Here is a 115,343-nt window from a genome sequence, read left to right on the forward strand (position 1 = left end):
GCCTATTATCAGCCTATAAGGAATTATGTACGATTCTGCAAACGTACCCAACTACCAATCGGAGCCAAAGGAGTGTATTTAACTTTCATAAGGCCGCAGCCGACCGTAAACCACTTCAGTTGGATTTTCTAAGCGCTCAACTACTGATTATCCGCTAAGCTAGCCTAGATTAGTGGATCGACTTTCTTTTTATTCGAGTCAAAAAACGTTATCTAATGTGGTTGAGTAAGATGTGACGTTTTGAACCTTAAGACAATTTCTGGTAACACAAACCCTTGGATGACCACGTGTCGAACGCTTGGGGCAGTCTGTGTCGCATTTTTCAGCATAACTAACCATAGTATCTTTAAGATGAGCTTATAGGGTAGTTATTTTTAACCTCACATACAGCGTATCAGTAACTATTTTATTAGTAATCTCTTTACTAGCAGAATTAATTATTATCTATATAAATCATTTATTATCAATATTCTAGCTTTATTTTTTAATACTAATCTTAGTACTTTTTATAACCTATTTTTCCATATAGAATCTAATACTGTTATTTATGTTAAATTTGACGCGTATATTAATACTAAAATCTATATCGAAAATGGTCTTTACTATAGGAGGTATTAAAGGAGGTTCTGGTAAAAGTACGTTGGCAACAAACCTGACGGTCTGGCTTTCCAAAAAAGGATTTGATGTGCTACTAGTCGATGCTGACGAGCAGGAAACGGCCACAAAGTTCACCAAGTGGCGTGAACATCACACACAAGGCAATAGTGGCTATACGGCCGCGATTCTGACCGGTGATGCCGTTCGACAACAGGTTACCAAGTTTAAGTCCAAATACGATCACGTTATCATCGATACTGGAGGCCGGGACACGACAAGCCAACGGGCAGCTTTGTTTGTGTCCGACGTATACCTGGTTCCATTCAACCCACGCTCGTTCGACTTGTGGACGGTCGCCGATGTAGAAAATTTGGTAAAGGAAGTACGAGCTATTAAGCCTGACGAGCTTCACGCATTTTCGATCTTAAACAGGGCAGACCCGAAAGGGTCGGATAACAAAGATTCGGCGGAGCTGCTAAGTGATAGTCATGAACTTGAATTTATCAACACGACTATTGGCAGCCGAAAAAGTTTTGCCAACACGGCATCGAGTGGGCTAGGAGTAATTGAAGGAAGCCCGGTCGATGAGAAAGCCGTAGGCGAGATTAACCTGTTATTCAAGACAATAATGGATAAAATCAACATTAAAATTAGTACTGATTTTAATGTTGAAAAAAGTACGAAATAAACTACTAAATCTATTACAATATGGCTATTTCAAGACTGCCGGACGATCCGCCAAAGATCGCTAGATCAAAGAAGGTTGTACCTGAAAAGAAGATTCAAGAATTTATTAACAAAGGCGGCAAGCCAACAGAGGAAAGGGGGGGAGAGAAGGTTTCTCAATCCGAGGGTATGAAAGGCCTAAAACTGAATCTTATGGATCAAGAAATCAATGCCATTAAAGTGTTAAGGGATAAACGGCCCGCACGACGAGGTCGTAAAATTACTATCTCTTTGCATGACTGGGTGATTGAAGCGGTCCGGGAAAAGATTCAGCGCGAACAGAAAAAGCATGGGTTAACGCTAATTTAGCTATTGAATTTAGTATCAATTTAACTATCAAAATTAGCGTTAATTTTAGCACTAAATTATATATTTATTACGTTGGTTATCAGATATATACTTTTCAATTACTTTTAATAATTCCTTTAAATAACAAGCAAGTAACGTCACTCATCTTTTCTATAACTAAATAGGGTAGGTATACATAACGCCCGGTCAATATTGACCCGGGCGTTTTTAGTTTTCGCTTACCTGCTTCAGATGAACTAACGGTAATTAGTAGAAAGTATGCCCTACCGATGTTGGTAGGGTATCGACTGGTGAAGAAGATTGTTGTCTACTACCCGTAAGTAGCCAACAAATGCCACTCATCATCAGGGCAACGCTTAAGCTGGTCCATTCCGGCTCCGAATGGGGTTTGGTGGCGACCCGGGGGACATGTAACACAAGTACCCATCCGAAAAACATCAGCCCTAACAATCCGGCTGACAGGGAGATCTGCCGATTTAGTGTGAAACTTAAGGCGGATGCCCCAAACGCTACGCCGACAAAATAGGCCCAGAATAAGGTGGCAGGAATCCAGGCTGGGATCAGCGTTGCAATGTAATCAGCATACTGACCATGAAGAATGGCAAACATGAGTAGAGCGGCCGCCAGCAGGTAGCGCCCGTACGTTTGCCAGGGCAGGCGATAGGTATTTGCCGTTGGCAACCGGCAACCGGCTACATAAAACATTCCTCCGCTAAACGCCAGTAATTCGCCCAACACGGTCCAGGCATTTCCGTTAAACGGATCGCGTACCAAAAGCGGTACATGGAGTACCAGGGCAAGACCCCCAAAGAGTATCCCCAGGCCGCAGGCTATTGGAGCCGCTTTCCAGTTAAAACCGATGCCCAGTCCGGCCAGTAGCAGGCTGCTACCCATCAGCAGGACTAGCCAGTCCCGCTGGGGAACCTGGGTAGGAATCGGCAGCAACGCCACGGGGAAATTACCTCCGATGAGGTGGATCAATCCCAGAAGTACCAGGGCTAGGGCCAGTAAGATCCGGCCGATTGGAAATAGGGCTTTCAGCATCGATTGGTTGGGTTTAGTCGGGTTGGGAAATACCTTGAATAAGGGTGGTGATTCAAATAAGCCGTTTGAGGGTAAAGCGATAGGGGATAAGCTGACCTTGTCGACGGACTATGACGGATATGGGGCGGCCCGCTCCGCTCTGAAGTAGCTCGTTGATCGCCCCTAAGCTTAACTGGCTGGCAGGGATGTTATTGATTACCTGTAGCTCATCGCCTACCTGTAACTTAGCCTGTTCGGCAGGCGAGTCGGCCACTAGGTATCCAATAACGTACCGGCCAGGCTGGCTGCTGTCGGCCCGAAATTCAATTCCGCTCATGTCATGTTCGAAGGGAACCCGCATCAGGTATCTCACCGGTTTAAGCACCATGTAGCCTTCCGAATAATGAAACGTTACCCGGAAGCGACGAAGGAGCTCACAGCCGATATTGCCCTGCCGGGAAGGCATATGGGCTAGTTTACGCCGAAATTCTGTACTGTCGGGATAGCAAACCAGCACATTGCGTAAACTGAACCGACCGAACTGGACGGCGGGGAGCCGTCCGAGCTGTCCATGCATCAGACCACTCAGCCCGCGTCCCAGCGGAACCGGAATGATTGGGTTGGGTATTGGCAGGGAGGAGCCGGCAAACCGGTCCAGCAAGAGCGCCTGACCGGCCCCCGTATCCAGCACCAGCCGAAGGGGGAGCGTGTCGCCAGCTACCGAAATCGACAGTGCATTGGTATAGGCTTTTCGATCCTGAATCGCAATCGGATATCGTTCGCCTTTACGGGGTCGGTAGTGGTAGTGTTCGGGCAGCATGAGCGTCATCAGCTGTTGTTGGAAGTCAAGGGTGACTACCAGATTGGCAAACAGCTCATAGCCAATAATACCGTGAATGGGCATACCCGCATATTCGGATAAATGCAGAACGTCGTCGTGCAGAACAACCAATGGATGATGGTCTACCCGAAGCGCTCCGAGCTGAAGGGTGTTTCCAGTAACGATTGAGGCCAGTTGGGTATCTCCTTGCCCCACGCCGGTCAACTGAATGGTTCGGCTCAGTTGATCGGTTGTCCGGGGAACAACTGTCGCATCGGTGATGATTGTATAGCTGACGCCCGTATCGACCATAAAATTGACGGTGGTTCGACTATTCAGACGGACGGGTACAATGATTAAATTGGCCCGAAACACAAACGGGATCTGTACTTTTGTGCGGTGATGGGTAAAGTAAAATCCGTACCGGTCATCCTGCCCAGGGCTCGTGGTGACATAAGTCCAAACGCCCAACAGCATCGTCAAGTAGCAGGCATTCATACGTAACAAGATGTTAAGTGACGATAAGCCAAGCCGACTACCCAGTAGAACTGACCAGCCGGCTTGTTTCAGATAGGTTGGTGCTGGTAAAGATGAACGAGTTGATCGGATGGCCCAACACCCGTTCGTCACACAGCCTGGATTTACTGACAGACCGTGTTCGTTTCGGTACGAATACCGTTTGTCGCAGCTGACCGTATTTCTGTCGTTGGCCAATGGCGGTTTGTCGCTTCCGGGGAATCGGTACGCCATTTTTGGCGGCAACGAAGCGGTTAATCCCTTATTTTTATCGACCTGAACGACTGCTTGTATGCGACCGCTTAGCTCTACTCTCTACCGGGAAGTACAAATCCATTGTCTGGCCTGGATAGGGTATATTCTGTTTCAGGTGCTGGCGCTGGATAAGTTTGAGCATCGGTATGTAGCCAATCTGCTGTCGGCACTCGCTCAACTGCCCGCTCAACTGCTCTTTACCTATACTACCCTGTACTGGCTTATCCCGATTTATCTGTTAACCGGACGCTATAAGCGGTTTAGTCTGCTCACCCTTACGGCGTTGGTTATCGGAGGCATTCTGTACTGGGAGGGGTCTTATTACCTGTACCTGGTTCCGTTTGAACCCCAACGAGCGGCCCAGGAATCGCCCTGGGATTGGGGGTGGTTCCTCTTGTGCGCTTTTTATCTATTATCGACCTGTAGTATTCTGATTGGGTTCCAGATGATTCGGTACGGGTTTGGTCAGCAGCAACTCAATCAGCAGCTCATTATCGCCAATCAGCGTATTGAATTAAAATCGCTGAAAGATCAGATAAATCCGCACTTTCTCTTCAATACGCTCAACAATTTGTACGGCCTGACGCGACAGGACCCCGAAAAGGCTGGCGAGGTGGTTTTGCGGCTTTCGCGACTGATGCAGTATATGTTGTATGAGAGCAACATGGCGCTGGTTCCCCTACGGAACGAAATCGATTACTTGGAGAATTACCTGGCGCTGGAACGGATTCGCTATGGCGACCGGCTACAGCTTTCCTGGCAGGTCAGTGGCGATACCGATCAGCCCTATATTGCCCCCTTACTGCTGCTACCCTTTGTGGAAAACGCCTTCAAACATGGCATCAGCCGCCAGCTGGACCAGGCCTGGCTTCAGCTCCAACTGAATGTTAAGCCTGATGAACTCGTGTTTAAAGTGGAAAATAGTAAACCAGAATTAGCTGCTGATGAATCCGCTACGGGTATAGGCTTACCCAATATCGCGAAGCGTTTACAACTGATTTATCCCGGTCGTCATCAGCTTCGGCACCGAAGTGGGGTGGGCACGTATTTGGTAACGCTCAAACTGGATCTGGTTCGTAGTGATTTTAGCCCTGTACATACCCATGAAAATCAAGTGCCTGCTGGTCGATGATGAACCCATTGCGCTGAATGTACTGTCGGCCTACATTCAGCAGGTGGATAGCCTGGAACTGATGGGCCAATGTCGTTCGGGAGTGGAAGCGTTTACGCTGCTCCAGCATAAACCCGTGGATTTGCTCTTTCTGGACATCCAGATGCCACAACTGTCCGGGCTGGCTTTACTGCGCTCGCTGACCAACCCGCCCAAAACTATCATTACGTCGGCTTACCGGGAATTTGCTCTGGAAGGCTATGAACTCGATGTGCTGGATTACCTGATTAAACCCATTGCGTTTGATCGGTTCATGAAAGCAGTGGGGAAGGCCTTTGCCCATAAGCACACCGCCTTGCCTTCCCTCCCGGTAGGGGCAGATGAACCATTTCTGTTTGTGAAAGAAGATCGTCAATTAATCCGGCTTGTTCTGAGTGATATCTGTTGGCTGGAGAGTAAGCGGGATTATGTAAAAATCATGACTACCGGTCGGGAGGTGATCACCCGTCAGACGCTGGGGTATTATGATGAGTTACTCCCTACGGAACAATTCCTGCGGATTCACCGCTCCTTTATGGTAGCGAAGGCGAAGATCGATTCCCTGACAGAAACGCAACTTAGGGTTTCGGGCCATTCGCTACCTATTGGCCGGAACTATAAATCGGCCGTGTGGGAGCAGCTACAAATCCGGAATCTGATTCGGTCAACTGGTCAGGGATCATAACCCTTTTGACTAGCATATGCCCTGCTGTGTTCGTAGTTAAAAAGCCGTTTATTCGTGGATTGGCTAAAGAATACTTAATGGCAGGTATCGATTACCAGATCAACCCGCCGATTCTTTTGGCGACCAACTGGATCGTCGGAACCGTCAGGCTTTTTGTTGGCGGCAACAGGGCGTGTTTCTCCGTACCCTTTAATGGCACTGCCTGGTGGTAAGCTCTGATGGGTAGCTAACCAGTCAGATACAGCTTGGGCGCGTTTACGACTTAATGCCATATTATAATCAGACGAGCCAATGGCGTCCGTGTGCCCTTCAATCAGCAAGACATGTTTACCTTCCCTGGCAAGAAGGGGTATCAGTGCTTGTAGCGTTTCTTCGGCCTGTGAGCTTAACGTAGCCTGATCGAAATCAAATAAGGCGTCGGCAACCAGGGATAGTCGATGCAAGCATGTTTTATCGTCAACTCGGATCGCCTGGATGCCCCGAGGTACCTGAATCTCGCCTGGTTTTTGCCAATTTCCTTTGGGTTGTTGAATTTCACCCGGCTTCTGCCAGTTGCCTTTAGGCTGTTGAATTTCACCCGGCTTTTTGATAGATGCCTGCGCATTGACGATTACAGCATTGAGCCAGCCAAGGCAACACCAAACGAGCAATAGTCGCCCAGTTGTTCTGAGAATACAGATACGTGACGATAATTTCATGGTCTTATCCAATCGATAGGTGGTATAGACTGGCGGATCGGTATTTGTTTGCAAAACTCAAAGAAGACCAGAGTTTTGCAAACTCATTTCGTAAACGGTAATTAGTAACGAATTTGATCCTATTTCGATACGTGAAGAAACCAGTGTGTGCAACTTAAAGAAACAGAACATTCTCTCGAAGATAAATTATGTCTTGTCTTAATGGAATCGGACGTTTTCGTGAACGATTTTGATTGAAGACGCTATCAAAGTAAGCTATTCACCTATAGGATGTTATACAGAGTAAAGCTAATTTTATATACCCTTTTATTGCACGAAAATCTCGATGATTCCAAAAGTGATAATTCGCTGTTTGCTGCAGCATAATAAGACGTCTTATGAATAGAGCGTATTTTTTAGAATATGCTTTTAGACTACTAGCCTAAATTAGTAATAGCTGTTTACACTAACCCGTAACCTATACAATGGTCCTACCGATTGATTCTGGGCAGTTTCAATCAAAGGAAGGATTGGTAAGGTTAATCGGAGGACTGATTGCCCAACACACCAGTTCAATAGGCCGCTAATTCAAGTCCCACAAGCCGAGGTCAGATGTTCGACAGTAAGCCATTGCCCTAAGTAGTATGCCCGCCCAGAAACGGCAACGCCCCAGGCGGGTATCTCGTCTTAACCCCAGATATCGTGTCAACATTCGGTTGAAGTTCTTGTTGCGAATGCATTGCCTACCTTGCTTCTGCCCCCTTTTGTCTGATTCTGGCAAAAGGGCAACGCTTTTTGCACTTTTCACCTATGGGCCGACCGCAATATGGTTCGCATCGCACATCTTTACTCGAATAACAATCCCGTTGACTGTGTTGTAGTGAACGGGTAAACGTAGCAAAAATAGGATTACGACTGAGTATGTTTAGCCCCATAACATTGATTCGCTATCAATGGATTAGTGTGGCAGTGACCCTGCTGGGTGGCTGCCGCACTGATCCTACAACGCCTTCGTCGGTAACCAGTACGACGGTTACTGCCCCGATTAGCTCATCTACTTCGACCGCTATTCCGACCGATACGTTACGGTGGGTCAGCTACACGGCCAACGATGCTCCCAGCGATACGACCCTGTTTGGGCAGCCCCAACGGGTGGGTACACTGACCGATCCGGGCTTGATCGAAGCGTCTGGATTAGCTCCCAGCCGCCGGAATTCTGGCTATTTATGGACTGAAGAAGATTCGGGCAATCCCAACCAGATTCAATTGCTCAGACGTGATGGAAGCGTAGCCGCCCGCTACACGATTGAGGGGGCGACCAACCGCGACTGGGAAGACCTGGTCGTCGGGCCGGGACCCGTAGCGGGTGAATCGTATATATACCTGGCCGACATCGGTGACAACAAGCTGCGTTACTCCGAAAAGATCATCTACCGATTTCCTGAGCCTTCTATTTCCGGGCAGACTTTACCTTACACTGGCTTGGTCACTAATGCCGAAGCCATCCGGCTGACGTTGCCCGACGGCCCGCAAAATGCCGAAGCGATTCTGCTTGACCCCTCGACACGAGACCTTTACATCCTCTCTAAAGGCGACCGTTCGCAGCTCTACCAGGCTACCTTTCCGCAGTCGTTGACGCAATCCACACCGATAACTCGCCTGCTAGCGATACCCTTTGATAAAGTTACTTCAGCGGGGATTTCGCCTGATAGTCGAGAAATTCTGGTTCGCACCTACGGTCAGCTATTCTACTATCCGCGCCGAACGGGGGAATCGATTCCAGACGCCTTTAAACGAACACCTCGACGGCTCCCCCTTGCCAACGAACCTCAGGGCGAAGCTGTGGGGTGGGCCATCGACGGTTCGGGCTACTACACCACCAGTGAAAAACCCGACGCTAGCCCACAAGCCATTTATTGGTATCCGCGTAAGTAAACCGGTTAGCCCTGCGCACCTCACTTGCCGTGAGTCAATTTTTGTATGGCGACAGGCCTGCTTCTAATGGACGGTCAGCTGATGCAGGCAAATTTATACATTAGGGCTCTAAAGAATTAGTTGGCATCTGTTTATCCGGTAGTTAAAAATAGCTTATAAAAAGGAAGCCCTTCTTGATAGAATAAATGGCTCCTCATGATTAGCTAGAAACGCAACTAATTCTGACAAATGTCTAATACCCTTTTTAGTAACTGACTGATCACTATATGAAGCCGATTATCTGTTTACAATTCAAATACTATGAGTTTATTTAACAAAACGGCCCAGTACCTTTTGCTAACTGCTCTGATCATTGCACTGGTTGGGTCGGTGGGATTTTACACCCTCATTCACCGGAAAATTCGCCACGAAGTGGATGAGATATTGACCAGCCAGGTTGAGCAGGCTCAACGTCGGCTTCAGAAACAGGATCCCGTGCGGCTTGGTGAGGGAGACGATAACCCGCATATTGAACCCGTCAATGAGCCAATCCGTTCTCAATTTAGTACCCAGCTGACCCTAGATTTTTTAGAACACAAAAGGCAGATTCCTATTCGGCAGTATCAGACATCTGTAGAGATTCGTGGGCAGCATTATTTAGTAAGAGTTCGGCAACCCTATGATGAGTTTAATGAACTAGCAAGGGATTTGTCGATCTGGGTGATTATCGGCTTTTTGGCCCTAATGAGTTTGTCGGTCCTAATTGGGCTGGGCTTATCCAGCCGGTTATGGCGGCCTTTTTACTTAACGATCAAGCAGCTTGGCCAATTTAGGCTGGATCAGTCCGCCAATCCCCAGTTTCCCCAGGCTCGGGTTCGAGAATTCGATCTATTGAACCGGTCGTTAGGCGAATTAACCCAGAAACTACGGCAGCAATTTTCCTTGCAAAAACAATTTACCGAAAATGCATCCCATGAATTGCAAACGCCTTTAGCCATCGCGTCAGCTGAACTGGATTTTTTACTCCAGTCACAACATCTGAGTGAGACTGACCATACTCATCTTCAACGGGCAACGGATGCCTTGAGTCGACTCAGCCAGTTAAACCGATCGCTCTTACTGCTCACACAGGTAGACAATGATCAGTTTGCCGAAGATGAGCTGGTGGATCTAGGTGATGTACTGACAACATACCTACTTGATTTTGAGCCATTTTTCGATCATAAGCAATTTGTGGTTACGCTGGATATCCAACCAGGTGTTCAACTTCAGATGAATCGCCAATTGGTTGGTGTGTTGCTGACCAATCTGTTAAAAAATACGGCCCGTCATTGTAAGACGGGTGGGCAAGTTTCGATTTCGCTAACGACAACTTCACTAACGATTCGCAATTCAGGAGAGCCGCTTCCTTTTGCTCAAAGTCAGTTATTTAATCGATTTGTCAAGGATCCGGCCAGGCCCGATTCCATTGGATTAGGATTGGCTCTGATCAAGCAGATCTGTGATCGGTACGGATTGCCCTTGACTTATCAATATGACTCAGCTCATCAGGAGCATGCCTTCCAGATCGAATTCAAGGCTATTCAAGCCAATAACTTCAAATTTGCTTCATAATTCATGGCGATACTTGTCGATAGATAGTGTTCCCGATGAAACAACTTATTTTTTTTAGCTGGCTGATGATCACAGCTGCACCGGCATTTAGCCAGTCTTCCCGAATTATTCGGGTGCAAGATAGTACGACACATGAACCTATTATTGGGGCCACGATTCGTACGCCATCCACTATAAAACCACTCATAGGAACGGTTACCGATGCAAAAGGTGTAGCCACGATGCCCAGCACGCCCGCGAGTGTTACCGCGCTGACGGTAAGTGCTGTTGGGTACGAAACGGAATCATTTCCGATTACTTCCGGTAGCGATACATTGGTTTTTCAATTACATAGCCAAGATGAATCGCTGGATGAAGTGACCGTTACCTCTACTCGAACGAATTCCCGCATTGAGGATTTGCCCATTAAAGTGGAAGTGCTGGGTCAGGAAGATATGGATGAAGAAAGTGCAGTCGTTCCCGGCAATGTAAGCAGTATTCTGGGCGATATTTCCATCATTCACGTTCAACGTACCTCGGCTGTCAATGGAAACCAGGCCATTCGTATGCAGGGACTCGACCCTAAATATACCCAGATTTTGCGTGATGGTCTACCGCTTTACGAAGGGTTTTCGGGGAACCTGGGCGTTTTGCAAATACCCCCGCTCGATTTAAAGCAAATTGAAGTCGTGAAAGGCTCGGTGTCAACGCTGTACGGCGGAGGAGCCATTGGGGGGATGATCAATATCGTTTCTAAATCGCCGACATCGGAAACACCGGAATTTACAGCCCTGCTCAACCGGTCGAACCTGAAAGAAACGAACCTGAATGCCTACTATTCACAACGCTACGGCAAAACCGGCCTGACGCTCTTTACGGGATATACCAATCAACAGGCAGTGGATGTAACAGGTGACGGATTTACGGATAGCCCTGGCATCAAGCAATTTAATTTTCATCCTAAGTTTTTCTGGAATCCCACCGCTCATACGAAGCTGGACATTGGGTATGCGTTTACGACGGAAAATCGCACGGGTGGATACCTACCAGCACTTGAGGGGACGCAGCCTAATGCCTACAAAAACGTAACGGACTTACAGCGTCATACCGTCGATTTCAACGCCAGTCACAATACCTCGGAAGCGAATGCGCTGACATTAAAAGGAGCGGTTAGTACCTTTCACCGGCAAAATACGGATTATCAGAAACTATCTGACGGTCGGCAGTCGTCGATTTATCTGGAAGCCAATGACTTGGTACGATTTGGCAAGCACCAGCTGATCGCTGGGGCAAACCTGACGGTCGAAGCGTTTCGTAAGAACCCGGACAGTACTCGGCTGGTCGATTATACCTATAATACGATCGGTGGATTTGTGCAGGACGATTGGCAAGTTGGCCAGAAGGTTGCCTTACAAGCCGGGCTTCGATTTGACCGCCACAATACCTTCGGAAGTTTCTTTCTGCCTCGATTATCAGTAAAAATCAAACCCTCCGACCCCTTGACAGTGAGGCTGAGCGTAGGTACAGGCTACAAAACACCCAATTTGTTTGTTAACCAAACACCGGGTGCGTTAAACGTGAGTTTGATTTTCCCCCGTTTGCTGCCCATTGATGTCGCTACAGTAAAAGCCGAGCGGTCCGTCGGTACCAACATCGACATCGCCTATTCAAAAACTTTCGAGAGTGGTTTTTCGGTACAAGTGGATCAGGCATTTTATTACACTTACGTCAATTCGCCCGTAGTGTCAGCATTTTCCAGTTTGTCGAGTAACCTAGGAGCTTATACCCAGCTGATTAATGCCCCATACAATTTATACAGCCTTGGGACAGACACGTACGTTCGGCTTGAATATAAAGACTACGAACTGTATTTCGGCTACAATCATACACTCGCCCGGCGGGATGGTCCAACGGATAATACGTACCTGCCGCTGGCTCCTCAGGACAAGTTTTCAACCACGCTGGCCTGGGAAAACGAACACTTCCGGTTTGGCATCGAGAGCAGTTACGTAGGCACGCAATACCTCTACAACAACCAGAAAGTGGCGAATTACTGGTTCTTTGCCGCAGCGGCTGAATACCATTACAATGATCACTGGCGGCTGGTCCTGAACGGCGAAAATATCTTCAATGTGAAACAGGCTAACTACGAAACGGTAGTGCTGGGTACTAATCCGACAGTACAACCCACCTTTCGTCCGGTCTGGGCACCACTCGAAGGTCGGATAGTGAATCTGGCGCTCAAGTTCACGTTATAAGGCAAACACCCATAAAGTCTCACCTTTTTGGGTGTTTTTTATACCATTCTGCGGATGAACGGTAAGCTATATATATCAAACTTTTCGAGTCTTCCTTTCCGGTAGACATACTCCTCATACGAATGCTTATGAATAGCAAATACTTCTTCCAAAACCACCTTGTCCGCTCCCCGACTGAGTGCTTTGGCTTTGATTTGCTTGTCTAAGGGAAGTTCATCGAGCGGAATACTGTGCTCGAATTCAAATCCTTCATCGTACTCAAACTCCAGTGAAAACAGGTTATTCCGCCACTGAAGCTGCGTGGTCATACCGCTGGATAAGGGAGAATAATCAAGATCAATAGGGGTTTGAGTAACAATTTGGTCCGCAGCTTCGGTAAATAAACTCAAGCCTGATACAACCATCGCAGCATAACCGATTCGGCGGAAGAGCCCTTCACTCAAATGAGGTAATAGCCACTTCATGCCATAGGAGGAAATCATCGCTGCCAAAGCGATTACTCCACCCAGCGTGAGCGCTTTACCCGTTATTAGCCCAAAAGATGCATACAAGGACAGTTTAACTAGGTGTATTATAACTTCATTGGCCGCCCGGGTAGCAACAATTTCCTCTTTATTCATGCCATAACGCAGGTAGAATCGGTTGAATAGCAATCCAACGGCACCCGTTAGGCCCGAGACAAAACCTGCTGCCAAGCCTATAAGGGCCAAATACCCTTTCGGCAGGGGATGAACTTGGGCTAACTCCTTTGCAGAACGAAAAATCAACGGCAGGTTAGCCATCAGAAACAAACCCATTACTAGTTCCAGATAGAGTGGGTTGATATACGTCAGCAGCCTGGCACCTACATAGACGGCGGGTAGGGCAGGAGGGACAAACCAAGCCACAACCTCCCAGCGAATACGAGACCAGAAAGCCGTAATTCGGGACATGGAACTGGAAGCAATACCAATGGAGAGCGCAGCTGGAACTTGTGCGCTCGGTAGCAGAGAGCCTAATACGGGTAATAATAACAAACCAGCCCCTCCTCCACATACGGCGCTGAGCGAGAAAGCCAGTAAGGCGCAACCACATAAAAATAATCCGGAGAAGAACATAAAAACAGGGCCTAATTTAGTATCAATTTTCTCGTTTAGGCGTATGCTGCCATTCACTCAGCACAATACCTACAATGAGCCAGCAGGCCCCTAATAAATAACCGCCCACTACATCGCTCAAGAAATGAACACCCAGATAAATCCGACTAAAACCAACTACCAAAACCAATCCGACGGCACAGCTACCTACCAGCCATCGGCTTCGAAGCCGGCGACGGCCTCGAACCAGCCAGTAGCCCAGTAAACCATACAAGGTCATGGCCGTAGCCGAATGGCCGCTCGGAAAAGAATAACCAGATTCTGTATAATAACCAACCTCTACAGGGCGCTTCCGAATGAAGGTTCGTTTGCCGACCTGAACGAATAAACCCACTCCCGCCATTAATAGCCATAGAATTAAAATGTTACGCCCTTTTTTCTGTTGGTACAGCACAAACGATCCAAGGAGAGTTAATCCAATCGTTACGTAGCCAGAACCTAGCCACGTTATAGTATAGAGCAACTGGCTGATCGAGGTACTTCGTTCCCTAAACAGCCACTGAGTAAATCCTTGGTCGACCTGGACCATCGGCTCCGAATTGACCAGATTTTCGGCAATCTCAGAAAGAATCATGACGTTGCCAATCAGTAATCCCAGGAGCACCGTAAGCGGTAAACCTCGGAAATGGTCTGTCGACAAACGTTCGGCAATCCAGCGAACTAATGCCGGGTACCGAATGCTTATTTGGCTAAATCGGCGATGAATAAGGTGTTGAATTCGGTCAGTTGTCATAGAATCAATTGGCCCATGAACAGGCCAGTTCTGACAGCAAACTAACGTAAGCTTTCTGAAGAGACTTTGAAGTGATCATTCATATGGAGTGTAGGAATACTTTACCGGCCTGAGAAAATCTCGAATCTATGTTATTATAATGTAATTAATGAAAGGAGAAGTTGAACGGATTTCAGAACAGCTTCATTTCTGAGAAAACTTCAGAATTGCTTCAAGTTTGACCAGCACTTTAGGGTCATTATGAAGACAGTACTCCGTCTTATTAATCTTTTTACGCTGCTTGCCTGGGCCACGCCAACCGTTGCACAACAACCTGTACCAAATAACCACCTAACGGGGAAAGTACTGGACGCGACAACTGCTCAGGCGTTACCTTTTGCATCCGTCGCGATTTTTAAACAAATAAACGGGAAAGATAGCCTGTTGACGGGTGCTCAAACCGATGAGCAGGGTGCTTTTATCATTACCAACGTGCCTACCGGATCGCTGTTGGCCAAGGTTACGTTTGTAGGCTATCAGAATCTGAATAAAGCTATTTTATAAACTATCGATTCAGTTGCCATTAGGCAATGATACCGTAAAATGTAACCAACGGAAAATGGAACGTCCCGACGTGGACTTCAGCAACTAACCAAACCCACCATACTATCGCCATAACCGCGAGACCGTCTTAAAAAAACAGTCGAGTAGCTATGGCTTTTATTATAAAAATATTTAATATTAATTAATTGTAAATTACTTATTATCAAATAGTTAAATTGACAAAACAATCCATTATATCTTAGAAATGCCCTATAGTTTTGTAGCTGAAAAAGGACGGGGTAGTTTCCTTTTTCGTACGAACCAATGATCACTTTTATTAAGAAAATTTCGCTTGCAGTTTGCCTGACAGGTACGTATACCTTACCGATTTTAGCGCAAACGACGCCTAACTATGCTTTCATTGAGAAAATTAGTTTGCCTTCGGGTGATGGCAAATGGGATTACCTCAAGATGGACGGGGAGCGTGAACGCTTGTTCGTATCTCACTTCGACCGGGTACACGTCATCGACTTAACGACGAATAAGCAAATCGGTGAGATTACGGGTCTGAAAGGCGTTCACGGCATTGGCCTGGCGAAAGACCTTAATAAAGGGTACATCACCAACGGTACTGATAATACCATCACGGTTTTCGATTATAACACCTTTAAGGTGTTGCAAACCATACCCGTTACAGGCAAAAAGGCGGATGCCGTGATGTATGATAAGGGTACCAAGCGGATTTTTGTGTTTAACAATGGTAGTGGGGATGCTATCGCTATCGATGCGGTAATGGACAAAGTTGTTGGAACCGTCACGATGGGTGGTGCACCGGAGTTTGCAGTAGCTAACGAGAAAGGGAGCATTTTCAACAATAATGAAGATACCAACGAGATTTTCGAGATTGATGCTAAGGCACTTACCGTAAAAAATAAGTACTCGGTAGCCCCCAATGGCGGAGTACCAACCGGGATCGCTTTCGACGCCAGCACAAATCGGTTGTTTTCTGTATGTCGTAAGCCGCAGGCACTAGTGATATTGGATGCTTCAACGGGAAAAATCGTCCAGAGCTTACCGATCGGTAGTGGTGTCGATGCTGTGGTCTACGAGAAAGAGTTGAAGTTGATTATGACATCAAACGGAGAAGGAAACGTCACGATTATTCATCAGGATTCACCGGATAAGTATTCAGTTGTTCAGACGCTTACGACGAAGCCGGGTCTTAAAACAATGGTTCACCGGGGGACGACTCACCGGATTTATTTAAGTGGCGCCGACTATCAGGCCGACGGGAAAACACCTGCGCCTGGCACATTCGGTGTGTACGTATATGGGCCAGCGGTAAAGCAGTAAGTCGCCGAGGAAATATCCAATATCCAAGTAGTCATGTTGTCTTTCTTTCATAAGGCCTTTTTGGGAGCTTGTCTGGCGACGCTTTACTCATTTATTAGTCAGGCGCAGTCGAATACAAATCAGGCTGCCTTCAGTTTTGTGGCCTTTGGCGATATGCCCTATAATTTGCCCGCTGACTATGGCCGCTTTGAAAATCTGATTCGGGATGTAAACAAGCAGAATCAGGTCTTTAACGTACACGTAGGTGATATCAAATCGAGTGAGAATGATTGCTCAGATGCCTACTACCAAAAGATTCTCGGCTATTTCAATCAATTCGAAAAACCGTTGATTTATACGCCCGGCGATAACGAATGGACGGATTGCAATAAGCACACGCCGGGTAAATATGACATCGACGAGCGATTGGCAGCCATTCGTAAGGGTTTCTTTGACGGGAAGGCTAGCCTCGGGAAAACCAGATTGACGTTGACAGCGCAGTCAAAAAATCCTGCATTTGCCAAATACGTGGAGAATAACCGCTGGCAGTACGGCAATGTCCAGTTCGGAACAGTTCATATTGTAGGCACCAACAACAATTTCTACCCCGATCCGAAGGGCAATAACGCCGAGTTCTATGATCGTAACCAGGCGAATCTGGCGTGGATCGACGAAGTATTCGACCAGGCGAAAATAAGTAATGCGATTGCCGTGGTGCTGTTCACGCAGGCCGATATGTACAACTCGGCAAAAGATGCGAAAGAAGCCAACGCGTTCATAACGCTGAAGGAGAAGATTCAGGCCCGAACCGAGGAATTTAACAAACCGGTCCTGCTGGTCAATGGTGACTCGCATGTGTTTCTGGTCGACAAGCCGATCTATGTGAAAGGCGGCAAGAAGAAGGCGCTCGATAGGTTCACCCGACTACAAACCTTTGGCGAAGATAATATTCACGCCGTTAAGGTGACGATCAATCCATCAACCTATGGGCTGTTTCAGATTGAGCCTCTCATGGTGCAGGGAAACTAATAACTAACAACCATTTGACACCATACCTATGAAGTTTATTGTATACGCACTGCTCCTGGTGGGAGGCCTTTCAGCACAGGCCGCTACCCTGAAAGGCTCCGTGATGGATGCCAGTACCGGTGAGCCGCTTATCGGGGCAACGGTGGTTCTGGCCAACACCAAATTTGGTGCGACTGTCGGATTGGATGGAAACTACCAAATCAAAGACATTCCTGCTGGGACCTATACGTGTCTGGTACAGTATGTCAGCTACCAGAAAATGGAGAAAACAATTACCATTACATCTAGAGTAGTTGTTCAAAATTTTTCACTGGTGGAAAGCAGCCGCGACCTGGCCGAAGTAGTGGTGACGGCTTCCGGCGACCGGGAGAGTGAAACCAGCACTCGAAAAATTGAACAGAAAGCCGATAATGTCCTCAATATCATTGGTGCGAAAGCTATTTCGCTACTACCCGACGTGACGGTGGCCAATGTCTTGCAGCGTGTCTCGGGGGTATCAGTGGTCCGAAACGCGACCGGCGACGGGCAATTTGCCATTATCCGGGGCATGGATCGTCGGTATAACTATACGCTGGTCAATGGCATTAAAATTCCCAGTCCTGACAACAAGAACCGCTTCGTGCCGATGGACATTTTTCCGGCCGATCTGCTCGAACGGCTGGAGGTGGTCAAAGCCCTCACGCCCAATATGGAAGGCGATGCCATTGGGGGGTCGATGAACATGATCATGCGGTCGGCTCCGGATTATCTGGTGGTGAATGCAACCGTCTCAGGCGGCTATAGCCAATTGTTCAGTAGCCGCCCATTTTCGGGATTTAGCACGGCGGGCATTAATTTTCGCTCACCTTCCGAAGTGGCCGGCAGCAATCGATACCCGGCTAAACCGAGTGATTTTTCAACGCGAACGGCACAGTTTCAGGACGTAAATCTGCCCATCAATGGCTTGATGAGCCTCTCCATTGGCAATCGACTACTAAATAAGCGGCTGGGCTTCCTGGTCGGCGGTTCCTATCAGCATACCTACCGGGGGAGTCAATCATCGTTTTTGCGGCTGTACGGCCAACCTTCGCCGGATCCAGTGCCGAACACGCCCATTTTCGAATTTGTGGAGCAGCGTACTTATTCCAATGAGCAGGCCCGGACGGGTGTCAACCTCAAACTGGATTATGATCTGGGTCGCAACGGTGGTCCAGCAGCCAATAAACTAAGCCTGTACGGACTGTTTATGCAATTAGACGACAAGCAGCACCGCACGGTGCTAGGGAATCAACTGGTGCAAATCGGCGATGTGACCACTACCGATCGGTCGGTGTTTCGGCGCCAGAACATCTATAATGTTACCCTCCAGGGCGATCATGCACTGATCCCAAACCAAGGCGTTGGCCGACTCAAACTGAATTGGTCAGCGGTGTATTCGCTGGCAAAAAGTCAGACACCCAGTTGGACGGACCTTTCGGTAACTAGCCGTACCAGTCAGGGGGCGGATGGGAAGTCTACGTCGACGCTGTACATCAACGACATGAGTTATATCTGGACGCGCAACAACGACCGTGATCTGGCTGGCTATCTGAATTTTACCTACACGCTGTTTCCTACACTTGATGTATCGCTTGGTGGTATGTACCGAGATAAGGCTCGGGATAATTATTACAATGATTATTCCTTATCCACGGTCCTACCGGGAGGAGATCGGCAGGTATTTACCAGCGTCGACAGGGCGATATTCTCGTTCCGTCCCGACTCCTACGCCTATCCAGATAGTACGAACGCCAACAACTATTCGGCCAACGAGCAGATCGCAGCGGGGTATATTCAGGGGAAGTTTAATCGTGGGAACTGGCAGGTTGTCGGGGGAGTGCGGGCCGAAAACACCAACCAGTCGTATGTGTCGCAGTTGCCCGTCACCGCCACCGGGAAAACGGGGGCTATCAGTTACCTGGATATCTTGCCCAGTCTGCACCTGAAATACCAGTTGTCGGCCCGGGAAAACCTGCGTTTTTCCTATTTCCGGGGTATTAGCCGACCCGGTTATTTTGAAATCGTACCCGCTTCGTTCCCCGGTGACTTTTTCACCGAATCGGGTAATTACAACCTTAAGCATACAGTGGCGGATAACGTCGATCTGCGTTACGAATTCTTCCCAAGAGGGAATGAGCAGGTGTTGGTCGGAGCTTTTGTTAAAAATATTCAGAATCCCATTGAATACGGGTTTAGCCAACTTGCCCAGAACAACATTGTGTACCAGCCTATCAACTACGGTACGGCTGTCAACTACGGGGCAGAACTAGTGTTTGCCAAGTATTTCAGTAACTGGGGCGTGTCGGGCAATTATACCTACACCAAATCGAGCATCACCACCAGCAAGCGGGTATACGGCCGCGATGCGTCTGGCAGTACTGTGGTGACCGACGTGCAGCAAACCCGGCCACTTCAGGGCCAGTCGGATCATATTGCCAACCTGTCGTTGATGTATAAAAATCAGCAGATTGGTTTCGATGCCCAATTGGCCTGGGTCTATACCGGCAAGCGAATCAATATCGTATCGGCTTACAAAGATCTTGACTATTGGCAGCGGGGTACGTCGCAGGTGGATTTCTCGGCGGAAAAACGCTTCCACGGCGGGCGACTGAGCGTGTTTACCAAACTGACCAATTTGCTCAACAACCCCATCATCGTCGACATTCTACGACCCAATACCCTGACGGGTTATCCCGATCAGGATCGTAGCGACCGGATTACGGTGCAGAAAGACATCTTCCAGCAGAGCTATTTACTGGGCCTCCGCTACAAACACTAATTACCCTCCAATCAATCAGTTACTTTTTATTTAACAACCAACTCGAATGAAACGTCAGATTCAACTGAGCTTCTTAGCCGTCGTCATGATGGGCAGCCTATTGACCGGCTTGCTAAGTTGCAGCAAATCCGAAGATGTGCAGGTATCAGCTCCGCTTTACCAGGTAGGGCAAGCCGTAAGTACGAAAACACCGTTACAGGGATCGATCAAAGGAACGCTGAAAGCCGACTCGACCTACACCGTTACGGGCGATGTGTTCATCAATGAAGGGGATACGCTGCTGATCCAGCCGGGTGCAAAAGTGTTGTTCGATGGCAAGGGAGCCTGGTATTTTGTGGTGAAAGGCTCGCTGCTTTCGTTGGGCACCCAAGCGAAGCCTATCTATTTCACCGTTCCCAGTTCGGTAGCCGTCAAGAATGAAACGTTGGGCTCTGACCCTACCGCCGACCCAGCTTATAAAGGCTATTGGGGTGGTATTGCGGGGGAAACCATGTTTAAAAATATTATTATCAAGTGGACACACCTGGATTTTGGCGGTGGTAAACTGGGTACCTCACCCGTATCGTTCCTGGCCAATGGCGCCAATGCCTACACCTTGACCTCGAAAAACTCGGACGGTATCGTGGTTCTGGAAGATTCGTGGGTGTATGGGTCCATTGACGATCCAATGCGTCCGTTTGGTGGCAAGTGGAATGTCATGCGGAATACCTTCGAGAAGTGTGGTTTTACCGGGGGCGAAGCCTGGAACGTAAAAGGGGGTACGGTTGGTAATTTTGCCTACAACCTGGTCATCGGCATGGCCACCAACGGCCCAAAGGCCTCGAATGACGGACAGGCCACCAACCAGCCTCAGACCAACATCCTGATGTATAATAACACGATGATTGCCAACGGCTACCGCCGGTCAGCCGATGGTCGTGGTGGTTCGCTCAACTTCGAAAATGGAGCGAAAGGAGGGTATTATAATAACCTGATGGTCAACTGTAAGTATGGCCCACGGGTGGTTGGCGCTACGGCCAGTTATTCCGGTAATGCCCTCGTTGTTGCCGATACGGCCAACATCAAATATGGCTACAACTACAACTACGTCGATTCGCTGAAAATGGCGAACCAGATTTATCCGACGGGTTTCTATACCAAACCGCAAACGACCGATATTCCCACCCCCTCCTCGTTCTTGCCTGTTGGTTACAAAGTAGGAGCGGTGTATGATGGCTCGGCCGTCGTACAGAAAAACAACCCCCTGTTTGTCAACTTCCCGCTGCCGTATGTGGCTACTAAAAAAGTAGCTGATGCCAGTTTTGTGGGTAGCTGGAATTTCCGACTTCAGTCCACATCACCCGCGCTTGGTAAGGGAACGACCAGCTTTAGTCCGCTAACGGTAGTACCGGTAAGCGAGCGGTATGGCTCTACCGAGATCACGCCCCCCAGTGCCGACATGGGTTGTTATCCCGCCAATGGTAAGGGTAATCTACACTAATCGATAACACCAACGCTTATTGTGCTTAACGACTATTTGCTCAAAGAGTCTGGCGCAATAAGCGTTGGTCGCTTTTTTTATACTGATCGTCTTCTCATTCATGAAAAGTACGTATATCCTTCTGGTGCTGCTGGGGCAGTTTTTAGCAGCACAGGCCTGTTCGGCGCAGGACAACAAAACGGATGATCCGTTTATTGCCCGGCCTTATCTCCAGATCGGTCATACCCCCTCAACTGAAACCCTTCAACTGCTATGGCATGCGCCAGACGCCAGCACGGACTGGGCGGTTGACTACCAACCCAAAGCGAATGGGCCCTGGAAGAAGACAGCGCTGCCTACATGGGTTCGGGTGGACGTGGCGGGTATTGAACCGCATCGGGTGTATGAAGCTACCCTTACCGGTTTGACGCCGGGCAGTAGATTCAATTATCGGGTGCTGAAAGCCGGAAAGGTCGTGTTTACGGCAGAAGGGCAGGCTTCTAAAAAAGCCGACCAGCTGTATCGATTTGTGGCCTTTGCCGATATTGGAGCCGAAACACCTGCCCAGAAAAAATTAGCCTCCCGAGCCTATTTGGCAAAGCCGGATTTCGTGGTCGTTCCGGGGGATATTGTATATGAGCGTGGATTGATTTCCGAATATCGCTCCCGTTTCTGGCCGATCTATAATGCCAATCAGGTCGATACGGCAGGAGCACCTTTACTGCGTTCGGTGCCTATGATTGTGGCACCCGGCAACCACGACACCGATACGCGTGATCTGGACAAATATCCTGATGCACTGGCCTATTACTACTACTGGAAGCAACCCTTAAACGGTATTACCGGCACAGAAGGCGGTCCGCTAATACCCACTATGACGGCTTCGGTCGATAACCGCAAAGCCTTTCTGGAAGCGGCTGGCGAGGCTTACTTGAAAATGGCCAATTACTCCTTCGACTATGGAAATGCTCACTGGACCGTGATCGATTCGAATCCGTATGTCGATTTTACGGATAAGGGGTTGCAGGAGTGGATTGCGGCCGATTTAGCCAGGGCGCAAAACGCTACCTGGCGATTCGTGATGTTTCACCATCCCGGTTTCAATTCGGCCCGGGAGCACTATGAACAACAACATACCCGGCTGCTATCGCCCATTTTTGAAGCGGGAAATGTTGATGTGGTATTCACTGGTCACGTACACAACTACCAGCGTTCCTTTCCGCTGACATTTGTTCCCGACAAAAAAGGGGTACTGTTAGTATCGAGCATGGGCGCTAAAATGGCTCGTGGCCGGGTGGTGAACGACCAATGGGCACTCGACAAATCCTTTAACGGAACGACCAATACCAAACCGAAGGGAATTATTTATTTGGTGACAGGTGCGGGTGGTCAAACACTCTATAATCCTGAACAGAATAACGATCCCGATTCGTGGCAGCGATTTACGGACAAGTTCTTTTCAAATGTGCATTCGCTCACCGTTGCCGATGTGAATGGGAAAACGCTAAGTATCCGTCAGATTGATGTTAACGGTAAAGAAATTGATTCGTTTACCATAACCAAGTAATTCAAACCTAGGTAGCCAGTCTGGTAAGTCGAGTGATTTTAAAGTAAGAAATGCCACAACTCATATGAGTTGTGGCATTTCTTACTTTAGGATATCGATCATTTACAAGTAATTTATAACCCAAGTTGCGAGATAATTTAACCCTGTTAGTCTGGGGCGAGTTTTTAGAGTCTCTGAGGTTCTAAAACTACCATCCCCATGACTGACAAAGCTATAGCAATCTACTGCTTTTTGGACGACTTCTTCCAAAAGAGCGGCTACAAAACCGAGCCTCATTGCAAAGTCAATGATGCCCAAATCGCCACCACAGCACTAATGGCAGCTCTTTTCTTCTATGGTAATCATGCTTCGGCCATGAAATATATGCACGAACATCAAGGGTTTTGCCAGCTCCATAAGTCAAACTTCAATCGACGGCTGCATGGCTTGCAGACTCGCTTAGCGGCCGTATTCCGGGCAGTCGGAGCTACGCTCAAAGAACTTAATACGACCAGCCGCTACATTATTGATTCGTTTCCCGTATCAGTCTGTCGAAATTGCCGCATTCCGGTTTGTAAGTTACTGACAAACAAAGCTTATCGAGGCTATAATGAAGCCAAAAAGGAATATTTTTATGGCTTTAAAGTGACCCTGATTGTTGATGCTGATGGCCTTCCGGTCGATTACTACGTAAGTGCGGGTAGTTTTCACGACGCTACTATCCTGCAATCCATGTCCATTGACTTACCGGCTGGCAGTCTACTCTACGGGGACAGTGGCTATACGGACTACGAGCAGGAAGATTTGTACGCGGAATGCGAAGAGATTTTTCTGCGAATTCACCGCAAGAAAAATTCTCAGCGACCGGATCAACCTTGGGAAGCTTATTTAAAAAAAGTCTTCCGGAAGCCGATTGAAACGAAGTTTAGCCAAATTACTAACCGCTTTGCTCGCCATATCCATGCTGTCAGCCTGGAAGGATTATTGCTGAAATTATTCTTATTTGTCTTTGCCTTTAGCTTAGACGGGCTTACGCCTGATTCAAACTAATCTCGCAACTTGAATTAATTTATAAAATAAGCACCAACGTTCCGCCGATAAGTAGGAGTGCACCGATAGACGCCTTCCATGTCAGCACTTCGCCCAGAAACAAAACTGACAGAATGATAGCGATGGCTACACGCAGTTTGTCAACTGGTGCCAACTCCGAAACCTTACCGAGTTGCAGTGCTTTGAACCGGGGCGCCGATGCGGTTGACCCCTTCGATCCCCACTTTCGCCAAAATTGCTGTCAAAGCGGCAAACAAAGCTGAGAGTAAGGCATAAATCCACCACATAATTTAGACAGATAGAAGGGAGTTAGTTGTACCGAAGCTCTCTTTATAGTTCTTAGAAAAACCTTCTACAAAAGACAGTCTGAACTCTTTACTTAGCAGCATATTCAAGCACCATAAATGTGCCTGGCTTTACTGCTGGACGAGGACGCGGGTTTTCCGTTGTGGCAGCCGGGGCAGGATCAAATTCAGCCGTTGTAACGAAAATGTGATGACTCATTGGATCGATGGTAATCGTACGGGCACCGCGCATAGTCGTGACCGTTTGAACAGCTTCAAATTGACCCGGTTTAACTTCCTTCACCACCGTTAATGTACCTTCCCCATTGGAACTGATGGCTGAGCCAGTCGATGTGTCAAATACAGCCCCATCGGTTCCGCTTCCCGTTGGTACTTCTGCCAGCACCTTGCCCGTTTGTGAATCCATCACGACCATCACTTTATTGCAGGTGCTAAACAGATGGTGGTGCGGTTTGTCAAAAGCCAGACCGGTCGGTTCTTCGCCTTTGCCTAATTTCCAATGGTGTTTGACTGATAATGATTTGGCATCAAATACCGCTACTTCATTTTTGTCTTCCAGATTGACGAAAATTAGGCCGTGATCATCGCTAATGGCAGCTTCAGGAGCCCCACCCAACTCGACCGTACCCACCACATTGCCAGTCGTTGCTTCTAAAACCGTTGCGCTGTTGCCGTCGTTGTTGAAGATGAAGATTCGTTTAGAGAAAGCGTCGTACATAATCGCGTCCGGCTTTTTGCCCGTCGGAATTTCCTTTAGGGCTTTAAACGACTTCGTATCAAACATAGTAGCCGTATTGGGCCGGCCATTGGTTGTGTAGCCTACGGTTGTGCCTGGCACAACGGCGATCCCATGAATACTCGGTGTCGGTGCGATAACGCCCACTTTTTGGTGACTTTTCAGGTCGAGCACTTCAACCTGCGTACCATGCGAAACATAGAGCCGACTAGTTTCGGCATCGGCCATCAGATAATCCCAGCTACCCTCGCCCCCGATAGTGGTTTTCTTGACGAGGTGGTAATTCGTCGATTGGGCAAACAACGAGCCCGTTAAACACAGGCAAACAGCGGAAATCCGGAACGCTTTCATACAAGGTTGATTTAGTTTATTAGTGATCACTGGGTTAACTCATTTGTCTTTATAGGCTAAGCGTAATAATCCGGGGAAAATCAGGAGAAGTAGGGGCAACGCGGCACAAAATCCACCAATCACGGCAATAGCTAAGGGTTGGTGGAGCTGGGCCCCTGTTCCAATACCTAATGCCAGCGGCATCAGGGCAATAATGGCACTGGTAGCCGTCATCAATTTAGGCCGGATACGCGCTGAAATGGCAAACGCAATAGATTCAGCAACCGGGGCCGTCTGATGGTGAATGGCGAACTGCTGAAACGTGAAAATGGCATTCTCGGCAATGATGCCCACAATCATAATAATACCCGTATAGCTGCCGACGTTGAGGGGAGTTTTGGTGATGAAGAGCGCCATAAATGAGCCCGACACACCCAGGACCGAGATCAGCAGAATCAGCCCCGCAGCTTTTAAATCCCTGAACAGGAACAGGAGTACGATGAACACTAGCAATGAAGCCGATATCAGGATAATCAATAACTCCCGAAAGGACTGTTGCTGCTGCGCGTACGCTCCTCCGTAATCGATGTGTTTACCCGCAGTCAGCGTGATACCACTGCTTACCTTTTGCTGAATTTCCTTGATTACACTGCCCAGATCGCGATTCGCCAGGCTGGCAGTAACGGCAACCATCGGTTGCAGATTTTCCCGTTGAATTTCGGCCGTTCCTGAGTCGATTCGTACAGTGGCAAAATCAGCCAGGAGACGACTGCGGCCATCGGCGGTAAAAATCGGACTTTGTTTGAGGAGTTGTAAATCGCTTCCCATGCCCGGATACTTCAACCGCATTTTGATGAATTGGCTGCCTTCCAGAATATTGCCCACGTCGTTGCCAACCAGGTAGGTTGTTAGCTGATTTTGTAGATCTAAGGGTACAAGTCCATATTGCAGTAAGGCGCTGGATTTCGGACTGAATATGACGGAAGGGCCGGCGATGGTGATGCCATTGAAGACATCGGCCGTGCCGGGTACCTGGCTAACAATTCCACTGATTTTATCGGCCAGCGGGCGCAATTCGGTGGGCTGGTCGCCAAACACTTTAACTTCGACGGGATTGGGTTCACTCATCAAATCGCCGAGCATATCGCCAATTACCTGCCCAAAGTCAACCGTTAGACCCGGCTGGGTAGCTTCGATTTTACCGCGCAGCTCGTCGATCACTTCGTTGGTAGGGCGGGTACGGTCTTTTTTGAGCGAGATCAGATAATCCCCTCCGTTGGGTTCGGTAATAAAAAAGCCCATCTGGGCCCCCGTTCGCCGGGAATAGCTGGCTACCTCCGGTATCGTCTTTATTAATTGATCGACCTCCGTGAGCATGACGTTGGTTTCATCCAGCGATGTGCCGGGTTCGGAGTGGTAGTCCAGAACGATCGAGCCTTCGTCCATATCGGGTAGAAATCCTGTTTCTAACTGGCTATAAATCAGAAAGACAGCCAGCGCCATTGCGCTCACCAGGCCCAGGGCAATCCAGGGGCGATGAATGAACAGGGACAGGATGTTGCCAATGGCGGGATGGGTAGCGGCATCTTTCTGCTTTTTCCTGGAAGACCCCAGTAGGCTGTACAAGACGGGCAGTCCCAACCAGGTAATTAAAAACGAGCAGGTGAGGGTTACGACCATGGTTGTGGCCAGCACTTTGAAAAAAGCCCCGGCTACACCACTCATCAGTGAGAACGGAATAAATATGACAATGGTACTCAGTGACGAGCCGATCATGGCGGGAAATAGGTAGCGGATGGCGGTCTGAATGGTGTTGGCGTCAGACTGCCCTTCATGTTCTTCTTCTACCCGGTGAATTTGCTCTACAATCACGACCGCATCGTCGATAATCAGCCCAATACCCGCAGCTATTCCGCCAAGTGTCATGATATCGAGCGTGTAGCCCATAACGTAAAGAACAACCATCGCGGCACCCAGAATGATAGGAATCGTAATAAGGATAACCGTACTGGCCTTGAGCGACCGTAGAAACAAACTGGTGACAATAATGGCCAGTGCCAACCCAATAAAAATGCTGTCAGTCACGCTCTTAACCGCATCACTAACAAAGTCAGCCTGAACATACGTAGGTGTTAATGTAACATCGGCAGGTAGCAATTTGGTAAGTTCCTGTACTTTATGGTTGATGTCTTTACTGAGATTGATTAAGTTAGCCGACGGCTGTTTGACCACATTGACGAGGACGGTTTCTTTACCATTTGCTTCGATTTTGGTGAATTCCTGCTGCTCATGCAGTTCCACCGTTGCTACGTCAGCCAGGCGGAGTACCCGTTGCCCATCGCTGCGAATGATGATGTTTTCGACATCCTGTTTCGAGTGAACCGTTGCGTCGGTAAGGGTCAGGTATAGACGATTATAACCCGAAACCATTCCGTCGGCCTGGATAAAATTGGTTGCAGCCAGCGCGGTCGTGATGGCCGCTGGTGTTACGTTCAGACTTGCCAGTTTATTGGGCTGGAGAACGATCCAGTATTCTTTGGTACGCCCACCCATCACCTGTATGTTCGATACACCCGTTACCCGGCTCAAATAGGGTCGGATGGTGTACATAGCTAACTTTCGCAGTTCAATCAAATCACGACTGTTCGAAGTCAGCGCAAAATCCATCACCGGCAGAATCGATGGCGACATTTTCTCTACAGACAGGTTCGTATTAGGCAATAGCGTATTCTGAATCTGGTTGATGCGGGCATTGACGCGCTGCAACGATACATCCATATCCACCGACCAGTTCAAATAAATCGACAGTTCGGAACTACCCCGACTGGTGGTGCTACGAACCATTTCAACCCCTTCTACTTGATTGACGGCATTTTCGAGCGGCTGGGTAATGGCGATCATCATGAGTTCAACGGGCTGCTCACCGGCATCGGCAATGACCTTAATTTTGGGAAACGTCTTTTCGGGAAACAAGGAAACCTGAATCTGCCGGTAGGCGAAAAGCCCTCCCACCAGCAGTAGGATGAGTACCCCCAGAATTGGCTTTCGATATCGGTAAAAACCAGGCTGTTCAGTGGGCATGGGTGGGACGATTTATGGTGATCGATGCCTTATCAGCCAGGCCATACCCCCCTTTGCTGACAAAGCGATCCTGTGGCTTAAATCGGGGGCTAAGAATTTCAATACGTGTTTCGCGCTGGAGACCAATTTTGATGGGGACTTTAACGGCGGTGGTATCGTTAAGTAGCTTCATGACCCAGAATTCGGTCTGGAGTTCGTTGGCCAGAACGGCGTCCTTGGGCAACGACTGCGCCTGGTTATGCTGCTGCTGGGTAAACGTAATAGCCAGTTGAAGACGGGCTGGCAGTACCATCGGGTGGTCGGGTTTAATGACGAATCGCTCGGTTTGGGAGAGCGAATCAGCGATGGCGAGCGTGCGGAAAATTCGCCCGCCAATGCGCCGACCATTCGGCAATTGAATGCTGCATACGCTGCCCACATGCACCGCTGTGTCCTGTTCAACGGGCACCTCGATTAGAAAGACAAACATGTCGGGAGCCGAAAAGGTGGCCAGCACAGTGCCGTCCTGCACATACTCATTCTCCTCCGCCTGCACCAATGTAACCAGACCCGCGTCCGGAGCACGGATGGTCAGTTTGCCAATGTCTTTAAGCGTTGGATCATTGAGGTAATTTTTACCACCGAGCGCGTAGGTTTCCTTGGTTTCCAGGCCAAATAAAGGGGTTCCTTTCTGGAGCTTGTCACCAATTTTGACGTATACTTTAGTCACGTAGCCAGCAATCGGCGATTTAATATCGCCACTAGTGAGATAGTACGTCATACCCCGAAACGTTTTTTCAACCCGAAACGAATCGGCTTTAACGGTCGTGATATCAACGGGCGTTTTGGGGTTCGGCGCGTTGGAGTCAGCCGATTGCGAACCTGAACTTGTATCGGTCGTTGACAACGAGCCGCAGCCGGTTAGAAGTAGCGCCAGAAGCAGTCCGAAGGGATACATTGGGTTTATCATACGTTGAGGCATGGTTAGAAATTACGATAGTTGAACGTGTTGATAAACCGTTGCCGCTGAATGATTAATTGATTCAGGGTTAGCTTACTATTCAGAAAGCGCTGCACAATGAGCAGGTAATCAATAGCCGATATGTCGCCCCGGTACAGTCGGGCCTGACTGATCGTCAATAAATTTTCGACGTCAGTATTTTGCCGTTCGGTGATACTTATCAGGTTCTGATTGACGCGTAATTGCTCATTGACCGTTCGCAGCTGCAAATTGAATCGGTTGAGGTACTGATTCCGATAATTCCGAATGGTTAGCTGCTCGACGTCGAGTTTCTGGTATTGCAGCTTTCGCTGATTTCCATTATAGATGGGCATGGTAAAATTCAGGCCGATGCTATAACCAAGCCGTTTGGTAATCAAATCTGAGCTGATGGCATTGGTCCCTGCATTGGCTACCAGATCCAGCGAGGGGCGATAAAAAATATCGATAACCCGGCGATTCCGTTCCACAATCACGCTGTCGTACCGGTAGCGTAATAAATAGGGGTTGTCGTCGGGCATAAATCGGGCCTCTAGTGCGAGATCGGGTTTTTCAAGTCGTACGAGCCCCGTTTCAGGGATATTGCAGAGTGTGTTAAGGGTTAGAATATCCTGCAAAAACTGTACTTTGGCGCCTTCATAGTTCACTTCGCTCTGTTGCCAGTCGACCCGAAACGCCAGGTAGTCTGACTGATTGAATAAGGCTTTCCGAAGCAGTTCTTTCAATACCTCGTTTTGTCGAGAAAAAATCTGGTACAAATCCCCAAAAATGACCATCTGCTGATAATCCTGATAGGCCGTCAGGTAGAGATCGACAATGGATTTCTGGAGATCATTCTGATTGATACGAACGGTATTGACTAGCAAATCGCGAAGAGCAGCATTTAGCGCATTCTGGATTCGAAGGTTTCGGCGGTAAAGCAGGTTTCGGTTCGCCTGAATTAGCCCCGTGTACGCTCCGCCATTGGTCGTCGCCTGATCGTAGCCCCAGTTTGTGCCAGCCGGTGCGTACAGGTATTGCCCGATGGCCTGCACAAAGGGTTTGTTGGTCGCAATGTTGAGTAGACTGTCGAGCCTGTTCAAGGTAATGGCGTTGCTATTCTCTTTCAGCAGTGGGCTGTTAGCCAGTCCCTGATCCAGGTAATACGCCAGGTTTCGGTGAGCCAGCGTATCCTGTCCATAGCTGGAAATGGCTTGAAAGACAAACCAGAAACTTACCCATATGACTCGTTTATATAGTTGCATAGAACCTGTTTAAAAGGCTTCATTCCGTTGAACTAAATGGAGCTTTTTTCATGATAGTCATTTTTCTGGTTATCAAGCCTATCGCTAGTCGCCTATGCATCCAAATCAATGAGGGGTAACTTTATGCCGACTGAATTTGCGTTTCAGCCATGGATAGGCCCGATACGCTACTTCAGTAGAGAGTAGCCCAATACCCGCTCCCACCAGTACATCTGAAACCCAGTGTCGATCATTCGTCATTCGTAAAAGGCCGGTCGTTGTGGCCATAGTATACCCCCCAATGGGAATCCAGGGGCTAACGTCACGAAACTCCCGATCCAGCAAACTCGCTCCTGTAAACGCATTGGCCGTATGACCCGATGGAAATGAGTACATATCCGTTCCATCGGGCCGTAGTTCATTCGTGGCATGTTTCAATCCGAAAACCGCGACAGTACTCATTCCATAGGCAAGCAGGCCAATAAACACCCGATCAAGGAGTTGCGAGTGACCTTTGATGCCTGCTACACTCAAACCCGCCCAGGCTATAGCCGGTCCATATTGCAGATAATCGTCTGCATGCGTGCGGAAATGAATGGTAGCCTGCAGCTCACTCCGAACATAAAACCGATCGAAGTGACTGTTAGGATAATTGGGGGATAAGGCTAATCCCGTACCGGTCAGCACCGCTGGAGCGACCCATCGAAATGTAGGGAAACCAGCAGAGAGGCTATCCTTGGACGCTGATTGAAATTTGTTAGTTACGGGTTGCCCATTGGCGGTGACCAGTGAAAATAGAAAAAGCCAACTGAGCAGCAGCCAGTAAAAAAAAAGCGTATTAAATCGCCTGCTTGGTTTGGTCATTCGAAAAGTCAGTTTATTTTCCTTTACTACGTACTCCGCGCCGGTGGGGTGGGGTCGATCAGAACAGATTACTCTGGCAGGGAAGGAATGGCGGGAGTAAACTAACGGAAGAATCCTAAAGAGAATCTGAAGTTTGTTAGTAAAAGATGCCAAATGGAGAGGCCGAAACCAACTTCAAAATGTATTCAGTTTTGGCCCCTTCCTTTGGAAAAATAAGCCAAAGGAAGGGCATGAAAATTTTGCTGATTGAAGATGAACCGTCACTACTGGGTGCTATGCGGCAATATCTGGAGGGGGAACATTACAACGTATCGACCGCGGATAATTTCCGCGCAGCCTCCCTGAAGGTGCACGATTATGCCTACGATTGTATTATAGTAGATATTACCCTGCCCGATGGCAATGGATTAGCGATTGTGAAAGAACTGAAGGAAGTGCATTCGCAGGCCGGAATTATTATCGTCTCGGCAAAGAATTCGCTGGATGATAAACTATCAGGACTGGAACTAGGAGCTGACGACTACCTGACCAAACCCTTTCATTTGCCCGAACTCAACGCCCGTATTCGCTCGCTGATGCGCAGGCGACAGCACGAAGGGGAAATGAATCTCGTGTTTGGAGCGATTACGGTGATTCCCTCCCGCAAACAGGTTCAGGTAGGCAATCAGCCGGTCGATCTGACCGTGAAGGAATATGAACTGCTGCTATTTTTGGCCACCAATAAAAATCGTCTCTTATCAAAAGCCGTCATTGTTGAACACGTTTGGGGCGATTATATGGACGGATTCGATTCCCACGATTTTCTGTATACCCATGTGCGGAATCTCCGCAAAAAACTACTTGATGCGGGCGGCCCGGATTACATCACCACGCGCTACGGGGCTGGCTACATTTTCACGGTAGGCTAATGAAACTACTTCATAAAACCACACTCTATCTACTGCTGGCAGCCTTGCCGATTGCGTTGGCGGGTATTTTTGTGCTAAACGGGTTTATTCACCGGGATCTGGTACACGAGATTGACGAGCTACTGGCCAATGAGCTTACGCAGGTGCAGGAGCAACTTGGAAGGCATCCACCTAATGCTGCAGATCTGCCCGGCTGGGACCCTAATGTTCAGATCACGCTGACATTAGTCCCCCGGCATTCATCTCCCATCTATATTGATACAGTTGTTACAACATTAAGCGACAAAGAACCTTCCCTTGTTCGAATGCTGCTGGCAACCCACTCGGTGGGGAATCGCCACTACCAAATTGCGCTGCAACAGTCGTATCTGGAGTTTGATGAAATCGCCCAGACTTTATCCGTAGGGGTGATTGTCTGTTTCCTGGTTGTGCTGGCCCTATTGGTACTAGCCGATATTCTGGTGACTCGGCGCATCTGGCAACCTTTTTACGGAATTATCCGGCAATTGAAACAGTACCGGATCGACGGCCCGGATGACGCAGCCTTTCCGACCAGCGATGTTTACGAGTTTACATTGCTAAGTCAATCCTTCGATGAGATGAGCCGCCGATCTCGCCGTCAGTACGCCCAGCAGAAGCAATTTACCGACAATGCGTCACACGAGATGCAGACGCCTTTAAGTGTGCTTTCATTCGAATTAGACTTGCTGCTTCAGTCGGAAAGACTAAACGAAGCGGACCTTGACCACATTCAGCGTTCCCAGCAGGCCGTTAAGCGACTCTCGGCCATGAATCAGTCGCTACTCTTGCTAGCCAGGATTGATAATCAGCAATTTATCCACAATGAATCCGTGGCGCTGGTAGAACTTGTCGATCAGATAATAACCGGATATTCCGACTATGCAACCCACAAAGGAATAACCCTTAAACGCCTCTTTACGCAGCAGCCCAGCCGTCTTATGAACCGGCAATTGGCCGATGTTCTCTTTTCAAATCTGATCAAAAACGCGATTCGCCATGGTGATCCGAATAGTTCGATCCTAGTTCAGATCGGATCGAACCAGTTCATGATCACCAATCAGGGCGACCCGCTTCCGTTTCCAGTCGAGCAATTGTTTGATCGGTTTGTCCGCAATCAAGCCTTGCCGCAGTCCACGGGTCTGGGCTTAGCCCTGGTCAAAGAAATTGCTGAGCAGTATGGCATGAAGGTACATTATTCCTACTTGGCAACCCAGCGTCGGCACCTGTTTCAGGTGGATTTCTGAGTTAAGGCGCCTAACGGCTACAACTTCAAAATTACTTTAGAATGCCTCGGTAGTTTTAAGGCAAAAACTTTAACAATAGACAGAAATGAAAACGACCTTAATGAGTGCGCTTGTCATTTTCGCAATGGTCCATTACGCATCGGTTGCCTTTACGTTTCCTATCGTTTCGACTAAGCCTGCGCTAACACTGAGTACTATTGATGTTCCGGCGGCCGTGAAAGCTACCGTTGCCAAACTTTATCCCGGTGCGAAGGGAGTGAAATGGGAGAAAGAAGATGGGAATTACGAAGCCGGTTTTACCCATAACGGTAAAGAGTTGTCGCTAGTGATTGACGCAACGGGTAACCTGATCGAAACCGAAACGACCATTGCCGTTTCGGCATTACCGGCATCTGTCCGTGCGTATGTTGCCAAACACCATGCTGGTAAAAAAATTAAGGAGGCTGCCGAAATCGTCGATGCGAAAGGTAAGAAAACCTACGAAGCCGAAGTCGGTGGTAAAGATCTGATTTTCGACGAGAAAGGTCGGTTCATTAAATAACCACACGGATTGACTAGGTTGTGGCTCGCCGATCTACACCAACTAAGTGGGCTACGATTTTTATTCAGCCAGCCAAGAAGGGCATCCACCGGTGTAGTATCGGTATTCAGTCTATTTAGTTTTTAATCATAATGGGCTAGTGGCAAGTTTGTGCGATCTGGCAACTTTCAATTTTTACTCTCACGTTATGTGGCTTAAAATTACAGGGTTTCTTTCTTTTATAACTACGGGCATTACGTTGGCCCAAACCCCAACCGGCGTTTCCTCGCAACCCGTTCCGGCTCAATCGAGCCAACCGGCTACTACGCCAGTAGGCGAAGCGGCATTAAAAGGGAACGCAAAAATTTCAGGGTATGTCGTCGATTCTACGCTGACCAAAGTGGTCGAATATGCCAACATCGCCGTCTATAATACGGCTACCAATAAACTGGTTGATGGTGCTGTCGCCGATGATAAAGGTAAATTCACCCTCACCAAAGTAGCGCCCGGTACGTACAAATTGCTGATCTCTTTTCTGGGCTACAACGCCAAACCCATTGATAACGTAGTAATTGCTAAAGGTCAGATCAAGGATTTAGGCGTTATTAGGCTTAGTGCCAGCACCCGCACACTCAACGAAGTAACCGTGGCTGGAAAGAAAGCCCTGGTGGAAGACAAGGTCGACCGGCTGGTCTATAACGCGGATGTCGATCTGGCCGCAAAAGGAGGAGACGCTACGGATATTCTTAAGAAAGTGCCGATGTTATCCGTGGATTTATCGGGTAATGTCTCCTTACAGGGTAACGCCAACGTACGGGTGTTGATCAACAATAAGCCCTCGTCGATTCTGGCTGGAAATCTGGCCGATGCCCTGCGGCAGATTCCGGCTGATTTGATTAAAACGGTGGAAGTTATTACGAGCCCATCGGCTAAATACGATGCTGAAGGTTCCGGTGGTATTATCAACATCATCACCAAGAAAAACACCTTGCAGGGCTTGCACCTCGATGTGGATGGGGGTGTGGGTAACCGGGCCTCGACCCTGGGGTTGAATGGTAGTTTTCGAAAGGGTAAACTGGGCGTAAATTTGAACGGTAATGGCCGCGGTGTGTATAACAAATCAGGCTCCGATTTAGCCCAGACGACCTTTCTGGGTGAATCCATTGCGCCCGTTCGAACTCGCCAGCATTCAGATGGCTTCGATAACGGCCTGTTTGGGCAATATGCCTTGGGATTGGACTACGACATCGCTAAAAACCAGTCGCTCACCGGCGGGGTTCGATTTGGGGTGCGCAATCTGAGCCGAGATCAGCATCTGGCCACCAGTTTATTGAGCGGGGACATCGTGAAAGCGCCAACGAGACGGGATGTGAATAGCCAGGATTTGTCGAACTCGGTCGATATGAACATCGATTACCTGCATACCTATCCCGGCACAGGCGACGGTCCTACTCGCGAATTGAACATCTCCACGCAGTATAGCCAGAATCACCTGACCAATAATTTTGATGCGAATAATTTAGATACATTGGGCATCCTGACCACTCGGCAACGGAACCTAAACTTCAATACCAGTCAGGAGTTTGTTTTGCAATTGGATTACCAGACGCCCATCAGTCAAACCCAGCAAGTGGAATTTGGGGCTAAAGAAACCTACCGGCGCGTGAACAGTCAGTACCAGTACTTACTTGCGGGGCCAACCTCCGAGTATTCAGTTGATAGTCAGCGACCAGATGGCTCTCTAGTATACGACCAGAATATTGGGGCTGCTTATGTATCGTATACACTGACGACCTATGACAAGATCACGATTAAGGCAGGCACCCGTTATGAGTATACGAGTATCGAAGCATCGGCGGGAAAACAGGGAGCTATTTCGATTCCGAACTACGGTAAACTGGTACCCAGCATCAATCTCTCGAAAAAGCTGAATGAGTCAACTACGATTAAACTGGCTTACAATCGCCGGATTCAGCGTCCGAACGTTCAGGATTTGAACCCCAATTTCAACGCGGCCAATCCCTATAATGTTTCCATCGGTAACCCCTATTTAAAGCCGGAAATAACCGACCGGATCGAATTTGGCTACAGTACCTACGTCAAAAAAACCTATCTGAATCTGACGCTGTATACCCGCCTGAATCGGGATGATATTCAATCGATCAGCCAGCGCTCAGATACGTTGATTGGTGCAGTCGTGAGCCGTCGAACAAATATTGGTAAGGAATACAATTATGGTACCAATTTGTTCGCAACGGTAAATATTACCCCCCGATGGAGCGTTAACACGAACCTGGATATTATGTACCGATACATCAGCGGGTTCGCTCTGGATGTATCGGGACTATCGATCCCGCTCAGTAATACGGGCATTCGCTGGGGTGGCCGGTTCGATAGCCAGATACAATTCGACAAAGGCTGGGCCATTCAGGCTAATATTGGCTACCGAGGGAAGGATATCGCGTTGCAAGGGTATCGGATTGGATTTGCTCAGTATTCGTTGGGAGCCCGTAAATCATTCACTAACAAACGAGGTAGTATTGGATTAGCCGCCGAGAATTTTCTGACTAACGGTATGGGCTTCACTTCGGTGTTGAACTCCGCGCAATTCAATCAGGATTTCCGTCAGTATATCTACAACTCCAGCATCCGGCTGACATTTAGCTATAAAATCGGTAATCTGAACGGAGCTAAGGTGAAGAAAGGGAAATCGGCGGGCGGTGAGGAGGAAAATTAACAGACGCATTAAATTTAATACCACCAACCTAGTAGAAGGTTGTGTTGTCCGAAAATCAAATCGAGGTTTTTGTGAACGGTTTCAAAAGAATATCTTTAGCTGACACAAATCATTCATTGAATGCCGATTAGGTACCAAATAAGTTCAATTAATTTACGCTTTATTTGGACGATTTGTTAGTAATAGAAGGTTACCGTTAGATTAGATCCGTTTTAATAACTGTCAACGTGTATCCGTGGCACACTACTTCGTTGGTTATGGTGGGTGGAGGATGCAGTGACAGGCGAGATTATTGCCTTCGTCTTTGGTCGCCGTATTTTCCAAACATTTCGCCACTTATTACATTTATTGGAGGCCAAATTGAAGTGTTCAAATGGATATCCGACTCTTAGTGTCGGGACGCCGGAGCGGGCTTACTTTGATTTCTTAGATCAATGTCTGCTCTTAGTTCGTAAAGCTTAGTGTCCTTACAAAGTCTAGAGTGTAAGCATTTGACCCTTCGAACGCGATTAAAACGACTAACCCGCCGAACCATTTTCTTTTCCAAATCATTGGTAGTCCTCGAAACTAAAATCGGGTTGTTTATCAATCAGTTTTTCTTCGCTGATCAACGCTATCAAGCTACTACCAACTGATTTAAACCAGTACACTATTCTTAGCCACATAAAACCTATTTGCGAGTGGACTACTAGAAAAAGGGGACTGAACTGCCAAAATCACTTATTTTCAGCTGTTTCGTTTACTGGGGAGTTCGTTGGAGCCCATGAATACCGTTTTCCTCAACACTTTTCCTCCATTTTTGCTGTCCATTGGGATCCGCCTTCATCTTTCAATAAATGAGCGTGGTTTATCGTCATTCCTAAAATAACTCGATTGCTCCTAAATATTTTTTAAATATTTTGATAACCAATTTAGGAGGTTGGTTTCCTAAAACGTCTTTATGATGTAAGCCGCAAAAAGATGAGTCGTGAAATAAGTATAAAGGAAATGCACGAGATCCTCGATCGTTTCAAGAGGGGCGAGTGTAGTGCAGCAGAAAACGCCAAAATTATAAAATGGTACAATTTATTGGGCGAAAATGTAAATGACCACTTCGATGAGGAGACGTCAGCTCTTATAAAACAGAAATTATGGGTTGGCATTACGACTACAATTGATGCCGGTAAAAATGAGCTTTTCGAAAAGAGACCTTTCTACTTGCGGCCATACTTCCAAATTGCGGCATCAATCTCCATAATTTTCTTGCTTTTAGTTAGTCTCCTTCAACTTAGCAATAACCAACTTCAAGTTACAAAATCTGAGAATTCTGTTTTAGCACCGCAGCATTCCCAAATGTTTGCCAACGATAGCAAGCGTGTTAAAATGGTGTTGCTTAATGATGGTACTTCGGTCCAACTGCAACCTCACGCGAGCATTTCATTTGCAACTGCCCCGAATACGAACCAACGGATTGCCGTTTTGGAGGGCGAAGCTTTTTTTGATGTTTTTCACGATAAAACCCGACCTTTTTCTGTGTATTCGGGAGGCATCGTTACCAGAGTATTAGGTACTAGTTTTTCGATAAACAAGAATAAGCGCAACGGTGAAATTGTGGTTAGTGTTAGATCAGGAAGGGTATCGGTAACAAAAGAAAACAGTCAGAAATCGAGCGCTAAAAAAGCGGAAGTAATTCTTACACCCAATCAAAAAGCAATTTACAGCGCCAAAATGGACAAAATTACTACTTCTATTGTGGCGCATCCGGTGATGTTGAAAGAAACGGATTCTCAAAAACTAATGGAATTTGATGAAACCCCAGTAAGTGAAATCTTGACAAAACTGGAAAACCTATACGGTATTAATATTGAATTTGATAGGGCCAAGCTAATCGACTGTAGAATAACGGTAGTCTTTTTGGATGAGGATTTATTCGAACGCCTTACCCTTATATCCAAACTCATTGGGGCTTCCTATACGGTAAGCAATACAGAAGTCGTGTTTGCTTCGCAAGGTTGCAAGTAGGCCAAGTGCAACCTCAATAAAATTGAAATTGATAAAATACGGGTAGGGTTCAGCCTATCCACACACCTCCTTGCTGCCTAGGAGGCCAACGTCCTAATTCAAAACTTTTTACATAAATAACTGGTCAAAAGTATGAATAAAACTATATCTCTTCAGAAAAGGGTTCTTGCTTTTACAAAATTCACCGCCATACATGGCCTTCTGGCGGTGATATTTATGAGCATGTCGTATGGACATAAAGTAAAAGGACAAGAAGTATTAGAAACGAAAATCGTTTTCAAGGCTACCAATGAAAGCATTAAGTCGGTTTTACGTAAAATTGAAAAGCAGGCGTCAGTTACGTTTGCTTACAAAGCAGAGTTTATTAAAAACTTCCCAAACGTTACCTTACAAAAAGACAGTGCAAAACTAAAGGAAATCCTGGATGCCATTTTTGAGAATCGCGCTAGCTATGAAGTAATCAAGAATCATATTTTATTGACTGAAAATCCCAAACATCAAGGCAGTATTGTGGTACCTACTTCCTCGTTGGCTCTTGAGGTTAGCGGGATTGTTAGGGGTGAGGAAAATGCTCCCCTTCCTGGTGTAAACGTAACGCTCAAGGGTTCTACCACAGGTACCGCTACCGATGCCGAAGGTAAATTTGTCCTAAGCGTTCCAGACGCAAATGCAATCCTTGTTTTTTCATTTATTGGCTACCTGAGTGAAGAAGTTGCTGTGGGCAACCGCAGTGTGATCAATGTATCGCTAGTGCCGACTTTAAAAAGCCTGTCCGAAGTAGTGGTAGTAGGCTACGGTCAGCAAAAAAAGGCGAGTGTAACCGGATCGGTAGCGACGGTGAAAGGAGAAAGCCTGGTTACTGCGCCGATGTCGAACATAAGCAATACGCTGGCAGGGCGTTTACCCGGCTTAGTATCTAAACAAGAATCGGGTGAGCCCGGAAACGATGCGGCTTCTATCAGTATCCGTGGGTTTGGGCCAGCATTGACCATTGTAGACGGCGTGCAATTGGATATCGCTAACCTGGATCCAAATACCATTGAGTCGGTTACCATTCTGAAAGATGCTTCCGCTGCGATTTATGGCGCAAGAGCTGGTAACGGGGTTATCCTGATAACGACCAAACGGGGAAAAATAGGTAAGCCTACCATTGCGATAACTTCCTCCTACAGTTTGCAAGGCATTACCCGCGGCCCAAGACCCGTAAATGCGGGTCAGTACGCTGAGTTAATGCGCGAAGCACAACTTAATTCGGGGCAAGCACCTGACTTTACGGCAGAAGAAGTAGCCAAGTATTACGCAGGCACCGATCCTAATTATCCGAACACCGATTGGAGAAAAGTCGTTTTGAGAGATCAAGCACCTATGCAACAGTATGGCATCTCGCTTTCCGGTGGTTCTGAAAACATTACCTATAGAGGTTCACTCAATACCATAAATCAGCAAGGATTGTATAAATCAGGCGACAACACGTATAAACGGTATAACCTGGTTACTAACTTAGATGCAAAGGTTAATAAGAATGTTTCCATTTCGCTTGATCTTTTGGCCACATCTGACCTAACTAATGCACCAAGCCGTCCACAAGAAAATTTTTGGGCTGATTTCTACGATGCGCAACCCATCTACCCAGCCTCGCTGCCCGATCCGAATAAGTTGGCTTATGCGGGGGCAGCCATTAGCCCGATCTTGAATACCTACAGAAAATGGGGTGGCTATAACGATCGCCTACGGCAAACCATAAAAACCACCTTTTCTTTAACCTACAAGCTTCCAATCGAAGGCTTATCGCTGAAAGGTGTATTTAACTTCAACCAATATACGGAGGATACCAAGATATGGAGTAAGAGTCAGTCACTCTATGCCTATAATTACAACACCAAAGAGTATACACTAAAAAGCTCCACGCCAGCCACCAATTTAAATCAAAGCTATTATAAAAGCAGAGTATTTACTCCGCAACTGTTCCTGAATTACCAGCGGACGTTCGGTAGCGTACACGACGTTACAGGGCTTTTACTGTATGAATCACAGGATTTCCTTGATGGATCCATTTCCGGCACCCGCCAGAACTACTTAAGTAATGCAATCGATCAAATATTTGCAGGTGGGCAGCAAGACCAAAAAATTAACGGTACCGCGAGCCAGTATGCACGGAAAAGTTACATTGGACGAGTAAACTATGCGTTTAAGAATAAGTATTTGCTTGAGGTAAGCGGCCGGTACGATGCTTCGGTTAATTTTCCTAAGAACAAGCGCTGGAGTTTGTTCCCGAGTGCATCCGTTGGATGGCGACTCAACGAAGAGGCCTTTGCTTCCAAACTAAATTGGTTGACAACGCTGAAACTCCGGGCAAGTTATAGCAAGACAGGATACGATGCTACCGGCAGTTTTCAGTACTTGACAGGCTATACCTTTAGCGATCCCTATCTATTTAATGGATTACCAAGTACGGGTGTGAATTCTACAGGTTTAGCTAACACTGATATAACCTGGGAGACTATGAAAACCGCTAACCTGGGGGTAGACTATGCCTTCCTGAACGGTAAAATTTATGGTGAGTTCGATATCTTCCGCAGAGACCGCACTGGTATGTTGGCAAACAGACTTGCCTCTCTTCCTTCTACCTTCGGAGCAACGCTACCAGCCGAGAATATAAATAGCCAACTCACTCACGGGTTTGAATTTTCTATTGGTACAAGGGGTAAACTCGGCGGCTTTGGCTATGATATTAGTGGCAATGTTTCCAGAAATAGAACCAAATGGACGCACTTCGATGAACCTGACTATACCGATCCAGATCAGATTCGTATAAATCAGCAAACGGGTAAATACGTTGGAACGGATTTCGGTTACGTGTCAAATGGGCTGTTTACCTCACAGGAAGAAATTAACAGCTTAGGGTTCGACCAGGATGGCCAGGGCAATAAGTCTCTGCACCCCGGTGATATCCGGTACGTTGACCTAAACGGCAATGGAAAGCTGGATATTTATGATCAAAAAGTAATAGGCCAGGGAACGGTTCCTCAAATGATATGGGGTCTCAACATGGCCTTTAACTACAAAAACTTCGATTTGTCCTGGCTGATCCAGGGGGCTGCTAAATACAATGTTAGCATCAAATTGGGCATAGACTCCAGACGTACTCCTTATACTGTATTGTATGATGAGCGTTGGACACCGGAAAACAATGACCGCGATGCCATCGTGCCTAGACAAACCTTTGGTACAACAGAAAACAACAATAGGCATTCTGACTATTGGACCAAAGATGCCTCGTATGCCCGTCTAAAAACCATTTCCCTTGGGTATACTTTTCCAACTACTCTCTTGCGTAAAATCCTGATTGACAAAGTACGTATTTACGTATCGGGTACCAACCTGCTGACCATCGATGGGATATCGCGGTATGGCATCGATCCGGAAATAGCAGGCACGCCTAACGCTACCAGAGGTTGGTATTATCCGCAACAAAGAACTGTTTCTGCAGGACTTAATCTATCATTCTAAACCTAACATTCATGAAAAGGCGTATATATATTTTCTTATTCCTACTAGGATCTGTTACGGCGTGTAAAGATGTACTTGATAAGGAGCCATTAAACATCATTCCTGAAAGCACTGTTTGGTCGGATCAAGCCTTGATAAATGCCTATGTTAGCCAAGTATATTCGGAGCTAACGTATTTATTCAACGATGCTACCAATGACCGCAGCCGGTACGAAGGCCCCGGAAACCCGGAAGATTCCTTTGATTTTAATTTACCCTCTGAATTATCGGATGAGTCGCGGTGTACCTATACCTGGCTGTACACCTGGTATTTGTTGAAGCCTGGTTTCATTGACAAACGAGGAGGCTTGATGGAGTGGTGGGGCTATTCTACTATCCGTAAGATGAACGAATTTATCGAGCGAATGGAAACGGTAACGGTGCTGGATGCACCCGTAAAGAAAAGCCTACTTGCCGAAATGCGGGTCTTACGTGCGATGACCTACTTCCAAATGGTGAAGCGCTACGGTGGTGTTCCTTTAATCACCAAAGTGCAAGCAATCGACGCGCCTAAGGAAGAGTTGTTTGTGTCAAGAAATAAGGAAATAGAGATCTATGATTTTGTCAATGCTGAGATTGATGCTGTCCTTGCCGATCTGCCCGTAGGGAATGCTTCCAGCGGACATGTAACCAAAGGTGCTGCCCTGGCTTTGAAGAGCCGCTCGTCCTTATACGCAGCAAGTATTGCTAAATACGGTACTGTACAACTCAATGGCTTGGTAGGCATTCCTGCCTCAGAGGCAACTCGGTTTTACCAGGCATCATACGATGCCTCCAATGCAATCATTACTTCCGGCCAGTATTCGCTCTACAAAAAGGAAGCAGACAAGGTAAAAAATTACCAGAATATTTTCCTTGATGAGAATAATGTAGAGGTCATTTTCTCCAAACAATACAATGGACAGGCAGCCGTTGGGCACAGTTGGGATCTGATGCAGGAACCCAATGGTTTCAATGCCTGGGGCGTTGGTAATAATTCGGCGGTATACCTGGAGATGGTAGACGACTACGAAAATATGGACGGTTCGCCAACAAAACTGGACCCTACGATACTGCAGGATAAAGTTTGGTCAATGAATGAACTTCTTGGTAAAAAAGACCCCAGGTTCCATGCGTCCATCTATTATGAAGGAACGCCCTGGCAAGGCCAGATTTTCCGTCTATATAAAGGATTAAAAAAACCAGATGGAACCATTATTTCAGCGGGTGATTATAACGGAGTAACTGCCAACGGTGCCAATAGTGCATCCTCGAGTACGGGCTTTGGCGTAAAAAAATACCTGGATGAAACCTTGGTACAACCAGGCGGTGGCATGTCTCGTACAGACTGGATTGTATTCAGATACGGAGAAACTCTGCTTAATCGGGCCGAAGCAGCTTTTGAACTCAATAAACAAGAGGAGGCACTAACCGCTGTCAATCAGATCAGAGAGCGGGCGGGTATTCTTCCCCTGCTTACAATAGACCGGGATAAGATCCGACACGAGCGCAAAGTCGAGCTCGCTTTTGAGGGCCATCGCTACTGGGATTTGAGAAGGTGGCGCCTTTCCACGACCGCACTGACCAGAACGTTCACCGGCATCGAGCCAATTCTGGATTTTACCACCAAAAAATACCAAATCAAGTTTTTAAATGGTGTAGATGGTGATAATAAGCCACGCTTCGATGCCAAATTCTATTATTTCCCCATTGGTGTCGCACGGATTGCTAATAATCCCAAACTGGTTGAAAACCCAGGTTGGGAATAGATATAGCTGCTATTCAGGGTATAGTCAGCACCACTTCTGTAGTGCTGACTATACCCTGAATTACGTATAACCGTTGCCTGCAACAGCGTTGAGCAAACGGAAAAAAACATCCCAAACCTATTTGGTCGGCATCAAATTTCTCGGGTAATCCATTCAGGTAAGTAATCTAACGGAAGAGGACGAGAAAAAATGGCAAAAAGTTAAGGAGTAAAAAGCATCAACATTTATAGAATTAATTGACGATTCGTAGATGGGAATGGTGATAGCCATAAAATTCTGATTCCGAATTCTTGTGATAACAATGAATTAGTATGGCGGTGGAGCTTCTAATAGTTACCAGAATCTGTCTGTGCTTACACCCAGTGAAGTGTTCCGCAAAGGTTGTTGTGTTAGAAAGAAGGCTTACTATAGAAAAAGCCATTGCATTCTGATGAGTAAGATCGTATACAGTTTCATCTTCCTGACTCTCCTGACAGCCTGCCAACCACCGTCGGAAAAGGAAGCAATAACGTCTGAAGAAAACACCTTATTTAAATCGCTATCGTCAACTCAAACCCATATTGATTTTATAAACCAGCTCCAGGAAGGCCTGAATGCCAATCCTCTGGTGTACGAATATTTTTACAATGGCGGAGGGGTAGCGCTGGCCGACTTTAATAATGATGGCTTAACGGATATTTATTTCACTGCCAACATGACCGAAAACAAGCTGTATCTCAACAAGGGACAGCTGAGTTTTGAAGACATTACCCAAAAAGCCAACGTATCGGGTCGGCAGGGGCCCTGGAAAACCGGCGTTACCGTGGTCGATATTAATGGCGATGCAAAATTGGACCTGTATGTGTGCTATTCGGGCAATGTTGCAGACGAAAACCGTCGAAATCAACTCTTTATAAATGGGGGCAATAATGCCCAGGGCATTCCGGTCTTTTCCGAGCAAGCTCAGCGATACGGCTTAGACGATCCTTCCTTCAGCACGCAGGCTAGCTTTTTTGATTACGACAAAGACGGCGACCTGGATATGCTCTTGATTAATCATTTAAATAAAAGCCTGAACAATTTAGATGAGTCGAGCATTGGAAAACTTCTCAGCCAGCAATCGCCTAAAAACAGCCCAAAGCTTTACCGGAATGAGCATGGAAAATTTAAGGACGTTTCCCTGGCTGCCGGATTGCCCGGCTCCATACTAAACTACGGTTTAGGACTTGGCATATCGGATATCAATGGCGATGGCTGGCCCGACGTATATATTTCCAATGATTCGCACGCTCCGGATCTGCTGTTGATAAATGGACGCAACGGAAAATTCACCAACCAAAGCAAAGAGAGCCTCGGTCATACCTCTTATTTTTCGATGGGCAATGAAGTGGTAGACATTAACAACGACGCCCTGCCCGATATTTTTACCCTGGACATGCTGCCAGCCGATAACAAGCGGCAAAAATTGCTATTGGCTCCCGACAATTACGAAAGCTTTGACCTAAACCTGCGCGTGGGCTTCCATTATCAATACATGCGCAATATGCTCCACATCAATAATGGCAATGGAAGTTTCAGTGAAGTAGGTCAGCTCGCGGGTATTTCAAATACCGATTGGAGCTGGGCCCCTTTATTTGCCGATTTTGATAATGACGGGTGGAAGGATTTGTACATCACCAACGGGTACGTGCGTGATTACACCAATATGGATTTCCTGAAATACATGGGCGATTTCCTGACATTCAAAGGAGGCCATGTAATGCGAAAAGACCTCTTGTCGCTGGTTGAGAAAATGCCTTCTTCTCATGTAAGCAGCTACGCATTCAAAAACCTGGATGGCATCAACTTTACCGACGTAAGTGCGAATTGGGGATTTACCACCCCTTTTAACAGCAATGGCGCTGCCTACGCCGACCTGGATAATGATGGTGACCTGGATCTTGTTGTCAATACGATCAACAGTCCGGCGGCCCTTTTTGAAAACAGAGCTAACCAACTCTCGAAAGACAATACCTATCTCCAGTTGAAACTGGTAGGTAATCAATTAAATACCCAAGGTATCGGAGCAAAGGTCTGGGTATATACCGGTGGTACGGTGCAATACCGGGAACAAATCCTTACCAGAGGATTTCAATCCAGCGTATCGCCCATTTTGCACTTCGGGATTCGTAAAGGCCAGCCGATTGATTCGGTACTTATCACCTGGCCAAGCGACCAAACCCAGGTTCTCAGGAACGTATCGGGAAATCAGCTCCTGACGCTACGAGAAGAGGAGGCAAAAAAGCGCCTGGAAAAGCCTTTTACAAAGCCTACAGTCCATTTTGCGGAGCTTTCGTCACCCATTGATTTTAGTCACAAAGATGAAAACGTAAATGATTTCAAGCGGCAGCCGCTGTTAGTAAATCCTCTTTCTTTCCCCGGCCCCTGCATGGCAAAACGGGACGTAAATGCCGACGGCCTGGAAGATATTTTTATAGGGGGCGGCAGCGGGCAGCCTGGGGCGTTGTATCTGCAGCAAAAGGGCGGTAAGTTCTCTAAAAAGGTAACTAAAGCTTTTGCTGCCGATGCCAGGTGCGACGACACGGACGCCCTCTTTTTTGATGCAAACGGCGACACCTTTCCTGATTTATATGTTTGCAGCGGTGGCTATGATAACTTCCTGCCCGCCGATCCGAACTTGCAAGACCGACTTTATGTCAACGATGGCAAGGGTAACTTCACGAAGCAAGTACAAGCCCTACCTGCCATGCTTACCAGCACAAGCTGTGTCAGGGCCGCCGACGTAAATAAAGATGGTTACCTGGATTTGTTTGTAGGAGGAAGGGTTGTGCCGGGCCGCTATCCGGAAACGCCCCGAAGCTATTTGCTGATCAACGATACGCGGGGAGCTTTCAAGGATCGAACACACGAACTGGCTCCTCAACTGGAGAAGGCAGGCATGGTAAGCGATGCGATCTGGCACGACATCGACGGCGATCAAACAAAAGAATTGATTTTGGTGGGCGAATGGATGCCGATTACCGTAATGTCGCTCAGGAATGGAAAGTTGATTGCCAACACCGAAGCTTATTTTAGTAAAAGCTATTACGGCTGGTGGAATCGAATTCACCTGGATGATTTGAATGGCGACGGGCGCATGGATTTGATTCTGGGAAACTACGGCCTGAATACCCAATGCAAAGTCAGCGAGAAAGAGCCCGCCCGATTGTATGTCAAAGATTTTGATGACAATGGTTCGGTTGATCCCATTCTTTGCTTCTTTATTCAAGGCAAAAGCTATCCATACGTCACCCGCGATGAATTGCTGGATCAACTCAGCATGATGCGTACGCGCTTCCCGGATTATAAAAGCTATGCCGAAGCTACTATTCAGCAAGTCTTCACGCCAGAAGAGTTAGCGGGCGTTTCTGTTCTTAAAGCGACGCATTTGAAAACCGCCTACTTTCAATCGGATGCGAACGGGAAGTTTGTGGAAAAAGCCCTTCCCGTTGAGGCCCAGCTTTCACCCGTATTTACGATTACGACCCTTGATTATAACCAGGACGGCCATAAAGACATCTTTCTGGGTGGGAATATTCAGCATGCGAGGCTACGATTTGGCAAGTGTGATGCCAACTACGGCGTGTTATTGAGCGGAGATGGTAAGGGCAACTTTACCAATGTGCCATCTTTTAAGTCGGGTTTCAAGGTGCTGGGCGACGTTAGGAGTAGCATCTATATAAACCATACCCTCTTATTAGGGCTCAATCAGCAAAAAGTTAAAGCGTATACCCTCAAGCAGCTATGAAAAGGATTGTCCTCATCTTTCTTATGCTTATGCTGGGTGCTTGTCAGACAACACCAAAGGGACCAGTACCCAAACTGGGTTCCCGCCTTATTAGCGAGCTCGTTTACCAGATGACGGATATAATGGTGCATGATGTAACCAATCCTCCTTTGGCGGCCCGTTTTTTCTCCTACGCATGTTTGGCTGGTTATGAAGTGGTTGCACAAAACGACCGCAGTATGAAGCCGCTGAACCGCTTTTTGAGAAGCTATCCTGAGTTGCCACCTCCTACGGCTATCGGCGAGCATTCCTATGAATTGAGTGCCTTACTGGCTATGGTGGAGACGGGAAAGAAACTTCAGCCATCGGGTTTTTTACTAGAAAAGTACCAGAAAAGCGTGATCGACTCATGCATGCGAAGTGGCTTTAGCAAAGACATTGTGCAAAATTCACTGGCCTATGCAAACTATGTGAGTGCGCATATTCTGAAATATGCCAAGGCTGACAAGTACAATCGAATCAGCAATTATCCCCGCTACTCACCCCTCAATAAGGAAGGCTCCTGGTATCCAACTCCTCCCGGCTATTATGCGCCGGTAGAGCCGTACTTCAATACGGTTAGGCCCTTTACGCTCGATACGTGCAGTCAATTCAAACCGGTGCCTCCGGTTCCGTTTTCCTCGACGCGTGGGTCTGAATTTTATGCCTTGATGGATAGCTGCTACCAAACGGGGTTGGATTTGAACGAAGAACAAAAGCAAGTGGCGGCTTTTTGGGATTGTAACCCGTTCGCTTTAGAAAACAATGGTCACCTTTTGTATGGCGTGAAGAAAATATCGCCCGGTGCACATTGGCTGGGCATTACCGGAATTGCGTGTGAAAAAGCGGAAATGAGTTTTCCAATGGCCATGAAAATCCATACGGTTGTTTCCGTCGGTCTCATGGATAGTTTCATCGCGTGCTGGGACGAGAAGTTTCGGAGCAACCGGATTCGACCCGAAACAGCCATTCGGAAATACATTGATTCGGATTGGAAGCCTTTTTTGCAGACGCCCCCCTTTCCTGAATACCTAAGCGGACACTCCACTATTTCGGCAGCAAGCGCCACGGTATTAACCTTTTATTTCGGGAAAGATTTTGCGTTCACCGATACGGTAGAAAAACGGTACGGGCTAACAGACCGGTCTTTCAATTCTTTTCATGAAGCGGCCAATGAAGCGGCTATATCGAGGTATTACGGGGGAATTCACTTTATGGATGCCATTACCAATGGTCTTTTGCAAGGGGAAAAGATGGGAGAATGGATTTTACAGAAAGTGGAAAAGGACAGTACCGCGCTAACAACCAACAAAACAACATACAACAAACACGCCTAACCGGGTTCAAATCAACGTATGCATAGCAAGAGCCAACCCTGCTTTTTTAGTAAAACTTTTCTTGTTCTATTCATTGGATCGCTTCTTTTTTCCTGTAAAAAAATTACCGATACCCGCTATGAAGTCAGTGGGTCGCAGGTTAAAATCCCGTTGAAAGGTGGCACGCTCTTGCTGAATGTGTACTCTGATAAAATCATTCGGGTGAAATACGTTGTAGGCGATTCTATTCCAGAAGACGACAGCATACTGGTATTCAAAAAGCTTTCAGGGGCGTTCAAAGTAGCGGAGAAAGACAGTCTGATAAGCATCGAAACCGCTTTTGTGAAAGCGCAGGTAAGTCCCGACGGTACAGTTCAGTTCGTTGATACGAACAACCAAACACTGCTGTCGGAAATGAAAGACGGTCGCAAACTAACGCCAGTAAATGACCATGGTAAATCAAGCTTTTCCCTTCGGCAAACCTTCCTCTGTGGCGACGAAGCTTTGTACGGACTGGGCCAGTTTCAAAATGGCCTGTTCAACTGGAAAAACACGCCCCTGGTACTTAAGCAATACAACCAGGAAATTGCAGTTCCCTTCGTGATGTCCAGCAAAGGCTACGGAATTTTATGGAACAACTATTCCATCACCCAATTCAATCCTGCGGAGAGGGAAGTGACCTTAGCCACCACTGTAGATTCGGCGCGCAACATTCGGAAATCCTTTTTTATACCCGCAAAATCGGGCACCTACAACTTTGCTATCGAAGCGCCGAATGCCGAAAACCGCATGCATGGCCCCGTACTCCTAACCATCAATGGCGATACGGTATTTCATTACAACACAGTTTGGGTACCCGACTTCCATGTCGGAAGAATTGACCTGGAAGCGAACAAAAATTACGAAGTCGTACTGCAAAATAGCAACAGCCAGTCGCCGGGCAAGCTGGTATACAATGAGCCTGACTACAACAAAACGGTTTTTCAAAGCCAGCTAGGCAATGCCATTGATTATTTCTTTGTCTACGGCGAAGACCAGGCCCAGCTTATTCACGGCATGCGCGACCTGACTGGAACGGCACCCATGTTCAGTAAAAATATTTATGGTTTTTGGCAATGCCGGGAACGCTACCATTCGCAAAAAGAGCTTTTGGAGAATGCCATGGAATACCGTAAACGCGGTATTCCGGTAGACAATATCGTGCAGGACTGGAACTACTGGCCGGAGAAAACCTGGGGTCCGGAATGGGATCGTACGCGGTACCCGGACCCTAAAAAGATGGCTGCAAGCCTGGATAGTCTGCATATGAAGTTAATGGTTTCCATTTGGCCAAGAATCGATAATCCAGTACTGGAAGAGCGGTATCACCTGAAGGAGCACAAGTTGGATAAGAGCGGCAACCTGGATTTCTACAACCCTGCGGTACGCAACAACTACTACAACATGGTGAAAGACTCGATGTATGCGCTTGGCATCCATTATATATGGTTAGACGGCACCGAACCGGAAGTGTACCCGGCCAATGCGATCACGAACCAGGGTTCATTTGACCGCGTAGCACTTACCTATTCGCTGATGGTTACCAAGAGCATATACGACCGGAAACGGGAAGACTATCCTCAGCAGCGGGTTTTCAACCTGACTCGCTCGGCCTTTCTTGGGCAGCAGAAGTACGGTGCCGCCGTTTGGTCAGGAGATGTGCTGGCGAGTTGGGAGCAATTCAGAGAGCAAATTCTGGCGGGTCTAAACTATTCCATGGCTGGATTGCCATACTGGACGACTGACATCGGAGGCTTTTTCAGGGATAGCAAATCATTCAACCCCCGGTTTAAAAATCAGTACACCAGCAACGAGTTTAAAGAGCTGCTTACCCGTTGGTTTCAGTTTGGTGCGTTTTGCCCCTTATTCCGCATCCACGGCTATGTGTCCGAGACGGAGGTGTGGCGGTACGGCCAGTCTTTTGAGACGATGGCCAGGAAATTTATTGAGCTTCGCTATCGGTTGATGCCCTATTTGTATGCACAAGCCTGGAAAGTAACCAACAGTGCCGGTTCTATCATCGCACCGCCGGTCTACTATTACCCGAATGACAAAAAGACCTGGGAGCTCAAAGATCAGTTCTTCTACGGTCCTTCCATCCTGGTTGCCCCCATTACCCAATACCAGGCTCGACAGAGGCAAGTATACTTGCCAGCAGGTGGGTGGTATAATTTCTGGACTAATGAAAAATTATCTGGAAACCAAACCGTTAGCGTCAAATCACCGCTCGACCAAGTTCCTACCCTTATCAGGCAAGGCTCCATTCTGCCCTTTGGGCCAGCCCTCCAGTATGCCAGCGAACCAAGTAAGGAAGGTCTTACCCTGGTTGTGTACCCCGGTGCTAACGCCGATTTTGAGTGGTACGATGATGAAGGGGAGAACTATACGTACGAAAAAGGCAGGCATGCCGTAGTGCCCATTCATTGGGACGATCAACAGAGAGAACTACGTATCGGGCAACGCAAAGGAACGTTTCCAGGACTACAGGAGGCCATTAAAATCAAGGTGGTCGTCGTCGATTCAACAAGCGAAGGCGGTTTGTCGGTCATTAAAAAGCCCAACACATCGCTTACGTACCGGGGCGCGGCCCAAAAAGTTAACTTCTAATTTGACCTAACACGCTAATTCAGGCATAGGATATACAACTTCTTCATCCAATTGTATGAAACACATTCGTAAAAAAAATCGGCAAAATAGCTTACTCGTGTTTGTCTTTGTTATCAGTTCTCTACGGCTAGTTCAGGCACAGGATATACAAAGGCGCTGGACTTTGGGTAAGGATAATGATATCATCTGGACTATAAGTCAGGACAAAAGTCTTCCCCACCAGGATAATGTGGAAATGAGTGGCTATGGCGTTTCTACGATTGTGACGTATGGAGTTGATAAGCAAAAGCACGCATCCCTGAACGCCCTGGTTATATGGCCATCCTACATCGTGAAATACGACTACCGCAGCTATCTTCAAAAAAGCTATCCCCTAGATAGCCTGTTCATCAAAGTAGATGGCCAGCCAGTTGCTGTTTCGTTGGTTTCACAGGTGAGGTTCAATGGCATTCTGGAGCTTCAGTACCAACACAGCCGCCTACGGATCAAACGCTTTATCTATCCGGCGGTGAATGATCCGGCAGTATACGACCGCGTAGAGATAGACAATACCGGGAAAAAAGATGCGCGCATTGAGGTCGAAAAGGCCAATCGGGAAGAATTGGTTGTTGGTGAAAACACTAAATGGACAATGGCGCTTGCCAGGACGGAAACCAACCAGGTGATTAAGCCGGGCGAATCAACGATTGTCACAACCATCCTCAGCGCTCGTAAAGCAGAGCAAAGCCCTGGCAAATACGACGCGGAGAAAGATTACCAGGGGCGGCTTGCGTTCATCAAAAAGATCAATCAAAATCTACACTTCAACAGCCCCGATCCAGAAATGAACCTGGCTTTTCAATTCGCTAAGTTCAGAACGTCCGAAAGCATTTTTGATTCTGATTTAGGAAGGGTGCATTCGCCAGGAGGAGGCCGGTACTACGGTGGTGTCTGGGCCAACGACCAGGTAGAGTATGCAAATCCTTTTTTTGCCATGCTGGGCTACGACGAAGCGGAGAAAGCGTCGATGAATGCCTACAAAGCATTCATGGCCAAAATGACTCCTGAGTTTTCGGCCATTCCATCTTCTTTCGAGATGGGTGGCAAGATGGTCTTTTCGGGCGCTGGCGACAGAGGAGATGCCGCCATGTATGCCTACGGAGCCTCCTTGTACGCACTTTTGTCCGGTGATCGTCAGGTGGCCGATACGCTCTGGCCAGCTATTGTCTGGTGCCTGGACTATTGCGAACGGAAAACAAATGAGGCCGGGGTTATTGAGTCAAAAACCGATGAAATGGAAGGACGAATCCCCACGGGCACGGCTAACCTTTCTACCTCCACGCTGGCGTATGCGGGCTTTACCTATGCAAGTCGACTAGCCAAAGCACTAAACAAAGAAAGGGCAATCAGTACGCATTATGAACAGAAAGCGAGTGATCTTAAAAAGGCCATTGAAACCTATTTCGGAGCTAAAGTAGAAGGCTATGACACCTATAAATATTATAAGGAGCATAACAAGCTGCGACACTGGATATGCCTTCCCCTGGTAATGGGCATCGAAACGCGGAAAGAGGGTACGATAAAAGCCCTATTTGAAAAGCTGTGGACAAAAAATGGTTTGCTGGTAGAAGATGGGCAGACGATCTTCTGGGATAGAGCCACGCTATACGCACTCCGTGGGGTCATTAAGGTAGGTGCAGTGGAGGTAGGCATGAGCAAACTCAAAGCTTATTCTACGCAGCGTCTCCTTGGCGATCACGTACCCTACCCCGTTGAAGCCTATCCCGAAGGCAACCAGGCGCATCTGGCAGCAGAAAGTGCCTTGTATTGCCGTATCATCACGGAAGGCTTGTTTGGCATAGAGCCGCTTTCGTTGACTGAATTTCAATGCTTGCCACGCCTGCCAAAAGAGTGGAATAAAATGGAGCTTCTCAATGTCCAGGCGCTTGGAAAAGTGGTGGACATAAAAATAAACTCGGTTCCTGGAAATAAAGTACGGCTGGTAGTGGAGGAGGGTGGCAAGCAAATCTTTATCCAGGAAGCGATGGCAAATACGGCATTCACGGTTAAACTGAATTAATGATGGCTACTAAATTTATTTCCCGACGCGAATTTTCGAAGCGTAGTCTGCTGTTGGCCGGAGCCTTACAATCACTGAATGGATTTGGCTTTTCGTCTGGTTCGAAGAAGTTAAGGTCAGATTGGATGGTTGGGAAATGGGGAATGATGGTACACTGGATAGCGCCCGGACCCGCCCCCGAACGAGGGGCCCGCATTGACGACTTGAATGAAGCCGTCAACGCCTTTAACGTTCCCCGATTTCTGAATCAATTTCAACAGAGTGGCGCTGATTTCCTGATGTTCACCATTGGACAGAATACGGGCTTTTATGCAAGTCCGAATAACGTACTGGATCAATTGGTAGGCGAAGGGCACGCTTCAAAAAGAGATTTGATACTGGAGTTGGCGAAAGGCGTTCATGCCCTAAAGAAAAAATTCATTGCCTATCTGCCCGGCGAGATTGCTGCTCCTAAAGCCTTGCACGAAGGGTTTGCCTGGAACCGTGACAATCAAGCTGAATTTCAGAAACATTACACTCAATTCATCAGGCAGTATTCTCTCCAATATGGAAAGCATCTGGACGGCTGGTGGTTTGACGGCTGCTACACCAAATGGCCCGAATACTATATTCCCAGAGATTGGGATTTATGGCTGAATGCCTCGCGAGCAGGAAATTCAGCCGCAGTGGTGGCGTTCAACGACGGGTGCTTCTACGTGGGTTCTACCCAGCCTCCCTGTCCGCAGCAAGATTACCTTTCGGGTGAAGCCTGGAAATTTAAAGATGGAAAAATTGCCATTGGTGACCGTGAGCCAGTCGAATTATTCCTTCCCACAGATCGCTTTGTGCCGGGCACGAGCTGTCAGTTTCACGTTCAGTTGCCCATTGACTGTGATGGGCAATGGATGCACAATACGCCGGGACCGATGCCACCGCCCCACTATACAGACCAAGAATTGTTTCCTGTAGTGAAAACATGCTTACAGGTGGGTGGAACCGTAACACTCAACATGGGCATCTACCAGGAAGGTCATATTGCTGAAACTACGTTGGCACAACTGCAAAGAATGAAGCGTCAGCTTTCCTAAACCGGCAGCCAATTTTAGTCACTAGTAAACCTGTTACTCTTAACCATCAAAAATGATTCGCAACTATCTCCTTCCTTCCCTCCTCCTATTGCTGATCACATTTTGCGGTTTTGTGTGTTTAAAGAACAGTACGAAATCATCGAATCCGGGCACTCGCCTGGACTACATGCCGCCAACTGTTACAGCCTTTCAAAAGCTTCTCAAAAATTCCCCAGCGGTAGCCGAGGATGCGAAGGGGGCCGCAATTTCTGCCAGCCAACTGCTTGTTGATCGAAAGTGGACAGGCAATACCTGCAAAACTACCTGCAAAAACCTAGGAAAAACCCCATTGCAGGTCTCTACGGTTTTTTTGTTTTCTATTCCAGCGCATGGGCTGCCTCCCGAAAGTCCGGTATACGGAGAAGGGTTTCAGATGCTCCATCAAAACGGTGGTACGCTTCAACAGCATGAGAACATTGGCGTATATCCCGACAATAAGCACTATAACATTCCCGATGTGCATGGCCTGCCTACGGTCTATGGCATGATGGTCATTAGTGTCAGGAAAAACGAATATATGCTGCTTGGGTTCACGTCCTGTAAGCGGTTTATTGGTCGGATTAGTTACGATAAACAGCAGATGCAGGTATCCGTAGACACCGAAGGGTTGGAGTTGAAGCCCGGTGAATCCTGGTCACTGGAAGAGTTTACGGTGCTGGGGAGTGCTGAGCGGGGTGCTTTATTTAAAAGGTTTGCTTCCCAAATTGCCGTGTATCATCCGACGCGAAAAACACCAAAAATACCTACGGGCTGGTGCTCCTGGTATTGCTATGGCCCGGCAGTGACCAACAAAATTATGGAAGAAAACCTACAGGGTTTTAAAAAGGTATTGCCCGAAATAAAATACATCCAGCTAGATGATGGCTATCAGCCCTTTATGGGCGACTGGACTGACCCCAATCCTGCGTATGGCGATATACAGGAAACCATTGCGTCGATACGAAAAGCAGGATTTGAACCGGCCATTTGGGTAGCCCCTTTTATTGCTGAAAAAGGGTCCCACGTCTTCAGAGAACATTCCGACTGGTTTGTGAAAGATGTGGATCAAACGCCCCTGGTGTCCTCCAAAATTGGTTTTGGTGGCTGGCGATCCGGGCCCTGGTACGTGCTGGATGGCACGCATCCCGAAGTGCAAAAGCATTTTCAGAACGTCATCAGTACAATGCGCGAAAAGTGGGGCATTAACTATTTCAAGCTGGATGCCAACTACTGGGGTGCGATCCATGGAGGAATACACTACGATCCAAAAGCTACCCGTATCCAGGCTTACCGGCGTGGCATGGAAGCACTGTTTAGCGGTTGTGATGCCAATTCTGTAATGCTTGCTTGCAATGCTCCCATATGGCCATCGCTCGGACTCGCTACGGCTATGCGTACTAGTGGAGACATTAGCCGCGAATGGGGGGTAATTCGTGGGACTGCGTATGAAAATCTTTGCCGGGCCTGGCAAAATGGTACGCTTTGGGATTCCGACCCCGATTGCGTGGTGCTTGCCAATGACACTGTTTTCTCAGGAAAAGAGCCAATCCGTAAGCAGGAATGGATGTTCCATGCCACCTCCATTCACGCGGTTGGTGGCTCGGTGTTGAGCGGAGACAAAGCGGCCAATTTAAAGGAAAACGAGTTGGCGATCCTTAAAAAATTGCTTCGTACCAATGGCAAGGGCGCTACCTTTTCGGATGCGAAGATGGAAACCGGTTTCACCGACATGGGCGATACGCAGTACTATTATTTCTTTAACTGGGATGACCACGAAACCAAAGACTTGACTGTCCGCTTGAAATCAAAAGCGCAACTCACCGATTTCTGGACCCATGAACGGCTCGGCGTTTTCGAAAATACCTATACAGTAACCAGGCTCGCCCCCCATTCTGCCAGGTTGATTATGGCAAGCAAGAAGTAGTACTCAAAAAGACATCCTGAACCAGCAAACGCTAACCTACCTTATAATCCTCCTAAACCAATGACCTACCTTCATCGCTTCGGCCTGGTATTTATTTTATTGCTGTTAAGTCTTCGTAGCCCTGCCCAAATCAAGGAGAAGTGGGATAAAAGCATCTCTGATAAAACCGCTGACGCTAAAACGCAATGGTTTAGCGATGCTAAATTTGGGCTATTTCTGCATTGGGGCTTATATTCTCAGCCTGCCGGGGTATGGAACGGCAAAAAATACTACGGAACTAGCGAATGGGTAATGCACCGTGGTAAAATTCCCGCTAAAGACTACGCTAAACTGATGAACGAATTCAATCCTGTTAAGTTTAACGCGGACGAATGGGTGGTTCTGGCTAAGGAATTTGGCATCAAGTATATGGTTCTTACCTCCAAACACCACGAAGGCTTTGCGATGTTCAACTCAAAAGTATCTGATTTCAAGATCACCAATTCGCCTTTCAAGCGCGATCCACTTAAAGAGTTGTCGGTAGCTTGTCAGAAAGGAAATATGAAACTCGGCTTTTATTATTCCCAGTTTCTCGATTGGCACGAACCCAATGGTGGCGGAAACGACTGGGATTTTGTGGAAAAAGACAAGAATTTCAAGGCCTATTATACAACTAAATCCATTCCTCAACTGAAGGAATTAGTCTCTAATTATGGGCCCCTGGGCTTGATTTGGTGTGATATGCCAGGCGGCCTTTCCAAAGAAGAAACCCAGGGTTTAATTGAGGAAATAAGAAATATACAGCCCAATTGCTTGCTTAGCAGCCGGGTTGGGCAGGGCTTAGGCGATTTTCGCGATTTTGGTGATGGAGAAGTGCCCTCCACGGTGGTGAAAGGTCCCTGGGAAGCTATTGCTACACACAACGATTCCTGGGGCTATTCAACGTTGGATTTCAACTTCAAAACATCCAGTGAAATTATTCGGCTGCTGACCGGCATCGTATCCAAAGGCGGTAACCTGATGTTGAACATTGGCCCAAAGGCAGATGGCACTTTCCCTGAAACATCCGTTGCCTGTTTAAAAGAAGTAGGGAAATGGCTGAATGTAAATGGAGATGCCATTTATGGAACCACCTACGGGCCTATCGCTCCGCAACCCTGGGGCGTTACCACATTAAAGCCTGGTAAGTTATTCCTGCACGTGACCGAGCGACCAGAAAACGGTGTATTGCTGGTGCCTGGTGTAGATGCGAAAGTTAAAAGCGTCGCGTTCCTGGCCGATAAAAAAACGCTTACCTGGGACCTGAGTAATAAACGGCTGACCGTAAAGTTGCCCAATGAATTGCCCGATAAGGTCAACACAGTACTTGTAGTTGAGTACGAAGGTAAAATAAGCGATTCATTCAGCGAGGATAAGGTGATTGTATCACCAGAGTTTAAAGAGTGTAAGCTGGACATAGTGAAAGCCAAACCGGCCGGCGCAACAAAAGTGGAAACCATTACGTACAGTAACTACTTTGGCGATTGGAAGCATACGCTTTGTGCCACCAATATGAAAGCACCGGCGGATAGTGTCGTTTACAATGTCGAATTTACCAGGCCCGGCGATTATAAGGTTTCACTCGAGTATAGTTCGCCCCTCGAAAACAGCAAACAGGAAGGTGTATTACAGGTAGGAAAAGAGGTGTACTACTTTGAAACCCTTGCCACGGGCGAGTACGACGCCTGGCGTCCCTTGATCTTTATAAAGCAATCCGTGGCAATGGTAAGGATTCGGGAGGCAGGCATACAGCAAATTAGAATTGCCCCTATCAAAGAAGGAAAAGAGCTATTTAAGCTAAGCCGGATTAGCATAGAACCCTTTGAGTAAGCCTTCTGGTTAGCTTCTTTCTTCTAACGGGGCAGATTTATCCCAACTTTGTTAACTACCCCAAGAGGGAAGTACTCACTTGAGTAGTAGGGTATAGCTGGTCTGGGTAACTTCCTGGTTCTGGAAAGAGAGGGGGCTAATGTAGTAGCGCGAGCAAAAGGAGGATATAGTCTTTCAAATAGACTCTTAAAAATTTGAGGGCTTTGGTCAGATGGTATTGGACGGCCTTTTCGGATAATTTAATGCGGTTTGCTATATCAGCTAGTTGCAAGCCTTCGAGCCTACTCATAATAAAAACTTCCCTATATTTTTCCGGCATCTTTTCGAGACCTTGCTTAAACTGGTCTGAAAGCTCATTATACAGGACCGTATCCATATTGGACTCATGCATGCACTCACTAAAGGAATGGCAATAGTCGGCATATTTGCTTCGTACGGCAGCCTTCCGAATATGGTCAATAAATTTATTTCTGAGTGTCGTATTTAAGTAGGCTGATAGATTAAGGATTCTCGTTTCGCTTCTTTTTTCCCAAAGTTCAACAAAAACAGCTTGCACCAACTCCTCTGCTTCATCATAAGAGTTTACCTTTCGATACGCAGTCTTGTAGAGCAAATCCCAATAGGTATTAAAAATTTCTTCAAAACATTTCCGATCTCCATTTTGGAGTTGCCTTAAAAGGAAATCTTCACTATGTGGAAACTTATTTTCCATCCTTCTAAAGTTTTAGCAATTAAAAATATATTTATATTTTTAAGTTTCCCAACTATTTTCAAAAAGAATAGAGAAAAACTGTTTTGTGGCGGGCTTTTGCTACGCTGTTTTGGTATCGAGACCGTTTCCAGCGAAATCACCGCCTTGTTTGGCCGTAAAATTCACGCTGTGACAGCTGAGGTTTTCTGCTGAAAGTCTTTTTGTACTTATTCGCCTTTACAATTGATGGTTGTCTGGATTAGCTCTCATCTCGCAGCTTGGATTAACTATAGCAGTACAAGTCAGCCAATTTTACCTTAGTTGCCCCCTCCAGTCACTTTGTATACCCAGGCGTATTGACAAGGCATTGTGGTAGGGCTTAGGCTAGGGGCGGTAATGGTCAGCGTGTTCCCTTTTTTAACCGCACGTATTAGCCCGTTAAATCCCAGCAAACTCACTTTTGAGGATGCACTAACACCTGATAGTATTAATTTCTCCTGCCAGACGGTGGTGATGACATATAAATCAGCCCCCTTCGTGGTAAAAAACGTGGTTGTTTTAGCGTCTACTTTAGGGGCCTTCGACCAGGCACGGGTGCCGTAAATACTTTGGCCATTCACGTTGAGCCACGCGCCCATGTCGTTCAACCGCTGCTGCATAATGACCGGAACCCGCCCGTCTGCGGTGGGGCCAATATTCAGCAGCAGATTGCCACCCCGCCCTACTTTATTGATGAGGATGTGTACCAACTCCTTCGAGGTAGAATAATCGTCCAGGATTTCGGCCCGGTTGTACCCGAACGAGCCAGCCATGCCCCGGCACTCCTCCCAGGGGTGGTTAAATTGTACGCTGTCGGCGTTTCCTTCGTATACCAGGTCGTACTCAGTAGTGTAATAGCCCCCGTGTTTCCCCCGCGTTTCTTTACCCCAGCGGTCGTTGATGGCTACGCTTTCCTTCACGGATGAGTCGTTATAGAGCCAGGCCAGAAACTCCGGGCTGCGCAGTTGTTCGGACGAATAATCCCACTCGCCATCGGTCCAGAGTACGTCGGGGTTGTAGGTGCTGACCAACTCTTTCATCTGCGGAAACATATGCTGGTCGATGTAATCGTTAAGCGTTTCTTTTTTGTAAAGTGGATTGAACCACTCCAGCAGCGAATAATAATAGCCCATTTTCAGGTTTTTTGCCCGAACCGCTTTGGTCAGGCCGCCCAGCAAATCGCGATGCGGGCCAACGTCCATGACGTTCCAGTTCCAGGCATACTTCGATGGCCAGAGCGTATAGCCTTCGTGGTGTTTGGCAGTCAGCACGACGTATTTAGCCCCCGACCGTTCAAAGAGCGTTGCCCACTCGTCGGGCTTGAAGAGTTCTGCTTTGAAGTCGCGGGCCAAATCCTGATAGGTGGTACCCGGAGCGTAATTCTGCTTATGAAACTCCTCAAAAAAGTGCTGCGTTTTGCCCCCGTCGTAGAGCCGTCGCCAGTAATGTTCGGCATAGCGGTCATAGATGCCCACGCTATCGCGAACGGTAGGGCTATAAGCCGGGACCGAATACACGCCCCAGTGGACGAAAATACCAAATTTAGCATCTTCAAACCAACCGGGGACGGGTCTGGCATCGAGTGATGACCAGGTAGGCTGGTATGATTTTTGCCCAAAACTCAGGGAAGAAAGGCTCGTCAGCAGCGTAAACAGAAGGAATTTTTTCATGGTTTAGGACGGATCAAGGACTATTTTTTACTGATAAGTTTGGCTACAACGCCCGGTCCAGATGCACATAGCCACCATCGACGTGTATCAGTTGCCCGGTGGTGTGGCTCGACCGTTCCGACAGCAGAAACAGGACCATACTGGCAATTTCTTCGGCAGTGCTCATGCGCTGTTCGAGGGGGATTTTGGCGATAATCTGCTGCAACTGCTTCTCCGGGTCGGCAAAGGTTTGAATCCAGTTGGCGTAGAGGGGTGTGTAGCACTCGGCCACAATCACTGCATTGACCCGGATGCGGTAAGGAAGCAGTTCAACGGCCCATTCGCGGGTGAGCGCGTTACGCCCTCCGTTGGCTGCGGCATAGCCCGATGTGTTTCCCTGGCCGGTTTCCGCCGTTTTGGAGCCGATGTTCACAATTGACCCTTTAGCGGCTTTCAGATAAGGCAGGGCGTGTTGTGCCATCAGATAGTAATGCACCAGGTTTTTATGCAGCGAAGCCACAAACCCGTCGTAACTCCCGTGTTCCAGCCCAACCCCGTCATTTACTCCCGCATTGTTGACCAGTCCGTCTATACGCCCGAACTGCCTGACCACCTCCTCAACGGCCCGCCTGCAGTCGGCGGAGGCAGACAGTTCGGCCACCACCGCAAACCCGTTGCCGCCGATGCTGGCTAACGTCAGGTTGTTGTCGGCTTCGTTGCGTCCGATGATAACGGGGATTGCCCCTTCGGCGGCCAGCATCTGCACAATGCCCTCGCCAATGCCTTTGGCTCCGCCCGTTACGATAATGACTTTATTCTCTAAATGAAGATGCATCTGTTTTGGGTAAGTATGCCGGTAAATCAGTCGTCAATTGTCGTTATAGAATCAATAAATAAGAAAGCGTTCACGCAACCGGTGAGGCTTTGCTGAAACCAACCTAAATTAAAAAGTTATACTGAAGAGCTGTAGGCCACCACCGATTGCCGGGCATGCCCCAGCCCGTCGATACCGAGTTCAACCTGGTCGCCGGGTTGCAGGTAGCGGGGCGGTTTCAGGCCCAGCCCTACACCGGGCGGAGTACCGGTCGAGATGATGTCGCCCGGCAGCAGGGTCATAAACCGGCTGACGTAGGCAATCAACTGGGGCACCTTGAAAATCATGGTTTGGGTGTTGCCGTCCTGCCTGGTTTGCCCGTTCACGGTCAGCCACAGCCGCAGGTTGTCGACATCGCCAATTTCGTCGGGCGTGACTAACCAGGGGCCAATGGGCGCGAAGGTGTCGCAGCCCTTACCCTTGTCCCAGGTGCCGCCCCGCTCCAGCTGGTATTCCCGTTCCGAAACGTCATTATGGAGACAATAGCCCGCAATGTGTTTGGGTGCATCGGCTTCAGCAACGTAACTGGCCCGTTTCCTGATCACAACAGCCAACTCTACTTCCCAGTCGGTTTTAGTCGAATCGGGCGGGATAACAATCACATCGTTGGGGCCGCAGAGGGCCGACGTTGCTTTCAGGAAAACGACGGGTTCGGTGGGAATAGCCGCGCCGGTTTCGCGGGCATGGTCTTCGTAATTTAGACCGATGCACACGATTTTGGACGGACGGGCCACCGGGCACCCCAGCCGGGTATCGGGCGAAACAACGGGCAGTATGCCGTTGGTGATGCCGGGCCGTTCCAGGTGATGCCGTAGCCGCTCCAAGCCATCACCCGCAAAGAAATCATCGGTATAATCCGGCACAATGGCCGATACATCCAGCCAGGTGTTTTCCAGAATAATGCCCGGCTTTTCGGCTCCCGGTTCGCCAAATCGAATCAGTTTCATGGGTGCTGTCAGGTGTTTAATTTACTGAATCCGCCATCCAGCGGGTAATCGCAGCCGGTGATAAAGCCCGCTTCGTCCGAACACAGGTACAAGGCCAGCATGGCTACTTCGTCGGGGGTACCCATCCGACCGATGGGCTGACTTTGGGCCAGCTTGTCGAACATTTCGGCGCGGGTATCGGGGTAATTTTCCGTCAGAAAGCCATCGACAAAGGGTGTGTGAATCCGGGCCGGCGAAATACTGTTGCATCGAATCCTGTCGGCCATATAGTCCCGCGCTACCGATAGCGTCATGGCCTGTACGGCTCCTTTGCTCATGGAATAGGCAAAGCGGTCGGGAATGCCGACCAGGGCCGCTACCGACGACATATTCAGGATGACCCCGCCCCCCCGGTGCTGCATGAGCGGCACGGCGGCAAACAGGCAGTTATACACGCCCTTCACGTTCACGCTCAGGATTCGTTCTACATCGGCTTCGGTTGTAGCATCGAGTCGCCCAACGTGGGCAATCCCGGCGTTATTGACCAGAATGTCCACGTTCTTAACTTTTCGGAAAACGTTCAGCACCGGGATTTGCTGGCTTACGTCGCAGGTGTGGGCATACGCCCGGCCACCCGCCTGGGCAATGCTGGCAACGACCGCTTCGGCGGCTGTAGCATTCCGTTCCAAAATATGCACGGCTGCTCCCTGCCGGGCAAATAGCTGTGCAATGGCCTGGCCAATGCCGCTGCCGCCCCCCGTGATAATAGCTGTTTTATTGGCTAAGGATAACATAAATGGTGAGGGTTATTTGGCTATTGGTGTAAGGGATTTATCAGTCAGGCAAACGTCTGTTTACAGATTTACGCCCCGCTGCCAAGGGATAAAATCATTTTGGCCCAGGCACTCAGATTTGGTGTGGATAGAACCGGAAGCTACGTCAATTAGCCAGCGGAGAAGCCTACTGCCAGTTTGCACAATGGTTTCTTCACCCGCTACGATCAGCCCCGCATCGAAGTCGATGATGTCGGGCATCCGGGTGGACAGCCGGGTGTTGGTTGCTATTTTGGCGGTGGGCGTGATGGGGTTGCCGGTGGGGGTTCCCAGGCCCGTTGTGAACACAATCAGGGTAGCTCCCGAAGCGGCCATGCCGGTGGTGGCCAGCACGTCATTGCCTGGGGTACACAGCAGGTGCAACCCCGACCGGCTAGGAAGTTCAGTGTAATCGAGTACTCCGGCAATGGGTGCGTTGCCCCCTTTTCTGGCCGCCCCCGCCGACTTGATGGCATCGGTAATCAGTCCGTCTTTAATGTTGCCCACTGACGGATTCATGTCGAATCCTGCGCCAACGGCTTCGGCCTGCCGGGCGTAATCGGCCATGAGCCGCACGAAGGTTTCGGCATCGGCGAGGTTTTCGCAACGGTCAATCAGTTCCTGCTCCACCCCGCAGAGTTCGGGGAATTCGGCCAGGAGCGTGGTTCCGCCCACCGTCACCAGCACATCGGACAGATAACCCAGGGCGGGATTGGCCGATATACCTGAAAAACCATCCGAACCTCCGCATTTAAGCCCGACGGTCAGCTTGCTCAACGGCGCGGGTTGACGGGTAAACTGATTGATGGTAATGAGTCCGGCAAAGGTTTGCCGGATGGCTTCGGAGAGCATGGCGGCTTCGGTGCCGTAGGTTTGCTGGTCGAAGTACAGCAGGGGCCGGTCGAAGGCGGGGTTACGTTGGTGTATTTCGGCCCGCAGTCCCTCTATCTGTGATTTCTGGCAACCCAGACTTAGTACCGTTACTCCGGCTACGTTGGGATTGACAATGAATCCGGCTAGCAGGGCACATAGCCGGTCGGCATCGGCATTGGTCCCTCCACAACCCATTTCGTGGGTCAGAAACCGGATGCCATCTACGTTGGGAAACAAAGCCGATGTGCGCGGGACTTCGGCATTCGTAGCTTCCTCTGACACCGAAGCAACTTCTTGAGCATACGTACCCGTCCGTCGATAGGTCGTCGCCAGATTCCGTACCTGCTGGCGGTAGGTTTCGGGCTGTCCGTAGCCAAGTTCGCGCTCAAAAGCGTCCTGCATCATCTGGATATTGCGGTTTTCGCAAAACACCAGCGGCACCACAAGCCAGTAATTCCGTGTACCAACGCTACCATCCGACCGAACGTACCCGTTGAACGTCAGCGATTCCCAGGCCGACACATCGGGGGCGGTCCAGACATAGGATTTTCGCTTTTGCAGGGTGTACGGCTCGGCTTCGTGGCGGAGGTTGAAGGTAGTAAGGGTCTCGCCGGGGGCAATGGGGCGGGTGGCTTTCCCCACTAGCACCCCATACATAAACACTGGGTCGCCAGGGGCAAGCTGGGTCAGGGTAAACTTGTGTTTGGCCGACACTGGGCCGGACAGCTGTACGGTTTGATTCTGATGGAAAATGACCTCGCCCGCTGGCAAATCCTGTAGGGCCACCAGCACGTTATCGGCGGGGTGAATGTGGAGAAATAGATGTCGGGTCTGGGTCAGCATGGATTTATAGCGGTATGGGCCAGTAAAAAGACGGTAAGGCTCCGCGCCCCGTGCGCTCCAATGACCAGAGATTGTTCGATGTCTGCGGTTTTGGATGGTCCGGCAATGAACACACCATAGCTAAACGGGTTGCCCGACAGTCGCTGATAGGCTTCGTGCAGGGTGGGTACCAGCGCGGATTCGTCCAGCAGCAACGCCAAATGATCACAAATGAACGGCAGGGCGCGGTGCGGCAACGTTGTGTCATCGAGCCAGATGGCCCCGTTCTCAGCCACCCCAAACTCACCCCGCAGTACGGCCAGGTCAACCGTTTCGAGGTCGTGTCCGGTGGCGGTTCGGACGTGTCTGAATTCGCCGTATTTCAGTTCGGGCAGGGTATGAATGATCCGGTTCGGCCTCGGGAACCAGGTTTCTATATACTGCTGAACGGCCTGAATACCCGCTACCCGGACTACCAGACCGCCAATGGTCTCGACGCAGGTAATGAAGGTTTCCGCAACGTGCGCCCCAGCATAAACTTCCGGCAGGACGGGTAACGACCCACCTGGGGGCTGGCTGTGGGTAACGGCCTGTAAGATATGTTCACGGCTGTTCATAAGCGTCGGCGGGTTTGGTTATACCAGTCACCAAAACTCTGCGCGGGCGGCTGGGGCATCTCTCGACCTTTATACCAGGGATTCAACTGGTTGCTGACGGCTCCCGGCCAGTATCGCATCAACCTGCGACCCGCCCGGCCCGCCACGCGGTACACCAGCGGGTGAGCCAGCACCCAGCCCATTAGCTTCATCGATAGCGTTTTAGGCAGAGGAGCCAGTCCTTCGGCGGTCAGCGTCTGCCGCCAGTGCCAAAGCTGATCGTGGATGTCGATTTTAACGGGACACACGTTGGAGCAACTACCGCACAGCGTACTGGCAAAAGGCAGGTCGGCGTTTTTCCGCATATCAAGGTTGGGGGCCAGAATGGAGCCAATGGGTCCGGCTACGGCGTTATGGTAGCTGTGGCCCCCGCTGCGCCGATAAACCGGGCAGGTGTTGAAACAGGCCCCGCAGCGGATGCACTTAAGCGAATTGCGGAAGTGCGTGCGCCCCAACTGGGTACTCCTTCCATTGTCGACCAGCACCAGGTGCATGACTTTTCCCGGAGCAGGTCGTCGGAAATGGCTGGAATAAGTGGTGATGGGCTGACCCGTTGCCGAGCGGGTCAGCAGCCGCAGAAATACGCCGAGGTGTTCCTGCTGGGGAATCACCTTTTCGATGCCCATGCAGGCAATGTGTACGTCGGCTAAGTGGGCACCGAGGTCGGCGTTGCCTTCGTTGGTGCAGACCACGAATCCGCCTGTTTCGGCAACGGCAAAATTGACCCCAGTGATAGCAATTTGCGCGGCCATGAACCGCTCGCGCAGATGCGTTCGGGCGGCTTCGGTCAGGTACTGCGGGTCATGGTTGCCCGCTTCGGTTCCCAGATGCTGATGGAAAGTATCACTCACGTCGGATTTACGCAGGTGAATAGCGGGCAGCACGATATGACTCGGCGACTCCTGCCGGAGCTGTACAATCCGCTCGCCCAAATCAGTATCGACCAGGTCAACGCCCTGTTCGGTCAGAAACTCATTCAGGTGGCATTCTTCGGTCAGCATCGACTTGCTTTTGACCACCTTTGGCCGGGCTGAAGGGCTGTGCTGCTGAATCAAATCCAGCACAATCCGGTTGTGTTCGGCGGCATCAGTGGCCCAGTGTACGGTAATGCCGTTGGCCGTTGCCTGCCGCTCGAAATTGGTCAATAACGTGCTGAGGTTGGCCAGCGCATAGTCTTTGATGCCCGATGCCAGGTCGCGCAGGCTCTCCCATTCGGGCAGGGTATGGGCGGCTTTGTCGCGTTTTTGCCGCACGAACCAAAGCGTCTGGTCATGCCAGTCGGTGCGGGCTTCGTCAGCAATGAACTGCCGGGCGGCCTGGTCGTGGGGAACAACGGGTTTACTCATGCCGGTATGGTGTTTGGTTGATGGAGCGGGAGCGGGCAGGCTTCGTTAAGCAGTTGGGCCAGATGCAGTACCCGCACCGGTGATACCTGCCGCCGGAGAATTCCTTCGAGGTGCATCAGGCACGACATATCGCCCCCCAGAATGGCATCGACCTTGTTAGCCAGATGTTCGGCAAGGCGGTCTTTGCCCATTTTTACCGACAGGGTTTCCTGCGTCACGCAGAACGTTCCCCCAAAACCGCAGCACTCATCGGGCCGGGTGGGTTGGCAAACCGTTAGCCCGTTTATCAGGTTCAGCAGGATTTCCACTTTGGAAAACGTAGGTTCGTTGCGTTCCGACATCGAAGCCAGCCGCAACCCCCGCTGCCCGTGACAACTCTGGTGCAGACCCACCCGGAGCGGCTTTTCGAGCGTACCAAACCGATTCGGTTGGTGCTGAACCTGGAGCCTATCGGTCAGGAATTCGCTCAGTTCCCACACCCGCCCCTGGATACCCGCGTTATGTTCGCGCAGGTGCAACACGCACGACCCGGACGGGCAAACGATATGGTCGAAGCCGCCGAATTGCCGGGCCATGTTACGGTCGCAGCCCGCCGACTGACTTGCGAAACCCGAATTAGCCATCGGTTGCCCACAGCAGGTCTGGTTGCGGGGAACCACCACTTCGCAACCCAACTTCTCCAGTAGTTCGAGGGTAGCGATAGCCACCGCCGGGTAAAACTGGTCGACATAACAGGGTATAAACAGAGCTACGTGCATGAGGTCAGTGAGTAACGGCTTCAATTTGAGTCAGCCGCTAAACGGGCGGTGGTACGTAGGGCGAAAAATAAAACCGGTATAAAACACAGGGCAGGTACGATGTAGGCCATTTGAATCGAACTGATGTCTGAGATCCGGCCCATCAGCAGGGGAAATAACGCACCCCCCGCAATGGCCATGATGAGCAGCGACGACCCCACTTTGGTTTGCGCTCCCAGCCCGTAAATACCGAGCGAGAAAATGGTGGGGAACATAATGGACATGAAAAATTCAACTCCCACCAGGGCGTACACGGCGGCCATTCCCCGAACCGCTACCGCCACCAGCAACAACCCAACGCAGCCCACGGTGTAGAAACCCAGCAGCCGATGCGGGGCAATCGTTCGCATGAGGGCCTCCCGATAAAGCGACCCACCATAAAGCCCACCAGCGCAATGGAGAGGTAAAGGGCCCCCGTCTTTTCGGGGATGGCCGCTACGGTACCGGCAAACCGAATGAAGAAACTGGAAATGCAGACCTGAGCACCTACGTAAAAAAACTGAGCCGTAACGCCCATCATCAGGTTTTTCTGGCGAAAGATAGATTCTGTTCCGCCTTGTGTTCTAAGCGGAACGGGTTCGGCAATGTCAGGCAGTTTACTGCGGCTGATGAGCAGCGCTACAGCCAGCACAATTGCGCCAATCAGAAGATAAGGCAGTTTGACGCTGGCGGCTTCGTGGGTCAGGTAGGTATTCAGTTCATCGGGCGACATGGCCTGCTGGCGGGCCACTGTCAGCACGTTGCCCGACAAAATAACCGTTCCGCCGATAAACGGAGCCAGGGTGGCGGCTAGTCCATTGAAGGATTGAGCAAGGTTGAGTCGCTGGGTGGCCGAGGCCGGTTGGCCGAGAGCCGTTACGTAGGGATTGGCGGCTGTTTCCAGAAAGGTCAGCCCACTGGCCAGCACAAACAGCGCTACCAGAAACAGGCCGTACAAACGGAAGTCGGCGGCTGGATAGAATAGAAACGCGCCTATTGCAAACAGGCATAAACCCGTCAGAATGCCTGTTTTATAGCCAAATCGCTTCATAAACAGGCCAGCGGGTAATGCTGTGACAAAATAACCAATGAAAAAAGCTGAATCGACGAAGGCCGACTGGAGGTCGGTAAGCTGGCAGGCTTTTTTGAGGTGCGGAATCAGGATCGGGTTCAGGTTATGGGCAAATCCCCATAAAAAGAACAGACTCGTCATCAGGATAAAGGGAAAACGGTAGCGCGTCGGGTTAGACATAGTTGACTCGTTGAAACAGCATACAAATTAATTGTATAACGTAATCGAGTAATTTTATCAGATTATCCAGTTTTACCATTATGTTAGCTAATTTACGTTCATAGTTCCTTTGTCGTAGCTGATTCATTGGTATGAAACCCCAACTTCTGCGCGTACCTATCATCTCCGAGCAGTCATTTAGTGTGCGCCGGGATGTAGTGCTGCACTTTTACAACCGCTGGCATTACCATCCCGAAATCGAACTGGTACATATCGAACACGGCAGCGGCACACAGTTCGTAGGCGATAGCATCCAGCACTTTCAGCCGGGCGACGTGCTGCTGGTGGGCGCGAACCTACCCCACTATTGGCGATGCGACCAAGAGTACTTTGAAAACCGGGAGGGGTTGCTGGCTCAGGCCACAGTCGTGCATTTTCGAGCCGATTTCTGGGGAGACACCTTCCTGCAACTCCCCGAAAACCGACCTGTCGTTCGCCTGCTGGAGCGGGCCAGACAGGGTATCCGGTTGCTGGGGTCAACGCGGGAGCAGATCAAAAACAGAATGGCCCAACTGCTCACCGAACAGGGTACGGCGCGGTTGGTATCGTTGATTCAGATACTTTCGTTGCTGGCTGAGGCCCCTGACCTGCCTCTGCTTTCGGCTCAAAACTATCCCATCCATTTCGATGAAGCCGATACTGACCGCATCAATCTGATTTATGCCTATTCGCTGGCTCACTTCCAGCGGAAGATTTCCTTGAATGAAATTGCGGCTGTGGCCGCTATGAGTCCGAACTCGTTTTGCCGTTATTTTAAATCGCGGAGCCGCAAATCATTTTCGCAATTTTTGCTTGAACTCCGGGTGCAGCACGCCTGTAAACTGCTGATTGAAGGTCGATTGAGTATTGCTATGGTTTGTAATGAAAGCGGTTTCAACCAGTTTTCGGGCTTCAATAAGTACTTTAAACTCATCACTGGCAAAAGCCCGATGCAGTACCAGAGGACGTTCGCGAAGTAGTGTAAACTCGAAGAACTCCACTATTTCACCAGAGAATCGGCGGTATTCAATATGCCCGCTTCGGTTTCGGTCAGTAAATCACCTTCAAACGTGTCAACCGGCGTGTAACTGCTCTCATGCACGCTGATTAGTCTTCAGACCCACCACAAATACCCTCCTTATTTAGGCGAGGAGAGTGTTACCGGCCCAAATAGCCCAAATTTACTGTCCTTTGGGGGGCGGGTTTGCTAACTGACCATTCCCAGGTTTTTAATTTCTCTGATTGCGTTATAACCACCTGCCTTGGCAAATTCGAGAAATTTGCGGGATGCCTATCGCTGGTAAAGCTGGTAATATCGGTTTAGAAGTGTACGCAATCGTGGGTAGTATGTCGGGTTGACAAAAGTGTTCAAGCTCAGGAGTCTGCCTGAGGTGTAAGGTAATCATAAGGTTCGGCGACGGCCCTGAACATCCGAAATCTGAATTGTTTTAGCCTTTCCCGATGGTATCAGCACTCGAGATGACTGCGAGAGGTAGCCGTTTCCCCAGTAGAACTCCGTTTTTCTCGTTTTACCATTCGGCAGCGTTGTTAGCGCATAGGCATCGGTTGGATTAAGCTTTATAGGAAGTTCAGGCTGTTTATAAGCCGATTTTAACAGGCGAAGGCTATCCCGATTCTGGGTGACAATGTATAGTGGCTGTCCTCCTGCCAGGCTCAATATGGCCAGAGCCTTGGCATCTTTATCAGCCACAAAACCACTCTTGCTTGCCCCAACAGCAGTAAACGTTCCTGTACCATTACCAAGCAGGCAGGTACCTATCCCCGCATCATACCAGCCTGTGAGGGGTTCTGTTCCGTAATCATTGCCAACGCTCAGCAAATCGAGATTGCCGTCCCTATTCAGGTCGGTAACCTGCATACCCAGCATAGGAGACAACTGGGCCTCTAGGGGAAGGGTCGTCATCGTGAATGAACCATTTCCCTTGTTTTCAATGTAGGAGGAAGCCAGGTTGGTCGCTTTGAAAACAAGCGCATCTTTTAGCTGGTCGGGCGAAAACATATCGGTAATTGTCGCGTTTCCGTAATCGCTATAATGGCGGAATTGCCGACGCATGCCCACTATTTGCGTGTTCAGGGTTTCCCGTGGATGGACCGGGTATTCTTTGCCCTGGATAAATCGACAGAGAATGGGATCAATACGTCCGTTGTCGTCGAAATCTTTAGCATACAGACATACCGGCTCTTCAGGCGACGCTTTATAGCGCGAGTTAAGCCCCAGGTTTCCGGCTACGTAGTCAATATCGCCGTCGTTATCAAAATCACCACCGACAACAGCATTCCACCACCCTACCGAGTTGTCCAGCACAGTAGATTGTTTACCCAGCACCTTACCCTGCGTATTTTTATAGAATGTGATTGGCATAAATTCACCCACTACAACTAAATCCACCCAGCCGTCATTATCGTAATCACTCCATAGGGCACTGGTAATCATACCGGCATGCCGGAGGGCGGGAGCCACCCGGTCGGTCACATCCGAAAAATGGCCTTTCCCATCATTTTTGAGCAGGTAACTGGCAGGTGCTGTCGGATACTGGTTTGGAACGATGCGCCCTCCTATGAACAAGTCCAGGTCACCATCTTTATCAAAGTCGTTGGCAACCACGCAGCTACCACTGGCCGAAATAAGCGGTAAGGCTGTTGAATCCAGCTGAAATAGCCCTTTCCCCGCGTTTCGGTACAACCGGTTCTGATAGGCTTTGGTATCTGATCCAAACTCGCTGCTTCCGCTGACGCAGTACAAGTCCAGATCCCCATCGTTATCTGCGTCGAACAGCAGCATACCCATATCCTCCTGCACTTTGGTAGGTAAGCTGCCAGCAGAGAACGTCTGATTGGGGCGCTGATAAAACAACGCAGCCGGATTTCCGGCGGAGCCGCTCAGAACAAAATCGTCCAGCCCATCGCCATTCACATCGCCCACCGCAATACCGGGGCCCGCCTGAGAATATTTCCGGTTCAGCAGACTGGTCCATTTAAAGTCGACGAAGTCAAGTTCAGTCTGTTGGTAAGGAGGTACGGTGCCAGCCGGCACCTCAGTGAATAGGGTGGGTACATGGGTGGCGATTGGTTTAGTATCGAGCCTGGCTTGCCGGTCGTACAGGGTAAGTGTCTGATTTGTACTAACCTTCTTTAGTTTTTGTACTTTCTGTCCCGGCCAGGTTATAGTCAGGGAGTCGATGAGGGTCTGACTCCCAAGTCCGAAATGAATGAATGGCTCAACCGTTGAGTTATAGCCCCGCTGTATGGCTTGTTCGGCGTATTGCTGTTGCCCTTTGGACCAGATAGTTACCTTTGCGCCAATCCCAGCCGGGTTTCCTTTCGGCCCAGCCAGCTTGATTCGGATGTAATTCGTTGCCGGTTTATTCACTGCGTCCTGCACGTGATTCTCATACAGTAATGCTTCACTGTTGAGAGCACTCATGACCAAATCCAGGTCGCCATCATTATCCAGGTCGGCATAGGCGGCTCCATTTGTAACCGAGTGCTGGCTGATACCCCACTCAGCTGCCACGTTGGTAAATACCAGGTTTCCTTTATTTTGAAACAGAAAGTCAGGCTTGTCAATAGGGGCTAACTGATTGGCCGCTTCAATTATACTGCGGAGTCTGGCTTTTTTAGTACCAAACATGGAGGCATCTTTTGTGTAAATGCCAAAATCAAGGTTGGTAATGTCTTTTGGATAACCATTCGTGATTAAAATATCACGTTTACCGTCGTTATCAAAGTCAGCCAATAATGTACTCCAACTCCAGTCAGTTGCCTCAATTCCCGCTAATTGTCCTACGTCGCTGAACGTTGGTACATCGCTGGCCAGGGCACCGTTATTCAACTGTAGGGCGTTGCGAACGTATTGAGGCTGATATTTTTTAGCCAGCGCAATCTGGAACTGATCGTAATTAATGTCTGAAAACATTGATTTCTGACGCAGATTATCGTCTGGTAACATATCTACTGCCACAATATCATTTAAACCATCGTTGTTCAGATCGGCCATATCGACCCCCATTCCATTTTGTTCCTGGTGTTTGAGCGCCTTATTGATTTTATTGGTGAAAGTGCCATCCCGATTGTTGATGTACATCAAATCGTTCGACAGGAAATCATTGGTAACGTAGAGATCGGGGTAGCCATCCTGATTGATATCGTTCGTGACAACTCCCAGTCCCCAGCCTTCAGCGTTAATACCAGCCTGCCGGGACACATCCGTAAACCGGGGCAGGGCATTGCCTTGAAGTCCGTCGTTGCGAAATAACTTATCGACACTCCGTCCAGTACCATCCGTTTTTTGCCCGACTGCCACGCTTCGGATATAATCTTCTATACCATTGGTTACCAGGTACATATCCAGATCGCCGTCCAGATCGTAATCGAGGAAGGCCGCCTGTGTTGAATAACTCGGATCGGCCAGTCCCACTTCGGCCGCTGCCTCGATAAACGTAGGAGTACCGTTTTTATCCGGGCCATTGTTGATGTAGAGCAGGTTAGGTACTGATTTGTTACGGTCGGGATGAATAGTGCATACGTAGATATCAAGCCAGCCATCCTGATTGATGTCAACCATAGACACACCGGTACACCAGGTTTTAGTACTGACTTTGGCGGGAATGGTTATGTCCTCAAAAGTCAGGTTGCCTTTATTAAGGTATAACTTCGACGAAACCATGTTCCCCGTGAAGAAAATATCTTGTAACCCGTCGTTATTGACGTCCCCTATACCAACGCCCCCCCCATTGTAGATGTATTCGAAGTTCAGTACATTCAGTCTGTTTGTTTCAGTAATCTTATTGGTGAACGTCAGATGTGAATCAGCCGAGGTTACCAGAGAAAATACCGGTCTGTCGGCGAAGTGGCAGGCTCCCGCCACCTGGGTAAGTAAGAGAACAAGGCCAGATAAACGCGCTACTTTCATGGAAAAGACAACAAACATGGGTTGTATATCCCCTCCGGATAACCGGAGGGGATAAATCGATTAGTAACCGGGATTTTGGTCCTTCTGGTCAATCTTTGAGTTATTATTGATTTCGCTCTGAGGGATTGGCAATAACTCATGTTTCCCCTTCTGAAAGTAAGAAATTGGCTCTTTGGTGAGTTTATTCTGTTTGCGCCAGCGTAGTATGTCCAGATTGCGAATTTGTTCGCCACTGAGTTCAACCCGTTTTTCGTGCATAATGGCGGCTAACACCTCCGCTTTGTTCGACACCGGAAATTTTGGCGTTGGATAATGGGGCATACCTACGCTTTTACGATCCCGGACCTGATTGATGTACGAAACGGCAGTTGTGGGAGACCCCACTTCATTCTCACATTCAGCCATCATCAATAATACTTCAGCATACCGGATAACCCGAAAATTGATACCCGACTGGCTGTTTTCCGCAGTAGCCTTGTAAATTTTCTGGTATTTCTTCCAGCTGATTTTGGGGTCGGCTCCCTGTACGTCCTTAAGTGTATCTTTACCATTGTTAAACAGATCTCCAACCTGATAAAAGGAATCCTGATAACGCGGATCGTCTTTGGTATCACCGGCTTTTTTCTTTTCAAACTCGGCGAGTAAGCCATTTGATGGAATCACATTCCGCCAGGCATTAGGGCCGTACTCCTGCCCACGTACCGTCACCTCCCCATTGACGCCGTTGCCATCACCACTCCAGTTTAAGCCACCAAATGCTTCGGTGAAGGCAATTTCCCAGACCGACTCCGAGTTGTATTCATTCTCCTCCCTAAAGTTTTCGATATAGCTATCCACGAGTTTATATTGATTGGATGCTATCACGGCGGCCAGTTGCTCTTTGGCCAGGTCGTAATTTCCCCGCTGCATATATACCCGGGCCAGCATGGCCTGAGCGGCACCCTTCGATACCCGGCCAACGTCTGTGTCGGCGTAAGCCGACTTCAGCGGTAAGCCCGCAATAGCTTCTTTCAGATCATTAATCACGAATTCATAAACCTGATCCTCAGTGGCTCTGGGCTGGCTTTCGTCGGGTGATGTTGAGTAGGTTTTATAAAGAGGGACGCCCCCCCAAAGCGATGCCAGTTCATAGTACGACCAGGCCCGGTGAAACTTCGCTTCGCCTAAAACACGATTTCGTAGTTCTTCAGTGATACCTTGTTTGACGCCCGGTGCGAAACTAATTACAACATTGGCGCGGTGGATGACCCGGTAGAGCCCCTGCCATACATCCGTGGCCACCTGATTCGACGCATCCTGGGTACCATTGATGAGCTGCGCCCGCTGAATTTCGAGCTGCGCTCCGCCCGGCTGCATGTCATCGCCCCGTAGATCGTGAATAAAGAAATATTCCCGTGCGTACAGGTTTAACCCCTGCCAGCCTGCATAAACTGCGTTGACACCCGTAACCAGTTCGGCCCCGGTAGTGAAGTATGTTTCGGTCGATAATTGGGTAGGATTTACTTTCTCCAGAATGCTGTCATTACAGGAAAGAGTAAGGGTAACTAAGCTAATTGATAAGAATTTGAGTGCGTATCTGTTCATGTCTTTGCAGGAATTTACGGAAGACGATTAGTCGAGTGGTTGATTATTAAAACCCAATCTGAAGGCCGGCCATGATTGTTCTGGCCTGTGGAAACTGACCATAGTCAATGCCGGTGGTCAGCGAAGAGCCACCAAAGGAGCCTATCTCCGGGTCGTAGCCACTCTTATAGCCTGTAATGGTCAGTAAGTTTGTGGTGGAGATATAGACCCGGGCTTTTGAGATAAAGGGCGTTCCCTTCGAGCTGATCCAGTTTGCTGGCAGAGCGTAACCCAACGTCAGGTTCTTCACCCGCAAATACGAGCCACTTTCAATGAACCGACTCGATGCCCGCGCATTGTGGTTTGGGTCTCCTGCCACGGCCCGTGGCACGTCCGTAACCTGTCCTTCCTTCACCCAGCGATCCAGTACCGCCGTGCCGGCATTGAACAGGCGGGTCATTCCCTCCAGATTATATTTTACAGTGCTGTAAATCTGGTTGCCCTGCACGCCCTGCACAAACAAAGTCAGATCCAGGCCCTTCCATTTGGCCGAGAAATTGGTTCCATAGGTGAACTTGGGCAGAAAATGGCCAATTTTAGTTTTGTCACTCGGGTCAATTTTCCCATCCCCATTGACATCGACAAATCGAATATCACCGGGTTTGGGCGAGTCTTTATCCGCTACGACATCGGTATATTTTGCTTTCCAGGCATCTACCTCGCCCTGGTTCTGAAAAATTCCGGCAGTCTGGTAGCCATAGAAATAAGCAATTGGTTGCCCAACTTCCGTTTTAGTGAGGTTATCTCCGTACCAGTCTCCCCCAAAAATGGTATTGCCTTCATCGCCCAGGGAGATAACTTTATTACGAACGACGCTTATATTACCATTCAGTTGCCAGGTTAAGCTCCCTTTGGTTGACTGGTAGCCAGCCTGTAATTCAATTCCCCGATTCTGAACGGAACCGACGTTGGAGAGCGGTGCTTCATCATAACCCATTGATATTGGAATGGGGCGATTGAGCACCATATCGCGAGTCAGGTTATTAAAATAGTCAACCGAAAAGGAAAGCCGACCATTCAACAGTGAAGCATCGATACCCAGATTAGTCATCGCAACACTTTCCCACTTCAGGTCTTTATTGGCTAGCTTCCGAATGGTATATCCTTGACTTTCAACGGAAGTGGTTTTGTCGAATTCGTAGTAGGGATCGCTTGACAGGGTGGCCTGATACCCGTAATCGCCAATGTTATTATTGCCTACTAATCCATAACTACCGCGCAGTTTGAGTTCCGAGATAGCAGTAAATCCTTTCATGAATTTTTCTTCACTGATTCGCCAACCTGCCGAAGCCGCCGGAAAGTTGCCCCATTTTTTACCGGGGGCATATTTCGATGAGCCATCCCGGCGGAATGAAAGCCCCAGCAGGTATTTATTCGCATACTCGTAGTTAAGGCGACCCACGTAGGAGATGATTGCCGATTCAACTCGGCCCGCTCCAATACGAGGACTACTTAAGTTGGTAGGCTCCACAATCAGATTAGTAATTGAGTTGGTGCCCCCCACATTAATACCTGAGTATACGGCAGTCTGCTTTTCGGCCACTGCAATAGCATTAATAGCGTGTTTACCAAAGCTCTTGATATAGGTTAGCTGGTTGGTCAGAATCGGCGTAATAGACTGTCCTCTGTCCTGGGAAATACTCGCGTAATTGATGGAGGCAAAGCCACCCGGTCCACTGTCATAACTTGGGTTATCACCCCGGCCAATGGAATTGTAAATATTGACTCCGCCCTGAAAACGATATTTCAAACCGGCAAACAGGTCGACATCAATATAAAACGTGCTAAACACCGAATTCGACTCCTGGGTATTGCTGTTAAGCAGTGCGTTGCGTACAGGATTGGCTGGATCGGTCCCGTCAACGTTTTTAGAACCTTCAAAGCCCCCCAGGTTATTAGGATTATACACGGGCAGGTAAGGCAGGGTATTAATGATAGTCCGAATCTGGGTTCCAATGGCTCCTCCGTTCTGTTCTACCCGTCGGTTGTCATAGGCCAGGTAAAGGGTTTGACCCAGGCTCACCCGCTTTCCGAGTTTATGATCTGAGTTAAGCCGAATGTTTCCCCGTTTGTAATTTGTTCCGATCATTATACCATCCTGGCTAAAAAAGCCCCCGGACAGATAAAATTTCGACACGTCATTCCCCCCCGAAATTTCAAGCCGGTGCTGTTGAATAGCCGCGTTACGGAACATCTCCTTCTGCCAATCGGTCTCGGTTTGCCGAAATGTTTGGGTAGATCCGGGATAAATAGGTTGATCTAACCCATTTTGCCAGCGTTGCGGCAGGCTGGACCCGGCGGGTTTACCGTTGTACACATCTCCATTGTTTAACAGATCCGTTCCATAAGCAATGTATTGATCCCGGTTAAGGAGAGAAAGTTTTCGCCAGGGACTCTGAACGCCAACATAAGAATCAACGGTAACGCTTAGTTTCTTAGAGTTCGAGCGTTTTGTGGTTATCAGAATAACTCCGTTGGCGGCCCGTGAGCCGTAAATAGCGGCTGCGCTAGCGTCTTTTAAAACTTCGATTGACTGAACATCTTTAGGATCGACGTTTGACCCGTCGCCCACGGGCACCCCATCTACGACGTATAGGGGATTGGCATTGTTCACGGTCCCAACGCCCCTGATACGAATAATGGGCGCTTCACCAGGTGCTCCATTGTTGGTTACGGTTACCCCGGCTGCCCGGCCCTGGAGCGACTGGGAGATGTTGGAAACCGGTAAAGCACTGATTTCCTTGTCCGAAACTGAAGCAATGGCCCCTGTAATTGACGATTTGCGCTGCGTACCGTAGCCCACTACCACTACTTCATCCAGGGAGTTCGTGTCTGGCGCAAGAGTAATGTCGATTATGGAACGGGTACCTACCAGAACCTCCTGTTTAACGTAGCCAACAAAGCTAAATGTTAGCGTTGCATTTTGATCGGGCACGGCAATTCGATAGTGGCCTTTTGCATCCGTTACTGCCCCGCGCTGCGTTCCTTTTACGAGTATATTAACTCCTGGAATACCTTCGCCGTTCTGATCGGTGATGGTGCCGGTAACAACCTCCTCCAGAAGGATGGATTCAGGGGCCGGGGTAAGTGGCTCTGAAAGCATATTCATACTGTCTGACCGCTGACTCAGCACAATATCATTTCCTACCAGCCGGTAGCTGATTAGTAGTGGTTTCAGCATTGATTCCAGCACATCGCCCAGGGGTTGGTTCTGAACGTTCACAGAAACGAGTCGTTCTGCCTGAATCAATTTGGGGCTATACACAAATCGGATGTCCGCTTTAGTCTCAATTGCCGATAAAACGGCTTTTACCGGTTTATCCCCTAGTCGGAGTGAAATTCTTCGGTTGAGTACCTCCTGGCCAAAACCATCAAATGCATACGTCACACTTAAGGAGAAGGTAACGAGAAGCAGCTGTACGAGAGTCATTCTCATTATTTGGTAGTAAAAACCATGCGTCTGAAAGTTTTTTTTCATACTTTTATTTTGTTTTTGAATGATTTTAAACGGTTAGGCAAAAACACTCCCATTCATCCGATTTTTCGGGTGATCTATCGAGGGAAGCAAGTCAGTCGGATGTGGTGGAGCACGTCCGACTTTTTTACGCTATACGACGCTATTGATTGACGCGTCTTTCACTTTTTTGTCAGCTAATCAGGCCATAGGAAGTGGGTTTAGTTTAGAAATTCGTACACACTGTTTATCAGTTACAGCCACGACCGGAAAGGATAATCTGACCATCGGCAATTTTATACTGAGCATGGATAGCCTCACAAATCAGATCGAGTTTTTGGTATAAATCCTGGTTATTTAATGATGCGGTTAAATTGCAACTCGACAGCACTTCGGCGTTATATTCCATGTTCACCCCATAGGCTTCTTCCAATATTTTGAGTACTTGTGGGACCGGCGTTTCATTGAATTCAAATAGGTTCTTTTGAACGGTAGCTCTAACGATAACTGGTTTTTCGACCAGTGTCTTAATGAATTGTTCCCCGGCCCTCACGAATACAGCCCGCTGGTTCGGATTTAAAATCACCTCATCCGATAAGAACGTCTGGTCGGTTTGTGGGCCCCTCTTCCTAAACACAGTCACTTTACCCGTACTTACGGATACCGATATACTACTATCCTTGTCGTAAGCCTTTATGCGAAAACTGGTTCCCAGCACACGGGTAACTATTTTGCCTGTGTTGACCAGGAAGGGTTTGGCCGGATTTTTTACTACCTCGAAAAATGCCTCCCCAACCAGCGTTACTTCGCGCTTGTCCTGGTCAAATACAGCACTCACCCTTAAATCACTGTTCCGCTCCAGGGTGACCTTACTACCATCTGGCAGAGCAACGACCCGCCTATGGCTGACTGCCTGCGTTTGGGTTGGTAGCATCGTTATGCCACCGGAATGTGTACTGGGTAAAAACCGTTGCCATACACCATAACTGATGCCACAAAGCAGTACAACTGAAGCCACTATACGGAACCATGTACGCTGATAAACAGGTAAATGGCGGATTAGAACCCGGTCATCTAAAATTTGCTGGATAGCTTCCTCCATCTCGCGGGGATCGACTGATACCTCGTCTATTCGTATACTCAACACAATAAGGCGGGCCTGCTCGATGGTATTCTCCTGCTCGGGATGCGTGGTCAGCCAGGTTTGCCAGAAGTGGTCTTGCTCGGGTAGTGTCCCATACACCCACTTCCGGAAGTAAACGTCCTGAACGAAATCGTCTATAGTATATGAATGGTATTTTTTCATTAGTTGGACACGATTTTACGGCATCTCATGGATAAGAGATGCTTGGGTTAGAATAGTCCTGAAAAAAATTGAAAAAAATTATATATAAGGTAAGTACAGCATGAATACTACCATGCGCCAATGCCTGCGCAGCAACTTGAGAGCCTCATAAACCAAATTTACGGCCGAGTGCTGATTGATAGCCATAACCTGCGCAATGTCTTCATACGCAAGATCCTGGTAAAAGCGTAAGTAGATGGCTTCCCGCTGCCGTTTGGAGAGTTGCTGAAGATTGGAACGAAGTTTCAGCAGATTTTCGGCATTCGTTTCACTGTCAATAATATCAGATTCGATGGCGAACTGAACTTGAAAGTCGTACGATTCAGGCAGATCTTCAGACCCACGGGTGAGTCGCGAGCGCTGAACCTCTTTGTAAAGCTGGCGACGCAGGGACGTCAATAAATACGCTTTTATAGAACGGATTTCCTCCAGCCGTTCGCGACGGTTCCAGATATCGATAAAGAGATTATGCAGGCAATCTTTTACCAATTCCCGTTTCACACAGATTCGTAATCCATATTTCAACAAAAGGGGATAATGCGTATTTACCAAATCCGTGAATGCCCGACTGTCGCCCTGCTTAAAAGCCTCCCATACTGCATCTTCCTGAACATTTTCAGATGCCGGGACTGGCTGGTTGAGTTTAGTATCAACAAAGCTGGGCTTTTTCATAACTCAAATATAAGCCGAATCATACTTTATCAACGTACTATTATATTTTCTTTCCTGTTGATACTAGGGTTCTTTCTCCAACTGGATACTGTTAGCGAATTCAGGTTGGCAGTAAAAATCGTATTTTAGTCGTAGTTTAACCTGTATTAGCCATCTGCTTACACTTACAGACAATCAATTCAGTTCCTAACCAAACCGCTCATGCTGCCCTAGCCGCTTTCTCAAATGAGAATTCCTATCTACTGTTGCGGGACAAATCAGGAACCCTCTATAACGATACGCTATTTGCGGATCTTTTTCCACAACGAGGCCAACTCACTTTAGCTTACTGGTAATGAGCGTTAGTGACACTCATGCAATTCGCCGAAGACCTCTCAGACAGAAAGCTGCCGATGCCGTTCGCAGCTGAATTGCCTGAACGTATATGTTAGAATTGAAACTGACCGACCCTGGCTTATACTTTAGTTTGCAGTCCGAATTTTGACTACGGTTTGTGGCCGGGGATGTTGAGGAACGCTTACTGAACGACCTACTGGTCACTTGTCAGGGACATCAATGGCTCAAAACGACCAGCAAACAACGGACCGATTCCACTTATCTAATGGCCCGCATCCGAGCCATGAACCGCTTAGAATGCGTGGTGGAGATGATGCAATTCACCTCAACCGATTAGCAGAATTGTTACCCAATTAGGTAGCACCCGATTTGCGCGCAGAATGAACCGAACACTTCGGCTCACGAGTCGATGAGTTTCATCTGCCTCACTCTCAGCAAAAATGACTGGGCTATACCTAACAAATCTGCCAGGATGGGCTCGAACTCTTGGATATGATCGAGCTGATTATTGTAAAGCCCCAGTTTACGTTAGCAATACGGGCTAATATAGGTCAGTCAAACCCTGAATGAAAGGCAAGCGCGCTGAAACCAATAATAAGCATGTCCGACATTTGTTCACAAGATGCACAAACTACATACAACAACCAATTCACTACAGCGAGAACCGCAATACTTATTGATGCGTGAGTAGACTTGTAATATTCGTATTTTGCACTTACTATGGCCAGCTACAAACAAACTGAATATGAGGTGCTACGCCGACGCTGTGCCGCTTTGGACCAGCTGGGCTGGAAACAGGTGGCTATCGCCCAAGCGTTGGGATTAACTCAAGGTTGGGTAAGTCGCACCTTGAGCAAATATCGTCAGAAGGGGCAGGACGCTTTAACTTGGCGTAAACCGCCCGGTGCTTCACCACGGCTAGCCAATGAGCAGTTAGTTCAGCTGGTTGTAGAGCTAAATAAAGGTGCTGAGTATCATGGTTTTCCGGGTCACATTTGGACCCGTCCTCGTGTCAATGAAGTGATCAAAAAACTCTTTGGGGTTAGTTATGACCCTTCACAAATAGGCCGTTTATTGAAGAAAGTAGAGTGGAGCCGTCAGAAACCGCAGCCCAAAGCGCGTCAACAGAATCCGCAACGGGTCGAGCAATGGCGAGCCGAACGGTTGCCCGAGCTTAAAAAAAGCCCAGACTGAAGGACGGGTGATTTTGTATGTCGATGAGTCTGCCTGTTATTTGTTGCCCATGCTAGGACTCACCTGGGCACCACGGGGGCAAACACCTGTGCTCCTGGAGCAGGCAGGTCGAGATCATCTAAGCTTAATTGCTGCGATTGCTCCCAATGGCCGCATTTATGTCGCTGGGCAGGACCATTCCTTCAGCGGGGAAGATATAGTATGGTTTCTGGGCAAGCTCTGTAGCCGCTATCGCAAGCGCGATTTGCTCATCATCTGGGATGGCGCTTCGATTCATAGCGGTGAAGCCGTTAAAACATTCCTAAAAGAGCGACCTGGACGGATTAATCTAGAACGTTTGCCCGCTTATAGTCCAGAGCTAAATCCTACGGAGTTAGTGTGGAACCAGATCAAACAGCGGCTGAAAAACCAAGTATTTCTTTCACTAGAAGACCTGAGCGTAACGGTTTTAGAGCAGCTTAGTCTATTAGAGAAGAATCGAAAACTGATTCAGGTCTTCTTCCAGAAGAAGGAAGTCGCCTTCTTTACGGGTTAATTCACGGATCAATAATTGCTTTCTAGTCTGGCATTTTACCCGCTTCGTTTAGTAGGGTTAGAAGAAATAAAAATTTCTTCGCATAGGCAAACGATTTTCCATTTTTACTGGATATAGTTTTGCATTTCATTTTTAAGTCTAAAAAGAAAATGACAAAATGAGAATTAGTAAAGATAGTATTGACAACATTATTCGTCAACAGAGGTTTAGCGGCAGTTGACACGTATTGGGGGCAGACTACATCCAACTCACCCCGCACATAACGGTCATGATGAATTAAAAAATGTAGCAGGTTTGGACGCTAACTTCCAGTACTAGCCTGGGTTGGCCATTGAAGATGGGAGTATGTCATGTTTCAGAAGTCTGCAAAAAAATATTCTGGAAAATTTAACAACTGTTTTAAAAATTTTAATCACAATGATAACAGCACTGACATCTACAAAGTCAAACTTTGCAGGAGATTTAAACATAAAAATTTTTAATTCAGGAGAAAATGCCATTTTTCCAGTCACATCAACCATCATTTATGGCGAAAAAGATGCCATTTTGATTGATGCTCAATTTCAAAAACAATACGTACTAGAACTAATTGAGGAAATAAACGCCTTAGGCAAAAACCTACTTGTGGTTTACATTTCGCACAGCGATCCCGATTATTATTTTGGTTTAGATGAAATAAAAAAAGCATTCCCAAACGCAAACATTGTTTCTTCAGCCCAAACTGCTTATCTTATTTCGGCTTCAAAAGATCAAAAATTTGCTATTTGGGAAGGGCAGCTAAAAAGTGATGCACCAACAGAAGTCATTACCCCCCAAGCTACCTCTTTATTGCCCGATTTGGAGGGAAATAAAATTGAAATTATCACTACAAAGAATGACCCTGCACACAGTTTTTTATGGATTTCATCTTCAAAAACAATTATAGGCGGCATTTCAGTAAATCTCGAAGGTTCCCATATTTGGATGGCTGACACCAATAATGTAGCAGCAATCGATGCCTGGATTGCTCAACTCGACAAGATGAAATCGCTTCATCCAGAAAAAGTAATTCCTTCACATTTTATTTATTATAACGATAGTCCAAAAAGTATAGATTTTACAAAACAATATTTAGTTGATTACAAAAATGCAGCAGACAGCAGAAGTGGGGCAGAACTGGCTGTGGAGATGGAGAAAAAATACCCAACGTTTGTTGGAAGAGATATGTTAGAAATGGGTGCAAAAGTGTTTAAGGGAGAATTAAACTGGGATTTGAAATCGCCCTATCCGGCAATTGGCAATAAGGTGGAAGTAAATTTTGGTGAAATTTCATTTGTATTAAACTTTGTAGACAATAAGCAGATGTCTTTTGAGGGCCAAGGCGGAGCAACGGATTCGGTAGATTACACCGCAACCGAAATTGCCAAAAATATATTTATGGTGTATTGGCACGAACCGCATGTTGGAGATAATGTTGTTCACGTTCAGGATTATAATCAAAGTATAGTGTACACTAATATTGCCAGTAGGAGTGGAGAATTTTTTCACCTCAAAGGCACATTAAAAATAGTTGATTAAATACCTGACCCGCTGAAAATTTTGCTAAAAACGAGTAGTATCAGAGTATCAAAAACACAAGTTCCTTACGTTAGCAATCAACTTTTGTTGCCGTCTTATTGACAATGAGTAAGTCTGAAATGTCGGCGTCTTATTACCATTAGGGCAACCTACAAATGGATCGTCGAGGCGACAAATTGATGATGAAGCCCTGCACTAACTCCATTAGAGATGTTTATGCATTCGGCCTGACTTAAGGTTGGTTTAGTCGCACCCTAACCGAATATAATGGGGTTAGTGCCTTCCTTCTTTGACAAAAAAGAGGTAGCTTTCATTACGAACTAATATACCGCTCAATAACCGATAACGAAAAATGAGCAGCGCAATAATTCTTTCCGACAGCAGAGTAGTAAACACATCGACCAAAAATGCTTATCAAAAATTAATAGATCCAGCCGAGCAAGTAAAATGGAATTCACTTTATTTAGAAGCAACACTAAACCCAAAAGGCGAGATCAAAAATAACTCTGTAATGACAGGTAATTTTAAAGGGTCAGGTAAAGCAACGGTTATATTTCAAAATGTCCAACCCAATAAAGAGTTTACGCATTATTCAAAAATGAAAATGTTTAACTTACTTAATTTAGGTGAGTTCCACCACACTTACAATGTAGTTGATAAAAACGGCCAAACGGAAGTTACACAAACCGTTTCTTTCGTACCTAAAAGTTTTGGCCTGTTATTGAAAAGTGTAATTGTAAATAGTTTTAAAAAAAGATTACCAGAAAGTTTTGATGAATTTCAACAGTACATTGAAATGAATAACGCTTGATTATTTAACCCTTTTATAAGCACGTCAATTTTATCAATACATGTATTGGTTCTAAAAAAGCAAGTGGTCTAGCCTAGTCAAGCTCCATAAACAAAAAAAGAGCGTCAGGAAGGCTACCGCCATTACCATTAGACCAGGAATAATCAACGCAACAGCATTCAAAAACTGCTATTCGGTGAGCTTGTTTACTAAGCAAAGTGAAATCGAAGCCCTGGTTGATGCCATCCGGCAAGGCACGGCCTTGGTCTGGCAACCCATCGACAAGCATTAGAAGATTCTACGCTTTATACCTTGAGTAAGAACTATTTTGATGCGATATGCCTGGACTTTCCAGGTATGGAAACCTTTTTTCGCTTATTGATACGTGAATTAATCCGTAAAGAAAGCAACTTCTTTCTTGCGGAAAAATGAGGTAACTAGTTTAGGGTCGCCGTGTAAGCGCTCCATTTGCTTAAGTACTGCTGCCTGAAACTGCTCTAACGAGGTGAACAACTGGTTCTTTAGACTTCGCTTTAGATGGCTCCAGAGTAACTCCACTGGGTTCAATTCAGGACTGTAAGCCGGTAGCCGTTCCAGATGAACTCGCCCTGGTTTACAGCTTAAAAATGCTTTGACTGCTTGACTACGGTGAATACTAGCCCCATCCCAGATCACCAATAGGTTGGACTTGCGATAGCGACTACAAAGCTTATTCAAAAAACACACTATTTCATCGCTGATTAAAGGCCGATCCTGAACGGCCAGATACAACCGGCCGTTAGGGGCGATGGCTGCGATCAGACTCAAATGAGTACGCCCGGCTTGCTCCGCAACCACTGGTGTTCGCCCACAGGGTGCCCGCGTATGAAGCTACCAGGGGTAATAGATGGCAGGCAGCATCGTCACTATAGACGATAACTCTATCCTCAGCCTTGGCTTTTTTTAAGTTCAGCTAGCCACTCCTGCCGCCAGTGGGTAACAGCCTGAGCATCCTGCTGACGGTCTTTTCTTTGAGGTTTCTGCCGACTCCATCCTACTTTTTTAAGTAGACGCCCTACTTGGGAGAGATCATAGCTTAAGCCAAAACATGTCTTGATAACCTCGTTGACACGCGGCCTGGTCCAAACAGCTCCTGAAAATCCGTGGTGCTCTATCCCTTTATTAAGTTGGTTAACCAAGTCGACCAATTGTTGGCTCGACAAGCGAGCAGGTGCACCTATCCGTTTACCTTCCTGCTACCCTACAGTGCCTTTTTGTTGATATTTGGTCAGGGTTCGACTGACCCAGCCTTGAGTTAGACCAAACGCCTGAGCTATAGCTTGCTGCTTCCAACCGGCTTGTTCGAGTTCGACACAACGTCGCCGTAAAGCTTCATAATCACTTTGTTTGTAGCTGGCCATAATAACAATAAGGTACAAATATTACAGACTTACTCACGAATCAATAACAGAATATCATTTTACTACCTTTGCAAAATGTTCAAAACCATATCCATTAGTGACCTTATCAACCAACCTCATAGACAGGTTGATTTTCTTGTGGACAAATTTGAAGATATGGTAGAACCTGAAAATATTGAGTTTCCACATAAGCACAATTTTTACGAAATTTTGTGGATTACAAAAGGCAATAGCAATCAAAATATTAACTATAAAAACTATACAATTTCAGAAAATACTTTATTTTTTATTTCGCCTAGTCAATTGCACATGTTTGAAAAGTGGGAAAACATTAAAGGGTTTGTTGTTTTATTTACAGAACAATTTTTCCTTCAAATATTTCAAAATAAAAACATTCTTTTTGAGATTTCCTATTTAGATAATCTTCACGAAAATCCATTTTTACAACTAAAAAAAGAAGACATCAATACTGTTCAGCCTGTTATTGATTTACTCTACTATGAATGTAAAAGCATTGAACAATCAACCGAAACAGTGCAAGCATTATTGTTAATATTGTTGAGACGAATCCAGAAATTATTTTCTATACAAAGCTATCAAAAAAGCAGCAACCAACAAATTGTAATTTTCAAACAATTTAAAAATTTAGTAGAGGTAAATTTCGCTAAAAGCATTCCTATTTCTCAATACGCTTCTCTATTAAATATATCAGCACATCAATTAAACTCATTTGTAAAAGCAACCAGTGGAAAAACTACCACTGAAATAATAAAAGAACGAGTTGTTTTAGAAGCTCAACAATTACTAAATTTTTCAGAATTCACAATAAGCCAAATTTCTTACAAACTCGGTTTTGAAGATAGTAGCTACTTTGCGCGATACTTCAAAAAACATACCGGACTTTCACCACAAGATTTTAGAAAAACCCTTTCCTAAAAGTACTGATAAATCTACGTTTTGTCCTAACAAATTCGGCTCTTTGGTTCTCATCTTTGCAGTATCAAATTTCATAATACCAATTCTGGATCATCATGTCGTGTTCTTCAATCGCGGCACATCCTATTTATGTCCTGACGATCATATGGTTAACTTTCTAAAAATACGACATTAATACCCTGAATTGGTATAATTATGACACTCGAAGAAAAAGGACGTATCGTTCCTCCTCCAACAATGAGTGCTTACCCACAAATGGTAAGCCTTGTAATTCAACAATGGAAAAATATTATTTCAGCATCTCATTGGGATTTGTATGATAACTCAAAAGTTGATGGAGCGGATTTTTATGTAGGCAAAAATGAATTGGGACACATTCACTTAGACGGTTCAGTTCACTTGGCAACAACTTATGAATTACGAATACCATTAATTGAAAATAATCTTGCACAAAAATTTTCTTATGGTGGTGAATACGAAGGTTGGGTACAATTCAAAATCCCAACTAAAAACGATGCAAAACAAGCAATATGGCTTTTTCAATTAAATTATGAAAGGCTTATGGGTATTCCTATTGAAACTTTAATTTATAAAATAAACAAACAAAACATCAATTAAAATGTCAAAAAAAGTAATCGTTTTTGGAGCAACAGGCTTAATGGGAAAACAAATCGTAAAGGAAAATTTAAAAGTAGGAAATGAAGTAACAGTCTACATCCGCCAAACTGAATATCCTGAAAACATAAACATTATAACAGGAGATCTCAATGATGAAAGCAAAATTACTGAAGCCATAAAAGGTTTTGATGTAATTGTTTCTGCAATTGGAAACCGAAACTATGAAGACCCAACAATGGTAGTTGCACCTGTTGGAAAATTATTATCAAAATCTGTTTCGGATAATCAAAGATTAATTTTAGTATTTGGTTCAGGACTTACATTACACAACAACAAAACATTGCGTAGAGATTTACCAGGGCAACCAGAATTTTTGAAAAACCAAAGAGCTGACCATTGGGAAGCCTACATCAACATTGCACCATTAGATATTAACTATCTTTTCATCTGCCCAACAATGGTGGCAGAGGGCGATGCCGATAAAAATTATCTATCACAAGAAAATTATTTCCCGAAAAGTGAAGCAAAACAAATTTTTTCAGGAAACGTGGGGCATTTTATCGCAACAGAAATTGTGGAAAATAAATACAACAAAACAAGGATAGGATTAGTAAACAATTAATTAAATAATAAAAATGAAAAAATCAATTTTAATCACAGCACTTGCATTTTTTGCAATGTTCAATTTATCAAATGCTCAAACAAAAAAATCTAAAACGATGAAAATCGTACTTGTAGTTTCAAACCAAGTAAAATCAGAAACAACAGGGTATCCAATTGGTTTTTGGTTATCCGAATTAGCACAACCGTATCAAACCTTTAAAGAAGCAGGTTATGACATTACAATCGCATCACCTGATGGCGGAAAAATTATTTTTGATGGATGGAGCGACCCCGAAAGTCCAAACGTAAGAGAGTTGGATTTGGTAAGCACGGGATTCAAACACCATTCTAAAACCGTTGCCTTAATGGAAAATACTGTTAAATTAGAGGAGGTAAAAGCCGAAAATTTTGATGGAATATTTGTCGTAGGTGGTTTGGGGCCGATGCAAACTTTTTACAACAATGAAAAATTACATCAATTCTTTGTCCAGTTTTACGAAGAAGGAAAAGCATCAGCCACTATTTGCCACGGTTCTTGTATTTTATTAAAAACAAAATTGAGCAATGGAAAATTATTAGCCGAAGGTAAAAAATGGACTGGATTTTGTAACTCAGAAGAGGATATTGTAGACAAAAATGCAGGAAAAAAAATGCAACCATTTAGGATAGAAGACGAAGCCAAAAAAATGAATACGAAATATGTTACAGGTTCATCGCCTTATAAATCATTTGCCGTAGCAGACGGAAATTTAATAAGTGGACAACAAGGAAGTAGCGGAAAAGAAACAGCAGAACTGGTGGTTAAATTCTTAACTAAAAAATAATGAAAAAATTTGTTTTTACGGTAATTGTTGTGTGTGCAACGATTGCCGTTTCTTGTAATAAAGTAAAAAATAAAATGGCAAATAATTATATAACCGAGAAAGTAAAATTTAAAAGTAACAACCAAAATGTAGCTGGACTTTTGTGCAATTATAAAAGTAATGAGAAGAAACCAGCAGTAGTTATTTTGGGACCAATATGTTCTGTAAAAGAGCAATCGCCAATTCAATATGCTACAAGATTAGGCGAAAAGGGTTTTGTAGCTTTATGTTTTGATGCAAGGAATTATGGCGAAAGTGAAGGAAAACCGAGACAATTTGAAAGTTTAAAAAATAAAGAAGAGGATGTGAAATCGGCTATTGATTATTTGCTTTCAAGAAGTGATGTTGATGCTGGCAAAATTTTTATTGTTGGTGTCTGCAACGGTGCCAATGAAATGATGCAAGTAAGTATTGATGACAAACGAGTAAAAGCTGTGGCGTTGGTTTCGGGCAATTATTTAATAAAAGAAAATATGATTAATCTTTTAGGTAATGAAAGTATTTGGAATAATCATTTGCAAAGAGCAGTAATAGCTAAAGAAAAATTTAAAAACACAGGCAAAGCAGATTATATAAAAATAGTTGATAGTATAGGCACAGAACAACTCTTGCCACCTTTGCCGATTTATGGGTGGTATCATCCTTGGGAAAATAAAGCACCATATTTTACATATCGTGGTGGTTGGCAAAACAAAGTGACAGCAATGAGCGAATTTGAAACATTGAATTTTGATGCGTTAGCCACTTCAAAAAAAATATTTAAACCTACTTTGGTTATTCACGGAGAAATGAGTGATGGTGGTTATGAGTTTGCCAAACAAATTTTTATTTCAATTCCAACACAAAACAAAAAATCGGTTTGGATTGACAATACCGTTCACTTTCAATTTTATGACGACCCAATTATTATTGGACAATCAGTAAATGAAATTTCAGATTGGTTTAATCAAAACATCAAATAAAAAAAATGAGCAGCGCAATAATTCTTTCCGACAGCAGAGTAGTAAACACATCGACCAAAAATGCTTATCAAAAATTAATAGATCCAGCCGAGCAAGTAAAATGGAATTCACTTTATTTAGAAGCAACACTAAACCCAAAAGGCGAGATCAAAAATAACTCTGTAATGACAGGTAATTTTAAAGGGTCAGGTAAAGCAACGGTTATATTTCAAAATGTCCAACCCAATAAAGAGTTTACGCATTATTCAAAAATGAAAATGTTTAACTTACTTAATTTAGGTGAGTTCCACCACACTTACAATGTAGTTGATAAAAACGGCCAAACGGAAGTTACACAAACCGTTTCTTTCGTACCTAAAAGTTTTGGCCTGTTATTGAAAAGTGTAATTGTAAATAGTTTTAAAAAAAGATTACCAGAAAGTTTTGATGAATTTCAACAGTACATTGAAATGAATAACGCTTGATTATTTAACCCTTTTATAAGCACGTCAATTTTATCAATACATGTATTGGTTCTAAAAAAGCAAGTGGTCTAGCCTAGTCAAGCTCCATAAACAAAAAAAGAGCGTCAGGAAGGCTACCGCCATTACCATTAGACCAGGAATAATCAACGCAACAGCATTCAAAAACTGCTATTCGGTGAGCTTGTTTACTAAGCAAAGTGAAATCGAAGCCCTGGTTGATGCCATCCGGCAAGGCACGGCCTTGGTCTGGCAACCCATCGATAGGCAAGGAAAATATAGTTTCAATAAACTACTCAGGAAATAAATTATCCCGCTTCAACCTGGAGGCCATTAGTCTAAAAGTGCCTGTTAAATACGCTGTTTTCATTTTGACCGCGTCCCGGCCGCGCTGGCAGACCGGGAGAATCGCAGGGTGGTCCCGTATTGCCTTACAGACTTACAACGAAGTTTACGAAATTCACAGTTAACTTTGTTGTCTACTTAAACGGCTATTTCTTTCATGATGGGAGAGCTCGACAAACTATATAGCAATATAAATTCCAAAGTCCCTATCAGTCTAGAAGACTTTCAAGACCTAGCAACTTATTTCAAGCCATTAACCGTAAAAAAAAAGAGCACCCTTATTCAGGAAGGCGAGTATAATGATCGATTGTTTTTTGTTGAAAAGGGATTGCTGTATTTGTACAAAGTACTGCAAGATGGCGACATTCAGGTAATTCAATTTGCTAAAGAAGATTACTGGGTTTCGGATTTATGCAGCTTCTTTTCGGGTTCGAGGACCTTATTTTCCGTCCAGGCATTAGAAGATTCCACGCTTTACAGCTTAAGTAAAAACGATTTTGATGCGATATGCCTGGACTTTCCAGGCATGGAAACCTTTTTTCGCTTAAGTTTTCAGTCGGCCTACATTACTACCTTGATTCGTCTGTCTGATGCTTATTCACAGGATACTGAAACCAAGTATAGTAGAATCAGCGATGAAAGTGCGGACTTGCTACAACGCGTTCCTCAGTATTTGATCGCTTCTTATTTGGGTGTTTTACCTTCTTCCCTCAGTAGAATCAGGACTAAAAAATAGCTTGGGTTTATTTGTTTGCATAGGCGAACGAGATTTCTTAGCATAGGCGAATCAGTTGAGGGTAACGAAGCACTGACCTTTGCACGGTCATTCACCTCACGACCACTATAACCCAAGCGCCATGAGCAACAAAGAACTAGTAAAAACCGCCATGACGGCCCTGTTCGCCAACCGCGACCTATCGGCCATCGAGAAGTACTGGGGCACTGAGTACATCCAGCACAATCCCCACATTGCCAGCGGGCACGAAGCGATAAGAAGCATCATCGCCGGCTTAGGGTCCGACTTCAAGTATGAGCCGGGCCTGGTGCTGGAAGACGGTGACTTTGTGGTCATTCACGGCCGTTACACCGGTTGGGCCGCTAAGCCCATGCTGGCCGCCGATTATTTTAAGGTGAAAGACGGCAAGCTGGTGGAACACTGGGACGTGATGCAGGAAGAAGTGCCCCTTGAGCAGACGGCCGCCAAAACGGCTATGTTCCCGATAGCATAGCCTGCCGGGCCTGTGAGCCGCTTGGAAGCCCGTTGCCGACGGCAACGGGCTTCCAAGCGGTAAGCCCCTCCTGCCTGGCCTGAATCAAGCCCGAAAGCCGACTCTGTCGACTGGACTGCGCTCGCCGAATTTTCTACAAAAACCATCCCTTACCGCTGCCATGCTGACCCTTCCTGCTCTAAAAACCCTAGCCGATAGCCTGCCCGAGCAGGACATACAGATGCCCGTCCTCTTCATCGGGCACGGCTCGCCGATGAATGCCATCGAGGACAACGAGTTCTCCGAGCGCTGGCGCCGCCTGGGCCAAGAGATTCCGGCCCCGAAAGCCGTGCTGTGCGTCTCGGCGCACTGGCTCACGCGCGGTACCTTCGTCACGGCCATGAACCGCCCCCGCACCATCCACGACTTCGGGGGCTTTCCACGAGCGTTGTTCGACGTGGAGTACCCGGCCCCCGGAGCGCCCGAGCTGGCCCACGAGCTTCAGGCCGCCCTGGCCCCCGCGCCCGTGGGCCTCGACCACGGCACCTGGAGCGTCGTCCGGCAGATGTACCCGCAGGCCACCATCCCCGTGCTGCAGCTGAGCCTAGACTATACCCGGCCCGCCGCGTGGCACTACGACCTGGGCAAGCAGCTGGCCGGGCTGCGCAAAAAAGGCGTGCTCGTCATCGGCTCGGGCAACATGGTGCACAACCTGCGCCTGTTGGTCCTGCCCCCGGACGGCCACGCCAACGGTGCCTACGGTCACGACTGGGCCCTGGAGATGAACGACATTTTCAAGCGCAACATCCTGGTCGGCGACCACCAGGCGCTAATTCAGTACAAAAGCCTGGGGCCAGCCGCCACGCTCGCTGTGCCGTCGATAGACCATTACTTCCCGCTGCTCTACGCCCTAGCGCTGCAAGAGAAAAACGAAGCGCCCCTGATGTTCAACGACAAAGTCGTGGCCGGCTCGCTGACCATGACATCCGTCAAATTTGGGTAAGATGCTATCCAAATAAGCGGTCATGTTGCGCTTGTCGAAGCATGTCTACCCCGCATGTTGTGGCCCTAGTGAAGCGGTAGTGATGCTTCACTGTGTTCAGCAGGAAATTCTTATATTTTGCCTATTCGGATAGGCTATAGGCTCTAAGCGCCTTATTCTCTCATCCCCTCCGCTCAAAAAAATTTATATAAAAAATGAGCAAAGCAATAATTATTTCAGGTAACAGAGTCGTAAAAACTACTATTGAAAATGCCTATCAAAGCCTGATAGACCCAGCTAAGCAAGTAAAATGGAACACACTTTATTTAGAGGCAACAATTGAGCCCAAAGGCGAAATAAAGGATGGCTCCGTGATGCCAGGAAATTTTAAAGGTTCGGGAAAAGCAAGTGTTACTTTTCAAAATGTGCAACCAACTAAGGAGTTTACGCATTTTTCAAAAATAAAAATGTTTAACTTCTTTAATATTGGTGAGTTTCATCATACTTACAAGGTAGAAGACAAAAGTGGACAGACAGAGATTACGCAAACCGTTTCTTTTGAACCTAAAAGTTTGGGGTTAATTTTGAAAAGTGTGATTGTAAATAACTTCAAGAAAAGATTACCCGAAAGTTTTGACGAATTCCAAAAATATGTGGAAGTTTCTAATTCGTAAAAGAGACACTGCACAGAAAATAAAAAAGGGCAGTAGCTGACAAGTGTTTGGCATAATGTGGGCGTAACCGACCTTCAAGGGCTTTTGTCTTATAAAGTCGAGGCGGCGAAGATACGCGATCGTAGTTTTGTGAGACCAACGAATAAAACATTTTCCTAGCAACTTATTAAGTCTTCGCACCGAAAGTTGGGGTTACGTAGAAACGGTCGTTTTCCGAGATGCCCCGCCCACCAGGAATTCAGGTGAACCTAAACCTGGTCGACCAACTCGCCCTACCGTTGTTTTCCGTTCCTACTATTTTACGACCCCTTTTTCTATTCCCCGATGAACCAGCTAACCACCTTTGCCCAGCAGCTGCAGACTCTAGCTGTGCTTTACCTGCCACGCGTGCTGATTGCGGTCCCGGCCCTGCTAATTGGCTGGTGGCTGATTGGCCGCGCCAGCCAACTGCTGGGCTGGACCACGGCCCACCTCGATGTTTCGCTGAGCTCGTTTCTGCGCAGTCTGGTCAACATCGTGCTCAAGGTATTGCTGCTGGTTTCGGTAGCCGGCATAGTGGGGTTTGAAACTACTTCGTTCGTGGCCGTGCTGGGGGCGGCGGGGCTGGCAGTGGGTCTGGCTTTGCAGGGCACGCTGGCCAATTTCGCTGGCGGGGTACTTATTCTGATGCTCAAGCCTTACGTGGTGGGCGACACCATTGAGGCCCAGGGCAAAAGCGGGGAAGTGGTCGAAATTCTGATTTTCAACACCATCCTCGTTACCCCGCAGGGCGACGCCGTGATTCTGCCCAATGGGGCCACATCGAACAACGTCATCGTAAATAAAACGGTCCAAAACCGCTCGTTGGTCGACATCGCCACCGAGCTCGAAAGTCCCACCGACCTGGCTGCCCTGCGCGCCTGGGCCGGGCCGCTTCTGGCCGCCGATGCCGATGTGCTGCCCGTGCCAGCCCCGCAGGTGGTAGTTACGGCGCTGCGGCCGGGCAGCCTAGCGGTGTCGTTCCGGGCCTATACCATTGCCGGGCGCAGCGTGCCGGCGCAGGATCGCCTCACCGAGGCGCTGCAGCTGGCGTTCGCGCAGCACGACTTGCGCGGACCGGTGCCTGTATCGCACAGCTACGTGGGCCCGCTTCCGGGGTAAGCAATTGATTGTCTTGTCCTAGAAATAAACCGACGTGGCTGTTGCACAACTCCATTTAGGAATTGTAAGTAGTCTTTTCTGTATCTTGAGGTATGCAAGGCCGAAAAGATTATACCGAAAAGCGAATCACTTGTTTTCAGCTGTCCAGCCGCGTCCCTGAACATAATTTCTACCGCCGATTAAAGGAGGCGCTCGACCTGACCTTCATCTATGAGGTCACTAAACAGCTCTATGGCCAGACAGGAAACCCTTCAATTGATCCAGTTATATTCTTTAAGTTCATGCTCATCGGTTGCCTGGAGAATATTACTTCCGACAGAAAACTGGTCGAGCATTGCGCCATGCGGTTGGATATGTTGTATTTTCTGGGCTAGGGGTTCTTCTTCCAACGGGGCATTTTTACACGCTAAGAAACGGGTTTTATAGTTAGTAGCTGGCCGAGCGTTGACAATCACTCTGTTATCAAAAAGGGTATCCAAAAAGTAGCCACAAAAATGGCCAATCTGTTCATTTAGAGGGGGTAGTTTATCTTATCACAAAGGATTTCCTTTTTGATAACTTATCATGTCAGCTAAATCAACGGATCAGCCTAAACGGGTAGCTCTATACGCCCGCGTGTCGACGTTGGATAAGGGGCAGGATCCGGATACTCAACTTCGGCCACTAAGAGAGTATGCCCATCACCGGGGATTCCTCATTGCCGGGGAGTACATTGATCAAGCTTCGGGTATCAGCCAAGAGCGCCGACACTATCGGCTGATGGTCGAGGCTGCCCGTAAACGAAAGATTGATGTGGTGCTGGTTTGGCGCTACGATCGCTTTGCCCGTTCTACCCAGGCTCTGGTGAATGCGCTCAAGGAGTTCCAGAACCTGAACGTCGACTTCATCTCCTACCAGGAAAATATTGACACCACCACGCCTACGGGTGAGTTAATCTTCCATGTGATGGCTTCGCTGGCCCAATTCGAGAGTTCGCTCATTAGTCAGCGGGTCAAAGCTGGCATGGCTCGGGCAAAAGCACAAGGCAAACAAATATCCCGGCCCAAGCTACAAGCCACTAAGCTGCACCAGATCCTGGAACTGCAAAAAGCAGGATTGTCACTGAATCAGATCAGTATCCGATCCGGAGTCGCTTACGGAACGGTGTATAATTATCTGGCTAAGAAAAAGGGATAACTCCAAACCGCTATTTTCCGTCCGATTGTAACGAAAACCTCTATTTAGGCCAAGAGCCTTAGCCTCTTTGGAACTGGCCACAATACTGCCATCGTTGTTCGACAAAACGACGACGGGTTGTCCGATCAGGCTGTAATCGAAAGCCCGGTGGCAGTTTACGTACATATCGTTGACATCGACCAGCAATTTCATAGCTCAAAAATCTTCTTGACTTGCGCCTTTTTTAGCCAAAAGCTAACGACACCAAACAATTTAAAGTTATCGCTGGGTTGTACGTAAATTGGCTGATGGAACTTACTGGCTGGCATTAAGACAACCAATTCATCGGGTTTATGGTAACGCCGAACGATGTACTCGCCATCCAACCAGACAACCACAATTTGCCCTTCATAATGCTCTATTGACCGGTCTACGATCATTATGTCTCCTTCCCATAAGCCGTCATCAACCATGCAATCGCCAATGGCCCTTACAAAGTAGGTTGTGTCCTTGTTGCGAATGACCAGATCGTTTAAATCACACACCTTTTCGATATGATCCGTTGCGGGCGAAAACGTACCGGCGTGGACATACGAACTGAAAAAGGGAAGGAGCAGACGCCGGACCACTGTTGCTTTTTGAAAAACTAAATGTTTTTTGTCGCCGTTTTCAGCTCTCATGTTCCCCAAACTATAATTTTGGGTGCTATGTTATGGATTTGTTATAAATAATACAAGTATATTATATGGATGTAGTTTGCTTGTGCTCGCTTCAGCAGCGATTAAAGTCACTTTTTTAGTTGGGAGGCAGTTGCTTCCGTAAAAGAAAGCTGGCAATCAAATACACATGGTCGGCAATCTGACTTTTTGGGGAAATCTTGGTTTTTACATACTGCTCTATGGCGGTTGGAGTATGCCCTTTTTTGATCAGTTTGTTTATCTGCTCAACTAAACCAGGCTGTTGGGTAATATATGTATTGTAAATAAGTTCTTCAATTAGAATTTTCAGTGGTTCTAAAGCTGGGTCTTGACGTTCCATATGGCAGTAGTTATGCTCCTACTTACTATTCCGCCGAATTGCCCAAAGTTCGACAACATTTATTAGATGACAACTCACCCAACCCGCCGTTAATATGCTGCACTAAGTTGTGATTGAGGACCGGCAGGCGCATCTATAGGTATCTACCTTTAAACCACAAGTCAGGCTTTTCATTCGGCCTGACTTGTGGTTAATTTCACTTAAGAGTGTTGTGATCCAATGATTTAATAAATGTTTTTTTGAACTGGGGTCCCAAAGGTATGCGTATCGTCCCTTCTGCCCGGCGCAATCCTATTTGATCCTTTTCAACAAAGTCAACTCTTTGATTGGCAACAATAAAGGATTTGTGAACCCGAGAAAATAAGTTCTTGGGGAGTTGCTCTTCTACTTTAGAGATGGGTCGGTGAACCGTCAATACTTCAGCAATTGTGAAAATTGTCACGTAATTACGCTCACTTTCAATCCAAATTATGTCATGAAAGTACACTTTTTGCAACCGACGGGCGGTCTGTACATAAAAATAATCATCATCGATGAATGAACCATTGGCAGGTAATTGCCCCAAAATTTGTAACGTTTCGGACAATTGGCGTTTAAGATTTTGAACAACCAGTAAATCGCCGGTGGATACATCCATTGGCGATTTAGAGAGATGCGAGCTTGGGCTACTTGAAGGATTCATAACGGTTCGATAAAGCAATAAGAAATACTTATCAAGTTTCGCAATGAATCAGCGTAATTCTTAAAATGATTGGCGAATAGATACCAATAGTTGACGAGGGGACGAATGAGCGGTTAGCGGGGGTGAATTTGACTTTTTAAGGGATGTAGCCATTATTGACTCAGTAAGGGGTGGGGGCAGCCAGGCCAGAGATTACTATTTATTGATGAATCAGTCTGCCAAACGAGCTTGTAACGATTCATAATGTCTGGCCAAAAAATGATAAATAACGACTTCGTGTTTTCGTTGGTGGGCTGTAAAAATTCGGTTGAGTGTCATATGGATTAGGCTCCCCAGCAGCGAATAATAAGTAGATGTCTGATCTAACTGGGAAAAGTACTGCCGAATGTTGTTAACCGAAGGCTGAACAATTTGGCTACGTTCAGAGAGTAATGCCGTAGGCAGGGTAGAATACGTGAAAAATGAGCGGTAGTAATCCCGGTACTTTCGATTTAGCTTCTGCTTAAGTACTTTAACGGCTGTATGTTCGGAAAAAAATAGTTTCTGAAGCGCCCGGCTGATGTCAACTTTTTGATTGATGGACAACGAAAAGTCGGTCAGCAGCGTGTCGACAGACTGCAAGGCTAGTCGGTACCGGTCTTCTTCAGAGGCCTCTGTATTGATTTCCAACCAATTAAGAAAACACTGGCTATCGGCCGCAAAAATGTGTTCGCAATCGTCGATTAATTCTGGGTGGTACCGTTCAAGTTCACGGATGTATGTATCCAGTTGAAATCGTTCTACAAAACCCGTTTGAATATCGTTTTGCAGGGCTTTTTGCCAGGCAGTAACTAAGCGTCCGTACTTGTTCGGGAGGATTTGACACCGAATTCGCAGGTGATAATTGGGGTCTGTATAGCGAATAAAGAAGACATTTGTTACCCAGCCTTTCTTTCGGGCTTGTCGAATAAATGGAATTAATACAGAAACCAAGAATTGATCCGCATACGTCTCGTTTAAATAAACCTTTGTATAAAACCAATCCTGGCCAGGGGGGATAATTCTTTGTCTGGTCGTAGCCCGTCGTTTGAGCGTAGGTTTAAGTGGATCGTTCGTAGTTAAAAGGGTTTTCACCGGAATAACCAGCTCTGAAACATACTGATTAATACCGTCGCTAATCCAGGGTTGATAAAACTCACCTATCCATTCTTTTAATAAAATATGCTCCTGCTTTTTTACCTCATCGACCAACAGTTGGCGGGTGGGCTCAAAATCGAGATCAAGCAACAACTTGTTATCGCCCTCGATTAGAAAAACGTACCTGGGCAAGCGGTACTGCTTCCGAATTAAATCGGCTGTGACAGCAGCAGGTAAATACTCCTTTCGTAAAACCCACTGGGCAGGACTAACAATCAGGTTCCTATAAACAAGGCGCGGTAGGTAAGGCAACTGATTAAAATTTCCCCAAGACCAAGCTAAGGTTGGCATTTCAGCCGATTGAACGGCCGCTAAAAACTGATATACTTCGTCCCCATACCAGGAATTATGGGCGTTGCTGTGGCGGGGTCGAATCCGCTTTCCACTATGTTTGTGGCGAAGTATTACTGATTCATCGTCGGTTACAGAGACAACAATATCCGACAATAATATGGTATGCTCGTCGGACACACCGGCTAACGTCAAGTACGGAATTTCTACGTTACGGAGCACAGGACGCGCAACGACATTGCCCGCTCGGAGAGGAGAAGTCGGTAGGTGAACCAGCTCCGCCAGTAGGTCGTCTGGATATTGCGCCTGTTCCCAAGAGCACAATTGCTGAACCTCGCTGCATAAATCGGAATGACCTTGGCAAAACCGGCCCAAAAAGTAAGCCGCGGAACCGCAAATTGTTGAATTAAGAACGAATCGCCAATTTTCGGAAAGTTCATTAGCAGCACTTCCAAAATGGTTAGTAAATAATTCACCATGCAAGTACCAGGAAGGCGGAAAATGAGTAAGATTATTCGTCTCAAGTGTCAATAAATCAGCTTCTGTAATTTCAATTTCATCCAAATTTTCCAGGACGTAACGGCTATATAGACGCTCCCGTAGTGGTTGTAAATGTACCTGTTGGGAATGGGTAGAAGAAGTGTCTTTGAATAAATCGCTCAGTAAAGAAAAACCCGTTAGGTTGCCAGACACAAAGCCAACGCCTACCTCAGGATCAAGAGCCGTTAACAAATCAATCTCTTGACGATCAAAACGATCTTTAAATCGCCTGGCAAATTCTTTTAGGGGAGACGCGGTAGGGTATTGTAATAAGGGAAGGAGCCGACTGAACTGCGTAGTAATATGACGCAGGGTTGCAGAAGACAACTCTAAATGGGTGGGAACGAAAAACAAATCTGTTTGAACTAGGGCATCAGTGCGATCAACGGATTGGTTCTGGACTAACGCTTTAAATGTCGATTGCACCCGCTCCAAATTGGCGAGTTTAATCGGTGAATCTAAAAGGCTATGGTTCGCCTGGATAAGCTGTTGCTGAAGAGTACTGGCCGAGGGGATTTGCTCCAGTCGATCTAATAAATAATTAGTCATTCCCGCTCCCGTGACCGGTAATGTTAGATTGCTGATCAAAAACTGATCGTCAATCAGATGATTAATATACTCAATAACTTCCGGTTGATTGGTTATACCATACAGCAGCGTTAGCTCACTATAAGTAGCCCAGCCACGCTCGATGAGGTAGTTAACCAGTACATCTAAATCTGGGGTAGAGGGTAGGGAAGAGAGAACAATTTTTTGGTCGTGCAAACTGCCCGTTCGTTCTGAAAACCGGTATTGATCGCCCACTCTGTATAGGCTATTATTTAGCCGGTATTGAAGTAAAGAGCGAATGGAAACGTCCTTGGTCAACGCTTCACTGACTGTTAATGGAATGAGGCTATCCAGGCGACTGACGGTGGTCCAGGGACTTTGACCAAACTCGATTCGATTGAATTGATCTATTTTGCCTAAACCCACTCCGGCGAACAGGCCATAAGGAGTAGACCGGCCATAGGATCGAAGGACATAACGCCACAAGGCTTTCTGTAGGGCTTTTCCCAACTCCTTGTCCTGTGAAGTTTGCCAAGTCTCGTAGAGATCAGGCGAGGCTAAAAATATAGCTTCTGCAACCCACTTTTGATCAAGTAAATTGAGCAAAAGATTAGTCTGCTCGGAGGTCGGGTTCTGCAAACTCTTATTGATGAGATCAATAAGTTGACTAATGGAACGAACCGGTAGCCGAAGGGCAAAAAAAGAAAAGTGATCAAACGCTACACTCATACAAAACTAAACCCGGCAGCAGCGCAGCTCAACGCACTACTGCCGGGTTTTACAGACTTTTCACTAAATAGTCGAAACGATTGTTCCTCCCGAACCTCCGCATCCCGTCCGGCCTTGAGAAGAGGAAGTTTTGACTTCCATGCGTGACTTGATTGTTTTTTTAAGAGCGGGTTTAAAGCGATTCAATGTGTTCATAACTGTAATTAGTTGGATTATTTCATCCACAAAGTAGTAGAGAAAATCCATAGAAAAAAAGTATTTATACCCAACCGGTCATGTCGATAGTAGTACCTGAACCAATTTTGGATGGGTGATTTAGGGAGGAGGCCTGACGGGTAGCGATCCGGCGTTTTACAGTTTGAAATCGAAAGGGGGGAGTCTTTTGTTTCATAGTTGTTTTTTGGCACAAAATGCAAACTAATTAATTAGCTAAGGCTAAATAATTGGTGAATGCGCAGATTAAGGGGGTGAGGGGGTGAATTCAAAGTGTAATTACCCTACAAATCCATTAAGAACATCCCCATTCCTAAGCTTAATCGAATTGCATTAATGTTTGGCGAACCGCGTCCCGAAATGTTACACCAATCGGCAACTCTTCTCCGCTAAACAATAAAATTGAGTTAGCAGTAACCCTTTTCGTTTGATCAATCCGAATGATATACTTTCGATTGATCCGTATAAAGGCATCTGAGGGTAACTTATTCTCCAGCTGAGTAACCGTCATTTTAGATAAAATGGGTTTGCTCCCCCTTGGTATCGTATAAATTTTTACGTAGTTATCCAGCGCTTCAACAAAGTTGATGGACTCTAACGGGATATTGTTGGTGTCCCTTCCGACGCGAACGGATAAGAGCTTTGATGACAAGTTAACATTTCCTTGTTCATCGTATGTGCTAAGGTTACTTCTTCGGGTTATGCCCAACCGTTCCTCTACGCGATGAATCGCTTTCTGAAAGCGATCAAAAAATATGGGTTTTTCTAAAAAGTCAACTACGTTGTGTTCATAACCTTTTAATGCGTATTCACGAAAAGCCGTAGTCACAACAACCAGTGGAACCGGTGGTTGTAATAATTCTAAAAATTCAAATCCACTAAGGCCTGGCATGCGGATATCCAACAGCAACATATCGGGCTGAAATTGATTGCATAACCGAAGTGCCTGTTCGCTATTCTGGGCTTTGCCCAGTAGATGTAAGTATGGGATTCGTTCCACATAATCCGACAATAACTCCTGAGCTAATGGTTCATCATCAATGATGAGACAACTGATAGGCATGATCGAATTCATTACTTTCAACACGATTGAGTGGTATTCTTAAAAAGACTTCGTATACGCCAGCTTCTTCGGTGACGGTTAAGGAATATTTATTGGGGGTGAATAGTAGATTTAACCGCTGACGAGCATTGGCCAGCCCCACCCCACCTGGCTTAAGTTGAGGAGTGGTTAGGTTGGAAACCGAGTTACGTATAGTTGCCAAAAGCAGCCCTTTTACTGAATCAATTTGAAGATCAATAGTTACCCAAGCGTCATCTGAGGAACTATTAAGCCCATGCTTAAACGCATTCTCAATGAACGTTATCAACAGAAGGGGAGGTGTTGAAAAATTGGCCGATTCCCCAGATTTGGTAAAGATGATTTTCTCAGGATTAAAATGACGACTCCTTTCGATTTCGATGTAATTCTCTAAAAATTTCAGCTCACCCGCTAAGGGGACAAAATTCTTGTCCGTATCGTACAACGTATAATGCATCATATTGGACAGCCTTCGCAATAGTTCGGCGGCTTCTCGGTTGGTGCGTTGTATTAGGGCCAGAATGTTATTGAATACATTAAACAGAAAATGGGGATTTATCTGAAATTTCAGTAGTTGAAGCTGGTCTTGCATCAGGATTCGGTTTTGCTCCCGTTGTACAACGCTTTCCACGCCCCAGGATATTGCCTCCCGAATGGTTCGGATCAATATGGGAAGTAAAACGTAGGAGAGGTTGTAAGCCCATACAAACGTAACCAGGGAATAATTGGCGACGATACCTAAAGGCCCCGTCTGCTGAAGCAAATCATAATACCGCTTTATGTAGGCTGGAACTGGTTTATAGTGCTCGGCTGCATAGGAGAATAAGTAAAAATCATACACGTTAAATAGAAGGAAAATTGACGCACTGGTAATTACAACAAAAATAATTTTGGGCCAGATCAGAATGCGAGTCGCCCGGTAATAAACCAGCGAACTTAAAAGTGAAGGAACGACCAAATAGCCATACAGGTAAAAAAGGACGATAGTCGTGCCAACATGAGTTGTAAACATCACTGTAAACAAATCAGGATCGGGTGGCAGGGATGGTTCGACTCGAAGGACGCGATCAAGAGCAGTATAGGCCGAGTAGCCATTCCATAACCAAAACAGAAGATGTTCAAGGATGCGAACGTTGGTAATGGGACGGGGTGGTAGGTCAACCAACCATTGGTCACTAAACCAATTTTGGGCGTTACCTTGTTTAGTTGTTGTACCTGACATAGGATTATGCGTAGTAAAAAATCAACGTTTAGCTTTAACCGATGGTATATACTTTTCTTTTTACTGTTAGGGGGGGCTGGCCATGCTGGGTGGAGCCAATCCCGGCCCTCTTCGAGTCAACTGTCAACAGAAATAACTCTACAGGGGACGCTTCGGTTTGAGTCAGGCTCACCTGTAATAGCTGGCATTGTATCACTGTTGAGGGCAGATTCGAGCTTAGTTAAAGCAACCAGTAGTGATACGACCGGCTCTTTCTCATTTAAAAATATCATTACTGGTACCTACGTACTTCAGGCAAGTTATATTGGTAGGCAAACGGTGAGACAAGCCATCATCGTTTCGGATACGGTAACGAATTCTCCAATTCGGTTAACGTTACTGCCGGCTGTCTTGAACCTAAAAGAAATTTCGGTGAAAGAAAAGCGTCCCCCCTTTGATTTGCAAGGGGACCGGGTCGTCGTCAATGTTGAATCAAATCCCGTATTTGGGGGTGGTAATGCATTTGACGTATTGGGGAAGACGCCCAGGCTCTCGGTTGACGCAGTAACAAAGTCCATCACTATTGACGGAAAAACGGGCCTGATCTTGTACCAGAATGGACGGCAGCTTTACCTATCTTCTGATCAGGTTGCTACCTACTTACAAAGTTTGCCAGCTAACATTATTTCGCGGATTGAAGTGTTAACCAGTCCATCTGCTCAATACGATGCCGGTAGTAGTGGAGTAATATTACTATATACGAAAGGGTTTAACAGACAAGGAATTACGGGTGAGCTTGCCGTAACTGCTGGGGCCGGGAGGTACGGAAAAGGAAATGCTTCTGCTAACCTCTCATTTCAGTCCGCCAACGTGCAGGGTTCATTTTTGTACGCCCCGACTTACCGACCGACGTATTATAGTTGGCGGTCGGATCAGGTTTTACCCTCATTAACCACGGGCCCGGCTGGCTTTGCTCATAGCGAAGAGTTTAATCAAATTGAGAATACCTCGCACTTAATTCGCACCTCCTGGGACTGGAAAGCCGCTCGTCGACTGACGCTTGGTACAGTCCTTCAGGTTACACATACGGCTGAAACGGACAATCCTACGTCGTCAATTACCTACCAATTACCCGGTGTAGATGCTTCCATTTCCCGACTGGATGCGGAGACGCAGTTAAGCCAGCAGATCAGTAACTTGGCGGCTAATGTGAACGCAAGAAAACAGTTCAAAAATGCGGAAAATACGCTGGCTTTAGACCTTGACATTGCACGATATAACGTAAATTCTAAATCCACGGCTACCTTTTTTCAGCTTTTTCCTACGTTTCAGAAGCCGGAGAATTTACAAATTTTATATCCAAATGAGGTTTGGATACGAACGGCTAAGCTGGATTACCGATCAACTCTTCTGACGAGGGGGCGGCTGGAGTCCGGTTTTAAGTACAGTTGGATTTCGATGATCAATATACCATCTCTTGAAACGTTTACTCCTTATTTTCAGTCCCTAACGCCATTACTGACAAAACCTTATCAATATCAAGAACAAATCGCGGCTGCCTATAGTAATTGGGTTTTCTCCGTGAAAGGCTGGTCTTTTCAAACGGGTTTACGATTGGAGCACACGCATTATGAGGGCCTTTCGGGTCTTTCAACACCCATCAACCGGGATTATCTTAATATATTTCCTTCGGTGAATGTGCAGTTCACTTCGATGCGGAAAAACCAATATAGTATGTCAGTAAACCGGCGGATTAACCGCCCCAGTTTTGACCAGTTGAACCCGGCGTACATTTTTTATGATCCCCTTACTCTCTACAGTGGTAATCCCTTACTGATGCCTCAACTCGCAACGACGCTTCAGGGGGCGTACACCACTTCCAAGCGCATTAATGTAACAGTCGTTTATAGCGATATACGCAATCGAATCACCGAAGTTGTTTACCGTCCGGACTTACGTTCACCAGCGACGTTAGACTACAACCAGAATTTTGATTGGGAAAAACGGGTGTCGGCTACCCTATCAATTCCCATTAAGGTAACTGCTGGTTGGCGAATTCAAGGTTTGGTAACGGCCGCCAATGTTCGCTTTTTTTCAACCTTTCAGGAGACACCTTTTCTGAACAAGCAGTCAACGGTTACTCTCCGCTTGAACAACACCTTTACTTGGAAAAAATGGTCCGCCAATGTCAATGGTACCTATCGGGGTCTGGCGGTCGTCGGCTACATGGTATATGACCCAATTTGGTTTGTTGATCTGGGTGTTCAGCGGCCCCTGAGTGAACGGGCAACGATAAAACTAGCGGCTTCTGATATTTTTCATACTCTTCTAATCAACAACTACGGATCGTACCTTAATACAACCATTGGATTTAAACATAAGTACGAATCCCAGCAGGTCCTACTGACGTATTCCTACCAATTCGGAAACAGAAAAGCTAAATTGGTAGAACAGCGCTCATTTGGTTCAGAGTCGGAACAGGAACGTTTGGGAAATAAGCGGAATTAAGTTTATATCCCGAAAGTTGGCCATGAACGGGTTAATTAAATAGTTTTGACTAAATACAGCCTAACCGTTAAAAGCTAATTAGTACGAATGAAAAAAGCGTTGTGGATAATTTGGTCATTACTATTTGTGCACCTATCCCTTACGGCTCAACCAACCCGAGTTCCGTCTTTTGTGACTGACAGTGTGGCTGGCTATGTAAAACAGGGAATGAAGGATTGGCAGATTCCAGGATTGGCTCTGGCAGTTATCAAGGATGGAAAGGTAATCATATCGAAAGGGTTTGGCGTCAAACAAGTCGGAAAGGACGATCCGGTAGATGTAAACACCCTATTCATGATTGCCTCGAATACCAAAGAATTTACGGGCACGGCGATGGCCCTCTTAGAGCAACAAAAAAAGATATCATTGGATGACCGAGTGACTAAATATTTACCTGACTTCTCACTCTATGATACGTCCGCCACTAAATTATTGACCATTCGTGATCTATTGTCTCACCGCTTGGGCACGAAGAATTATCAAGGTGATTTCTTATTCTGGGATACCGATCTGAGCCGGGCCGATGTGCTCACCCGGATGCGCTATTTTGCTCCTCATTATCCTTTTAGACAGGATTTTGGTTATTCCAACACGGGTTACGTCGTCGCTTCCGAGATTATTCCTAAAGCTATAGGCAAGAGTTGGGAGGATTATGTTCAACAATCCCTGTTGCAGCCCTTAGCCATGACCAGAACGTTTATGCAAACCACTGGTATGGCACAACGGGATAATATCGCTTATCCTTATACTACCTGTTGTACAGCAGAGGGTCAATTATCGGCTCTTCCGTTTGACAATCTGGATAACTTAGGACCGGCTACCGGCATGGTTTCCAGTATTCACGATATGGCCATTTGGGTAAGTATGCAGCTTGACAGTGGCCGGGCAGGTGGGAAGCAAATTGTACCCTGGTCAGTTTTAGAAAAAACACGCGAACCCAACACCATCGTCAGTTCAGATCGGATGAAACTTTTTCCGTTGGGCTTTCAATACTACTGTCTGGGATTTGGCAAATTCGACTACGCAAATTATGCGGTTTTTGCCCATGCAGGAGCTTGTGGAGGTTACCGCAGTAATACAACAATTGTTCCAGAGGCTAATCTGGCCATTGTGATCCTAACTAATCAAGACAATCACAATTTTCACGAAGCGCTACGATTTCAACTATTGGATGCGTTTCTAAACGTCCCATATGTAAATCGCCATCAATACTATTTCCAACGTGCCCAGACCCGCAACCGGACGAATCAAAATGAGATCAAGGCATTGGCAGAGCGTGTGGCAAAAGATACACCTGCCGCCTTCCCAATAACTGCTTTCGCTGGTACATATGAAAATGAGCTATACGGAAAATTGACAATCGTTGCCAACCCGATTAGAGGGAGAAAACAATCCTTAACGATGAGTTTTGACCACCATCCTAACTTGCAGGCAACGTTAGATTATATGGATAACAATACCTTTAGAGCTACTTTCTCTAACATTCGTTTTGGCACTTTCCCAATAACGTTTTCTTTAAATCAAGGTCATGTTAAATCTGTAGAGATCAAAGGCACTGAGTTTGTCGATAATGATTCGTATATGTTCAGAAAATTAGCAAACTAATTCAACCAATGCATATATTCTGGAATACATCAGCTACTTATGTTTTGGAATTATGTGATTAATAACGTTGCTGATCGTTCGGGCGTCTCCTCCTAATCGTTTTTCGGGTAGGGTAGGGACGAAACTAATCTGGGGTTCATAAACAATGGGTTCTTTCTTTTTGGGCTCTTTTACTTTATCCAAGCCCAGGGATTTAGCCAGGTACTTATTTTTATTTTTAACATCTGGCCGACGCTGGTTCTCAAACTCGGAATGTAGCCGAAAAAGTGTGTCCAATAAGTTGGGATCAGCGATGATGTAATCTTTTTGCCAAGGTTTTAACTGATACTTGGCCATAACTTGGTAGCCAAGTATAATTCGCTCATTCGGAGCAAGAGTAGCAATCCGGCTCTCATCGGCTTCTACATATTCGGCGGCTAATTGCTGTACGGTTTTGATGGAAAATTCAAGCTCCATAACTCGTTTGCCCATCTTGGCAACAGGCAGCCAATCCAAAGAGATACCGGCTTTTTGTTTTAGCTCACGGTGCGTCACTTCAAGCACATATTTAACAAAGTCGTTATATCGGTACGTATCTGGGCAGTTCAATATGTAACGTAATTCGTCGACTTGAAACCGAAAATTGTTTTTCTGAATGTGCTGATGCATAGACATTATCTCGAACATGCGCATCGCATATATGGATGAAAGTGACCAAATGACATCAAGTTCATACTTGGTAAAACGCTTACCAAGCGCGGCAAAATGAGGGACGACGTCGGCCAGCACCTTTATTTCAATATACCGACGACCATTCTCTATTCTAGATTTAACAAATGGAAATGGCGTAACAAAAATGTATTCTCCTCTTACTTCATCTTTGTAAGAAATCCGTTTTTTTGACAGACCTTCCGCAGCCTCAGTTACTTGAGAATGGTGATTCTTGGTTAGTTCAGAGTACGGAATGCTAAACTCAATGTTGCGGTCGGCTGGAACCCTACCTTTTACAGCCATATTTCCCAACTGGTTGACCACTAATATGACGATCTTCTTCTCTAATTCGGTGAATTCCTGACGGGAAAGCGTAAACACATTCGACTGGTAATTCGTCGTATGCCGCTCAAAAAGAGTTAGTTGGGCAGGGGATTCTTCTTTCATAAACAAAGATCAAAAAAGCAAATTAAACTACAAAATTGGTAAGTGCAATTCTGTTTTGTTTGGAAAACAAAGCTCCCCCCTGAACTTGTAATAGCTCTCTACAACTCCCCCTAAAACTTGTTTTTCTTTTAATGGGGTATGTTGCATTAAGGAAGAAATAGGGAGTAAAGCCCCTTATTTGAGGACAAAATCAGCCTAATTAGGGATGAAAATAAAAAAAAGTGCCTGATAGACACAAAAATTGACTGTTTTTAGTGCTAGCAGACCACCTCCCCCTAAAACTTGTAATGGCTCCCCCCAAAACTTGTAATAGCCAATTGTTCAACTTAAAACTTGTTTTCTTTCATCTCAAAACTTGTAATAGTACCCCCTAAAACTTGTTTTTTAAGCACGAAAATTCCTCCTAAAACTTGTAATAGCGCCCCCTAAAACTTGTTTTTCGCTGCGTAAATTACTAATAATTAGCCAGTTACCCCTCACTAAATCAATCAAAAATACATATTGATAAAGGTCAAAAGATCAAAACGCTAATTTTGATGATATAATAGGGTGAAAAGGGAATTTAATAATTACTATTTACCTTACAGGGAAATAGTAACGCTAATTTTGCTAAAAATTTGTACGATGGCTAAAGCGAAACAATCCGATTTGCTCCCCTTATCGGCGATCCGATTAGTATTAAACACCTGTAAAATCGATTTGCGGCCCATTGATCATCAAGTCAGCGCATTGCCAGACCTACCAGACTTGGAATATTACTTTGTGCCAGCAGAGCACATGGCTCTTTTTCAAGCTTATCATCGACCAGGTAAACCATATAAAAATTTAAAATTGGTCAATTTCGAGCGCCCAGCTATATCACTCACTTTTTTTTATAAGCATAAGTACCAGATTGACCGGGGTATAAAAGCGGAGACGGCACTGGTTATTTTGCAAGAGCAGCGGGACAACCTGTACACCCGTTCATTTCTGGATCAACTTACGGCTGGCCAGCAGCGTAAGTTACAAGAAATTGATGACCTAATCAGGGCAATTCGCCAAGCACCGGATCAGTTTCAATTTTGTACGTCGAACTATGAGCATTACTATCGTTACTGGTACTGCTCTTATCGCTTTTTTGAGGATACTGATCAGTTAAAGACGGGAACGGCCAACGAACACATGCTCAAGCACACACAACGAACCGACGATAGTAATACGGCGCCGATAATTAATGAGCGACTAAATATCATTTTTATAGACACAAAATACATCACAAGACCAGTATCATACGATAATAAACTCATTGATCGAGAATTAGAGACGTATTCAGATAAAGTCAGTTATGGGACTTCAAGTCTATATATACGCTCAATCGATTAAGTAAATGAGGACTATAGTCCCTTTTCTAAGCCCAGGCAGGCATCGAACTTTGCTGTTGATGGGAAAGGCAAGTTTAATTTCAACCGCCTTTGGTAAGGCTGTGAAACAAGAGCGGTTAAAAAAGGGATGGACTCAGGATGATCTGGCTGAGCATTGTAGGCTGGATCGGTCTTATATTTCCCGAATTGAACGGGGATTGAAAAATCCAACCTTATCGGTGGCATGGGATATTGCAACTCAATTAAATATCAGTATGCTTTCCTTAATTGCATTAACAGTGGAGAAACTACCCATTGACTATAAGAATGTTGAACGACCTAATTAAATGAAGGGCATTTGCGCAAATCGGCGATAGCAACGAATGAAATGCAGGGCGGTGTCGGCCGAGGTTACGTCGGTAAACTTAATCATTCAGGTTGGGATCATCCGGGTGTTGCTCTTTCAACAAGTCACTCAGGCGTTTTTTCCAGTTAGCCGCCCCATCCAGGTTGCGGTACGCTTCCTCGCCGTAGCGCTGCATGGCGTAATCCAGCAGATAAGCCTGGGTTTCATAATCGAACTTTTCGATCCAGGTGGGCCAGAATTTTTCGGGCGTAAGCCCCTCACGCTCCCCATCCCAATAGTACTGCCAGGCGTAATCAAACGAGCGATTTTGGCGGAGATAGGCCAGGTCATCCTGGCTATAATTATGAATCAACAGATTTAGGGCATTGATCGTCGTCAGTTCAAGACGGTAAGAAGAAACCAGCTTATTCATGGGTAAGGGGCAGGATGATAAGGCAATCTACGGAAAACCATTGATACGACCACGCTGTATCAAAAAAAGGTTGTTTCCTATGGAAAACCAGCCTAACTTGTATCAAAAAAAGGGTGGATAAACCAGACGTCTGGCTACAGGTGGGCTTGAATCGACGAGACCAGTTGATTCACATCAGCGAGTCTCCGCGCGGAGATGATTGCGGCTTACGGTGCCCTCACTGTTACGGAGAACTGACGGCCAAGAAGGGGCGAATAAAAGTGCATCACTTCGCTCACCTAACCAACTCCTGCCGCCCGCTGATGCCCCGGTTTGACTTCTGGGCAACCGGTGAGACGGACATCACACTTTCCTTAGATGAGTTTGCGAAGCAGTATCAGCAACAGCTTCTGCACGAACAAGTGGGCCTTAAGCAAGAACTTGACCAATTGACGCAGGACTGGGAAGCCATCAAAGGGCTTATTGGTGAATTATTGTTAACACTGGAGAGGATATCCAGGCCCCACAGCAATGGAGCGCGACCCGCCAACCGGCAGACTAACCACGAGGTACTCCTGGAAGTACAGGAGTTCATTGAAAGTATCACCGCTGACCGGGGACCGGTGCCGGCACTCTATAAACTAAGACACAGTGGATTTAAACAGTACAAGGCGCTTTTCCTAAAAAAGGACCGCTGGGGAGGCCGCGAGTATATGACCGATACGGTCTATCCAGGCCAACTTTGGGAAAAGGCCATGCATTATCGGTATATCATCCCTGCGTCGCTGGAACCGCACTATAACGCGCTGGCAACCTACCATCAAACGTATAATGAACGGGCCGATATGAGCAAAGAAGTCGAAGCATTCGAGCGGATGTATGAACGCTCTGGGTTATTTAGCTTCTACTTTCTGCGGATAAACCTGGGGATGGGGGTGTTATACAAGTCAGGCATCACCAGCCGGCCACTCGGTGAGCGGCTGGCCGAAATAGAGCGGGACCTGCGCCCGCTGCAACTCGAATCCATCGTACCGCTTGCTGTGGTGCCAAAGGCAGCTTATCTGGAAGCCTTTTTTAAGCGGAAGTATGCGCCCTTTAGCCACTTACTGACCGGCTCCGACGGGCCATTGACCGAGTACTTCGATCTGCTACCGGACACCGTCGAGGAGATCACGGCCGCCTTACACCGACTAACCGGAACGCCGTATCCCGTTCCGCTCACGCGTTCGGACAAAATCAGAACGGGTATGCGACGTCGACAGCAAGCAGGCATTCACATTGGCCGTCCTAAAGTGGCCGAACAGCAAACGCAGTTTTTGCAAAAGCCTAAGTCGGCCCATATCGCTACGTTACTTCAGGCGGGTCACTCCCTACGGGAGATCGAACGTCAGACCGGCTATTCGATCAACACTATCCGTAAAGTGAACGAGACGCTTAAGCCTCCCACGTATCACCTGGCCAACTTGTTTCTGGCTAAACGGGCGGATCGGGGTTTTCGAGCGGTAGCCGACGAGATCAATGCACTAGCGAACAAAACCGTAGCGAGTCCTTCTGCCTTGCTGCGCGTCCATAACGGTTACACGCCAACCCCTGATTTACTCCGCGCTCTTTGTCAGTGGCTGGGAATCGTCCCTTCTCAACTTAAGGCATCGAAAAAGTAGAAGCGAATGAAGTAGGAATCATCGGAGTTTTTCACCGTCTTGTAAAATCTCCTTTATACGAATTGGTGAAATTCTAATTTTTGCCGTACTTGTCTGGTGAATGAAGTTATGGTTATGGCAAACATCGTCCTGCACGAGTCAGAAAAGAATCAAAGTATCGGTCAGGCAACTGGCCGCTATACCGTCAGTCAGCTGATCCGCTATTTTGCCGCCGACCTGCCCAAGTCCAGCAACTACCCCCGCCACGCGCGGGCTTACGTCAAGGACTGTATCAAAAAAAGGTTTGCCATCGATGCCATCAGCTTCGCCCGCTATACAGCCGAGTTGCCGCCGAACCGCGTTTCACCCCTTCGCAAGTTTCTCTTCTTCTACCAGCAGATCGGTCAACCACTCGTTGTGCCTGATCCCAAAAGGAGTAAGCTTTCCCCGGCGGCCAATGAGCTGGTGCTGCGATTTATCCGGGAGGCCAGGAATTTGCGGGGGGAACACTCCAAAGAGACCTACACCAAAGCCCTCAATGCCTTTTTTGCCTACGTTGACCAGCAGCAACAAGCAGGGCTGCCTGCCTCCCTGAGCGGACTAACGGTAACCGATTTTGTGTTGCACCTGAAGGCCGAAGATTATTCGCCTTTTACGATCAACTTATATCTATCAGCCGTCAAACAATTAGCAGCCTGGTGCATTCGTCGGCGCGATGAGCTGAAACTAAACGAGCACCAGCTTAACGAGCTACGCGACATCGATTACGTGCGGGGGCTGGCCATTGAACGAACCTTTTACAAGGACAGCCTGGAAGCTCATGAGCGGACGTTGTTGTTGGATGACGTCGAGTCCGCAAAGGAGCTGGCCATCCTGGCGCTGTTGGGTCTTGAGGGCCTCAGAACCGTTGAGGTGACCCGGCTGCGGTTAGGTGATCTGGATTTTGGCCGCCATCAGCTTCAGGTACTGGGCAAAGGGAAGAATACCCGGAAGGCAATCAAGTTTTTTGCTGCCTGCCAGCAGATCGTAGAGCGGTATCTGGTCGATACTGACCGCTGGCCGCTGTCATCAGATCGCCGAAATGAGGTATTGTTCGACGATTTAAAGACGTACCAGATCCGTTACATTGTCGATAAGCAGCTCCGAAAACATGGGCTGAAACGAACGGGTATGTCGGCCCACAGCCTGCGTCATACGGTCGGTCAGTTATTGCTGGAAGCGGGCGTGGATCTGGCCCACGTGCAACAACACCTGCGGCATG

The 115,343-nt window shown here is 47.1% G+C and carries 91 protein-coding genes and 2 pseudogenes (1 of these 93 only partly in view); 55 read left to right on the top strand and 38 right to left on the bottom strand.

All coding sequences use genetic code 11. The features are described 5' to 3' along the window. The first annotated feature begins 592 nt into the window (after positions 1 to 592). Both WBJ53_RS32340 and WBJ53_RS32345 read left to right on the top strand, forming a co-directional pair. Positions 593 to 1,285 (top strand): AAA family ATPase, encoded by a 693-nt coding sequence (locus tag WBJ53_RS32340; protein ID WP_338877435.1) that lies wholly within the window; start codon positions 593 to 595, stop codon positions 1,283 to 1,285. A 20-nt stretch (positions 1,286 to 1,305) separates the two neighbouring features. Next, entirely contained in the window at positions 1,306 to 1,632 is a 327-nt protein-coding gene (locus WBJ53_RS32345; RefSeq protein WP_338877436.1) for a hypothetical protein, read from the top strand. 246 nt (positions 1,633 to 1,878) lie between these two features. Here the strand turns inward: WBJ53_RS32345 and WBJ53_RS32350 are convergent, their stop codons facing one another. Together WBJ53_RS32350 and WBJ53_RS32355 are read right to left on the bottom strand one after the other, a co-directional pair. Next, positions 1,879 to 2,676: a hypothetical protein gene (locus WBJ53_RS32350; protein WP_338877437.1), complete on the bottom strand. Its 798-nt coding sequence runs from the start codon at positions 2,674 to 2,676 to the stop codon at positions 1,879 to 1,881. 52 nt (positions 2,677 to 2,728) lie between these two features. Further along, a complete protein-coding gene (locus tag WBJ53_RS32355; RefSeq protein ID WP_338877438.1) occupies positions 2,729 to 3,973 on the bottom strand; it encodes an aspartyl protease family protein in 1,245 nt (414 codons plus the stop codon). A gap of 310 nt (positions 3,974 to 4,283) precedes the next feature. On the opposite strand from WBJ53_RS32355, the gene WBJ53_RS32360 reads away from it, so the two are divergent. Further along, positions 4,284 to 5,378: a histidine kinase gene (locus tag WBJ53_RS32360; RefSeq protein ID WP_338877439.1), complete on the top strand. Its 1,095-nt coding sequence runs from the start codon at positions 4,284 to 4,286 to the stop codon at positions 5,376 to 5,378. Continuing rightward, complete coding sequence (locus WBJ53_RS32365) at positions 5,350 to 6,081, top strand: LytTR family DNA-binding domain-containing protein (protein ID WP_338877440.1); 732 nt, start codon at positions 5,350 to 5,352, stop codon at positions 6,079 to 6,081. The genes WBJ53_RS32360 and WBJ53_RS32365 overlap by 29 nt, the downstream gene beginning before the upstream one ends. Positions 6,082 to 6,155: 74 nt before the next feature. Here WBJ53_RS32365 and WBJ53_RS32370 read toward each other — a convergent pair whose 3' ends face one another. Beyond that, positions 6,156 to 6,779: an OmpA family protein gene (locus WBJ53_RS32370; RefSeq protein ID WP_338877441.1), complete on the bottom strand. Its 624-nt coding sequence runs from the start codon at positions 6,777 to 6,779 to the stop codon at positions 6,156 to 6,158. A gap of 900 nt (positions 6,780 to 7,679) precedes the next feature. On the opposite strand from WBJ53_RS32370, the gene WBJ53_RS32375 reads away from it, so the two are divergent. The 3 genes from WBJ53_RS32375 (at position 7,680) to WBJ53_RS32385 (ending at position 12,523) form a co-directional block, all read left to right on the top strand. Continuing rightward, positions 7,680 to 8,693 (top strand): hypothetical protein, encoded by a 1,014-nt coding sequence (locus WBJ53_RS32375; RefSeq protein ID WP_338877442.1) that lies wholly within the window; start codon positions 7,680 to 7,682, stop codon positions 8,691 to 8,693. Positions 8,694 to 8,993: 300 nt separating this feature from the next. Further along, positions 8,994 to 10,286, top strand: coding sequence for a HAMP domain-containing sensor histidine kinase (locus tag WBJ53_RS32380; RefSeq protein ID WP_338877443.1), 1,293 nt, complete (start codon positions 8,994 to 8,996; stop codon positions 10,284 to 10,286). Between the two features lie 35 nt (positions 10,287 to 10,321). After that, a complete protein-coding gene (locus tag WBJ53_RS32385; protein ID WP_338877444.1) occupies positions 10,322 to 12,523 on the top strand; it encodes a TonB-dependent receptor in 2,202 nt (733 codons plus the stop codon). 38 nt (positions 12,524 to 12,561) lie between these two features. Here the strand turns inward: WBJ53_RS32385 and WBJ53_RS32390 are convergent, their stop codons facing one another. Beyond that, positions 12,562 to 13,620 (bottom strand): sulfite exporter TauE/SafE family protein, encoded by a 1,059-nt coding sequence (locus WBJ53_RS32390; RefSeq protein WP_338877445.1) that lies wholly within the window; start codon positions 13,618 to 13,620, stop codon positions 12,562 to 12,564. 22 nt (positions 13,621 to 13,642) lie between these two features. Next, complete coding sequence (locus tag WBJ53_RS32395) at positions 13,643 to 14,392, bottom strand: phosphatase PAP2 family protein (RefSeq protein WP_338877446.1); 750 nt, start codon at positions 14,390 to 14,392, stop codon at positions 13,643 to 13,645. Between the two features lie 240 nt (positions 14,393 to 14,632). Between WBJ53_RS32395 and WBJ53_RS32400 the strand changes: the two genes are divergently transcribed. From WBJ53_RS32400 to WBJ53_RS32430, 7 genes are all read left to right on the top strand, one after another. Continuing rightward, a complete protein-coding gene (locus WBJ53_RS32400; protein WP_338877447.1) occupies positions 14,633 to 14,935 on the top strand; it encodes a carboxypeptidase-like regulatory domain-containing protein in 303 nt (100 codons plus the stop codon). Positions 14,936 to 15,238: 303 nt separating this feature from the next. After that, positions 15,239 to 16,267: a YncE family protein gene (locus tag WBJ53_RS32405; protein ID WP_338877448.1), complete on the top strand. Its 1,029-nt coding sequence runs from the start codon at positions 15,239 to 15,241 to the stop codon at positions 16,265 to 16,267. A gap of 33 nt (positions 16,268 to 16,300) precedes the next feature. Then, the gene (locus WBJ53_RS32410; protein WP_338877449.1) at positions 16,301 to 17,275 is read left to right on the top strand and encodes a metallophosphoesterase; all 975 of its coding nucleotides are present in this window, start codon (positions 16,301 to 16,303) and stop codon (positions 17,273 to 17,275) included. Between the two features lie 28 nt (positions 17,276 to 17,303). Next, on the top strand, positions 17,304 to 20,072 hold the full coding sequence (locus WBJ53_RS32415) for a TonB-dependent receptor (RefSeq protein WP_338877450.1): 2,769 nt from the start codon (positions 17,304 to 17,306) through the stop codon (positions 20,070 to 20,072). Positions 20,073 to 20,118: 46 nt separating this feature from the next. Continuing rightward, positions 20,119 to 21,552 (top strand): hypothetical protein, encoded by a 1,434-nt coding sequence (locus WBJ53_RS32420; RefSeq protein ID WP_338877451.1) that lies wholly within the window; start codon positions 20,119 to 20,121, stop codon positions 21,550 to 21,552. Between the two features lie 100 nt (positions 21,553 to 21,652). Next, on the top strand, positions 21,653 to 23,098 hold the full coding sequence (locus WBJ53_RS32425) for a metallophosphoesterase family protein (RefSeq protein ID WP_338877452.1): 1,446 nt from the start codon (positions 21,653 to 21,655) through the stop codon (positions 23,096 to 23,098). A 198-nt stretch (positions 23,099 to 23,296) separates the two neighbouring features. Next, positions 23,297 to 24,127, top strand: coding sequence for an IS982 family transposase (locus WBJ53_RS32430; RefSeq protein WP_338877453.1), 831 nt, complete (start codon positions 23,297 to 23,299; stop codon positions 24,125 to 24,127). 19 nt (positions 24,128 to 24,146) lie between these two features. On the opposite strand, the pseudogene WBJ53_RS32435 reads toward WBJ53_RS32430, so the two are convergent. From WBJ53_RS32435 to WBJ53_RS32460, 6 genes and pseudogenes are all read right to left on the bottom strand, one after another. After that, positions 24,147 to 24,414, bottom strand: a pseudogene (locus tag WBJ53_RS32435) (EamA family transporter). Between the two features lie 88 nt (positions 24,415 to 24,502). Then, positions 24,503 to 25,519 carry a YncE family protein gene (locus tag WBJ53_RS32440; protein ID WP_338877454.1) on the bottom strand — a complete coding sequence of 339 codons (1,017 nt, stop codon included), beginning with the start codon at positions 25,517 to 25,519 and terminating at the stop codon, positions 24,503 to 24,505. Between the two features lie 39 nt (positions 25,520 to 25,558). After that, complete coding sequence (locus WBJ53_RS32445) at positions 25,559 to 28,579, bottom strand: efflux RND transporter permease subunit (RefSeq protein WP_338877455.1); 3,021 nt, start codon at positions 28,577 to 28,579, stop codon at positions 25,559 to 25,561. Then, on the bottom strand, positions 28,569 to 29,540 hold the full coding sequence (locus WBJ53_RS32450; protein ID WP_338877456.1) for an HlyD family efflux transporter periplasmic adaptor subunit: 972 nt from the start codon (positions 29,538 to 29,540) through the stop codon (positions 28,569 to 28,571). The genes WBJ53_RS32445 and WBJ53_RS32450 overlap by 11 nt, the downstream gene beginning before the upstream one ends. A 2-nt stretch (positions 29,541 to 29,542) precedes the next feature. Then, entirely contained in the window at positions 29,543 to 30,802 is a 1,260-nt protein-coding gene (locus WBJ53_RS32455) for a TolC family protein (protein ID WP_338877457.1), read from the bottom strand. A gap of 105 nt (positions 30,803 to 30,907) precedes the next feature. Continuing rightward, complete coding sequence (locus WBJ53_RS32460; RefSeq protein ID WP_338877458.1) at positions 30,908 to 31,645, bottom strand: phosphatase PAP2 family protein; 738 nt, start codon at positions 31,643 to 31,645, stop codon at positions 30,908 to 30,910. A gap of 230 nt (positions 31,646 to 31,875) precedes the next feature. On the opposite strand from WBJ53_RS32460, the gene WBJ53_RS32465 reads away from it, so the two are divergent. The 15 genes from WBJ53_RS32465 (at position 31,876) to WBJ53_RS32535 (ending at position 59,035) form a co-directional block, all read left to right on the top strand. Further along, complete coding sequence (locus tag WBJ53_RS32465; protein ID WP_338877459.1) at positions 31,876 to 32,553, top strand: response regulator transcription factor; 678 nt, start codon at positions 31,876 to 31,878, stop codon at positions 32,551 to 32,553. Continuing rightward, entirely contained in the window at positions 32,553 to 33,818 is a 1,266-nt protein-coding gene (locus tag WBJ53_RS32470; protein WP_338877460.1) for a HAMP domain-containing sensor histidine kinase, read from the top strand. The genes WBJ53_RS32465 and WBJ53_RS32470 overlap by 1 nt, the downstream gene beginning before the upstream one ends. Before the next feature lie 85 nt (positions 33,819 to 33,903). Further along, the gene (locus WBJ53_RS32475) at positions 33,904 to 34,359 is read left to right on the top strand and encodes a PepSY-like domain-containing protein (protein WP_338877461.1); all 456 of its coding nucleotides are present in this window, start codon (positions 33,904 to 33,906) and stop codon (positions 34,357 to 34,359) included. A gap of 187 nt (positions 34,360 to 34,546) precedes the next feature. Then, positions 34,547 to 37,075 carry a TonB-dependent receptor gene (locus WBJ53_RS32480; RefSeq protein ID WP_338877462.1) on the top strand — a complete coding sequence of 843 codons (2,529 nt, stop codon included), beginning with the start codon at positions 34,547 to 34,549 and terminating at the stop codon, positions 37,073 to 37,075. 461 nt (positions 37,076 to 37,536) lie between these two features. Beyond that, positions 37,537 to 37,710: an IS1 family transposase gene (locus tag WBJ53_RS32485; protein ID WP_338877463.1), complete on the top strand. Its 174-nt coding sequence runs from the start codon at positions 37,537 to 37,539 to the stop codon at positions 37,708 to 37,710. A 325-nt stretch (positions 37,711 to 38,035) separates the two neighbouring features. Continuing rightward, positions 38,036 to 39,076: a FecR family protein gene (locus WBJ53_RS32490; protein WP_338877464.1), complete on the top strand. Its 1,041-nt coding sequence runs from the start codon at positions 38,036 to 38,038 to the stop codon at positions 39,074 to 39,076. A gap of 132 nt (positions 39,077 to 39,208) precedes the next feature. Then, positions 39,209 to 42,586, top strand: coding sequence for a TonB-dependent receptor (locus WBJ53_RS32495; protein WP_338877465.1), 3,378 nt, complete (start codon positions 39,209 to 39,211; stop codon positions 42,584 to 42,586). Between the two features lie 11 nt (positions 42,587 to 42,597). Beyond that, on the top strand, positions 42,598 to 44,373 hold the full coding sequence (locus WBJ53_RS32500) for a RagB/SusD family nutrient uptake outer membrane protein (RefSeq protein ID WP_338877466.1): 1,776 nt from the start codon (positions 42,598 to 42,600) through the stop codon (positions 44,371 to 44,373). Between the two features lie 430 nt (positions 44,374 to 44,803). Then, entirely contained in the window at positions 44,804 to 48,139 is a 3,336-nt protein-coding gene (locus WBJ53_RS32505; protein WP_338877467.1) for a VCBS repeat-containing protein, read from the top strand. Continuing rightward, positions 48,136 to 49,494, top strand: coding sequence for a vanadium-dependent haloperoxidase (locus tag WBJ53_RS32510; RefSeq protein WP_338877468.1), 1,359 nt, complete (start codon positions 48,136 to 48,138; stop codon positions 49,492 to 49,494). The genes WBJ53_RS32505 and WBJ53_RS32510 overlap by 4 nt, the downstream gene beginning before the upstream one ends. Positions 49,495 to 49,512: 18 nt before the next feature. Continuing rightward, entirely contained in the window at positions 49,513 to 52,119 is a 2,607-nt protein-coding gene (locus WBJ53_RS32515; protein WP_338877469.1) for a TIM-barrel domain-containing protein, read from the top strand. A 55-nt stretch (positions 52,120 to 52,174) separates the two neighbouring features. Further along, the gene (locus WBJ53_RS32520; RefSeq protein WP_338877470.1) at positions 52,175 to 54,178 is read left to right on the top strand and encodes a hypothetical protein; all 2,004 of its coding nucleotides are present in this window, start codon (positions 52,175 to 52,177) and stop codon (positions 54,176 to 54,178) included. Next, the gene (locus WBJ53_RS32525; RefSeq protein ID WP_338877471.1) at positions 54,178 to 55,245 is read left to right on the top strand and encodes a hypothetical protein; all 1,068 of its coding nucleotides are present in this window, start codon (positions 54,178 to 54,180) and stop codon (positions 55,243 to 55,245) included. Before WBJ53_RS32520 ends, WBJ53_RS32525 begins: the two co-directional genes overlap by 1 nt. A gap of 52 nt (positions 55,246 to 55,297) precedes the next feature. Next, entirely contained in the window at positions 55,298 to 57,187 is a 1,890-nt protein-coding gene (locus tag WBJ53_RS32530; RefSeq protein ID WP_338877472.1) for a glycoside hydrolase family 36 protein, read from the top strand. A 60-nt stretch (positions 57,188 to 57,247) separates the two neighbouring features. Then, entirely contained in the window at positions 57,248 to 59,035 is a 1,788-nt protein-coding gene (locus WBJ53_RS32535; RefSeq protein WP_338877473.1) for an alpha-L-fucosidase, read from the top strand. Positions 59,036 to 59,171: 136 nt separating this feature from the next. Here the strand turns inward: WBJ53_RS32535 and WBJ53_RS32540 are convergent, their stop codons facing one another. Beyond that, positions 59,172 to 59,747 carry an RNA polymerase sigma-70 factor gene (locus tag WBJ53_RS32540; protein WP_338877474.1) on the bottom strand — a complete coding sequence of 192 codons (576 nt, stop codon included), beginning with the start codon at positions 59,745 to 59,747 and terminating at the stop codon, positions 59,172 to 59,174. Between WBJ53_RS32540 and WBJ53_RS32545 the strand changes: the two genes are divergently transcribed. Further along, complete coding sequence (locus WBJ53_RS32545; protein WP_338877475.1) at positions 59,727 to 59,939, top strand: hypothetical protein; 213 nt, start codon at positions 59,727 to 59,729, stop codon at positions 59,937 to 59,939. The two genes, WBJ53_RS32540 and WBJ53_RS32545, sit on opposite strands and share 21 nt — an antisense overlap. Positions 59,940 to 60,043: 104 nt before the next feature. Here WBJ53_RS32545 and WBJ53_RS32550 read toward each other — a convergent pair whose 3' ends face one another. The 9 genes and pseudogenes from WBJ53_RS32550 to fucP all read right to left on the bottom strand — a co-directional run bounded on the left by WBJ53_RS32550 (position 60,044) and on the right by fucP (position 69,751). Continuing rightward, positions 60,044 to 61,435 (bottom strand): alpha-L-fucosidase, encoded by a 1,392-nt coding sequence (locus tag WBJ53_RS32550; protein ID WP_338877476.1) that lies wholly within the window; start codon positions 61,433 to 61,435, stop codon positions 60,044 to 60,046. 43 nt (positions 61,436 to 61,478) lie between these two features. Next, on the bottom strand, positions 61,479 to 62,249 hold the full coding sequence (locus WBJ53_RS32555; protein ID WP_338877477.1) for an SDR family oxidoreductase: 771 nt from the start codon (positions 62,247 to 62,249) through the stop codon (positions 61,479 to 61,481). A gap of 116 nt (positions 62,250 to 62,365) precedes the next feature. After that, complete coding sequence (locus tag WBJ53_RS32560; protein WP_338877478.1) at positions 62,366 to 63,235, bottom strand: fumarylacetoacetate hydrolase family protein; 870 nt, start codon at positions 63,233 to 63,235, stop codon at positions 62,366 to 62,368. 8 nt (positions 63,236 to 63,243) lie between these two features. After that, on the bottom strand, positions 63,244 to 64,008 hold the full coding sequence (locus WBJ53_RS32565; RefSeq protein WP_338877479.1) for a glucose 1-dehydrogenase: 765 nt from the start codon (positions 64,006 to 64,008) through the stop codon (positions 63,244 to 63,246). Between the two features lie 60 nt (positions 64,009 to 64,068). Further along, a complete protein-coding gene (locus WBJ53_RS32570) occupies positions 64,069 to 65,742 on the bottom strand; it encodes an altronate dehydratase family protein (protein ID WP_338877480.1) in 1,674 nt (557 codons plus the stop codon). Then, the gene (locus WBJ53_RS32575; RefSeq protein ID WP_338877481.1) at positions 65,736 to 66,338 is read right to left on the bottom strand and encodes an LUD domain-containing protein; all 603 of its coding nucleotides are present in this window, start codon (positions 66,336 to 66,338) and stop codon (positions 65,736 to 65,738) included. The genes WBJ53_RS32570 and WBJ53_RS32575 overlap by 7 nt, the downstream gene beginning before the upstream one ends. After that, positions 66,335 to 67,723, bottom strand: a complete 1,389-nt coding sequence (locus WBJ53_RS32580) for a lactate utilization protein B (RefSeq protein WP_338877482.1) — start codon at positions 67,721 to 67,723, stop codon at positions 66,335 to 66,337. The genes WBJ53_RS32575 and WBJ53_RS32580 overlap by 4 nt, the downstream gene beginning before the upstream one ends. Beyond that, on the bottom strand, positions 67,720 to 68,481 hold the full coding sequence (locus tag WBJ53_RS32585) for a (Fe-S)-binding protein (protein WP_338877483.1): 762 nt from the start codon (positions 68,479 to 68,481) through the stop codon (positions 67,720 to 67,722). Before WBJ53_RS32585 ends, WBJ53_RS32580 begins: the two co-directional genes overlap by 4 nt. 20 nt (positions 68,482 to 68,501) lie before the next feature. After that, positions 68,502 to 69,751: pseudogene (fucP, locus tag WBJ53_RS32590) on the bottom strand (L-fucose:H+ symporter permease). A 131-nt stretch (positions 69,752 to 69,882) separates the two neighbouring features. Here fucP and WBJ53_RS32595 point away from each other — a divergent pair. Continuing rightward, positions 69,883 to 70,749 carry an AraC family transcriptional regulator gene (locus tag WBJ53_RS32595; protein ID WP_338877484.1) on the top strand — a complete coding sequence of 289 codons (867 nt, stop codon included), beginning with the start codon at positions 69,883 to 69,885 and terminating at the stop codon, positions 70,747 to 70,749. Positions 70,750 to 71,171: 422 nt separating this feature from the next. Here the strand turns inward: WBJ53_RS32595 and WBJ53_RS32600 are convergent, their stop codons facing one another. From WBJ53_RS32600 to WBJ53_RS32610, 3 genes are read right to left on the bottom strand one after another with little or no spacing between them, the layout of a single operon-like run. Beyond that, positions 71,172 to 74,720, bottom strand: a complete 3,549-nt coding sequence (locus WBJ53_RS32600) for a VCBS repeat-containing protein (RefSeq protein WP_338877485.1) — start codon at positions 74,718 to 74,720, stop codon at positions 71,172 to 71,174. Between the two features lie 42 nt (positions 74,721 to 74,762). Further along, positions 74,763 to 76,286: a RagB/SusD family nutrient uptake outer membrane protein gene (locus WBJ53_RS32605; protein ID WP_338877487.1), complete on the bottom strand. Its 1,524-nt coding sequence runs from the start codon at positions 76,284 to 76,286 to the stop codon at positions 74,763 to 74,765. A 46-nt stretch (positions 76,287 to 76,332) separates the two neighbouring features. Beyond that, entirely contained in the window at positions 76,333 to 79,755 is a 3,423-nt protein-coding gene (locus WBJ53_RS32610; RefSeq protein WP_338877488.1) for a TonB-dependent receptor, read from the bottom strand. A gap of 24 nt (positions 79,756 to 79,779) precedes the next feature. On the opposite strand from WBJ53_RS32610, the gene WBJ53_RS32615 reads away from it, so the two are divergent. Then, on the top strand, positions 79,780 to 79,953 hold the full coding sequence (locus tag WBJ53_RS32615; protein WP_338877489.1) for a hypothetical protein: 174 nt from the start codon (positions 79,780 to 79,782) through the stop codon (positions 79,951 to 79,953). A gap of 76 nt (positions 79,954 to 80,029) precedes the next feature. Here WBJ53_RS32615 and WBJ53_RS32620 read toward each other — a convergent pair whose 3' ends face one another. Together WBJ53_RS32620 and WBJ53_RS32625 are read right to left on the bottom strand one after the other, a co-directional pair. Continuing rightward, positions 80,030 to 81,085: a FecR domain-containing protein gene (locus WBJ53_RS32620; protein ID WP_338877490.1), complete on the bottom strand. Its 1,056-nt coding sequence runs from the start codon at positions 81,083 to 81,085 to the stop codon at positions 80,030 to 80,032. A 78-nt stretch (positions 81,086 to 81,163) separates the two neighbouring features. Further along, positions 81,164 to 81,796, bottom strand: a complete 633-nt coding sequence (locus tag WBJ53_RS32625) for a sigma-70 family RNA polymerase sigma factor (RefSeq protein ID WP_338877491.1) — start codon at positions 81,794 to 81,796, stop codon at positions 81,164 to 81,166. A 1,056-nt stretch (positions 81,797 to 82,852) separates the two neighbouring features. Here WBJ53_RS32625 and WBJ53_RS32630 point away from each other — a divergent pair. From WBJ53_RS32630 to WBJ53_RS32645, 4 genes are all read left to right on the top strand, one after another. Next, complete coding sequence (locus WBJ53_RS32630) at positions 82,853 to 83,326, top strand: winged helix-turn-helix domain-containing protein (RefSeq protein ID WP_338877492.1); 474 nt, start codon at positions 82,853 to 82,855, stop codon at positions 83,324 to 83,326. Between the two features lie 7 nt (positions 83,327 to 83,333). Continuing rightward, entirely contained in the window at positions 83,334 to 83,861 is a 528-nt protein-coding gene (locus WBJ53_RS32635; RefSeq protein WP_338877493.1) for an IS630 family transposase, read from the top strand. Positions 83,862 to 84,278: 417 nt separating this feature from the next. Next, positions 84,279 to 85,418 (top strand): MBL fold metallo-hydrolase, encoded by a 1,140-nt coding sequence (locus WBJ53_RS32640; RefSeq protein ID WP_338877494.1) that lies wholly within the window; start codon positions 84,279 to 84,281, stop codon positions 85,416 to 85,418. A gap of 352 nt (positions 85,419 to 85,770) precedes the next feature. Continuing rightward, positions 85,771 to 86,229 (top strand): hypothetical protein, encoded by a 459-nt coding sequence (locus WBJ53_RS32645; protein WP_338877495.1) that lies wholly within the window; start codon positions 85,771 to 85,773, stop codon positions 86,227 to 86,229. A gap of 369 nt (positions 86,230 to 86,598) precedes the next feature. Here the strand turns inward: WBJ53_RS32645 and WBJ53_RS32650 are convergent, their stop codons facing one another. The 3 genes from WBJ53_RS32650 to WBJ53_RS32660 all read right to left on the bottom strand — a co-directional run bounded on the left by WBJ53_RS32650 (position 86,599) and on the right by WBJ53_RS32660 (position 87,608). Then, positions 86,599 to 87,045, bottom strand: a complete 447-nt coding sequence (locus WBJ53_RS32650) for an IS630 family transposase (protein WP_338877496.1) — start codon at positions 87,043 to 87,045, stop codon at positions 86,599 to 86,601. Between the two features lie 89 nt (positions 87,046 to 87,134). Continuing rightward, complete coding sequence (locus tag WBJ53_RS32655) at positions 87,135 to 87,410, bottom strand: winged helix-turn-helix domain-containing protein (RefSeq protein ID WP_338877497.1); 276 nt, start codon at positions 87,408 to 87,410, stop codon at positions 87,135 to 87,137. Positions 87,411 to 87,443: 33 nt separating this feature from the next. After that, on the bottom strand, positions 87,444 to 87,608 hold the full coding sequence (locus WBJ53_RS32660; RefSeq protein WP_338877498.1) for a helix-turn-helix domain-containing protein: 165 nt from the start codon (positions 87,606 to 87,608) through the stop codon (positions 87,444 to 87,446). A 75-nt stretch (positions 87,609 to 87,683) separates the two neighbouring features. On the opposite strand from WBJ53_RS32660, the gene WBJ53_RS32665 reads away from it, so the two are divergent. The 13 genes from WBJ53_RS32665 to WBJ53_RS32725 all read left to right on the top strand — a co-directional run bounded on the left by WBJ53_RS32665 (position 87,684) and on the right by WBJ53_RS32725 (position 97,576). After that, on the top strand, positions 87,684 to 88,544 hold the full coding sequence (locus WBJ53_RS32665) for an AraC family transcriptional regulator (RefSeq protein WP_338877499.1): 861 nt from the start codon (positions 87,684 to 87,686) through the stop codon (positions 88,542 to 88,544). 195 nt (positions 88,545 to 88,739) lie between these two features. Next, complete coding sequence (locus WBJ53_RS32670; RefSeq protein WP_338877501.1) at positions 88,740 to 89,162, top strand: luciferase family protein; 423 nt, start codon at positions 88,740 to 88,742, stop codon at positions 89,160 to 89,162. 1 nt (position 89,163) lies between these two features. Beyond that, positions 89,164 to 89,784 (top strand): NAD(P)H-binding protein, encoded by a 621-nt coding sequence (locus WBJ53_RS32675; RefSeq protein ID WP_338877502.1) that lies wholly within the window; start codon positions 89,164 to 89,166, stop codon positions 89,782 to 89,784. 13 nt (positions 89,785 to 89,797) lie between these two features. After that, positions 89,798 to 90,589 carry a type 1 glutamine amidotransferase domain-containing protein gene (locus tag WBJ53_RS32680; protein WP_338877503.1) on the top strand — a complete coding sequence of 264 codons (792 nt, stop codon included), beginning with the start codon at positions 89,798 to 89,800 and terminating at the stop codon, positions 90,587 to 90,589. Further along, on the top strand, positions 90,589 to 91,590 hold the full coding sequence (locus WBJ53_RS32685; RefSeq protein WP_338877504.1) for an alpha/beta hydrolase: 1,002 nt from the start codon (positions 90,589 to 90,591) through the stop codon (positions 91,588 to 91,590). The genes WBJ53_RS32680 and WBJ53_RS32685 overlap by 1 nt, the downstream gene beginning before the upstream one ends. 5 nt (positions 91,591 to 91,595) lie before the next feature. Next, positions 91,596 to 92,054, top strand: a complete 459-nt coding sequence (locus WBJ53_RS32690) for a hypothetical protein (protein WP_338877495.1) — start codon at positions 91,596 to 91,598, stop codon at positions 92,052 to 92,054. Between the two features lie 499 nt (positions 92,055 to 92,553). Next, positions 92,554 to 93,132 (top strand): Crp/Fnr family transcriptional regulator, encoded by a 579-nt coding sequence (locus WBJ53_RS32695; RefSeq protein ID WP_338877505.1) that lies wholly within the window; start codon positions 92,554 to 92,556, stop codon positions 93,130 to 93,132. A 121-nt stretch (positions 93,133 to 93,253) separates the two neighbouring features. Further along, complete coding sequence (locus tag WBJ53_RS32700; protein WP_338877506.1) at positions 93,254 to 93,625, top strand: nuclear transport factor 2 family protein; 372 nt, start codon at positions 93,254 to 93,256, stop codon at positions 93,623 to 93,625. A gap of 160 nt (positions 93,626 to 93,785) precedes the next feature. Further along, positions 93,786 to 94,607 carry a 4,5-DOPA dioxygenase extradiol gene (ygiD, locus tag WBJ53_RS32705; RefSeq protein ID WP_338877507.1) on the top strand — a complete coding sequence of 274 codons (822 nt, stop codon included), beginning with the start codon at positions 93,786 to 93,788 and terminating at the stop codon, positions 94,605 to 94,607. 194 nt (positions 94,608 to 94,801) lie between these two features. Continuing rightward, the gene (locus tag WBJ53_RS32710; protein ID WP_338877508.1) at positions 94,802 to 95,260 is read left to right on the top strand and encodes an SRPBCC family protein; all 459 of its coding nucleotides are present in this window, start codon (positions 94,802 to 94,804) and stop codon (positions 95,258 to 95,260) included. 324 nt (positions 95,261 to 95,584) lie between these two features. Further along, on the top strand, positions 95,585 to 96,400 hold the full coding sequence (locus WBJ53_RS32715; RefSeq protein ID WP_338877509.1) for a mechanosensitive ion channel family protein: 816 nt from the start codon (positions 95,585 to 95,587) through the stop codon (positions 96,398 to 96,400). A gap of 92 nt (positions 96,401 to 96,492) precedes the next feature. Beyond that, the gene (locus WBJ53_RS32720) at positions 96,493 to 96,774 is read left to right on the top strand and encodes a transposase (RefSeq protein ID WP_338877510.1); all 282 of its coding nucleotides are present in this window, start codon (positions 96,493 to 96,495) and stop codon (positions 96,772 to 96,774) included. A gap of 190 nt (positions 96,775 to 96,964) precedes the next feature. Continuing rightward, a complete protein-coding gene (locus WBJ53_RS32725; protein WP_338877511.1) occupies positions 96,965 to 97,576 on the top strand; it encodes a recombinase family protein in 612 nt (203 codons plus the stop codon). Here WBJ53_RS32725 and WBJ53_RS32730 read toward each other — a convergent pair. The 7 genes from WBJ53_RS32730 to WBJ53_RS32760 form a co-directional block, all read right to left on the bottom strand. Further along, complete coding sequence (locus WBJ53_RS32730; protein WP_338877512.1) at positions 97,499 to 97,768, bottom strand: hypothetical protein; 270 nt, start codon at positions 97,766 to 97,768, stop codon at positions 97,499 to 97,501. The two genes, WBJ53_RS32725 and WBJ53_RS32730, sit on opposite strands and share 78 nt — an antisense overlap. Beyond that, positions 97,765 to 98,235, bottom strand: a complete 471-nt coding sequence (locus WBJ53_RS32735) for a S24 family peptidase (protein WP_338877513.1) — start codon at positions 98,233 to 98,235, stop codon at positions 97,765 to 97,767. The genes WBJ53_RS32730 and WBJ53_RS32735 overlap by 4 nt, the downstream gene beginning before the upstream one ends. A gap of 115 nt (positions 98,236 to 98,350) precedes the next feature. Then, a complete protein-coding gene (locus WBJ53_RS32740; protein ID WP_338877514.1) occupies positions 98,351 to 98,593 on the bottom strand; it encodes a hypothetical protein in 243 nt (80 codons plus the stop codon). Between the two features lie 196 nt (positions 98,594 to 98,789). Next, positions 98,790 to 99,275, bottom strand: coding sequence for a LytTR family DNA-binding domain-containing protein (locus tag WBJ53_RS32745; protein WP_338877515.1), 486 nt, complete (start codon positions 99,273 to 99,275; stop codon positions 98,790 to 98,792). 210 nt (positions 99,276 to 99,485) lie between these two features. Continuing rightward, positions 99,486 to 102,560, bottom strand: a complete 3,075-nt coding sequence (locus WBJ53_RS32750) for a lantibiotic dehydratase (RefSeq protein ID WP_338877516.1) — start codon at positions 102,558 to 102,560, stop codon at positions 99,486 to 99,488. Between the two features lie 532 nt (positions 102,561 to 103,092). After that, the gene (locus WBJ53_RS32755; protein WP_338877517.1) at positions 103,093 to 103,848 is read right to left on the bottom strand and encodes a response regulator transcription factor; all 756 of its coding nucleotides are present in this window, start codon (positions 103,846 to 103,848) and stop codon (positions 103,093 to 103,095) included. Beyond that, positions 103,811 to 105,076, bottom strand: a complete 1,266-nt coding sequence (locus WBJ53_RS32760; protein WP_338877518.1) for a histidine kinase — start codon at positions 105,074 to 105,076, stop codon at positions 103,811 to 103,813. Before WBJ53_RS32760 ends, WBJ53_RS32755 begins: the two co-directional genes overlap by 38 nt. Before the next feature lie 390 nt (positions 105,077 to 105,466). On the opposite strand from WBJ53_RS32760, the gene WBJ53_RS32765 reads away from it, so the two are divergent. Continuing rightward, entirely contained in the window at positions 105,467 to 107,563 is a 2,097-nt protein-coding gene (locus WBJ53_RS32765) for an outer membrane beta-barrel family protein (protein ID WP_338877519.1), read from the top strand. An 87-nt stretch (positions 107,564 to 107,650) separates the two neighbouring features. Beyond that, positions 107,651 to 109,207, top strand: coding sequence for a serine hydrolase (locus tag WBJ53_RS32770; protein ID WP_338877520.1), 1,557 nt, complete (start codon positions 107,651 to 107,653; stop codon positions 109,205 to 109,207). Between the two features lie 33 nt (positions 109,208 to 109,240). Here WBJ53_RS32770 and WBJ53_RS32775 read toward each other — a convergent pair whose 3' ends face one another. Continuing rightward, positions 109,241 to 110,344: a replication initiation protein gene (locus WBJ53_RS32775; RefSeq protein WP_338877521.1), complete on the bottom strand. Its 1,104-nt coding sequence runs from the start codon at positions 110,342 to 110,344 to the stop codon at positions 109,241 to 109,243. Between the two features lie 624 nt (positions 110,345 to 110,968). Between WBJ53_RS32775 and WBJ53_RS32780 the strand changes: the two genes are divergently transcribed. Continuing rightward, on the top strand, positions 110,969 to 111,706 hold the full coding sequence (locus tag WBJ53_RS32780) for a hypothetical protein (RefSeq protein WP_338877522.1): 738 nt from the start codon (positions 110,969 to 110,971) through the stop codon (positions 111,704 to 111,706). Positions 111,707 to 111,764: 58 nt separating this feature from the next. Beyond that, positions 111,765 to 112,031 (top strand): helix-turn-helix transcriptional regulator, encoded by a 267-nt coding sequence (locus WBJ53_RS32785; RefSeq protein ID WP_338877523.1) that lies wholly within the window; start codon positions 111,765 to 111,767, stop codon positions 112,029 to 112,031. 78 nt (positions 112,032 to 112,109) lie between these two features. Here WBJ53_RS32785 and WBJ53_RS32790 read toward each other — a convergent pair whose 3' ends face one another. Then, on the bottom strand, positions 112,110 to 112,463 hold the full coding sequence (locus tag WBJ53_RS32790; protein ID WP_338877524.1) for a hypothetical protein: 354 nt from the start codon (positions 112,461 to 112,463) through the stop codon (positions 112,110 to 112,112). 113 nt (positions 112,464 to 112,576) lie between these two features. On the opposite strand from WBJ53_RS32790, the gene WBJ53_RS32795 reads away from it, so the two are divergent. Further along, positions 112,577 to 114,103, top strand: a complete 1,527-nt coding sequence (locus WBJ53_RS32795; RefSeq protein ID WP_338877525.1) for a hypothetical protein — start codon at positions 112,577 to 112,579, stop codon at positions 114,101 to 114,103. 114 nt (positions 114,104 to 114,217) lie between these two features. Next, positions 114,218 to 115,343 carry the 5' portion of a tyrosine-type recombinase/integrase gene (locus WBJ53_RS32800; RefSeq protein WP_338877526.1) on the top strand. Its footprint extends 74 nt past the window's final position, so the window shows 1,126 of its 1,200 coding nt (coding positions 1-1,126); the start codon lies at positions 114,218 to 114,220; the stop codon falls past the right edge of the window.

Source organism: Spirosoma sp. SC4-14 (genome assembly GCF_037201965.1).
In the GTDB taxonomy this organism is placed as follows: domain Bacteria; phylum Bacteroidota; class Bacteroidia; order Cytophagales; family Spirosomataceae; genus Spirosoma.

What these genes read in the sequence shown, in the direction of transcription:
- WBJ53_RS32340 (WP_338877435.1), top strand. Translation starts at nt 593, where the DNA reads ATGGTCTTTACTATAGGAGGTATTAAAGGAGGTTCTGGTAAAAGTACG.
- WBJ53_RS32345 (WP_338877436.1), top strand. Translation starts at nt 1,306, where the DNA reads ATGGCTATTTCAAGACTGCCGGACGATCCGCCAAAGATCGCTAGATCA.
- WBJ53_RS32350 (WP_338877437.1), bottom strand. Translation starts at nt 2,676, where the DNA reads ATGCTGAAAGCCCTATTTCCAATCGGCCGGATCTTACTGGCCCTAGCC.
- WBJ53_RS32355 (WP_338877438.1), bottom strand. Translation starts at nt 3,973, where the DNA reads ATGAATGCCTGCTACTTGACGATGCTGTTGGGCGTTTGGACTTATGTC.
- WBJ53_RS32360 (WP_338877439.1), top strand. Translation starts at nt 4,284, where the DNA reads ATGCGACCGCTTAGCTCTACTCTCTACCGGGAAGTACAAATCCATTGT.
- WBJ53_RS32365 (WP_338877440.1), top strand. Translation starts at nt 5,350, where the DNA reads ATGAAAATCAAGTGCCTGCTGGTCGATGATGAACCCATTGCGCTGAAT.
- WBJ53_RS32370 (WP_338877441.1), bottom strand. Translation starts at nt 6,779, where the DNA reads ATGAAATTATCGTCACGTATCTGTATTCTCAGAACAACTGGGCGACTA.
- WBJ53_RS32375 (WP_338877442.1), top strand. Translation starts at nt 7,680, where the DNA reads ATGTTTAGCCCCATAACATTGATTCGCTATCAATGGATTAGTGTGGCA.
- WBJ53_RS32380 (WP_338877443.1), top strand. Translation starts at nt 8,994, where the DNA reads ATGAGTTTATTTAACAAAACGGCCCAGTACCTTTTGCTAACTGCTCTG.
- WBJ53_RS32385 (WP_338877444.1), top strand. Translation starts at nt 10,322, where the DNA reads ATGAAACAACTTATTTTTTTTAGCTGGCTGATGATCACAGCTGCACCG.
- WBJ53_RS32390 (WP_338877445.1), bottom strand. Translation starts at nt 13,620, where the DNA reads ATGTTCTTCTCCGGATTATTTTTATGTGGTTGCGCCTTACTGGCTTTC.
- WBJ53_RS32395 (WP_338877446.1), bottom strand. Translation starts at nt 14,392, where the DNA reads ATGACAACTGACCGAATTCAACACCTTATTCATCGCCGATTTAGCCAA.
- WBJ53_RS32400 (WP_338877447.1), top strand. Translation starts at nt 14,633, where the DNA reads ATGAAGACAGTACTCCGTCTTATTAATCTTTTTACGCTGCTTGCCTGG.
- WBJ53_RS32405 (WP_338877448.1), top strand. Translation starts at nt 15,239, where the DNA reads ATGATCACTTTTATTAAGAAAATTTCGCTTGCAGTTTGCCTGACAGGT.
- WBJ53_RS32410 (WP_338877449.1), top strand. Translation starts at nt 16,301, where the DNA reads ATGTTGTCTTTCTTTCATAAGGCCTTTTTGGGAGCTTGTCTGGCGACG.
- WBJ53_RS32415 (WP_338877450.1), top strand. Translation starts at nt 17,304, where the DNA reads ATGAAGTTTATTGTATACGCACTGCTCCTGGTGGGAGGCCTTTCAGCA.
- WBJ53_RS32420 (WP_338877451.1), top strand. Translation starts at nt 20,119, where the DNA reads ATGAAACGTCAGATTCAACTGAGCTTCTTAGCCGTCGTCATGATGGGC.
- WBJ53_RS32425 (WP_338877452.1), top strand. Translation starts at nt 21,653, where the DNA reads ATGAAAAGTACGTATATCCTTCTGGTGCTGCTGGGGCAGTTTTTAGCA.
- WBJ53_RS32430 (WP_338877453.1), top strand. Translation starts at nt 23,297, where the DNA reads ATGACTGACAAAGCTATAGCAATCTACTGCTTTTTGGACGACTTCTTC.
- WBJ53_RS32440 (WP_338877454.1), bottom strand. Translation starts at nt 25,519, where the DNA reads ATGAAAGCGTTCCGGATTTCCGCTGTTTGCCTGTGTTTAACGGGCTCG.
- WBJ53_RS32445 (WP_338877455.1), bottom strand. Translation starts at nt 28,579, where the DNA reads ATGCCCACTGAACAGCCTGGTTTTTACCGATATCGAAAGCCAATTCTG.
- WBJ53_RS32450 (WP_338877456.1), bottom strand. Translation starts at nt 29,540, where the DNA reads ATGCCTCAACGTATGATAAACCCAATGTATCCCTTCGGACTGCTTCTG.
- WBJ53_RS32455 (WP_338877457.1), bottom strand. Translation starts at nt 30,802, where the DNA reads ATGCAACTATATAAACGAGTCATATGGGTAAGTTTCTGGTTTGTCTTT.
- WBJ53_RS32460 (WP_338877458.1), bottom strand. Translation starts at nt 31,645, where the DNA reads ATGACCAAACCAAGCAGGCGATTTAATACGCTTTTTTTTTACTGGCTG.
- WBJ53_RS32465 (WP_338877459.1), top strand. Translation starts at nt 31,876, where the DNA reads ATGAAAATTTTGCTGATTGAAGATGAACCGTCACTACTGGGTGCTATG.
- WBJ53_RS32470 (WP_338877460.1), top strand. Translation starts at nt 32,553, where the DNA reads ATGAAACTACTTCATAAAACCACACTCTATCTACTGCTGGCAGCCTTG.
- WBJ53_RS32475 (WP_338877461.1), top strand. Translation starts at nt 33,904, where the DNA reads ATGAAAACGACCTTAATGAGTGCGCTTGTCATTTTCGCAATGGTCCAT.
- WBJ53_RS32480 (WP_338877462.1), top strand. Translation starts at nt 34,547, where the DNA reads ATGTGGCTTAAAATTACAGGGTTTCTTTCTTTTATAACTACGGGCATT.
- WBJ53_RS32490 (WP_338877464.1), top strand. Translation starts at nt 38,036, where the DNA reads ATGAGTCGTGAAATAAGTATAAAGGAAATGCACGAGATCCTCGATCGT.
- WBJ53_RS32495 (WP_338877465.1), top strand. Translation starts at nt 39,209, where the DNA reads ATGAATAAAACTATATCTCTTCAGAAAAGGGTTCTTGCTTTTACAAAA.
- WBJ53_RS32500 (WP_338877466.1), top strand. Translation starts at nt 42,598, where the DNA reads ATGAAAAGGCGTATATATATTTTCTTATTCCTACTAGGATCTGTTACG.
- WBJ53_RS32505 (WP_338877467.1), top strand. Translation starts at nt 44,804, where the DNA reads ATGAGTAAGATCGTATACAGTTTCATCTTCCTGACTCTCCTGACAGCC.
- WBJ53_RS32510 (WP_338877468.1), top strand. Translation starts at nt 48,136, where the DNA reads ATGAAAAGGATTGTCCTCATCTTTCTTATGCTTATGCTGGGTGCTTGT.
- WBJ53_RS32515 (WP_338877469.1), top strand. Translation starts at nt 49,513, where the DNA reads ATGCATAGCAAGAGCCAACCCTGCTTTTTTAGTAAAACTTTTCTTGTT.
- WBJ53_RS32520 (WP_338877470.1), top strand. Translation starts at nt 52,175, where the DNA reads ATGAAACACATTCGTAAAAAAAATCGGCAAAATAGCTTACTCGTGTTT.
- WBJ53_RS32525 (WP_338877471.1), top strand. Translation starts at nt 54,178, where the DNA reads ATGATGGCTACTAAATTTATTTCCCGACGCGAATTTTCGAAGCGTAGT.
- WBJ53_RS32530 (WP_338877472.1), top strand. Translation starts at nt 55,298, where the DNA reads ATGATTCGCAACTATCTCCTTCCTTCCCTCCTCCTATTGCTGATCACA.
- WBJ53_RS32535 (WP_338877473.1), top strand. Translation starts at nt 57,248, where the DNA reads ATGACCTACCTTCATCGCTTCGGCCTGGTATTTATTTTATTGCTGTTA.
- WBJ53_RS32545 (WP_338877475.1), top strand. Translation starts at nt 59,727, where the DNA reads ATGTGGAAACTTATTTTCCATCCTTCTAAAGTTTTAGCAATTAAAAAT.
- WBJ53_RS32540 (WP_338877474.1), bottom strand. Translation starts at nt 59,747, where the DNA reads ATGGAAAATAAGTTTCCACATAGTGAAGATTTCCTTTTAAGGCAACTC.
- WBJ53_RS32550 (WP_338877476.1), bottom strand. Translation starts at nt 61,435, where the DNA reads ATGAAAAAATTCCTTCTGTTTACGCTGCTGACGAGCCTTTCTTCCCTG.
- WBJ53_RS32555 (WP_338877477.1), bottom strand. Translation starts at nt 62,249, where the DNA reads ATGCATCTTCATTTAGAGAATAAAGTCATTATCGTAACGGGCGGAGCC.
- WBJ53_RS32560 (WP_338877478.1), bottom strand. Translation starts at nt 63,235, where the DNA reads ATGAAACTGATTCGATTTGGCGAACCGGGAGCCGAAAAGCCGGGCATT.
- WBJ53_RS32565 (WP_338877479.1), bottom strand. Translation starts at nt 64,008, where the DNA reads ATGTTATCCTTAGCCAATAAAACAGCTATTATCACGGGGGGCGGCAGC.
- WBJ53_RS32570 (WP_338877480.1), bottom strand. Translation starts at nt 65,742, where the DNA reads ATGCTGACCCAGACCCGACATCTATTTCTCCACATTCACCCCGCCGAT.
- WBJ53_RS32575 (WP_338877481.1), bottom strand. Translation starts at nt 66,338, where the DNA reads ATGAACAGCCGTGAACATATCTTACAGGCCGTTACCCACAGCCAGCCC.
- WBJ53_RS32580 (WP_338877482.1), bottom strand. Translation starts at nt 67,723, where the DNA reads ATGAGTAAACCCGTTGTTCCCCACGACCAGGCCGCCCGGCAGTTCATT.
- WBJ53_RS32585 (WP_338877483.1), bottom strand. Translation starts at nt 68,481, where the DNA reads ATGCACGTAGCTCTGTTTATACCCTGTTATGTCGACCAGTTTTACCCG.
- WBJ53_RS32595 (WP_338877484.1), top strand. Translation starts at nt 69,883, where the DNA reads ATGAAACCCCAACTTCTGCGCGTACCTATCATCTCCGAGCAGTCATTT.
- WBJ53_RS32600 (WP_338877485.1), bottom strand. Translation starts at nt 74,720, where the DNA reads ATGTTTGTTGTCTTTTCCATGAAAGTAGCGCGTTTATCTGGCCTTGTT.
- WBJ53_RS32605 (WP_338877487.1), bottom strand. Translation starts at nt 76,286, where the DNA reads ATGAACAGATACGCACTCAAATTCTTATCAATTAGCTTAGTTACCCTT.
- WBJ53_RS32610 (WP_338877488.1), bottom strand. Translation starts at nt 79,755, where the DNA reads ATGACTCTCGTACAGCTGCTTCTCGTTACCTTCTCCTTAAGTGTGACG.
- WBJ53_RS32615 (WP_338877489.1), top strand. Translation starts at nt 79,780, where the DNA reads ATGCGTCTGAAAGTTTTTTTTCATACTTTTATTTTGTTTTTGAATGAT.
- WBJ53_RS32620 (WP_338877490.1), bottom strand. Translation starts at nt 81,085, where the DNA reads ATGAAAAAATACCATTCATATACTATAGACGATTTCGTTCAGGACGTT.
- WBJ53_RS32625 (WP_338877491.1), bottom strand. Translation starts at nt 81,796, where the DNA reads ATGAAAAAGCCCAGCTTTGTTGATACTAAACTCAACCAGCCAGTCCCG.
- WBJ53_RS32630 (WP_338877492.1), top strand. Translation starts at nt 82,853, where the DNA reads ATGGCCAGCTACAAACAAACTGAATATGAGGTGCTACGCCGACGCTGT.
- WBJ53_RS32640 (WP_338877494.1), top strand. Translation starts at nt 84,279, where the DNA reads ATGATAACAGCACTGACATCTACAAAGTCAAACTTTGCAGGAGATTTA.
- WBJ53_RS32645 (WP_338877495.1), top strand. Translation starts at nt 85,771, where the DNA reads ATGAGCAGCGCAATAATTCTTTCCGACAGCAGAGTAGTAAACACATCG.
- WBJ53_RS32660 (WP_338877498.1), bottom strand. Translation starts at nt 87,608, where the DNA reads ATGGCCAGCTACAAACAAAGTGATTATGAAGCTTTACGGCGACGTTGT.
- WBJ53_RS32665 (WP_338877499.1), top strand. Translation starts at nt 87,684, where the DNA reads ATGTTCAAAACCATATCCATTAGTGACCTTATCAACCAACCTCATAGA.
- WBJ53_RS32670 (WP_338877501.1), top strand. Translation starts at nt 88,740, where the DNA reads ATGACACTCGAAGAAAAAGGACGTATCGTTCCTCCTCCAACAATGAGT.
- WBJ53_RS32675 (WP_338877502.1), top strand. Translation starts at nt 89,164, where the DNA reads ATGTCAAAAAAAGTAATCGTTTTTGGAGCAACAGGCTTAATGGGAAAA.
- WBJ53_RS32680 (WP_338877503.1), top strand. Translation starts at nt 89,798, where the DNA reads ATGAAAAAATCAATTTTAATCACAGCACTTGCATTTTTTGCAATGTTC.
- WBJ53_RS32685 (WP_338877504.1), top strand. Translation starts at nt 90,589, where the DNA reads ATGAAAAAATTTGTTTTTACGGTAATTGTTGTGTGTGCAACGATTGCC.
- WBJ53_RS32690 (WP_338877495.1), top strand. Translation starts at nt 91,596, where the DNA reads ATGAGCAGCGCAATAATTCTTTCCGACAGCAGAGTAGTAAACACATCG.
- WBJ53_RS32695 (WP_338877505.1), top strand. Translation starts at nt 92,554, where the DNA reads ATGATGGGAGAGCTCGACAAACTATATAGCAATATAAATTCCAAAGTC.
- WBJ53_RS32700 (WP_338877506.1), top strand. Translation starts at nt 93,254, where the DNA reads ATGAGCAACAAAGAACTAGTAAAAACCGCCATGACGGCCCTGTTCGCC.
- ygiD (WP_338877507.1), top strand. Translation starts at nt 93,786, where the DNA reads ATGCTGACCCTTCCTGCTCTAAAAACCCTAGCCGATAGCCTGCCCGAG.
- WBJ53_RS32710 (WP_338877508.1), top strand. Translation starts at nt 94,802, where the DNA reads ATGAGCAAAGCAATAATTATTTCAGGTAACAGAGTCGTAAAAACTACT.
- WBJ53_RS32715 (WP_338877509.1), top strand. Translation starts at nt 95,585, where the DNA reads ATGAACCAGCTAACCACCTTTGCCCAGCAGCTGCAGACTCTAGCTGTG.
- WBJ53_RS32720 (WP_338877510.1), top strand. Translation starts at nt 96,493, where the DNA reads ATGCAAGGCCGAAAAGATTATACCGAAAAGCGAATCACTTGTTTTCAG.
- WBJ53_RS32725 (WP_338877511.1), top strand. Translation starts at nt 96,965, where the DNA reads ATGTCAGCTAAATCAACGGATCAGCCTAAACGGGTAGCTCTATACGCC.
- WBJ53_RS32730 (WP_338877512.1), bottom strand. Translation starts at nt 97,768, where the DNA reads ATGAAATTGCTGGTCGATGTCAACGATATGTACGTAAACTGCCACCGG.
- WBJ53_RS32735 (WP_338877513.1), bottom strand. Translation starts at nt 98,235, where the DNA reads ATGAGAGCTGAAAACGGCGACAAAAAACATTTAGTTTTTCAAAAAGCA.
- WBJ53_RS32740 (WP_338877514.1), bottom strand. Translation starts at nt 98,593, where the DNA reads ATGGAACGTCAAGACCCAGCTTTAGAACCACTGAAAATTCTAATTGAA.
- WBJ53_RS32745 (WP_338877515.1), bottom strand. Translation starts at nt 99,275, where the DNA reads ATGAATCCTTCAAGTAGCCCAAGCTCGCATCTCTCTAAATCGCCAATG.
- WBJ53_RS32750 (WP_338877516.1), bottom strand. Translation starts at nt 102,560, where the DNA reads ATGAGTGTAGCGTTTGATCACTTTTCTTTTTTTGCCCTTCGGCTACCG.
- WBJ53_RS32755 (WP_338877517.1), bottom strand. Translation starts at nt 103,848, where the DNA reads ATGAATTCGATCATGCCTATCAGTTGTCTCATCATTGATGATGAACCA.
- WBJ53_RS32760 (WP_338877518.1), bottom strand. Translation starts at nt 105,076, where the DNA reads ATGTCAGGTACAACAACTAAACAAGGTAACGCCCAAAATTGGTTTAGT.
- WBJ53_RS32770 (WP_338877520.1), top strand. Translation starts at nt 107,651, where the DNA reads ATGAAAAAAGCGTTGTGGATAATTTGGTCATTACTATTTGTGCACCTA.
- WBJ53_RS32775 (WP_338877521.1), bottom strand. Translation starts at nt 110,344, where the DNA reads ATGAAAGAAGAATCCCCTGCCCAACTAACTCTTTTTGAGCGGCATACG.
- WBJ53_RS32780 (WP_338877522.1), top strand. Translation starts at nt 110,969, where the DNA reads ATGGCTAAAGCGAAACAATCCGATTTGCTCCCCTTATCGGCGATCCGA.
- WBJ53_RS32785 (WP_338877523.1), top strand. Translation starts at nt 111,765, where the DNA reads ATGGGAAAGGCAAGTTTAATTTCAACCGCCTTTGGTAAGGCTGTGAAA.
- WBJ53_RS32790 (WP_338877524.1), bottom strand. Translation starts at nt 112,463, where the DNA reads ATGAATAAGCTGGTTTCTTCTTACCGTCTTGAACTGACGACGATCAAT.